At 52.0% G+C, this 115,343-nt stretch carries 99 protein-coding genes, 2 pseudogenes and 1 CRISPR repeat array (2 of these 102 cut by a window edge); of the genes and pseudogenes, 50 read left to right on the top strand and 51 right to left on the bottom strand.

The features are described from left to right. Together relA and rlmD are read right to left on the bottom strand one after the other, a co-directional pair. On the bottom strand, window positions 1-1,974 hold the 5' portion of the coding sequence (gene relA, locus DUT67_RS04370; protein ID WP_113626735.1) for a GTP diphosphokinase. 264 nt of this gene lie to the left of the window's left edge; only the first 1,974 of its 2,238 coding nucleotides appear in the window; it begins with the start codon at window positions 1,972-1,974; its stop codon lies beyond the left edge, outside the window. Between the two features lie 50 nt (window positions 1,975-2,024). Further along, window positions 2,025-3,377, bottom strand: a complete 1,353-nt coding sequence (gene rlmD / locus DUT67_RS04365) for a 23S rRNA (uracil(1939)-C(5))-methyltransferase RlmD (RefSeq protein WP_113626734.1) — start codon at window positions 3,375-3,377, stop codon at window positions 2,025-2,027. A gap of 115 nt (window positions 3,378-3,492) precedes the next feature. Here rlmD and barA point away from each other — a divergent pair, with 115 nt between their 5' ends. Further along, window positions 3,493-6,288 (top strand): two-component sensor histidine kinase BarA, encoded by a 2,796-nt coding sequence (barA, locus tag DUT67_RS04360; protein ID WP_113632821.1) that lies wholly within the window; start codon window positions 3,493-3,495, stop codon window positions 6,286-6,288. 446 nt (window positions 6,289-6,734) lie between these two features. On the opposite strand, the gene DUT67_RS04355 is transcribed toward barA, so the two are convergent. The 6 genes from DUT67_RS04355 to DUT67_RS04330 all read right to left on the bottom strand — a co-directional run bounded on the left by DUT67_RS04355 (window position 6,735) and on the right by DUT67_RS04330 (window position 14,559). Next, the gene (locus DUT67_RS04355; RefSeq protein ID WP_048262020.1) at window positions 6,735-7,880 is read right to left on the bottom strand and encodes a glycerate kinase; all 1,146 of its coding nucleotides are present in this window, start codon (window positions 7,878-7,880) and stop codon (window positions 6,735-6,737) included. 176 nt (window positions 7,881-8,056) lie between these two features. Next, window positions 8,057-8,941: a 2-hydroxy-3-oxopropionate reductase gene (garR, locus tag DUT67_RS04350; RefSeq protein WP_113632820.1), complete on the bottom strand. Its 885-nt coding sequence runs from the start codon at window positions 8,939-8,941 to the stop codon at window positions 8,057-8,059. A gap of 90 nt (window positions 8,942-9,031) precedes the next feature. Continuing rightward, complete coding sequence (garL, locus tag DUT67_RS04345; RefSeq protein ID WP_011095077.1) at window positions 9,032-9,802, bottom strand: 2-dehydro-3-deoxyglucarate aldolase; 771 nt, start codon at window positions 9,800-9,802, stop codon at window positions 9,032-9,034. 69 nt (window positions 9,803-9,871) lie between these two features. Further along, complete coding sequence (gene gudD / locus DUT67_RS04340; RefSeq protein ID WP_113632819.1) at window positions 9,872-11,212, bottom strand: glucarate dehydratase; 1,341 nt, start codon at window positions 11,210-11,212, stop codon at window positions 9,872-9,874. A 37-nt stretch (window positions 11,213-11,249) separates the two neighbouring features. Beyond that, window positions 11,250-12,602: an enolase C-terminal domain-like protein gene (locus DUT67_RS04335; RefSeq protein WP_113632818.1), complete on the bottom strand. Its 1,353-nt coding sequence runs from the start codon at window positions 12,600-12,602 to the stop codon at window positions 11,250-11,252. 604 nt (window positions 12,603-13,206) lie between these two features. Next, window positions 13,207-14,559 carry an MFS transporter gene (locus tag DUT67_RS04330; protein WP_048262029.1) on the bottom strand — a complete coding sequence of 451 codons (1,353 nt, stop codon included), beginning with the start codon at window positions 14,557-14,559 and terminating at the stop codon, window positions 13,207-13,209. A gap of 682 nt (window positions 14,560-15,241) precedes the next feature. Here DUT67_RS04330 and garD point away from each other — a divergent pair. From garD to DUT67_RS04310, 4 genes are all read left to right on the top strand, one after another. After that, on the top strand, window positions 15,242-16,816 hold the full coding sequence (garD, locus tag DUT67_RS04325) for a galactarate dehydratase (protein ID WP_048262031.1): 1,575 nt from the start codon (window positions 15,242-15,244) through the stop codon (window positions 16,814-16,816). A 790-nt stretch (window positions 16,817-17,606) separates the two neighbouring features. After that, window positions 17,607-19,142, top strand: a complete 1,536-nt coding sequence (locus DUT67_RS04320) for a PAS domain-containing methyl-accepting chemotaxis protein (RefSeq protein ID WP_189339543.1) — start codon at window positions 17,607-17,609, stop codon at window positions 19,140-19,142. A gap of 176 nt (window positions 19,143-19,318) precedes the next feature. After that, window positions 19,319-19,732: a FlxA-like family protein gene (locus tag DUT67_RS04315; protein WP_113626726.1), complete on the top strand. Its 414-nt coding sequence runs from the start codon at window positions 19,319-19,321 to the stop codon at window positions 19,730-19,732. Window positions 19,733-19,930: 198 nt separating this feature from the next. Then, window positions 19,931-20,287 (top strand): FlxA-like family protein, encoded by a 357-nt coding sequence (locus DUT67_RS04310; RefSeq protein ID WP_048262037.1) that lies wholly within the window; start codon window positions 19,931-19,933, stop codon window positions 20,285-20,287. A gap of 92 nt (window positions 20,288-20,379) precedes the next feature. Here the strand turns inward: DUT67_RS04310 and DUT67_RS04305 are convergent, their stop codons facing one another. The 5 genes from DUT67_RS04305 to DUT67_RS04285 form a co-directional block, all read right to left on the bottom strand. After that, window positions 20,380-20,601, bottom strand: coding sequence for a DUF3820 family protein (locus DUT67_RS04305; RefSeq protein ID WP_048262039.1), 222 nt, complete (start codon window positions 20,599-20,601; stop codon window positions 20,380-20,382). A gap of 100 nt (window positions 20,602-20,701) precedes the next feature. Beyond that, the gene (gene ligA / locus DUT67_RS04300; protein ID WP_113632817.1) at window positions 20,702-22,777 is read right to left on the bottom strand and encodes an NAD-dependent DNA ligase LigA; all 2,076 of its coding nucleotides are present in this window, start codon (window positions 22,775-22,777) and stop codon (window positions 20,702-20,704) included. Window positions 22,778-22,905: 128 nt separating this feature from the next. After that, a complete protein-coding gene (gene hldE / locus DUT67_RS04295; protein WP_048262043.1) occupies window positions 22,906-24,342 on the bottom strand; it encodes a bifunctional D-glycero-beta-D-manno-heptose-7-phosphate kinase/D-glycero-beta-D-manno-heptose 1-phosphate adenylyltransferase HldE in 1,437 nt (478 codons plus the stop codon). A 116-nt stretch (window positions 24,343-24,458) separates the two neighbouring features. Then, window positions 24,459-27,314, bottom strand: coding sequence for a bifunctional [glutamate--ammonia ligase]-adenylyl-L-tyrosine phosphorylase/[glutamate--ammonia-ligase] adenylyltransferase (gene glnE / locus DUT67_RS04290; protein WP_113632816.1), 2,856 nt, complete (start codon window positions 27,312-27,314; stop codon window positions 24,459-24,461). Between the two features lie 52 nt (window positions 27,315-27,366). After that, entirely contained in the window at window positions 27,367-28,704 is a 1,338-nt protein-coding gene (locus DUT67_RS04285) for an inorganic triphosphatase (protein ID WP_113632815.1), read from the bottom strand. A 471-nt stretch (window positions 28,705-29,175) separates the two neighbouring features. On the opposite strand from DUT67_RS04285, the gene DUT67_RS04280 reads away from it, so the two are divergent. Further along, the gene (locus DUT67_RS04280) at window positions 29,176-29,796 is read left to right on the top strand and encodes a TIGR04211 family SH3 domain-containing protein (protein WP_048262048.1); all 621 of its coding nucleotides are present in this window, start codon (window positions 29,176-29,178) and stop codon (window positions 29,794-29,796) included. A 108-nt stretch (window positions 29,797-29,904) separates the two neighbouring features. Then, window positions 29,905-31,149 (top strand): multifunctional CCA addition/repair protein, encoded by a 1,245-nt coding sequence (locus DUT67_RS04275; protein ID WP_113632814.1) that lies wholly within the window; start codon window positions 29,905-29,907, stop codon window positions 31,147-31,149. A 63-nt stretch (window positions 31,150-31,212) separates the two neighbouring features. Here DUT67_RS04275 and bacA read toward each other — a convergent pair whose 3' ends face one another. Both bacA and folB read right to left on the bottom strand, forming a co-directional pair. Further along, entirely contained in the window at window positions 31,213-32,031 is an 819-nt protein-coding gene (bacA, locus tag DUT67_RS04270; protein WP_113632813.1) for an undecaprenyl-diphosphate phosphatase, read from the bottom strand. Window positions 32,032-32,303: 272 nt separating this feature from the next. Further along, window positions 32,304-32,657: a bifunctional dihydroneopterin aldolase/7,8-dihydroneopterin epimerase gene (gene folB / locus DUT67_RS04265; protein WP_113632812.1), complete on the bottom strand. Its 354-nt coding sequence runs from the start codon at window positions 32,655-32,657 to the stop codon at window positions 32,304-32,306. Window positions 32,658-32,764: 107 nt separating this feature from the next. Between folB and plsY the strand changes: the two genes are divergently transcribed. Next, entirely contained in the window at window positions 32,765-33,400 is a 636-nt protein-coding gene (plsY, locus tag DUT67_RS04260; RefSeq protein WP_113632811.1) for a glycerol-3-phosphate 1-O-acyltransferase PlsY, read from the top strand. Between the two features lie 144 nt (window positions 33,401-33,544). On the opposite strand, the gene DUT67_RS04255 is transcribed toward plsY, so the two are convergent. Then, window positions 33,545-35,131 (bottom strand): methyl-accepting chemotaxis protein, encoded by a 1,587-nt coding sequence (locus DUT67_RS04255; protein ID WP_113632810.1) that lies wholly within the window; start codon window positions 35,129-35,131, stop codon window positions 33,545-33,547. Between the two features lie 249 nt (window positions 35,132-35,380). Here DUT67_RS04255 and ppa point away from each other — a divergent pair, with 249 nt between their 5' ends. Beyond that, a complete protein-coding gene (gene ppa / locus DUT67_RS04250) occupies window positions 35,381-35,911 on the top strand; it encodes an inorganic diphosphatase (RefSeq protein ID WP_048262061.1) in 531 nt (176 codons plus the stop codon). Between the two features lie 91 nt (window positions 35,912-36,002). Here the strand turns inward: ppa and DUT67_RS04245 are convergent, their stop codons facing one another. From DUT67_RS04245 to DUT67_RS04235, 3 genes are read right to left on the bottom strand one after another with little or no spacing between them, the layout of a single operon-like run. Next, window positions 36,003-36,353: a gamma-glutamylcyclotransferase gene (locus DUT67_RS04245; protein WP_113626717.1), complete on the bottom strand. Its 351-nt coding sequence runs from the start codon at window positions 36,351-36,353 to the stop codon at window positions 36,003-36,005. Between the two features lie 2 nt (window positions 36,354-36,355). Next, entirely contained in the window at window positions 36,356-40,393 is a 4,038-nt protein-coding gene (locus DUT67_RS04240) for a translocation/assembly module TamB domain-containing protein (RefSeq protein ID WP_113632809.1), read from the bottom strand. Next, window positions 40,390-42,105, bottom strand: a complete 1,716-nt coding sequence (locus tag DUT67_RS04235) for an autotransporter assembly complex family protein (RefSeq protein WP_113632852.1) — start codon at window positions 42,103-42,105, stop codon at window positions 40,390-40,392. The genes DUT67_RS04240 and DUT67_RS04235 overlap by 4 nt, the downstream gene beginning before the upstream one ends. Window positions 42,106-42,706: 601 nt before the next feature. Between DUT67_RS04235 and msrA the strand changes: the two genes are divergently transcribed. Together msrA and DUT67_RS04225 are read left to right on the top strand one after the other, a co-directional pair. Then, on the top strand, window positions 42,707-43,345 hold the full coding sequence (gene msrA / locus DUT67_RS04230; protein WP_113626715.1) for a peptide-methionine (S)-S-oxide reductase MsrA: 639 nt from the start codon (window positions 42,707-42,709) through the stop codon (window positions 43,343-43,345). 171 nt (window positions 43,346-43,516) lie between these two features. Next, a complete protein-coding gene (locus DUT67_RS04225) occupies window positions 43,517-44,842 on the top strand; it encodes a hemolysin family protein (protein WP_048262071.1) in 1,326 nt (441 codons plus the stop codon). Between the two features lie 65 nt (window positions 44,843-44,907). Here DUT67_RS04225 and DUT67_RS04220 read toward each other — a convergent pair whose 3' ends face one another. Continuing rightward, complete coding sequence (locus DUT67_RS04220; RefSeq protein ID WP_005974755.1) at window positions 44,908-45,114, bottom strand: DUF1107 domain-containing protein; 207 nt, start codon at window positions 45,112-45,114, stop codon at window positions 44,908-44,910. A 348-nt stretch (window positions 45,115-45,462) separates the two neighbouring features. Between DUT67_RS04220 and DUT67_RS04215 the strand changes: the two genes are divergently transcribed. Continuing rightward, window positions 45,463-46,041 (top strand): YtfJ family protein, encoded by a 579-nt coding sequence (locus tag DUT67_RS04215; protein ID WP_113626714.1) that lies wholly within the window; start codon window positions 45,463-45,465, stop codon window positions 46,039-46,041. Between the two features lie 4 nt (window positions 46,042-46,045). Here the strand turns inward: DUT67_RS04215 and cysQ are convergent, their stop codons facing one another. Next, on the bottom strand, window positions 46,046-46,786 hold the full coding sequence (gene cysQ, locus DUT67_RS04210; protein ID WP_113626713.1) for a 3'(2'),5'-bisphosphate nucleotidase CysQ: 741 nt from the start codon (window positions 46,784-46,786) through the stop codon (window positions 46,046-46,048). Window positions 46,787-47,259: 473 nt separating this feature from the next. On the opposite strand from cysQ, the gene DUT67_RS04205 reads away from it, so the two are divergent. Together DUT67_RS04205 and DUT67_RS04200 are read left to right on the top strand one after the other, a co-directional pair. Continuing rightward, window positions 47,260-49,212: a bifunctional 2',3'-cyclic-nucleotide 2'-phosphodiesterase/3'-nucleotidase gene (locus DUT67_RS04205; RefSeq protein ID WP_113626712.1), complete on the top strand. Its 1,953-nt coding sequence runs from the start codon at window positions 47,260-47,262 to the stop codon at window positions 49,210-49,212. A 192-nt stretch (window positions 49,213-49,404) separates the two neighbouring features. Next, on the top strand, window positions 49,405-49,959 hold the full coding sequence (locus DUT67_RS04200) for a flavodoxin family protein (RefSeq protein ID WP_048262077.1): 555 nt from the start codon (window positions 49,405-49,407) through the stop codon (window positions 49,957-49,959). A 73-nt stretch (window positions 49,960-50,032) separates the two neighbouring features. Here the strand turns inward: DUT67_RS04200 and DUT67_RS04195 are convergent, their stop codons facing one another. Next, entirely contained in the window at window positions 50,033-50,455 is a 423-nt protein-coding gene (locus tag DUT67_RS04195; protein WP_113626711.1) for a DUF2502 domain-containing protein, read from the bottom strand. Between the two features lie 300 nt (window positions 50,456-50,755). Between DUT67_RS04195 and ipdC the strand changes: the two genes are divergently transcribed. Both ipdC and ytfE read left to right on the top strand, forming a co-directional pair. Beyond that, entirely contained in the window at window positions 50,756-52,423 is a 1,668-nt protein-coding gene (gene ipdC / locus DUT67_RS04190; RefSeq protein WP_113626710.1) for an indolepyruvate decarboxylase, read from the top strand. 102 nt (window positions 52,424-52,525) lie between these two features. Beyond that, complete coding sequence (ytfE, locus tag DUT67_RS04185; RefSeq protein ID WP_113626709.1) at window positions 52,526-53,191, top strand: iron-sulfur cluster repair protein YtfE; 666 nt, start codon at window positions 52,526-52,528, stop codon at window positions 53,189-53,191. Between the two features lie 90 nt (window positions 53,192-53,281). Here the strand turns inward: ytfE and fklB are convergent, their stop codons facing one another. Next, window positions 53,282-53,902: an FKBP-type peptidyl-prolyl cis-trans isomerase gene (gene fklB / locus DUT67_RS04180; protein WP_048262084.1), complete on the bottom strand. Its 621-nt coding sequence runs from the start codon at window positions 53,900-53,902 to the stop codon at window positions 53,282-53,284. A 401-nt stretch (window positions 53,903-54,303) separates the two neighbouring features. Here fklB and DUT67_RS04175 point away from each other — a divergent pair, with 401 nt between their 5' ends. Continuing rightward, the gene (locus tag DUT67_RS04175; protein WP_113626708.1) at window positions 54,304-55,017 is read left to right on the top strand and encodes a LysM-like peptidoglycan-binding domain-containing protein; all 714 of its coding nucleotides are present in this window, start codon (window positions 54,304-54,306) and stop codon (window positions 55,015-55,017) included. Here the strand turns inward: DUT67_RS04175 and DUT67_RS04170 are convergent. The 6 genes from DUT67_RS04170 to yjfP all read right to left on the bottom strand — a co-directional run bounded on the left by DUT67_RS04170 (window position 55,014) and on the right by yjfP (window position 57,880). Next, on the bottom strand, window positions 55,014-55,376 hold the full coding sequence (locus DUT67_RS04170) for a DUF488 domain-containing protein (protein WP_113626707.1): 363 nt from the start codon (window positions 55,374-55,376) through the stop codon (window positions 55,014-55,016). The two genes, DUT67_RS04175 and DUT67_RS04170, sit on opposite strands and share 4 nt — an antisense overlap. 125 nt (window positions 55,377-55,501) lie before the next feature. Continuing rightward, on the bottom strand, window positions 55,502-55,954 hold the full coding sequence (gene rplI / locus DUT67_RS04165) for a 50S ribosomal protein L9 (RefSeq protein ID WP_048262091.1): 453 nt from the start codon (window positions 55,952-55,954) through the stop codon (window positions 55,502-55,504). 41 nt (window positions 55,955-55,995) lie between these two features. Continuing rightward, window positions 55,996-56,223: a 30S ribosomal protein S18 gene (gene rpsR / locus DUT67_RS04160; protein WP_005974788.1), complete on the bottom strand. Its 228-nt coding sequence runs from the start codon at window positions 56,221-56,223 to the stop codon at window positions 55,996-55,998. Window positions 56,224-56,227: 4 nt separating this feature from the next. Then, a complete protein-coding gene (priB, locus tag DUT67_RS04155) occupies window positions 56,228-56,548 on the bottom strand; it encodes a primosomal replication protein N (protein ID WP_015841576.1) in 321 nt (106 codons plus the stop codon). Window positions 56,549-56,553: 5 nt separating this feature from the next. After that, window positions 56,554-56,946: a 30S ribosomal protein S6 gene (rpsF, locus tag DUT67_RS04150; RefSeq protein ID WP_005974793.1), complete on the bottom strand. Its 393-nt coding sequence runs from the start codon at window positions 56,944-56,946 to the stop codon at window positions 56,554-56,556. 181 nt (window positions 56,947-57,127) lie between these two features. Next, window positions 57,128-57,880 carry an esterase gene (yjfP, locus tag DUT67_RS04145; protein ID WP_113626706.1) on the bottom strand — a complete coding sequence of 251 codons (753 nt, stop codon included), beginning with the start codon at window positions 57,878-57,880 and terminating at the stop codon, window positions 57,128-57,130. Between the two features lie 294 nt (window positions 57,881-58,174). Between yjfP and DUT67_RS04140 the strand changes: the two genes are divergently transcribed. From DUT67_RS04140 to bsmA, 4 genes are all read left to right on the top strand, one after another. Continuing rightward, complete coding sequence (locus DUT67_RS04140; protein ID WP_113626705.1) at window positions 58,175-60,115, top strand: methyl-accepting chemotaxis protein; 1,941 nt, start codon at window positions 58,175-58,177, stop codon at window positions 60,113-60,115. Window positions 60,116-60,350: 235 nt separating this feature from the next. Continuing rightward, window positions 60,351-61,472 (top strand): RNA ligase RtcB family protein, encoded by a 1,122-nt coding sequence (locus tag DUT67_RS04135; RefSeq protein ID WP_113632807.1) that lies wholly within the window; start codon window positions 60,351-60,353, stop codon window positions 61,470-61,472. Then, a complete protein-coding gene (prfH, locus tag DUT67_RS04130) occupies window positions 61,469-62,092 on the top strand; it encodes a peptide chain release factor H (RefSeq protein ID WP_113632806.1) in 624 nt (207 codons plus the stop codon). The genes DUT67_RS04135 and prfH overlap by 4 nt, the downstream gene beginning before the upstream one ends. Window positions 62,093-62,211: 119 nt before the next feature. Continuing rightward, window positions 62,212-62,520, top strand: coding sequence for a biofilm peroxide resistance protein BsmA (bsmA, locus tag DUT67_RS04125; RefSeq protein WP_113626701.1), 309 nt, complete (start codon window positions 62,212-62,214; stop codon window positions 62,518-62,520). Window positions 62,521-62,582: 62 nt separating this feature from the next. Here bsmA and DUT67_RS04120 read toward each other — a convergent pair whose 3' ends face one another. After that, window positions 62,583-62,981 (bottom strand): DUF350 domain-containing protein, encoded by a 399-nt coding sequence (locus DUT67_RS04120; RefSeq protein WP_048262103.1) that lies wholly within the window; start codon window positions 62,979-62,981, stop codon window positions 62,583-62,585. Window positions 62,982-63,617: 636 nt separating this feature from the next. Here DUT67_RS04120 and DUT67_RS04115 point away from each other — a divergent pair. After that, window positions 63,618-65,153, top strand: a complete 1,536-nt coding sequence (locus DUT67_RS04115; protein ID WP_053075320.1) for a methyl-accepting chemotaxis protein — start codon at window positions 63,618-63,620, stop codon at window positions 65,151-65,153. A 56-nt stretch (window positions 65,154-65,209) separates the two neighbouring features. Here the strand turns inward: DUT67_RS04115 and rlmB are convergent, their stop codons facing one another. The 3 genes from rlmB to nsrR form a co-directional block, all read right to left on the bottom strand. Next, the gene (gene rlmB / locus DUT67_RS04110; protein WP_048262105.1) at window positions 65,210-65,941 is read right to left on the bottom strand and encodes a 23S rRNA (guanosine(2251)-2'-O)-methyltransferase RlmB; all 732 of its coding nucleotides are present in this window, start codon (window positions 65,939-65,941) and stop codon (window positions 65,210-65,212) included. A gap of 100 nt (window positions 65,942-66,041) precedes the next feature. Further along, window positions 66,042-68,504, bottom strand: a complete 2,463-nt coding sequence (gene rnr, locus DUT67_RS04105; RefSeq protein ID WP_048262136.1) for a ribonuclease R — start codon at window positions 68,502-68,504, stop codon at window positions 66,042-66,044. A 41-nt stretch (window positions 68,505-68,545) separates the two neighbouring features. After that, window positions 68,546-68,971 (bottom strand): nitric oxide-sensing transcriptional repressor NsrR, encoded by a 426-nt coding sequence (nsrR, locus tag DUT67_RS04100; protein ID WP_010279087.1) that lies wholly within the window; start codon window positions 68,969-68,971, stop codon window positions 68,546-68,548. 295 nt (window positions 68,972-69,266) lie between these two features. Here nsrR and DUT67_RS04095 point away from each other — a divergent pair, with 295 nt between their 5' ends. Continuing rightward, on the top strand, window positions 69,267-70,838 hold the full coding sequence (locus DUT67_RS04095) for a methyl-accepting chemotaxis protein (protein WP_048262108.1): 1,572 nt from the start codon (window positions 69,267-69,269) through the stop codon (window positions 70,836-70,838). Window positions 70,839-71,379: 541 nt separating this feature from the next. After that, complete coding sequence (locus DUT67_RS04090; protein WP_048262110.1) at window positions 71,380-73,212, top strand: diguanylate cyclase; 1,833 nt, start codon at window positions 71,380-71,382, stop codon at window positions 73,210-73,212. Here DUT67_RS04090 and DUT67_RS04085 read toward each other — a convergent pair. Continuing rightward, window positions 73,181-74,197, bottom strand: coding sequence for a type IV pilus twitching motility protein PilT (locus DUT67_RS04085; RefSeq protein ID WP_048262112.1), 1,017 nt, complete (start codon window positions 74,195-74,197; stop codon window positions 73,181-73,183). The genes DUT67_RS04090 and DUT67_RS04085 overlap by 32 nt on opposite strands. A gap of 21 nt (window positions 74,198-74,218) precedes the next feature. Here DUT67_RS04085 and DUT67_RS04080 point away from each other — a divergent pair, with 21 nt between their 5' ends. The 7 genes from DUT67_RS04080 to DUT67_RS04050 all read left to right on the top strand — a co-directional run bounded on the left by DUT67_RS04080 (window position 74,219) and on the right by DUT67_RS04050 (window position 78,777). Then, the gene (locus tag DUT67_RS04080; protein ID WP_048262115.1) at window positions 74,219-74,932 is read left to right on the top strand and encodes a YggS family pyridoxal phosphate-dependent enzyme; all 714 of its coding nucleotides are present in this window, start codon (window positions 74,219-74,221) and stop codon (window positions 74,930-74,932) included. A 93-nt stretch (window positions 74,933-75,025) separates the two neighbouring features. Next, a complete protein-coding gene (gene proC / locus DUT67_RS04075) occupies window positions 75,026-75,847 on the top strand; it encodes a pyrroline-5-carboxylate reductase (protein ID WP_048262138.1) in 822 nt (273 codons plus the stop codon). Window positions 75,848-75,896: 49 nt separating this feature from the next. Continuing rightward, entirely contained in the window at window positions 75,897-76,451 is a 555-nt protein-coding gene (locus DUT67_RS04070; protein ID WP_010295003.1) for a YggT family protein, read from the top strand. Continuing rightward, window positions 76,448-76,738, top strand: a complete 291-nt coding sequence (gene yggU, locus DUT67_RS04065) for a DUF167 family protein YggU (RefSeq protein ID WP_005974847.1) — start codon at window positions 76,448-76,450, stop codon at window positions 76,736-76,738. The genes DUT67_RS04070 and yggU overlap by 4 nt, the downstream gene beginning before the upstream one ends. A gap of 17 nt (window positions 76,739-76,755) precedes the next feature. Then, window positions 76,756-77,349 carry an XTP/dITP diphosphatase gene (locus tag DUT67_RS04060; protein ID WP_113632805.1) on the top strand — a complete coding sequence of 198 codons (594 nt, stop codon included), beginning with the start codon at window positions 76,756-76,758 and terminating at the stop codon, window positions 77,347-77,349. Continuing rightward, window positions 77,342-78,481 (top strand): radical SAM family heme chaperone HemW, encoded by a 1,140-nt coding sequence (gene hemW, locus DUT67_RS04055; RefSeq protein ID WP_113632851.1) that lies wholly within the window; start codon window positions 77,342-77,344, stop codon window positions 78,479-78,481. Before DUT67_RS04060 ends, hemW begins: the two co-directional genes overlap by 8 nt. Before the next feature lie 41 nt (window positions 78,482-78,522). Then, window positions 78,523-78,777 carry a type II toxin-antitoxin system RelE/ParE family toxin gene (locus tag DUT67_RS04050; RefSeq protein WP_223254640.1) on the top strand — a complete coding sequence of 85 codons (255 nt, stop codon included), beginning with the start codon at window positions 78,523-78,525 and terminating at the stop codon, window positions 78,775-78,777. Window positions 78,778-79,135: 358 nt separating this feature from the next. Here the strand turns inward: DUT67_RS04050 and DUT67_RS04045 are convergent, their stop codons facing one another. Continuing rightward, a complete protein-coding gene (locus DUT67_RS04045) occupies window positions 79,136-80,260 on the bottom strand; it encodes an SEC-C domain-containing protein (RefSeq protein ID WP_223254644.1) in 1,125 nt (374 codons plus the stop codon). A 398-nt stretch (window positions 80,261-80,658) separates the two neighbouring features. Between DUT67_RS04045 and DUT67_RS04040 the strand changes: the two genes are divergently transcribed. Continuing rightward, entirely contained in the window at window positions 80,659-80,787 is a 129-nt protein-coding gene (locus tag DUT67_RS04040; RefSeq protein WP_010279129.1) for an entericidin A/B family lipoprotein, read from the top strand. Between the two features lie 90 nt (window positions 80,788-80,877). On the opposite strand, the gene DUT67_RS04035 is transcribed toward DUT67_RS04040, so the two are convergent. Genes DUT67_RS04035 through aas form a run of 3 tightly spaced genes read right to left on the bottom strand, consistent with a single transcriptional unit; the run spans window position 80,878 to window position 84,766 of the window. Further along, the gene (locus tag DUT67_RS04035; protein WP_011095140.1) at window positions 80,878-81,333 is read right to left on the bottom strand and encodes a GNAT family N-acetyltransferase; all 456 of its coding nucleotides are present in this window, start codon (window positions 81,331-81,333) and stop codon (window positions 80,878-80,880) included. Window positions 81,334-81,344: 11 nt separating this feature from the next. Then, window positions 81,345-82,568, bottom strand: a complete 1,224-nt coding sequence (lplT, locus tag DUT67_RS04030; protein WP_048262141.1) for a lysophospholipid transporter LplT — start codon at window positions 82,566-82,568, stop codon at window positions 81,345-81,347. Further along, entirely contained in the window at window positions 82,565-84,766 is a 2,202-nt protein-coding gene (aas, locus tag DUT67_RS04025) for a bifunctional acyl-ACP--phospholipid O-acyltransferase/long-chain-fatty-acid--ACP ligase (RefSeq protein WP_048262143.1), read from the bottom strand. Before aas ends, lplT begins: the two co-directional genes overlap by 4 nt. A gap of 633 nt (window positions 84,767-85,399) precedes the next feature. Between aas and DUT67_RS04020 the strand changes: the two genes are divergently transcribed. Next, window positions 85,400-87,055 (top strand): methyl-accepting chemotaxis protein, encoded by a 1,656-nt coding sequence (locus DUT67_RS04020; RefSeq protein WP_113632804.1) that lies wholly within the window; start codon window positions 85,400-85,402, stop codon window positions 87,053-87,055. 388 nt (window positions 87,056-87,443) lie between these two features. Here the strand turns inward: DUT67_RS04020 and DUT67_RS04015 are convergent, their stop codons facing one another. The 5 genes from DUT67_RS04015 to DUT67_RS03995 form a co-directional block, all read right to left on the bottom strand. Continuing rightward, a complete protein-coding gene (locus DUT67_RS04015; protein WP_113632850.1) occupies window positions 87,444-87,911 on the bottom strand; it encodes a GNAT family N-acetyltransferase in 468 nt (155 codons plus the stop codon). A 32-nt stretch (window positions 87,912-87,943) separates the two neighbouring features. Then, window positions 87,944-88,711 (bottom strand): FCD domain-containing protein, encoded by a 768-nt coding sequence (locus DUT67_RS04010; RefSeq protein ID WP_113632803.1) that lies wholly within the window; start codon window positions 88,709-88,711, stop codon window positions 87,944-87,946. A gap of 218 nt (window positions 88,712-88,929) precedes the next feature. Beyond that, entirely contained in the window at window positions 88,930-89,247 is a 318-nt protein-coding gene (locus DUT67_RS04005; RefSeq protein ID WP_039296658.1) for a PTS sugar transporter subunit IIB, read from the bottom strand. A gap of 29 nt (window positions 89,248-89,276) precedes the next feature. Beyond that, window positions 89,277-90,713 (bottom strand): glycoside hydrolase family 1 protein, encoded by a 1,437-nt coding sequence (locus DUT67_RS04000; protein ID WP_011095147.1) that lies wholly within the window; start codon window positions 90,711-90,713, stop codon window positions 89,277-89,279. Between the two features lie 24 nt (window positions 90,714-90,737). Then, on the bottom strand, window positions 90,738-92,075 hold the full coding sequence (locus DUT67_RS03995; protein ID WP_113632802.1) for a PTS sugar transporter subunit IIC: 1,338 nt from the start codon (window positions 92,073-92,075) through the stop codon (window positions 90,738-90,740). Between the two features lie 286 nt (window positions 92,076-92,361). On the opposite strand from DUT67_RS03995, the gene DUT67_RS03990 reads away from it, so the two are divergent. Together DUT67_RS03990 and DUT67_RS03985 are read left to right on the top strand one after the other, a co-directional pair. Continuing rightward, complete coding sequence (locus DUT67_RS03990; RefSeq protein ID WP_113632801.1) at window positions 92,362-92,706, top strand: PTS lactose/cellobiose transporter subunit IIA; 345 nt, start codon at window positions 92,362-92,364, stop codon at window positions 92,704-92,706. Between the two features lie 133 nt (window positions 92,707-92,839). Beyond that, on the top strand, window positions 92,840-93,865 hold the full coding sequence (locus DUT67_RS03985; RefSeq protein ID WP_011095150.1) for a LacI family DNA-binding transcriptional regulator: 1,026 nt from the start codon (window positions 92,840-92,842) through the stop codon (window positions 93,863-93,865). A 23-nt stretch (window positions 93,866-93,888) separates the two neighbouring features. On the opposite strand, the gene DUT67_RS03980 is transcribed toward DUT67_RS03985, so the two are convergent. Further along, window positions 93,889-94,443 carry a helix-turn-helix domain-containing protein gene (locus DUT67_RS03980; protein WP_113632849.1) on the bottom strand — a complete coding sequence of 185 codons (555 nt, stop codon included), beginning with the start codon at window positions 94,441-94,443 and terminating at the stop codon, window positions 93,889-93,891. 184 nt (window positions 94,444-94,627) lie between these two features. Between DUT67_RS03980 and DUT67_RS03975 the strand changes: the two genes are divergently transcribed. Then, entirely contained in the window at window positions 94,628-95,584 is a 957-nt protein-coding gene (locus DUT67_RS03975) for a DMT family transporter (RefSeq protein ID WP_113632800.1), read from the top strand. Here DUT67_RS03975 and lysA read toward each other — a convergent pair. Continuing rightward, window positions 95,581-96,843 (bottom strand): diaminopimelate decarboxylase, encoded by a 1,263-nt coding sequence (gene lysA, locus DUT67_RS03970; RefSeq protein WP_113632799.1) that lies wholly within the window; start codon window positions 96,841-96,843, stop codon window positions 95,581-95,583. The genes DUT67_RS03975 and lysA overlap by 4 nt on opposite strands. A 136-nt stretch (window positions 96,844-96,979) precedes the next feature. On the opposite strand from lysA, the gene DUT67_RS03965 reads away from it, so the two are divergent. Further along, on the top strand, window positions 96,980-97,903 hold the full coding sequence (locus DUT67_RS03965) for a LysR family transcriptional regulator (RefSeq protein WP_113632848.1): 924 nt from the start codon (window positions 96,980-96,982) through the stop codon (window positions 97,901-97,903). A gap of 26 nt (window positions 97,904-97,929) precedes the next feature. Here DUT67_RS03965 and DUT67_RS03960 read toward each other — a convergent pair whose 3' ends face one another. Further along, a complete protein-coding gene (locus tag DUT67_RS03960) occupies window positions 97,930-98,838 on the bottom strand; it encodes a LysR family transcriptional regulator (protein ID WP_113632798.1) in 909 nt (302 codons plus the stop codon). Between the two features lie 107 nt (window positions 98,839-98,945). Between DUT67_RS03960 and DUT67_RS03955 the strand changes: the two genes are divergently transcribed. The 5 genes from DUT67_RS03955 to pspG all read left to right on the top strand — a co-directional run bounded on the left by DUT67_RS03955 (window position 98,946) and on the right by pspG (window position 102,601). After that, entirely contained in the window at window positions 98,946-99,827 is an 882-nt protein-coding gene (locus tag DUT67_RS03955) for an MBL fold metallo-hydrolase (protein ID WP_113632797.1), read from the top strand. Continuing rightward, window positions 99,815-100,471, top strand: a complete 657-nt coding sequence (locus DUT67_RS03950; protein WP_113632796.1) for a DsbA family protein — start codon at window positions 99,815-99,817, stop codon at window positions 100,469-100,471. Before DUT67_RS03955 ends, DUT67_RS03950 begins: the two co-directional genes overlap by 13 nt. 179 nt (window positions 100,472-100,650) lie before the next feature. Beyond that, entirely contained in the window at window positions 100,651-100,944 is a 294-nt protein-coding gene (locus tag DUT67_RS03945) for a hypothetical protein (RefSeq protein ID WP_010279195.1), read from the top strand. Window positions 100,945-101,139: 195 nt separating this feature from the next. Next, window positions 101,140-102,162, top strand: a complete 1,023-nt coding sequence (dusA, locus tag DUT67_RS03940; RefSeq protein WP_113632795.1) for a tRNA dihydrouridine(20/20a) synthase DusA — start codon at window positions 101,140-101,142, stop codon at window positions 102,160-102,162. Window positions 102,163-102,328: 166 nt separating this feature from the next. Beyond that, complete coding sequence (gene pspG / locus DUT67_RS03935; RefSeq protein ID WP_113632794.1) at window positions 102,329-102,601, top strand: envelope stress response protein PspG; 273 nt, start codon at window positions 102,329-102,331, stop codon at window positions 102,599-102,601. A gap of 469 nt (window positions 102,602-103,070) precedes the next feature. Here the strand turns inward: pspG and DUT67_RS03930 are convergent, their stop codons facing one another. Together DUT67_RS03930 and DUT67_RS03925 are read right to left on the bottom strand one after the other, a co-directional pair. Continuing rightward, window positions 103,071-104,459, bottom strand: a complete 1,389-nt coding sequence (locus tag DUT67_RS03930; RefSeq protein WP_113632793.1) for a cytochrome P450 — start codon at window positions 104,457-104,459, stop codon at window positions 103,071-103,073. Between the two features lie 329 nt (window positions 104,460-104,788). Continuing rightward, complete coding sequence (locus DUT67_RS03925; protein WP_113632792.1) at window positions 104,789-105,775, bottom strand: quinone oxidoreductase; 987 nt, start codon at window positions 105,773-105,775, stop codon at window positions 104,789-104,791. Between the two features lie 180 nt (window positions 105,776-105,955). On the opposite strand from DUT67_RS03925, the gene dnaB reads away from it, so the two are divergent. From dnaB to DUT67_RS03885, 8 genes are all read left to right on the top strand, one after another. Beyond that, window positions 105,956-107,362, top strand: a complete 1,407-nt coding sequence (dnaB, locus tag DUT67_RS03920; protein ID WP_011095164.1) for a replicative DNA helicase — start codon at window positions 105,956-105,958, stop codon at window positions 107,360-107,362. Window positions 107,363-107,403: 41 nt separating this feature from the next. Further along, window positions 107,404-108,486, top strand: a complete 1,083-nt coding sequence (gene alr, locus DUT67_RS03915; protein ID WP_113632791.1) for an alanine racemase — start codon at window positions 107,404-107,406, stop codon at window positions 108,484-108,486. Continuing rightward, window positions 108,479-109,132, top strand: coding sequence for a hypothetical protein (locus DUT67_RS03910; RefSeq protein WP_113632790.1), 654 nt, complete (start codon window positions 108,479-108,481; stop codon window positions 109,130-109,132). The genes alr and DUT67_RS03910 overlap by 8 nt, the downstream gene beginning before the upstream one ends. A 185-nt stretch (window positions 109,133-109,317) precedes the next feature. Continuing rightward, window positions 109,318-110,185: direct repeats of the CRISPR family, unit length 28 nt; unit sequence GTTCACTGCCGTATAGGCAGCTTAGAAA. Between the two features lie 101 nt (window positions 110,186-110,286). Further along, window positions 110,287-110,766 (top strand): Lrp/AsnC family transcriptional regulator, encoded by a 480-nt coding sequence (locus DUT67_RS03905; RefSeq protein WP_039306464.1) that lies wholly within the window; start codon window positions 110,287-110,289, stop codon window positions 110,764-110,766. A gap of 251 nt (window positions 110,767-111,017) precedes the next feature. Beyond that, window positions 111,018-111,632, top strand: coding sequence for a YitT family protein (locus tag DUT67_RS03900; RefSeq protein ID WP_039293524.1), 615 nt, complete (start codon window positions 111,018-111,020; stop codon window positions 111,630-111,632). A 64-nt stretch (window positions 111,633-111,696) separates the two neighbouring features. Further along, window positions 111,697-112,890: an amino acid aminotransferase gene (locus tag DUT67_RS03895; RefSeq protein ID WP_113632789.1), complete on the top strand. Its 1,194-nt coding sequence runs from the start codon at window positions 111,697-111,699 to the stop codon at window positions 112,888-112,890. Window positions 112,891-113,073: 183 nt separating this feature from the next. Next, entirely contained in the window at window positions 113,074-113,571 is a 498-nt protein-coding gene (locus tag DUT67_RS03890) for a M48 family metallopeptidase (protein WP_113632788.1), read from the top strand. A gap of 120 nt (window positions 113,572-113,691) precedes the next feature. Next, complete coding sequence (locus DUT67_RS03885; RefSeq protein ID WP_113632787.1) at window positions 113,692-114,171, top strand: Hcp family type VI secretion system effector; 480 nt, start codon at window positions 113,692-113,694, stop codon at window positions 114,169-114,171. A gap of 48 nt (window positions 114,172-114,219) precedes the next feature. Here the strand turns inward: DUT67_RS03885 and DUT67_RS03880 are convergent, their stop codons facing one another. The 3 genes and pseudogenes from DUT67_RS03880 to DUT67_RS03870 all read right to left on the bottom strand — a co-directional run. Beyond that, window positions 114,220-114,627: a DUF1240 domain-containing protein gene (locus tag DUT67_RS03880; protein WP_113632847.1), complete on the bottom strand. Its 408-nt coding sequence runs from the start codon at window positions 114,625-114,627 to the stop codon at window positions 114,220-114,222. 36 nt (window positions 114,628-114,663) lie between these two features. Beyond that, a pseudogene (locus tag DUT67_RS03875) lies at window positions 114,664-115,067 on the bottom strand (DUF1240 domain-containing protein). Further along, window positions 115,060-115,343, bottom strand: a pseudogene (locus DUT67_RS03870) (hypothetical protein) (it continues 588 nt past the right edge of the window). Before DUT67_RS03870 ends, DUT67_RS03875 begins: the two co-directional pseudogenes overlap by 8 nt.

Genomic DNA, 115,343 nt, shown 5'->3' with positions numbered 1-115,343 from the left:
CCATACCGCGTCCACAATGCGCTCCGGCGAACTGGCACGCAGTTCGTCCAACTGTTCACAGTCAGCGCGGTGAATCGAAATTCCCCGTCCGCGTGTGATAAACCCGGTGATCTCATCACCCGGAATCGGCTGGCAACAGCGGGCAATGTGATGCATCAGATTGCCAACGCCTTCAACCACCACGCGGCCGTTGTCTTTGTTATTACTGCGCGCTGGCGGCTGATGCGTTTTTTGCGTCAGTTGGCGTAGCGCTTCACGATCCAGTTCTTCCGCACTCGGCTGTTTTAACTGCGATTGCAGGAAATTCACCATCTGGTTCAGGCGAACATCACCGCCGCCAATCGCAGCCAGTAATTCATCCAGCGAATTCACGTTGTAGCGCGGCAGCAGCAGTTTTTCCGCCGCTTTCAGGCTGACGCCCAAATGCGCCAGTTCATCATCAAGAATCTGTCGACCCGCCAGAATGTTCTTGTCACGATCTTGCTTACGGAACCAGTTCTGGATCTTGGAGCGTCCACGACTGGTGGTGATGTAGCCAAGATTTGGATTCAGCCAGTCACGGCTTGGGTTCGGCTGCTTCTGGGTGATAATTTCAATCTGATCGCCCATGTGCAACTGGTAGGTAAACGGCACAATACGTCCGCCGATTTTCGCCCCGATGCAACGGTGCCCAATATCGCTGTGGATATGATAAGCAAAATCCAACGGCGTGGAACCCGCAGGAAGATCCACCACGTCGCCTTTCGGCGTAAAGACATAAACGCGATCGTCAAACACCTGGCTGCGAACTTCGTCCAGCACGTCATTCGAATCCGCCACTTCTTCCTGCCAGGCAAGCAGTTTACGCAGCCAGGCAATACGCCCTTCGTAACCGGAGCGCCCGCCGACTGCGGTGCCTTCTTTGTATTTCCAGTGTGCCGCCACGCCCAGTTCAGCATCTTCATGCATCTGGCGCGTACGAATCTGAATTTCGAGCGTCTTTCCACCCGGCCCTAACACCACGGTGTGGATGGACTGATAGCCGTTCGGTTTGGGGTTAGCAACGTAGTCGTCAAACTCGTCTGGCAGATGGCGATAGTGCGTATGCACGATCCCAAGCGCCCCGTAGCAGTCCTGTAAGCGCTCAACGACGATGCGAACTGCACGCACATCGAACAGTTCATCGAACGACAGCGCTTTCTTCTGCATCTTGCGCCAGATGCTGTAGATATGCTTGGGACGGCCATAGATTTCTGCCTGCACGCCCTCTTCTTTCATCGCATCGCGCAGCGTTTTAACAAAATCATCAATGTACTGCGCACGATCGATACGACGCTCGTGCAGCAGCTTGGCGATTTTTTTATATTCATCAGGGTGCAGGTAGCGAAAGCAGAAATCCTCCAGCTCCCACTTCAACTGGCCGATGCCTAAGCGGTTAGCCAGCGGTGCATAGATATTGGTACACTCTTTGGCCGCCAATACCCGTTCTTCTTCTGGGGCATCCTTCACTTCACGCAGGTGTGCGATCCGCTCAGCAAGCTTGATGACCACGCAGCGGAAATCTTCCACCATCGCCAGCAGCATGCGGCGGATGTTATCAACCTGCTCAGACGCGCCCGAATCATTCTGCGTCGCTTTAAGCTGGCGAATTGCATCCATATCGCGCACGCCATGCACCAAATCAACGATGTTTTTCCCAAACGCGGCTTCCAGCGTCGGTTCATCGACCACGTTCGCATCGGCTAGCGGAAAGAGCAGCGCCGCGCGCATACTGTCATTGTCCATGCTGAGCGTGGACAGGATTTCCACCATTTCGATGCCACGCCACAGCAGTAGCGGCGCATCAGCATGATCTTGCGTTTGCTGCTCACAGTAACGCCAGGTTTCGGCTAAACGTTCACACGATTGCTGACTGGCAATACCCAGTGAAGCAATCCACGCGTCAGGGACAAATTCACCTGCCGTATTCAAATGCGCACTTCTTACCGCAACCATAATTTCTCCCTACGTTACCCTTCACCTTGCAAACGACGTGGCTCTGCTACTTATTGCGCTTTCCGCGTGCCGGTATCGTGCAAAAACAGTGCCATCGATTCAAGGTGTCCGGTATGTGGAAACATATCCAACATCGCGACATTTGCCAGCCGGTAACCGGCTGCGAGTAAGACTTTGCTGTCGCGTGCTAGCGTCGTGGCGTTACAGGAAACATACACCACCCGTTTCGGTGCCAGTTTGGTTATCTGCTCCATCACGCCTGCTGCGCCAGCACGTGCCGGATCAAGTAATATCTTATCAAAACCCTGAGCCGCCCACGGCTGCTGCGTGACGTCATCCTCAAGATTTTGGTGAAAAAATGTGACATTGGACAGGGCATTGCGTCGGGCATTCTCGCGCCCTTTTTCGACTAGCGCGGTAACCCCTTCTACACCGACAACGCTGGCGGCACGCTGTGCCAGCGGCAGCGTGAAATTGCCCATGCCGCAAAACAGATCCAATATTCTATCCTGTGGTTGCACATCCAACCACGCCAGTGCCTGCGCAACCATCTGCTGGTTCACCGCGTCATTGACCTGAATAAAGTCACGCGGGCTAAATGCCAGCGTCAGCCCGGCGACGTGATAAACCGGTTCCTCACCGTGCAAACACGTCAGCGAGTCAGCATCCGGTGCCAGATAAACCGAGACACCCTGTCTCTGGGCAAAATCACGCAATGCCTGCTCATCCGATGGATGCAGTGGATCAAGGTGCCGTAGCACCAGTAGCGGACCATTCTCCGCCTGCACCAGTTCCGCATGCCCAAGGCGTTTCACCGCTTTTAATCGGCTCAGGCATTCACGTAACGGTTGCAGTAGCGCGTCAAGCTCGGGCCGCAACACCGGACAGGCTTTGATATCCACGAGATCGTGAGAATTTGACTGCCGATAGCCCATCAACAATCGCTGATCTTTTGCATGAAAGTATAACGCAAGCCGCGCACGCCTCCGATAGGCATAAGGTGTGCCAGCAATGAGCGACGCAGCAGGCAGTTCAACGCCCGTTTCTCGCGTCATCATGCGCATCAACGCCGCCGTTTTACTGCTCTGTTGCAGCGTAATTTCTGCATGCTGCTGCTGACAGCCGCCGCAGCGGGTAAAATGAGGACACTGCGGCTCAACGCGCTGTGGGCTAGGCGTCAGCAGGCGTTTAAGTTTTGCGTGTGAAAAATGACGTTTCTCTTCCGTCAGTTGAACCTCAGCCTGCTCTCCCGGCAGCACACCCGTGACAAACACTGTCTTTCCTTCGTGACGTGCGACACCTTGCCCAAATGGGTCAAGTGACTCGACCGTGACAGTGAGGTTTTTCGCTGGAACCGCTTTCCGGGTCGTCACACGCCGGTTTGGAGAGTAGAATTGCGCCATAATGTACTATCGATTGATCTCTTGAGTTGAACGGCTGTACTCGAATTATTTAAGGTATAACTAAATTAAATAATAGGGTGCCTAGCATCCTCTAATTCTCCCACATTGGAACCTCATGACCAAATACAGTCTTCGTGCACGGATGTTGATACTGATTTTGGCACCGACACTCATGATCGGGCTGCTGCTCAGCTCGTTCTTCGTCATCCATCGTTACAATCAGTTGCAGGCGCAGTTGGCCGATTCAGGCACCAGCATCATTGAACCGCTAGCGACCATCAGCGCTTACGCGATTACCCACCGCCAGATGGACACGATTCCTGCGTTAATCAATACGCTTCATCGCCGCCACTCCGCGATTATTCGCACGATTAGCGTGTTCGATGCCCGTAATCAGCTACTGGCTACGACCAATGTGCGTAACAACGTGGCATTACAGCCACTCAGCAGCGATGCACTTTCGTACAATAAGCTGCACCTGCACTACACGAATGATACGTTGGTTCTGCACATGCCGATCGTCAATGACAGCGAATTCATGCCTGGCGGGGCGACCCCCGTGCTGCCCGGTACAGCGACACCTCTCGGTTATCTGGTGATTGAGCTGGATACCAGCGCCATTCGGCTTCAGCAGTATCAGGAAATCTTCATTGCCGCGCTTCTGCTGCTGCTCTCTTTGGGTGCCGCTGTCGTCTTCGCTTATCGTCTGATGCGAGATGTCACCACCCCGATCCGCAATATGGTGGATACCGTCGATCGTATTCGCCGTGGGCAGTTGGATAGCCGGGTAGAAGATTACATGCTCGGCGAGCTGGATATGCTGAAAAACGGCATTAACTCGATGGCGATGTCGCTGACTGCCTACCACGAAGAAATGCAGCAAAATATCGATCAGGCGACCTACGATCTGCGAGAAACGCTGGAGCAGATGGAGATCCAAAACGTCGAACTGGATCTGGCTAAGAAACGGGCACAGGAAGCGGCACGCATCAAATCTGAGTTTCTGGCAAATATGTCACATGAACTGAGAACGCCACTGAATGGCGTGATCGGTTTCACCCGTCAGACGCTGAAGACCCCGCTGAACACGACACAGACTGATTATCTGCTCACCATCGAACGCTCCGCCAATAACCTGCTGAATATTATTAACGATGTGCTGGATTTCTCGAAGCTAGAAGCCGGAAAGCTCGTGCTGGAAGATATTCCATTCTCCCTGCACAGCACGCTGGATGATGTCGTGATGTTGCTGGCGCATACGGCACATGAAAAGGGGTTGGAGCTAACGCTCAGTATTCAGAATGACGTTCCCGAACAGTTTGTCGGCGATCCGCTGCGAATACAGCAAATCATCACCAACCTGCTGGGCAACGCGATTAAATTCACCGAACAGGGCAATATCGATATTCGAGTAGAGAAGCGTCGACAGGAACATCATCAGGTCCAGCTTGAGGTACAAATCCGCGATACCGGCATCGGCATTGCCGAGTTGCAGCAGTCACAGCTATTTCAGGCTTTCCGTCAGGCTGACACCAGTATTTCACGTCGTCATGGCGGTACAGGGCTTGGGTTGGTCATCACTCAACGTCTGGTCAAAGAGATGGGGGGCGATATTAGTTTTCAGAGCCAACTCAACAAAGGGTCGACCTTCTGGTTCCACATCACGCTGCCGCTCAATCCCCACACCATACCGACCGAGCCAGCCTATACGATGCTGCAAGGTAAACATCTGGCCTACGTCGAGTACCATCCGATTGCCGCGCAGGCCACGCTGGATATCCTGAGCCAGACGCCGTTGATGGTGAGCTACAGCCCGACGTTTGAACAATTGCCGGAAGGTGATTTTGATATCCTGTTGCTCGGTATTCCCGTGCAATATCGCAATACGCTGCTCGACTACACGCCCAGACTGCGCGATATCTGCCGCCGTGCGCCTTGCGTGATTCTGGCGCTGCCCAGTCTGGCGCAAATGGATGCCGAGCAGTTGAAAACCTTCGGCGTGCATGCCTGCCTGAGTAAACCGCTCGCCGCATCACGCCTGCTGCCCTTGCTACAGGACAGCACGTTGTTCCAGCTCTCTTTTCTGCCGGATGCGACCACATCTCACCAGAGTGTCGTCCGCCATCCAGCCCGTCTACCGCTGAGCGTGATGGCGGTGGATGACAACCCGGCCAACCTGAAATTAATCGGTACACTGCTGGAAGAACAGGTCGATACGATTATTCTGTGCGAAAGCGGAACAGACGCGATTTCACAGGCAAAAATGCATCAAATCGACATTATCCTGATGGATATTCAGATGCCGGGTATGGACGGCATTTGCGCCAGCGAGCTGATTCGCCAGATCCCTCATCATGCCACCACGCCTATCATCGCGGTGACCGCACAGACCATGACGGGTGAACGTGAACATTTGCTGCGCTCGGGTATGGATGATTATCTGGCTAAACCGATAGACGAGCAGATGCTGAAAAGCGTGCTAACCCGCCACGCGCGGAAAGATCCGTTGAAGCGCGACCGAGGAAATATTGCGGGTTTGCTGAACGAGCACGACGATAGCCAACTCTCACTCGACTGGGCGCTGGCGCAGCAACAGGCGGCGAACAAGCCGGAACTGGCGCGTGACCTGCTGCAAATGCTGTTGGATTTTCTGCCGGAAGTTCGGCAGAAGATAGAAAATGTGCTGAATGGTCAGACGGATGACGAGATTATCGAGCTGGTTCATAAACTGCACGGCAGTTGCAGCTACAGCGGCGTTCCACGTCTGAAACGCATCTGCCGCTATTTGGAACAACAGCTACGTAACGGTGTTCACGCCAGCGATCTGGAACCCGAATGGCTGGAACTACTGGACGAGATCGATAACGTCAACAAAGCTGCCCAGCCGCATATCAATCACATGCATTCGTAATCAATATTCCCGCTTCGCCACATTTTATGTGGCTGTGGAGGCAGTTTCGTGCGCTTTGCTGTTATACGGCGTAAAAAATTATGCTGAGGAGATAGCGGGCTTCGGATGAGTCGCAGGACGCGGCGAAAGCTTGCGCCACGTCGGACAAAAACGTCAGAGACGTTTTTGAACAGCACTCGTGCTGGCCCGAAGGGTGAGCCCCATTTATGGGGCGAGTAAACGTGTCGCAAGCGGTCCGTTAAGCCGGATATCGACGAAGGTACCGCGTTAGCGGCATAATTTCAGCCGAAAGCCTGGGGTCACGGGGCGAGCGGCGTGTGAGCTGTCCCGTGTCGGGCGCGTGCTGCGAAGTAGCATTAAATAGCCGTATTGTGGCGCACGAAACCGTCTCTCAGTCTGCATAGAAATGTGTATAAATACCAAACACCATCGCATCACGATGACGATTAACGAGATACTGACTGCGCCAGTCGGATCGTGGCGGCGATATTACGCGCCGTCATTCGCACATTCTCTGCTGCATTATCCAGCGCTTCTTCTAGTGAGCAGATGTTGTAAAGCACGCTGAATACGGCATCCAGGCCATGTTCATGCACCACGGCAACATCTGCCGTCAGGCTGCCTGCAATACCAATAACCGGTTTATTATACTGTTTGGCGACGCGCGCCACGCCAATCGGCACTTTGCCATGAATCGTCTGGCTGTCGATACGCCCTTCCCCGGTAATCACCAGCGTGGCATCCCGTACCAGTTCATCCAGACCCAGCGCTTCCGTAACAATCTCAATACCCTGACGAAGTTCAGCGCCGCAAAAGGCCTGTAGCGCCGCCCCCATGCCACCCGCTGCACCCGCTCCGGGAACGTGTTCCACATCCATGTCCAGATCGTGACGAATCACCGCCGCATAATGCTTCAACGCATTATCCAACTGTTCGATCATCTCCGGCGTTGCACCTTTCTGAGGGCCAAAAATAGCCGATGCACCCTGTTTCCCCGTCAACGGGTTGGTCACATCGCAGGCCACTTCAAAACGGCAGCTTTTAATACGTTCATCCAGCTCGCTGATATCAATGCTGGCAAGCTTATCGAGTTCACCACCACCAAAACCAATCTGTTCGCCCTGCTTATCCAGCAACTTCGCGCCCAGCGCCTGCACCATGCCCGATCCGCCATCATTGGTTGCGCTTCCGCCAATCCCGATGATGCAGTGCCGAACGCCGTGATCCAACGCGCAGCGAATCAACTCGCCCGTGCCATAGCTCGTGGTCTTTAACGGATTACGCTGTTGAGAAGGCACGCGTTCCAGACCACTTGCCGCTGCCATCTCAATAAAAGCCGTTTTTTCATCGCCAGACAGGCCAAAGAACGCATCAATGTTATCGCCTAACGGCCCTGTCACCTTAACATTCACAATCTTGCCATCAGTCGCAGCGACCATGGCTTCGACTGTTCCTTCCCCACCATCTGCAACGGGCAATTTGACATAGCAGGCATCGGGAAATATTTCACGAAATCCCTTTTCAATCTGCGTGGCAACCTCTTGTGCAGATAGGCTTTCTTTATAAGAATCCGGTGCGATCACTATTTTCATAAACGATCCGATTTCATCAACGTTCCGATTGCATCAATAATCCGCGCGCTCATGAAATAGCGCTTATACCCACCAATTTTCAGGGCAGAGATCCTGAAATCTCTTGGGTAGATCAGAATGATTATCTGCCAGTCGGCTGGCACACGGTGCCAGCCTCGTGACTATCGCTTCACGGGTTATCTCGTGACTTCTACTTTAGCCAGCTTCTCGTAGTAACACGCCAGTGCGCTATGGTCAGCCGATCCCAGATCGTCCGCTTTCAACGCCTGCATCATTTCCATCACCGCCGCCGTTAACGGCAACTGTGCGCCCACGCCGTGTGAGGTATCCAGCGCATTCGCCAGATCTTTAATATGCAGATCGATGCGGAAACCTGGCTTAAAGTTACGATCCATAACCATCGGCGCTTTCGCATCCAGTACGGTGCTGCCCGCCAGTCCACCGCGAATCGCCTGATAAACCAGATCGGGGTTAACGCCGGCTTTCGTCGCCAGAACCAATGCTTCAGACATGGCAGCAATGTTCAGTGCCACAATCACCTGATTCGCCAGTTTGGTAACGTTGCCCGCACCGATATCACCGGTATGTACAACGGAACCTGCCATTGATTTCAGAATTTCAAAGCAGCGGTCAAACTGTGCTTTCTCACCACCGACCATCACGGACAGCGTGCCGTCGACCGCTTTTGGTTCACCGCCGCTGACCGGCGCATCCAACATAGCGATCTCTTTCGCCGCCAGCGCAGCAGCAATTTCACGGCTGGCAAGCGGTGCGATTGAACTCATATCCACCACAATGCTTCCGGCACGCGCACCTTCGATGACGCCGTTTTCGCCCAGCACCACCTCTTTTACATGTGGAGAGTTAGGCAACATGGTGATGATCACGTCGCTCAGCTCCGCAACCTGTTTCGGCGTTTCAGCTGACGTCGCACCTGCCGCAACCACTTCCGCGACGGCTTCCAGATTTCTGTCCATCACGACTAATGAGTAACCTGCTTTCAGCAGATTTTTACTCATCGGTTTTCCCATAATGCCCAGTCCAATAAAACCAATTTTCATCGCCCTAACCTCATTGTCTGATGTAGATATCACTTCAATTCACGATGGCGCCGTCTCATGACGGATCCGATTCGCAACGGAATCACTGAATCACTTTTTGTATTTGTCGCTCAGCGCCTGTGTCGCGCTGCGGAATACGCCCAGATCGCTGCCTACCGCGACGAAGCTTGCACCCCATTCCAGATAGCGACGCGCATCGGCTTCAACCGGTGCCAGAATGCCGCACGGTTTGTTATGTGCCGCCGCGCGGTCGAAGATGTGGCGGATTGCCTTCTGCACGTCAGGATGGTTAGGCTGACCGAGATAACCCAGCGCCGCCGACAGATCGCTCGGGCCAACGAACACGCCGTCTACGCCGTCAACCGCGATAATCGCATCCAGATTGTCGAGGCCGTCCTGACTTTCGATTTGCACCACGACGGTAATGTTGTCGTTAATCTTGGCGAAATAGTCAGGTTCGGTGCCATAGCTGTTGCTACGATGCGCCACGGAAACGCCGCGAATACCCGCTGGTGGATAACGGGTGGAAGCGACCGCACGCGCGGCTTCTTCTGCCGTTTCCACGAAGGGGATCAGGAAGTTATTGAACCCAATATCCAACAGCCGTTTGATGATAATCGGTTCATTGCACGGTGGGCGGACAACAGGCGCGCTGTGACTACCTTTCAGCGCCATTAGCTGAGGAATAAACGTCACGATATCGTTAGGCGCGTGCTCTCCATCCAGCACGAGCCAGTCGAATCCCGCCAGCCCCAGCACTTCAGTTGAAATCGGGTTGCCTAGCGCACACCAGCAGCCAATCAACGTTTTCCCCTGCTGCAAATCTTGGCGAAAACGGTTAGGTAACAGCGGAGTCTTCATTTTTTATCCTCGGTCATTCCAGCGCCACTTAGCTGAAGCGGCGCGCTCAAAAAACGGAAAAGCAGAACGTTAGCGAACCAGACACGGACGTTTATTATCAAATGTCCACTCAGGAATAAGGTACTGCATTCCCATTGCGTCGTTACGTGCGCCTAATCCCATGTTTTTATACAGTTCGTGTGCTTTCATTACCTGATCCATATCCAGCTCAACACCCAGACCCGGTTTCTTCGGTACTTCCACCATGCCGCCAACAATCTGCAATGGTTCTTTCGTCAGGCGCTGGTTGCCTTCCTGCCAGATCCAGTGCGTATCAATCGCCGTAATCTTGCCCGGAGCCGCCGCGGCGACCTGAGTAAACATGGCCAGTGAAATATCAAAGTGGTTATTGGAGTGAGAACCCCAGGTTAAGCCCCATTCGTGGCACATCTGAGCCACACGAACGGAACCTTGCATCGTCCAGAAGTGCGGATCGGCCAACGGAATATCGACCGATTGCAGCGAAATCGTGTGGCCCATTTGTCGCCAGTCGGTAGCGATCATGTTGGTCGCGGTAGGCAGACCGGTCGCACGGCGGAATTCAGCCATCACTTCACGACCGGAGAAACCTTGTTCCGCGCCGCACGGATCTTCTGCATACGCCAGTACACCGCGCAGTTGTTTGCCCAGATCGATGGCTTCATCCAGCGACCAGGCACCATTCGGGTCTAGCGTGATACGTGCCTGCGGGAAGCGCTTAGCCAGTGCAGTTACCGCTTCGGCTTCTTCGCTACCGGCCAGTACGCCGCCTTTCAGTTTGAAATCATTGAATCCGTATTTTTCATACGCGGCTTCAGCCAGACGCACGATGGTTTCTGGCGACAGAGCTTCTTCGTGACGCAGACGATACCAGTCGCACTTCTCGTTCGTCTGATTCTGGTAAGGCAGATCGGTTTTATTACGATCGCCGATGTAGAACAGATAACCCAGCATTTCTACCGCATCACGCTGTTGACCATCGCCCAGCAGCGAGGCCACGCTGACATTGAGGAATTGCCCCAGCAGATCGAGCATTGCGGCTTCTATCCCCGTGACGACATGGATGGTGATACGCAGATCGAACGTCTGCAAACCGCGTCCAGAGGAGTCACGGTCAGCGAACTGTGCGCGCACTGCCGTCATCACGTTTTTGTATTCGCCTAGCGTTTTACCGACCACCAGCTCGGCAGCATCTTCCAGCGTCTGACGGATTTTCTCACCGCCGGGAATTTCACCGACACCGGTATTCCCGGCGTTATCTTTCAGAATCACAATGTTGCGAGTGAAATAGGGTGCATGTGCGCCACTCAGATTGAGCAGCATACTGTCGTGACCTGCAACCGGAATAACCTGCATGTGGGTAATAACCGGAGTTGAATTTTGCAACGTCATTTTCTTATCCTTATCTCTCTAATTTTTCTATGTAGGGTTAGCGGCCAAAAACCGGGCGTTTACGATCAAACTTCCAACCTGGGATCAGGTACTGCATGGCGACGGCATCATTACGTGCCCCGCTCGGTAATTTTTTGTACAGATCGTGGGCTTTCATGACCTGTTCCATATCCAGCTCAATCCCCAGGCCGGGACGCTCTGGCACCTTAATTTTACCGTTGACGATTTGCAGCGGCTCTTTGGTCAGGTGCTGCCCTTCCTGCCAAATCCAATGTGTATCAATCGCCGTCGGGTTACCTGGCGCCGCCGCACCCACGTGCGTGAACATCGCCAGAGAGATATCGAAATGGTTATTTGAATGGCAGCCCCACGTCAGGCCCCACTCATCACACAGCTGGGCGACGCGCACCGCACCGTGCATCGTCCAGAAATGCGGATCGGCCAGCGGGATATCGACCGCCTGCAACATCACGGCATGGTTCATTTCGCGCCAGTTGGTGGCAATCATGTTGGTCGCAACTGGCAGCCCAGTTGCACGGCGGAATTCCGCCATCACCTCACGGCCGGAGAAACCCTGCTCAGCACCGCACGGGTCTTCCGCATAGGTCAGAATGCCCTTCATGTCTTTGCACAAATCTATCGCTTCATCCAGCAGCCAGGCACCGTTTGGGTCGACGGTAATACGGGCATCTGGGAACCGTTTTTTTAGCGCCTTCACAGCATCGATTTCTTGCTCACCGGGCAACACGCCACCTTTGAGTTTGAAATCTTTGAATCCGTAGCGGTCAGTGGTGGCTTCAGCCAGACGCACAATCGCCTCGCTGTCCATCGCCTGCTGGTGACGCAGGTGATACCACTCGTGTTTGCCTTTTTCACCTGATACTTTCTCACCGGATAAATAAGGTAAATCCGTCTTCGTGCGGTCGCCGATATAGAACAAGTAACCGAGCACAGTGACTTCATCACGCTGCTTACCCGGCCCCAGCAGTTCGGCAACGGGGACACCCATAAATTGCCCCAGCAGATCGAGCAGTGCTGCTTCGAGAGCCGCCACCGCATTCACGCGCAGCTCAAACGTCCAGGCACCCTTGCCGAAAGAATCAAAATCAGAAGATTGGTTGCCGACATGGATGTCATGAACCAAACGGTTCATCCGGGCTATTTGTTTGCCTTTCACGCGGGGAATGGCATCGACCAGCGTGTTGTAAATGACTTCACCTCCGGGCGCTTCACCAACACCGGTATGACCGGCGCTATCGGTTAAAATCACGATATTACGAGTGAAGTAAGCACCGTGTGCACCACCGATGTTCAGCAGCATGCTGTCATAACCCGCAACGGGAATGACCTTCATGTCGGTAATTACAGGAGTCGCTGAAAAGTTTGCCATTACAGGCTCCCGTCATGGATAGAGCGCACAGGCTTGACGCTTAGGTTTCCGATGTTTGCCAAAACGCAGGTGTGCGCTGAGGCAGGTGAAAATAATTCAGTCATACAGAAATAAAAAACAGATGGTGCACCAGTAGATGATTTCATGTTGTTTTCCTACTTTATTAGCGCGACCTTGTTTTTACTCTGATTTGAAATGAACAATGCTTGTAGGGTTATCAGAATAAAAACAGGTATAACTACCTTAATACCGGAATAAAACGATTAGGAAAGCAGTGTCGTAATCCGTGCCGCCTTACCAACCTCAGTAAAAAGTATAAGTTTTCTTATTTCACAACTCATTGGGCAATAGCACAGCATTCCCTGTCGAAATGCAGATTAAATATGTCATTATCACAGGCCAATGGGAGGTGTTTCACGAAAACCGGGAAAAGCAAATTTCTGCCTTATAAACACCGGAATACGTACCATTGGCACCCGATTTCGAATAGGTAAATCCCTACTTTCCATGACATAAATAAAGGGCAAAACGCTGCGCCATCAGTATGACGGCACAGCGTTTTGTGTTACTGCCTACATGCAGATTAATGCTGTAGCGAATGGCTTTAATTATTAACGAATGGTTTTAATTCAATACGTTTAATATCTTGCACAATGAACAGGTAGCTGGCGATGGCAACCATCGCATGGACGCCGACATACACCAGAGCACCATTGAAAGAACCGGTCATTCCGATGATGTAGCCAATGGCAATCGGCGTCACGATACCAGACGCATTACCGAACATATTAAACAGCCCACCACTTAACCCGCTGATTTCTTTCGGTGCCGTATCGGCCATAACCGCCCAGCCCAGTGCACCAATGCCTTTGCCGAAGAAGGCAGCAGACATCACCGCAATGACAACCCACTCGGTTTCAACGTAGTTACAAATCACCATCGACATGGAGAGCAACATACCGAGAACGATAGGTGTTTTACGGGCAAAGGTCAGTGAATTGGTCCGGCGCATCAGGTAATCGGAAATGATGCCGCCCAGAACGCCGCCCACAAAACCGCAGATAGCAGGCACCGAGGCAACAAACCCCGCTTTGAGGATCGACATACCGCGCGCCTGAACCAGATAAAGTGGGAACCAGGTGATGAAGAAGTAAGTTAGTGCGTTAATACAATATTGGCCGATATACACACCAAGCATCATGCGAGACTGCATTAATTGCTTGACCTGATGCCATTTTTCACCCTTCACGGCCGCTTTCTTCGACCCTTTGGCGTCCATATTGATCAGTGCGCCACCGGCTTCAATATAATCCAGTTCAGCCTGATTCACGCCTGGGTGATCTTTAGGATCGTGGATCACTTTCAGCCAGACAAAGCTGAGGATGATACCTAATCCACCCATGAACCAGAACACGTGCGCCCAACCTACAGCGTGTACCAGCCAGCCCATGATAGGGGCGAAGATCACGGTCGCAAAGTACTGAGCCGAGTTGAATATCGCGACGGCCGTCCCACGCTCTTGTGCGGGGAACCAGGCAGCCACAATTCGGCTATTTCCCGGGAAGGAAGGTGATTCACACAAACCGACCATAAAGCGCAGGAGGAACAGAGAAATGACAATGCCCGCACCGCTGAAGATATCGACAAAGCCTTGTAATAAGGTAAAAATCGACCAGGTGAAGATACTGTAGAAGTAGACTTTCTTTGAGCCAAAGCGATCGAGCAGCCAGCCTCCGGGTATTTGACCAATAACATATGCCCAGGAGAACGCAGAGAAGATATATCCCATCCCCACCGCGTCCAGCCCAATTTCCTTAGACATTGCTGAACCAGCAATGGACAAGGTAGCACGGTCTCCATAGTTAAATGACGTGACAATAAACAACATCACGACAATCCAGTAGCGGGCGTTTGTTCTCTTTTGTATCGCGCCAGCTGCTGAGCTTACTGTATTCATGATGAACTCCTGCTTCAATCGCGGTTCGCTCATTCATTCCGAATAACAGATAACGGTGTAGGGTTATCAGAATGAAGATCAGTGGATATCCCCGTCATACTTCAAGTTACATGTGTGTTGGCTGCGTTCACTCACCCGAATCACTTACCGGAGTAAGTTCATCGGGACTCTTTCTCTTGCCGCCTACCTGAAACTCGAATTATTTAGGGTATAGTAAATTCCCATTTTTATTTTTTTTGCGAATAGCCAGGCTATATAGCATCAGAGTAATTAGCTGACATCTTCAACTCGCAGGAACATTATAATTTTTACCTGCTGGCCACTCACTAGATAAAAGCACAACATTAAAAATGTCCTTTGGAATATGTTGGTGCACTTGCCCTATATAGTGCGAGGTATTTCACGAAAAACGCCGTTATTCTCTTTTTACATTCATACACATTATTTTCATTTCCGTCCTGAAAACAGTGCGCAGAAAGAATGTGATCAAACTCACCAAAAATTGGTCATTCACCTGATAAATCAGAAACAAAAAGCGCTGGCTTAGGTCAATTGCATAATGTACGAGAAGAGAACCTCACGTATACTCATTAACGAGCAATGAAGTAATAGTGTGGTAAATGACTCGTGTAGTAATAGTTACCACTGCGTTTCTGATAAACAAATAATAAAGGCTTGCATCATGTCAGATAAATCAGAAAGTAATGCTGCACAAGAGCAGCCACTTTATATTAAGGTTCACGATTCTGATAATGTTGCCATTGTTGTTAATAATAATGGCTTACGTGCTGGAACCCGTTTTAATGATAGTCTGGAATTAATTGAGCATGTCCCGCAGGGTCACAAAGTTGCCCTTGTTGATATCGCCAAAACAGGCGCAATCATCCGCTATGGTGAAATTATCGGGTATGCGCTGCGCGATATTGCCAAAGGAAGCTGGATTGACGAATCCGTGGTCGAGCTACCTCAGGCACCCGCACTGGAAACCCTGCCGCTGGCGACCAAAATTCCGCCCTCTCTTCCTCCGCTGGAAGGCTATACCTTTGAAGGTTACCGCAATGCCGATGGCAGCGTAGGCACGAAAAATCTGTTGGGCATAACCACCAGCGTGCACTGCGTCGCGGGCGTAGTGGACTATGTCGTCAAAATTATCGAGCGAGATTTATTACCCAAGTATCCCAATGTGGATGGTGTGGTCGCGCTCAATCATCTCTATGGTTGTGGCGTGGCAATTAATGCCCCTGCGGCGGTCGTTCCTATCCGCACCATTCACAATCTGGCACTGAATCCAAATTTTGGTGGAGAAATTCTGGTTGTAGGTCTGGGCTGTGAAAAATTACAGCCGGAACGCCTCCTAGAAGGGACGCCAGATGTACAGGCCATCTCCCTTGATGACACCAGCATTGTCCGCTTGCAGGATGAACACCATGTTGGCTTCCGCTCGATGGTGGATGACATTCTGACGATGGCAGATAAGCACCTGCAACGACTGAACAAACGTCAGCGCGAAACCTGTCCGGCCTCAGAATTAGTTGTCGGCATGCAGTGTGGCGGCAGCGATGCTTTCTCTGGTGTCACCGCTAATCCGGCCGTTGGGTTTGCCTCCGACCTACTGGTACGCTGCGGCGCAACCGTCATGTTCTCCGAAGTGACGGAAGTGCGCGACGCCATTCATCTGCTAACACCGCGCGTCATCAATGAAGAGGTCGGTAAACGTCTGTTGGAAGAGATGGCCTGGTACGATAACTACCTCGACAGCGGCCAGACCGACCGTAGCGCCAACCCATCGCCGGGCAACAAAAAAGGTGGCCTTGCGAACGTGGTGGAAAAAGCGCTTGGCTCCATCGCCAAATCGGGCACCAGCGCGATTGTCGAAGTTCTGTCTCCCGGCCAACGCCCTACCAAACGCGGGTTGATTTACGCAGCAACGCCAGCCAGCGACTTTGTGTGCGGTACCCAGCAGCTCGCTTCCGGCATCACCGTACAGGTCTTCACCACCGGTCGCGGTACGCCTTATGGTCTACTGGCCGTACCCGTGATCAAAATGGCGACCCGTACCGCATTGGCAAACCGCTGGCACGACCTGATGGATATTGATGCAGGTACGATTGCAACTGGAGAGGCCACAATCGAAGACGTAGGCTGGCAGCTTTTCCATTTCATTTTGGATATCGCCAGCAGTAAGAAAAAAACCTGGTCCGATCAATGGGGACTTCATAACGCACTCGCCGTTTTCAACCCGGCCCCGGTAACCTGATTATCTTTTTCCGCAGGCCAGAGCCATTATCCGGCCTGCGGATGGCATTATTTGATCTACAATAAATTCAGCCGCAATGAAAACCGAGAAAAAGCAGTAATTAAAACAATAAGCATCAATGCAGCAACATTTAATTTCATTAGCGCAAAGAAAGAATAAAAAAAAGTTAACAATAGGTTCTTCTTATTGTCAATTATGCCCATCCAGAACACATTTTCAGTAAATCCGCTATGTTCTCCTCACCTATTTTTAATCATTTTTTCTCTGATTATTTATTGCCAATAAAATGAATCAATTGACAGGTGATCGTCCTCATCATAAATTTACGCGTGCTGAAAAAGCGTGCTAACACTGATGAAATGTTTGTTACAAATATATAGTTACAAAATCTCCATCACGCACAAAATAGGGTCAATAACCCGCTCATTATAAATAGTGTATACCCTAAATAATTCGAGTTTCAGGAAGGCGGCAAGTAAGGGAATCCCGATGAGCTTACTCAAGTAAGTGATTCGGGTGACCGAATGAAGCCAACGCACATGTAACTTGAAGTATGACGGGTATAGAACATTATTTTATTAAGCGAGTAAGACACCCAAAAAATTTCAGTATACCTATTTGAATAATTTGAATATTTACACAGCAATATGCCTGACAGATTTCATGGTATCGTCACACGGCAGCCCTGTAACGTTTCAGCCTCTGGAATAACCAGAACAGCTGAGGCAAGCAAAGCGGCCAGCATGGCTGAACCTGGAAACTGAGCGGGATACGTACGCCGGGGCTTCTAATGAGATTAAATACACCTGTCACACAGCAGGAGTATCTGTTAGACATGGACACCATATTGATGTCCACGACAAATATTCACAGCCACATTACCTATGCCAACTCTGCCTTTATTAAGGTTAGCGGTTTTTCTGAAGAGCAGCTTATCAACCAGCCGCACAATATTGTGCGCCATCCAGACATGCCCGTTGAAGCCTATGCCGATCTGTGGTTTACGCTGAAACAAGGAGATAGCTGGACCGGACTGGTCAAAAACCGTCGTAACAACGGTGACCACTACTGGGTTCGTGCCAACGTTACACCGGTTTACCAGCAAGAGCAGCTTGCGGGCTATATCTCAGTACGTAACACCCCCAATGCCGAAGAAATAAAAGCGGCCGAAATGCTGTATAGCGCCGTGCAGAAGAAACAAGCGGGTAGCCGCAAGTTCTATAAAGGGCTGGTCGTGCGCACCGGGCTCTTTTCTCCCCTGTCGCTCTTGCAGAAATTGTCAGTCCGCTGGCGCTTGCGTATCGCCGTATTGGCCGTGGGGCTCATTCCCGCGTTGCTTGCCTTCAGTGGCATGAATCCACTGTGGCTGTTGGCGCTGACGCTATTACTCGTCGTCATCATGGATCAGTTTCTACAGCAGCAAATTGCGCAGCCAATCAGGATGATACTCAAACAGGCGCAGCATGTGGTATCAGGCCGTAAAGTAAAGCACATCCACCTCAATCGGGTAGACGAAATTGGCTTACTGCTACGTTCAGTTAACCAGTTTGGCCTGAACCTGCATTCGCTTGTCGATGACGTCAGTACGCAAGTTCACGGCATCACGAATGTCAGCCATAAATTGGCGGAGAACAACATCGACCTGAATAGCCGCACAGAAGAAACGTCGGCGAATCTGCAACAAACCGCCGCTGCGATTGAAGAAATTACCGTTGCGGTACAGCAGAGTGCAGAAACGGCGGCGCAAGCGACAACAATGGCACAAGCCGCCAGCAGCACCGCCCTAAAAGGTGGCAATATTATGAAGGAAACCATCGGCATGATGGATTCTATCTCCAGTGCCAGCGATAAAATCGTTGATATCATTGGCGTGATAGACAGTATTGCCTTCCAGACTAACATCCTTGCGCTAAACGCCGCGGTTGAAGCCGCGCGTGCAGGGGTACAGGGACGAGGGTTTGCCGTGGTGGCCGCTGAGGTTCGCAATCTGGCACAGCATTCCGCCTCTGCTGCCAAAGAAATTAAAACGTTGATCGATGCCAACGTAGAAAGCGTGAAACAAGGCAGCGTGATGGTAGAGAACGCAGGCAAGCATATCAGCGACATCGTTGATGAAGTTTTGCAGGTCTCCACCATGATCAAAGAGATCAGCAATGCAACGCATGAGCAGACTTCTGCATTAGGTCTGATCAATACCTCGATTGCACAGATAGAACAAATGACACAGGGCAATACCGATATGGTCACGCAATCAACCGAAGCGGCTGAAGGGCTAAATCTTCAGGCTAAGCGACTGAACAGCGCAATTAACGTGTACGGTAGTTAACTGACGTCATTTCATCACTATTGCTGGCAAGGGAGTAAGGAAACGCGCTTGCCAGCCCCCTCCCTTTTCCTTTAATAAGTACCTAGCCGTCCCCCACTGATTTGTAAGTTTTTCGTAAAGAAAATCGCGATTTAGCCGATAGTGATCGGAGAACTGACTTATTTCAGGAGGAAGTGATGTCCAACGATATTAGCCGGATTACCATGAATACGCCGTCACAAGTAGCGGCGGCACCTACGGCCAGTAAGAGTAAAAATTCATCGACTACAGAGAGTAAGGCTGCGCCTGCAGCCAGTAATGGTAATGGCGCTCAACAGAAAATTGCCGCATTACAAAATCAAATCAAAGTGCTAACCAAACAGCTAAAAGAGTTGGGTGAATCAGCCGCCAACGCGCAAAGTGAAGATGAGCGCAAACTCATTAAGCAGCAGCAGCAGATGATTCAGGCACAAATACAGGCTCTCTATGCCGAAATTGCCCGCATCCAAAAAGAAGAAGCAGAAAAGAAAGCGCTTAGCGCGGCGTCAGAAAGTTCATCACAACAAACTGAAAATAAAGAAAAAGAAGGCGGTGTTGATATCTACGTCTGACCGTCAAATCTGACACATTCCCCCTCGACTTTCCCTCGCTTTCCTGACTGATATATTTTGTTACATTAGCTGTCAGGAAAGTGAGTATTTCATGTTTGATTGCCAACAATATCACCTTCGAGAAAGTGTTTAAATTGCCGATATAAGGGCTTGTACCCCTAATAATTCGGGTATATAGGCATATTTTCAGGAGGGAAGATGTCAAACACAATCAGCAGTATCAGCGTATCGACAACAACGGCAAGCAGCAGTAAAAGCAGCAGTACGTCAGAACAGCAGATTGCGCAGTTAACCAAGCAGGTCCAATCACTCACCAAGCAGGTGAGTAAACTGACCGAATCGGCTTCCAGCGCAGAAAGCGATGAAGAACGTAAACTGATCGAACAACAGCAGCAGGCAATTCAGGCCCAGATCCAGGCATTACAGGCGCAAATTGCTCGTTTGCAGAGTGAGAAGTCAGAGCAGCAGTCTGATTCCTCTTCTACAACGCAAAATGCTAAACAAGAAGGCGTTAACCGCCCAACCGAAGACAATAAGATTAATGTCTACGTATAGTCTGCGTCAGGGATAGGGTAAGTAGCAAACGTAAAAGGTCGCTTCATTGAAACGACCTTTTTTCGTCAAGGACTGCGCGAGGAAATGGATAATCAGGAACGGGGCCGCTTCAGCGGCGTTACCAATCCTTGCAAACCCTCTATCTTGATTGCCAGCGTAATTTGCATCAATTCCCCTAAGCGCCCCTGAGGAAATTCATCCTTGCGAGAAAACCACAACAGGTACTCTTCTGGTAAATCAATCAGCACCCGCCCTTTATATTTACCAAAAGGCATCTGCATCCTGGCAATCTCTATCAGGTCTTCTTTTTCCACCCGCGTTCACTCCCAATAGCGTAGTCGTTTCAGGTTCGAGATATACAGAGCGACCACGAGGCAAGGCGCCCATTTTGGAAGCCTCATCCCCGTGTTTCTCCTATAACGGGCTTACATCACCGTAATTATCCAGTAGTCGGATCATTTCAGCCTCATCGATCACTGGGATCCCCAACTCTTGCGCCTTCGCCAGCTTAGAGCCTGCCGCTTCACCAGCGATCACCATATCGGTTTTCTTCGAGACGCTGCCGCTCACTTTTGCCCCCAACGCTGTTAGCCGATCTTTGGCTTCATCGCGGGACAGAATACTCAGCGATCCGGTCAATACCACCGTTTTCCCTGCAAATGGGCTGTCGATCTCTTCGGCATTGACGACCTGAACGTCGGGCCAGTGGATGTTGATGCCAGCGGGATCGGTCAGTTCGCGGATCACGGTTTGGTTGTGCTCTTCCTCAAGGAAGTGCCGCACATGCGCGGCAACGATTTTACCGACATCCGATACCTCCAGCAGCGCGTCTTCATCGGCAGCAAAAAGCGCCTCCAACGAACCAAAATGGGCAGCCAGATTGGCAGCCGTCGATTCGCCAACATCACGGATTCCCAACGCGTACAGGAAACGCGCCAGCGTTGTGCCTTTTGCCTTTTCCAGCGCATTGACCACGTTCATCGCGGACTTCGGCCCCATGCGATCCAGCCCGGTCATGATCCCAGCGCTCAGGCGAAACAGATCGGCTGGCGTTTTGACATACTCTTTTTCCACCAGTTGATCGATGATCTTATCTCCCATGCCTTCAACATCCAGCGCACGACGAGAAACAAAGTGCTTCAGCGCTTCTTTACGCTGAGCGCCACAGATCAAACCACCAGTACAACGCGTGACGGCTTCCCCTTCTACACGCTCAACGTCAGATCCACACACGGGGCAGGCAGCAGGGAAAACGATCGGTTGCACGGTTTCGGGCCGTTCAGATTCGACGATGCCGACGATCTGCGGGATCACATCCCCCGCTCGGCGCACAATCACTCGATCGCCAATCTGCAAACCGAGTCGCTCAATTTCATCGGCATTATGCAGCGTAGCGTTGCTGACGATCACACCCGCCACGGCGACGGGTTCCAGACGCGCAACGGGCGTAATCGCCCCCGTCCGCCCAACCTGAAACTCAACATCGCGCACCCAGGTCAGCTGTTCCTGCGCAGGGAATTTAAATGCAACCGCCCAGCGAGGCGCACGGGCAACGAACCCTAACCGTTCCTGCAACGCCAGTGAGTCAACTTTGACGACGACGCCATCAATATCAAAGCCTAATGAACTACGGGTCTGTTCAACCTGACGATAAAAATCGAGCACTTCGGCTGGACCAGTGCATAGCTTGATTCTGTCACTAACCGGCAGTCCCCACGCTTTGAACTGCATCAACCGCTCCCAGTGACTCTCGGGTAGTTCACCGCCTTCCAACAGGCCGACGCCATAGCAGAAGAAGGTCAGCGGACGTTTAGCGGTAATGCGTGGGTCGAGCTGACGCAGCGATCCGGCAGCGGCGTTACGCGGGTTGGCAAAGACTTTGCTCCCTGTACGACGAGCCTCTTCGTTCAACTTTTCAAAGCCGCCGTGTTTCATAAACACTTCGCCGCGCACTTCAACACGACGCGGAATATTGTCACCGTCAAGACGCAATGGGATAGCCCCAACGGTACGGATATTACTGGTGATATTTTCCCCAGTCGTTCCATCCCCGCGCGTGGCCGCCTGTACCAGAACGCCCTCTTCATACAACAGGCTGACAGCCAAACCATCCAGTTTCAGTTCACAACAGAATGTCAGCTCGTCACCGTTCTTCAGCCTGTCGCCAATTCGCTTGCTGAAGGCCAGATAGCTTTCTTCATCAAATACGTTATCCAGCGATAGCATCGGCACTTCATGGCGTACTTGCTCAAATGCCGCCAGCGGTGCCGCACCAACGCGCTGCGTAGGAGAATCACTCGTCACCAGTTCTGGGTGATCGGCTTCTAACGCCTTCAATTCCTGCATGAGTTTGTCATATTCGATATCAGGAATTTCGGGCGCATCTTCAACGTGATATTTGTATTCGTGATGGCGTAAGACCCGGCGCAATTCCGCTACCCGCAGTGCGGCCACATTCACTTCGGCTGGTTCTTTCTTCACTGGTTTCATACCTGTTTTATCTGACGTGTCGCCCTGTTGGCGTCATGATTTTCGCCCGTGATAGGCTAGGGCGAAAATCATTAGCTTGCGGCCTGAACGGCCTCGAAATAGTTCGAGCGCCGTCAGTTTTATTTCGTTTAAGATTGAGACGTGCTGGCTTTAATCGTGTTGATGATATTTGTCGTGGAGCAGCCGTCCTCAAAGTTCAGAACTTTCACTTCACCACCGTTGGCCCAGACCTCTTCACTACCGGCGATTTCATGTGGCTGGTAGTCTCCGCCTTTCACCAGAATATCCGGCAGGATGCTGGCAATCAGACGCTGGGGCGTATCTTCTTCAAACGGCACGACCCAGTCGACAGCTTCCAACGCGCCTAACACGATCATCCGCTGCGGCAGCGGGTTCACAGGTCGCGTCGGCCCCTTCAAGCGTTTGGTTGATGCATCGCTATTTACTGCAACGATCAGCCGATCGCCAAGTTTGCGAGCATTGGCAAGATAAGACACATGTCCGGCATGCAGAATATCGAAGCAGCCGTTAGTCATCACAATCTTTTCGCCACGCTGACGCGCCAGCTCAACGGCATGTTTCAACTGTTCTTCGGTCATCACGCCAAATCCGGTTTCAGCACGGCCACGGATAGCATTTTCCAACTCAATCGGTGTCACCGTGGACGTTCCCAGCTTGCCAACGACGACACCTGCGGCGGCATTCGCTAAGAAACAGGCTTCTTCCAGCGGGTTACCCGCTGCCAGTGCAGCAGCCAGAACACCAATTACGGTATCGCCAGCACCAGTCACGTCATACACTTCCTGCGCCTGCGTCGGCAAATGCAGCGGAGCTTTGCCCGGCTGTAGCAGCGTCATCCCTTGCTCAGAACGGGTAATCAGCAGCGCAGACAGATCGTAATCCGTCATCAGTTGCATACCGCGCTCAACCAGTTCTTCTTCCGTTTTACAACGTCCTGCAACCGCTTCAAATTCAGACAGGTTCGGCGTCAGCAGCGTCGCACCGCGGTAACGGGAAAAATCTGTCCCTTTCGGGTCGATCAGCACCGGAACGCCAGCTGCTTTTGCGGTCTGAATCATAGTTTGTACATGCGCCAAGGCGCCTTTTGCATAATCAGACAGCACCAGCGCACCAATTTTTGGCAGCGCCTGTTGGATACGCTCGATGATAGGTTGAGGATCGATCCCCTCAAATCCCTCTTCGAAATCCAGTCGGATCAGTTGCTGATTGCGCGACAGCACGCGCAGCTTGGTGATCGTCGGGTGCGTAGGAACAGAGACAAAGTCACACTTCACATTCACTTCGCCAAGTTTGGCGTTCAGCGCGCGTGCAGCATCATCAATGCCCGTTAACCCTACCAGACGCGATCCCGCCCCCAATGCTGCGATGTTCATTGCAACGTTCGCCGCGCCGCCCGGGCGCTCTTCGATCGTATCAACCTTGACCACAGGCACCGGTGCCTCTGGTGAAATTCGACTGGTTGGCCCATACCAGTAACGATCCAGCATGACATCACCAACCACTAACACACCCGCTTGACGGAAATCAGGCAGCGTCACTTTCATCCTCTACTCCAGGCTTTATTTCGCATAATGCGCGTAATAATATCATAGGCACTATGATTACACGTCACCGCTCCGAATCTCTTCGCCGAGCGTTTGACCACATATATTGAGAAAACTTACTCACCCATCAGCCATTTATTCCAACTCACTAGCACCTGTTCCCGTTCCGCAACAAACCGATCCTTGCTAACCCGCCCAGACAGTTCCTGCAAAGCCAGATGGTGCAGTTCATTGCGCATCGTAACGTAGGCCAGCTTGAGCGCGTTGGCTTCACTCTCTTCCATCACGCCATACTGCGCCATCAGTTCCAGAATACGCACATTGTCTGACCAGCGAGTCAAACGCGGTTCCTGCGCGGCATAGCGCAGCACCAGATACTGGGCGATAAATTCGATATCCGTAATACCGCCCGCATCCGTTTTGATATCAAAGAGTGATTTATCTTTGTTCGCCAAATGCTGACGCATTTTTTCGCGCATTTCCCGCACTTCGGTTCGCAAGGTATCAGCATCACGCTCTGTACAGAGGATACTGCGACGAATAGATTCAAATGTTTGCTGCACGCCGCTTTCGCCGTACACCATACGCGCACGCACCAGCGCCTGATGCTCCCACGTCCACGCCTCATTACGCTGGTAATCATCAAACGCTTCAACCGTACTCACCAACATGCCAGCCGCGCCCGATGGTCGCAGACGGGCATCAACTTCATACAGAATGCCTGATGACGTCCGAGTGCTAAACAGATGCATCACACGCTGAGCAAGGCGCAGGTAAAACTGACGTCCATCAATACTGCGTTCGCCATCCGTCATCACGTCCGATGGACAATCCAGCAAGAACACCAGATCCAGATCGGAGCTATACCCCAGTTCCCAACCGCCGAGCTTACCGTAGGCAATAACGGCAAACCCACGGCCTTCACGATGCTGCAAGTGGGAGGGTTGGCCGTAGCGCACCACCATCTGCCCCCACGCCTGCTGAACCACTGCGGCGATAATCGCCTCTGCCAAATACGTTAAGTGATCGCTCACTTTCATCACCGGCAGTACACCACCGATATCTCCTGCGGCGATACGTAACTGTTGTGACTGCTTGAATTGACGAACGGCTTCCAGCTGTTGTTCTTCATCGTCCTCAGGGACGCGCATCAGATACTGACGTAGCTCATCGGCATACGCGCTCGGTGCCGTCGGTTGATACAGCGTTGACGCATCGAGCAATTCATCCAACAGAAGGGGATAACGCGCTAGTTGGCTGGCAACCATCGGCGAAGCCGCACACAGGCGAATCAACTGAGCCAGCGCAGCACGAGACTCCAGCAACAGCTCAAGATAGGTAGTACGCGTGACGATCCCCAATAGCAGTGGGGTCAGACGAGACAGTACCGTATCCGCCTCCTGACGGGCACAGACTTCTGCCAGCAAACACGGCATGAGCTGATCCAGTACATCCCGCCCGCGCGGCCCTATTGTGCGTTTCGCTACATCGTGGCGGAACTCCACAATCACCCGCATCAGTTTTTCACGCACGGTTTCCGTAAGATGCGGCGTCAGTGGAGCCAGCTCACCGTCATCCAGCGTGTCCTGCCATAGGCTGCTATAGCTGCCATGTTCGGGGATATCATTGTTGTCCGGCGCATCATCGCCAATCAGGTCATCAAATACGTGACGCACCGCCTGCATATGCTGTTCCAGCATGGATTGCAGCGTATCCCAGCTGTCGAAACCCATTCCCCATGCCAGTCGCTGCTGATTCAGTTCATCATTCGGCAACGTTTGCGTCTGCTCATCGGCAATCGCCTGCAGCAGATTCTCCAGACGGCGCAGGAACAGGTAAGAGGTACTGAGATCGAGCACTTGCTGTGGAGTTAATAACCCCAATGTTCCCACATGCTGGAGCGTAGGCAACAGTGAACGTCCCTGCAGCAGCGGTTCACGTCCGCCACGAATCAGTTGGAAAACCTGCGTGATAAATTCGATTTCACGAATCCCACCGGCCCCCAACTTGATGTTATTACGCAGATCCCGGCGACGCACTTCGCGCGCAATCATGCCCTTCATATTTCGTAAGGACTGGATCACGCTAAAATCGATATAGCGACGAAAGACGAAAGGCTTCAACGTACTACGCAACTCCTGGCTGTACGCATCGTCCATCCCGCCCATCAAACGCGCTTTGACCATCGCGTAGCGTTCCCAGTCGCGACCCTGTTCCTGATAATAATCCTCCATGGCCGAAAAACTGAGCACCAGTGGCCCGCTGTCACCAAAGGGACGTAGCCGCATATCCACACGGTAAACAAAACCATCAACGGTCGGCTGATCCAGCACCTTAATCAGCCGCTGTCCCAAACGCGTGAAGAACTGCGCATTATCCAGCTCACGCCGTCCACCTTGTGTGTGACCATTTTCGGGATAGACGAAGATCAGGTCGATATCTGAAGAAAAGTTAAGCTCTCCCCCACCCAATTTTCCCATGCCAAGAATCAGCAGAGGCTGAGCCACGCCCTGCGCATTGCAAGGTGTGCCCCACTCACGACAACAGGCCTGATATAGCCAGCTTCTGGCCGCAACAATCACCACCTCGGCCAGCTCGCTAAGCTGACGCAGCGTGTGTTCCGTGGTACTGGTTTGCAGCGCCTGTGACCACGCAATTCGCGTCAGCATATGGCGGCGAAACCGACGCAATGCCGCCATCAACGCATTTTCATCGTTAACGTCAACCAGTGCGTTGCTCAACCAATCGGCATAGTGCTGCCACTCTTCAGGCTGTGGAGGCTGCTGATGAATCCCCTGCCACCAGTCAGGATGCAGCGCAAGCGCATCGCTGACAAAATCACTCAATGCCAGAACAGCCGCGTCGCTGTCTGTTATCGGTTCATCAGGCGCGGCCTCGCGCAAACGCGACACAGCGCGCTGAGATTGTTCCGTCAGAAGCACAGGTAAAGCGGGCAAAGGAAGTATCGACATGGGGGTTCCCTTGATGCGCCGCCTATCGTCACTGACAGGCGGCAGTTAACGGTTACTGTGATGGTCCGCCGCTATGCAGCCAGAACGGAGGCAGGGTCAACACGGCTTTACGATTTGCTTCCAGATACACTGAAGGCGCCTGATCGGCAGCGAGATGCTCAATTTCCTGTAGCAGGATCTGCCAGTGTTCAACGTAGACTTCTACCTGATCCGTCGGGTAAGCACCGGATAAAAGGAGAAAAGCGTAGAGATTACGTTGCAGACGAGGAATTTGCTGTTCGTACTGCGCTTCCGTCAATTTAGAAGAGAAGGCGCTTTTCAGCTCCGCCGTGCTGCGGCTGAGCATAATGTCAGCAAAGCGTTTGAACGATCCCTGTAACTTAATGCGATCTTTATTATCCATGTAGTCACGCCAGCCAGACTCGACCAGCCAGGAAGTTAGTACCAACTTACTTTGCAGGTAGTCGGTGCTATAACAGATTTCCGGCCCGTCAGCGCCTTCTAACCGGCTTTCCAGAGTGGCGAGTGCAGAGCGGAAAAGCGTGGTGACCCTACGTAACACGACGCCCCCCACCAGCACCAGCATTTCGCGCATCAACGCACTGGCCTGTGGTAGAGCTTCACGAGCAGAGGAATCCCCCCTTACCCACAGTTCTTCATGGTATTGCCAGTGACTCAAAGCCAATTCCAGCGCCGCGCGGATAGCCTGATCGATGTTGGTTTTAGGATCCACAACCAATCGATTGAGAGGAAGACACTCGCGAACCGGATTGCCTTTAGCCAGATGGTACCCACGTGCCGCCTTACTGAGGCTGCCCTGGCGCATACCACCAAACTCCGCGATTTCCTTTGCCAAGGCCAGCAGATGAGTGGTCTGTCCCACCTTGAGCTCCATCTCCAGTTCGCACAGCGGTTCACTCAGATCGCCAGCGCGAATTTCACCACGATCTAACGCAACCTCAATCACGCTTTGGTAGTAAGTAAACACCCACTTCTCACGCGTAAAGTCTGTGCTAAACAGCGGGTTAAGCGACGATTGTAGCGCTTCAACATCGCAATCTTCCGGCCAAACTTCCACAGGAAACAGGCTGAGATCCAGCTCTGCTTTCTCCAGCGCAACGTTATACTCAGGGTGCTGGTGCAGCCCGCCAATCACCTTGCCGGCTGTTTTCGCCGTCATTTCGTAGCGTTCATTCTCGCCGCGAATACGCAGACCAATGCCATTACGGCGCAGATAGTTATCCGCCGTTTCATAATAGATATTGCTCAGACTCTCAGCACGCATGTGCTCATACTGGCTATAATCACTCTCCCATTCAGCCAGTTGCGTCAGCAGCGATTCAACGCTGTCGGGATGAACAATAAACTTCAGCTCAATTTCTTCACTCATAGCATTCACAACACCAAGACCGCGTTCATTATCATGTCAGTAAATAACATTTTACTGCACCTTACTACCCTTACCGCACACACTCTTTTTCACCTGCGAACAAGCGCGCATTTCTTATGCAAACTTGCCATCAACTACGCGACTTTCCCGTTTTTAAACAGGTTGTATACCGTCTTCTAAGAACCTGTCCCAGTAGGCGTTATTGGTGCAGTAATTTGGACACGGACAGCGCGCAGACAACATGTAACGCATGTTGAACGGACGCTAGTCCGGCCCAACGGGCGAGCATAGCGAGTAAACCGGAGCGTACACGTAGTACGTGAGGATTTCGAGCAATGCCCAGGTTCAAAGTGGCAAATGAAATAGCCTAATAGGATAGGTTCTAAGACTGTTCTCATTTCGGTTTATACATTGCCTCGTCAGACTTAAGCCTCTACTATCAGACCACCATTAACGCAACATGATGATCTTATGCAGAAATTAGGCTTAATCTGTTTTACTTTGTTTTCACTCACGCTGAGTTGGACCGCACAGGCGGAAGAAAAACGCTACATTTCCGATGAGTTATTGACGTATGTCCACAGCGGGCCAGGCAATCAATATCGCATCGTCGGCACAGTGAATGCTGGCACTGAGGTCACGCTACTCAGCGTTAATGAAAGCGCGGGCTATGCGCAGATTCGTGATGATAAAAACCGCACCACCTGGATTCCTCTCGACCAGCTTAGCGATACGCCAAGCCTGCGCACACGGGTGCCAGAACTGGAAAAACAGGTAAAAGACCTGACTGACAAACTGAATAATATCGATCAGACTTGGAACCAGCGTACCGCTGATATGCAGCAGAAAGTCGCTGCCAGTGATAGTGTTATCAACGGATTACGTCAGGAAAATCAGGATCTGAAAACGCAGCTTATCGTCGCACAGAAGAAAGTCAGCGCGGCGAATGTCCAGCTTGATGATAAGCAGCGTACCATCATTCTACAGTGGTTTATGTATGGCGGCGGTGTTGCTGGCATAGGCTTGCTGCTGGGTCTGCTGTTGCCACATATCATTCCCCGCAAAAAGAAAAACGACCGCTGGATGAGCTAACCGAAATACGTGCCTGCTTCTTGCAGGCATTTTTCTCTGTGCCCAACACGGCGGCGCAAAGATGGTAGTATGTTATGAAGTATTGGTTATTTATTCAGGAGCCCGACGTTGAAGATCTACCTTGTCGGCGGCGCTGTTCGGGACAGCCTGCTGGGTTTACCCGTCACTGAGAAAGATTGGGTGGTGGTCGGCGCTACGCCAGAGCATCTGCTTGCACAGGGCTATCAGCAGGTTGGAAAAGATTTCCCTGTCTTCTTACACCCCGTCAGCCGCGATGAATACGCACTCGCGCGTACCGAACGTAAATCCGGCAAAGGCTATACCGGATTTGTCTGTCATGCCGAACCGGATGTCACGTTAGAGCAGGATTTGCTACGCCGCGATTTGACCATCAATGCCATTGCTCGTACCGAGCGTGGCGATCTGATCGATCCTTATCATGGCCGTCTCGATCTCGACAACCGCGTACTACGCCACGTCTCGGACGCCTTCAGCGAAGATCCGTTACGGGTTCTGCGTGTTGCCCGTTTTGCCGCACGTTTTGCTCATCTCGGTTTCCAGATTGCAGAAGAAACCATGGCGCTGATGCAAAAAATGGCGCATGAAGGCGAGCTGGCTTATCTGACGCCAGAGCGCGTCTGGAAAGAGACGGAAAAAGCACTCGGCACCTCGTCGCCGGATGTCTATTTTCAGGTGCTGCGTGACTGCGGCGCACTGGCCGTGCTGTTCCCTGAAATCGATAATCTGTATGGCGTACCTGCCCCTGCCAAATGGCACCCGGAAATCGATACCGGCATTCATACCATGATGACGGTGGCAATGGCCGCACGTCTCAGCCCTGACATTGACGTGCGTTTTGCTACGCTGTGCCACGATTTAGGAAAAGGGCTAACGCCACCTGAACTATGGCCGCGTCATCTTGGCCACGGCCCGGCGGGCGTCAAACTGGTTGAAGCACTCTGTCAGCGCCTGCGCGTGCCTAATCCAATTCGCGATTTGGCGAAGCTGGTTGCGGAATATCATGACCTGGTTCATACCGTGCAGGTACTGCAACCCAAAACCCTTCTGAAGTTATTTGATGCGATTGACGTCTGGCGCAAGCCGCAGCGTCTGGAACAGTTAGCGCTGACTAGCGAAGCCGATGCCAGAGGCCGAGCCGGCTTTGAAGAGAACCCTTATCCGCAAGGCAATTACCTGCGTGAAGCCTTCCGCGTCGCCAGTCAGGTCAGCAGTGCCAGCGTCGTCGCCGATAGCTTTAAGGGCATTGATGTGCGCAATGAGCTGGCTCGCCGCCGTATTCATGCATTGGCAGACTGGAAAGCGCAACAGCCAGATGTATCGAGCACAACCTAAAACAAAGAGGCCACGCTAATCCGTGGCCTCTTCTGTATCTAGCGCTAATCTAAACGCTCAGTCTTACATAAATACCATGTAAACAACGCCTGCGACGATAAAGCGGTAAATCGCGAAGGGGATAAACGAGATGCGTTTGATGATTTTCAGGAAGGTTTTAATTGCAATCAGCGCCACAACAAACGCCGTAACGAAACCAACGGCAAACATCGGCACATCAGCGAGCGACAGGAAATGCCAGCTTTTATACAGATCCAGAACAGTCGCGCCCATCATCATGGGAACCGCCAGAATAAAAGAGAACTCAGAGGCTGCATAACGGCTAACCCCCATCAGCATACCGCCGGAAATGGTCGCTCCCGAACGTGAAAAGCCGGGCCACAGCGCCAAACACTGAAAACAGCCAATCATAAATGCCTGACGATGCGTAATGTCATCCAGCCCAACGGCACGTGGTTCTTTTGGTTTGAACCATTCTGCGGCTAGCAGAAGGAAGCCACCGATAACCAGCGCATACATCACGTTTTGCGGATAAAACAGCGATTTGATGACGTCATGAAAAATCAGACCGAGCACAACCGCAGGGATCATTGCCAACAGGATGTGCGTCAGTTTCAGACGCCCAGCGGTTTTCCCCTCATGCGGGACCTCACCGAAGTGAATCCCTATCAGGCCAAAGAGACGGCGCCAGAACATGACGACAACCGCCAGAATCGAGCCAAGCTGGATGATAACTTCAAACGTCTTGGCTTTCTCATCAACAAACCCTAACCAATGACCAACAATAATCATATGTCCCGTAGACGATACGGGCAAAAACTCGGTCAGCCCTTCGACCACGCCAAGAATAAATGCGATTAGCAACGAATGCAGGTCAGTCATCTAAAAATCCTTGCCTCTAATAAAAACGAAAATGCAGCCCATAAAAAAGCGGCCACGCACTTCAGCGAGCCGCTACACACCCTAAATAATTCGAGTTGCATGCAGGCGGTAAGAGAAAGAACCCCGATGAGCTTACTCAAGTAAGTGATTCGGGTGAGTGAACGCAGCCAACGTACATGCAGCTTGAAGTATGACGGGTATAACTGGCTTATAGACTATTCAGGTTACGATTTAGTTGCACGCAAACCCGTATTTATTCTGTGAAATCAGATTTATCGCGCGCCGCGCTCAATAATGACTCCAACCTGACGCGCCTGCGCCACGGCGCCCGGCTTGCTAAGCTTGATGCGCAACCAGGGAATGGAGAAGCGCTGCATCAACATACTTGCGACTTCTTCAGCAACACGTTCCACCAGAGCAAAGCGCTGGTTTGCCACATGGGCAATCACCGCGTCACTGACATCAGCATAGCTCAGACAATCATTCACATCGTCACTGGCTGCAGCCTGACGGTTATCCCAGCCCATTTCGATATCGAACACCAGTTTCTGCTGGATAGTCTGTTCCCAATCGTAAACACCAATAGTAGTGATTACAGTAAGCTCTTCAATAAATACGATATCCATCACGCCGTTCTCTGTTTTTGTCGCTGTCGGATACCACTTCCGACGGAATGTGCGTATTATCCACAGATGAGAAGAGTAAAACGACCCTTATTAAACGGAATGGCGTTATGAGTGTTACCGCGCTTGGTATGATGTTAATCGCGTATCTGTGTGGCTCTGTTTCCAGTGCGATTTTGTTTTGCAGAATTGCTGGGCTGCCCGATCCGCGTCAGCATGGTTCTGGGAATCCCGGAGCCACTAACGTATTGCGTATTGGCGGCAAAGCAGCCGCTGCAACCGTATTGGTCTTTGATATCCTGAAAGGCATGCTGCCTGTCTGGGCCGCTTATGCCTTGGGCGTTACACCGCTGTATCTTGGATTAACCGCCATCGCCGCCTGCCTCGGGCATATTTATCCGGTCTTTTTCCACTTTCGCGGCGGTAAAGGTGTGGCAACCGCTCTCGGTGCCATCGCTCCAATCGGTTGGGATCTGACGGGTCTAATGACCGGCACCTGGCTACTGACCGTACTATTAAGTGGCTATTCCTCGCTCGGTGCCATTGTCAGTGCGCTCATCGCACCGTTTTATGTCTGGTGGTTCAAACCACAATTTACCTTCCCCGTCGCGATGCTTTCTTGCCTGATATTGATGCGTCACCACGACAATATCCAACGCCTATGGCGCGGACAGGAAAGTAAAATCTGGGATAAGCTGCGCAAGAAGAAGCAACCGGAAGACGAGAATACGTCCTCCGAAGAGTGAAGAGTCAGGCAAAAATATATCCCCTAAATAATTCGAGTTGCAGGCAGGCGGCGACGCAGTGAATCCCCAGGAGCTTACATCAGTAAGTGACTGGGGTGAGCGAGGAAAGCCAACGCACATGCAGCTTGAAGTATGACGGGGATATTAGAATCGGCCGATAGCGGCAAATTCTTGCGACTGCACTTTAAACTGTGACATGCTTTCTGCTAACAGACGCGCCTGATCTTCCAGTGAACGCGTAGCAGCCGCGGATTCTTCGACCAGAGACGCATTTTGCTGTGCAACCTCATCCATCTGCGATACCGCCAAATTCACCTGCCCAATCCCATTACTCTGCTCACGCGTTGCCGTGGAGATCTCACGCATTAGCGATGTCACGCGCGCCACGGCATTAGAAACGTCGTCCATTGTTTCGCCCGCCATTTTTGCCATAACGGTACCTTCACTGACGCGGCTCTGAGATTCTTCCATCAGCGTTTTGATCTCTTTCGCCGATTGCGCACTGCGCTGCGCCAGATTACGGACTTCCCCCGCAACCACAGCAAATCCACGTCCCTGTTCACCCGCCCGCGCGGCTTCAACTGCCGCATTCAGCGCCAGAATATTAGTCTGGAACGCGATGCCGTCAATCACTGCCAGAATATCGCCAATACGTGCGGAGCTGCTGGAGATCATCTGCATTTTCTCAATCATGCCCCCGACCGTCTCGCTGCCTTTATTGGCAATATCAGACACGTTTTGCGCCAACGTATGCGCTTGTTCCGCACTCTCGGCGTTTAGCGTTACCGTCGCGGTCAACTGCTCCATACTGGCTGCCGTTTCTTCCAACGACGATGCCGACTCTTCCGTACGAGCAGCCAGATGGGTATTACCAGAAGAGAGCTCACGAGTACCAACGTCAATCTGCATCCCCGCATCGCGGACGCGACCAACGGCGGTAGCCAACGAATGCTGCATTGCCTTCATCGCCTGAATTAGGCGACCAATTTCATTATTGCCGCCATCAGCAATACGCTGAGTCAGGTCACCATGGGCAATAAACTCCAACTGAGCGACAGTTTCTTCAAGCGGAGACAAAATGGAACGCTTCAGTGCAATCCAGGCAGCCAATACCAGCAGCAGAACGAATACGCAGGCAATACCGATGATCGCCAGACGGTCAAACGCAAAGCTTTCTGCTTCGGTGAGCATGTTTTCCCCCACTTCCAGCCCAAAGTCGCGGAATTCATTCGCTACCTTATCCATCTTAACGCTGAGCGGTGGTAGCACGTCCTGCAGTAACACGTAATAAGCAGCAACGTCACCACGTTTCAGCGCATCGACCATTGGCTGAACGCCAAGGTTCATGTATTGCTCGTAGTTGCTTTTAACCTCTGCCGCCATTTTGGCGCCGCGTTCCGTTACGGTGCCATAGGAAAGAAAACGCGTCATTTCCTTGTGGGAGAGCGCCGTATAGGCTTCCGCTCGCATTACCGACGCATTAGCGAGATCGGTCAGCCCGTTTTCCATCTGACGAGCAGCCAAGGCCGCCCCTGTTCTTGCCCGCAGCGAAGCGGTATAGCTCCCAGCCAGCGCAGTGACCTCTTTGCCCTGAATCTTGTCGATTGTCGTCAGCGACGTGATTCCCTGATTGATTGAAGTGATGCCAATTCCGCAGACCAGCAATAAGAGCAATACCATCGTTCCTAACAAAGCAATCAAGCTCGTCTTGATTGTGATGTTTCTTAACATTTTTATTTCCCTGGAATTACAACTAGTAAATAAATGCGGAGAAATTCTCCACATAACGTGATCTCGATCATGTTTCTATCGGTAGCAAGCCTGCTTTCTTTAAAGAAACTTTAGTAACGAAAGTATTTTTACTTAAACAGCTCACGCCACCGCATAGCGCTTCAGGCGCGCTAAAAGTCAGGGACATTAAACGCTTTTTGGCTATAATGACGGCCACGCTATTTCAGGTTTTAAGAGAAGGAAACTGACATGAGTCTGAACGATGTTCCCGCAGGTAAAGATCTGCCAGAAGATATCTATGTAGTGATTGAAATCCCCGCGAATGCCGATCCAATCAAATATGAAATTGATAAAGATACCGGTGCGCTGTTTGTAGACCGTTTCATGTCTACGGCCATGTTCTACCCATGCAACTACGGCTACATCAACCACACGCTGTCTTTGGATGGCGACCCGGTTGACGTGCTGGTTCCCACTCCGTATCCGTTGCAGCCAGGCTCAGTGATCCGCTGCCGTCCTGTTGGCGTGCTGAAAATGAGCGACGAAGCAGGCGAAGATGCCAAGCTGGTTGCCGTTCCGCACAGCAAGCTGACCAAAGAATACGATCATATTAAAGACGTCAACGACCTGCCTGAACTGCTGCGTGCACAGATCGGCCACTTCTTTGAACATTACAAAGATTTGGAAAAAGGCAAGTGGGTGAAAGTTGAAGGTTGGGATAATGCTGCAGCGGCAAAAGCCGAAATCGTAGCGTCCTTCGAGCGCGCAAAAAACAAATAAGCGCGATGCGTTCAAAGACACCACACGATCAAAAACACCGCATTACGCGGTGTTTTTATTTATATCGACAGACTTGATTAGCGACTCAACCTCAAGCCTCTTCTCCATTGCGCTTTAGCCAATCACCGCTGGCAATACGCATCAGCCCTACAACAGGGTGTTTGTATAGATAAATCCAGGCATTGCCCAGAGGAGTGGGAATCAGCTCACGCTGGTATTCGTGACCGTCCCGTTTTAACGCATCCAACTCCGTCAGAATCGACGAACTAATGCGATAAACCTCGCAACGGATTTCTCCATCACCAGGTACGACTGCCGGATAATGGCCGAGATCGTACAGCTCAAACCCTGCGAGCTGACAATCCCCTAACCATTGCGCATTCGTCATCCAATGACTATTTCCCTGTTTGCGTCGTAAACTGCCGTAAACAATAATTCGCATCGCTAGAACTCAAACTGATAGAGCACATCTAATGCCTGGCTAATTCCAGACACCGCTTCCAAGTATAGCTTTGGCATCAGGCGGTAACGCAGCGTTAACGTTGCCAAAGAATCGAATATGCCAACTCCATATTTCACTTGCAGACCCGGAAGGACGTAACCGCTGACGACAACCTGAGAATTATCGCCAACACCCTGTGTATCCAGAGCTAAATTACTTACGCCAAAGGCCTCGCCGATTTTACCCACAACTTGACCACTTTGTGCAACCCCTAAACCTACTAACATTGAGGTCATCGCCGAGCTATCTGCTCCGCCGCTGTCCAAACCCTGTCCACGCAGCAGATAAGAGAGCGCTTCCTGCTGCGACATCGCCGGATCGGAGAAGACTTCCAGCTTCGGTGTAGCGGCCATGCCGGTGACGCGCACGCCTGCGGTAACGTCGTCAGCAGTGTTGTCTGGATTACGAACAGCTTCGATATTCAGGATCGGTTGATCGGGCGGGCCAGAGAATAAAATCAGACCCTTACGGACGATCAAATCTTGTCCATAGGCTTTAAAGCGGCCGGACGGGATATCGATCTGACCGTTCAGCCCTAATCCGCGCTCGTCCTGAACCATCTTCAGATCACCCTGTAGACGGGCAGCCAATCCGAATGCATCCAGCCGAACATCATTACCAACGCGGATCGTGAGGTTGCTGTTAATCGGAATCGCAGCGCTGGCTTTCTTCAACGGCTGGCGCTGGGCATCGAGCATCACTTCATCCGACGACACCGCCACGGCGCTTTCCGGCATATCTTTAACCACGATACGCGCCCACGGAATACTGACCGATCCGTTTAACGCAAACAGCTGCGGCGTGGCCTCAAAAACAATATCCGGTGAAACATCCAACCGCGCCATAGGCGGAATCGTCACCCGCAGTTTCTGGCCTTTCGCGGCAATTCGCGCACGCCAGGCATCAGGCCGCGACCAGTCCGCGTTCCCACCAAGGTTCAACTGTCCATTGTCCGTTTTCAGGAAACCTTGCAGCGTTGACGACATCCCGCTGAAGTTCACCGCCAGTCGCCCATTGGTCAGGTCAATCGGCATCCAGTTGCCATCAATATCCAACCGCTCCAGCACCATTTGGCCGAATAACTGAGGACGAGCGACATCGCCCGCGAGACGCAGGTTCGCATTCAGTATCCCCGCGGCTTTTTCTCCTTTACTCAACGCAGGGTTAAGCAACGCCAGCGAAATATTGTTGATCGTGACGCTGCCGCCAAGATTTCGCCGACCTTGTGGATCGGTCACCTGAATATCACCGCTGAAGCGCCCGTTTTCGCGAATCGCCATCAGCCAACCGAGTTGTGCACGCCCGCGGTCGAGCCCGGCATTCAGCGTAAAGATGTCGAAATCAATCGGCAGCGTGTTGCCCTGCATCTGTTGGCGAACGCTGATACCGTTCCCTACCAGCGAGATTTTCGCCTGTGGTAAACCTTGTCCCGCCTGCCAACTAATATCGGCACCGCCCGTGAACGTCCCGGCCAGCACGGTATCTTCCGTCAGGAACGGTTTCAACATGGCAAGATCGAAGCGGTTCAGTCGAATACTCGCCTGTCCACTCGGCCCCGCTTCAATCGCTTTTGGTACACACAGTTCTGCATTCGGATTACGCCAGCAGTGCGTACCAATCGTGATCTTCTGCTGTGTATTCTGATAATCCAACGCCATATCCTGCGTCAGACGCCATTCCCCTACAGGGGTGTCGAAACGGGTATTATTCAGCGTGCCGCGCCAACGTTGTTCCTGACGATCGAAGCTGCCTGAAAGCGCGAGTTGCCCCGCAACCGGTTCACCCTGCATGTTCAGCCGGAGCTGGTGCTGTTTCTCATTGCCGCTGGCATCGAGCGTTAACAGCGCAATATTCAGGCCATCTTGCTTCAGATCTTCAAGACGCACTGCGAGTTTGCCCTGAATCTGCTGCTCAGAGCGGACATCGCCCTCCACCCTCACCTGGCTAATCGTAATAGCCTGCCAGCGCAGCCCGGAAGCCGTGATATCCGCCAGCATCTGCGGTTCATGCAGATTGCCGCGTAGTTTGAGTGTGCCAATCGCGCGCCCTGCCAGACCGGGAAACATGCCGTCCAGCGACGGCGCATTGATGTCCGCATCCAACTGCCACTTGTCGCTCAGCTCACCTTTGACGTTCAGTTGGTTACGGCCTAACGCCAGATTCAGCCCAGGTATTGTCCACTGGCCTGCCGCGTTACCGCGCAATTCACCTCTGGCCGTGAGCTTGTTCGTTTTCACGTTACCATCCAGTCGCAGTTCAGGAACCTGCAACTGCCAGCTACCGCCATAGACGCTACCGCGCGTCGTTATCTTTCCGTCTATTTTCGCAGGCCACTCGGGCCACTGTTTCGCGGTGTTAATCCCGTTCAGCAGAAGTTCACTGCGCCAGCTGATCGCTTTACTCCAGTCGATAAGCGCACTCAGATCGGCATTGCCCTGCAACGCTGCCAGCCGCAGGCGGCTCAGCGTAAACTGCTGCTCGTTACCTTTACCATCCAGCAGCAGCGTCGCGGGGGGAATATCCGCACCGCTGAGGTCGCCGCGCAGCGACAGCGCGTAGTCGGTCGCTTTGCCATTAAAACGCAGCCTGACGTTGCTAGCCTGATACTGTGTTGCGCCCGTCAGCGGCCAGCGCACGCGTTCGGTTTGCAGCGTCAACGCCAGCGGCAAACCAGCTTCCGCAAGTTGAGTTTGTAGGTCTAACTGCGCACGCTGCGGCCCCGAGAGATTCAGCGCCACATTCAGCTGTTCGCGCAGGCCGCCGTCGACTGTCAGTTTAAGCTTTTCGCCCTTGAGCGGATCGACGTTCAACACGCCGTTCGCCGTTAGCGAAACGGGCCAGTTATCACTAAGCGTCGCCTCACCGCGTACATTCAACCCGCCCTGCGGCGATTGCACGATCAGTTTGTCCAGACGCAAATGCTGCTGTTGGGTTGATGCCTGCACGAACAGGTTATTAATCAAAATGTCCTGATCGCCTGTCAGTCGCAGTTGTTCGCCATGAATCTCGACAATGTTCAGATCCAGCGGCAGCGTGAACTGCGGTAGATTCGGCAGCAGCGGTTTGGAGAACAATTCGCTCAGGCGTTCACCCAGCGGCTGTTCAGGCTCTGCTGGCTTGTCAGATGCGCTATTCGTTTTTGATGTCGATGCTGTCGGTATTGGAGCCGTCGTCGTGGCGGCCGCGACCGTGTTATTTGCCTCTAGCACTTTATCGATTTGAAGCGTTTGCGATGAGCCTTGTTCCGCCGCCTCGCGTACGTTCGCCGCCGTTTCTTTGATAACGGATGCCATTTCAGCCGCCGTCACTTTGCCATCTTCCAGCACACTAACCGGCGTTTTTGGCAAGGCCACCAGCAGCGCACTAATTTTGGTCGGCAACAGCGTCAGCGCGCGCCCTTCCCACTGCATTCCCGTACGGAATTCGCCCAGTGAAATCGCCGTGTCATCGACGGTAACCTGAACACTGTTGAGTACCAACTGACGCAGAGAAATAGGGAAAGGTGCTGAGATTTCCGTGACTGGCGTCGAAGGAGGCGGTGATTCTTCTGCCACAGGCAGGGCTTTGGTATCCACGACGACATCCACGCGGTTCGCCGAGAGATCATTGATACATAACTGGCTTTTGCGCAGGCACCCCAGCGCGAGCGACAGATGGAATTCATCACTCTTTACCGTCACGCCCGGCATTTCGTAGCTGACATTTTTCAGCGTTAGATCACGCCAGCCACCGCTCACGCTGGCAATGTTGAGTCCCGGCACCACCCGCGCGGCGGTATTCAGCAACAGATGCAGACCCGGCGTGGTTCCCACCAGCAGACCCAGCCCAACAATAAGCAGCAATAAGAAGGCGACGATCCCGATTCCTATCCTTTTCCACCAGCGTCCTTTCCGCGCTGGCGTTGTCGGCGCGCTCTCCTGCGTGACGTTTTCTTCTGTCACCGGATCCTGTGCTTTTTTTTCGTTTTTATCATCCATCATAATTCAGGCCCCAGTGCGATATAGAACTGAACATCGTTCTTCTTCTCTGCATCGCCGATCGGCATAGCAACATCGAGTTTCACCGGACCAATCGGCGAGGCCCAGCGCACGCCGACGCCCGTGCCGGTCTTGAAGTTACTTCGTTTGATGTCATTCACTGCTTCACCTGAATCAACAAAAACCGCGCCCCACCATTTCCCCGTCACGTTATATTGGTATTCGAGCGAGCCGGTCGCCAGCTTGGACGCACCAGTCAGTTTGTCGTTACTGTCACGCGGCGAAATAGATTTGTATTTATACCCACGAATGCTGCGATCGCCACCGGCAAAGAAACGCAGTGAGGGCGGGACGCGGGAGAAATTATTGGTTTCTATCCAGCCCAGATTGCCGCGCACGACAAAGCGGTGTTTATCCTCCAGCGTGCGAATCCAGACGTTTTGTGCCTGAACCACGGCAAAATCGATATCCGATCCCCAAGTGGTGTCGGAAATGTCGATAGAGTAGCGCTGCGTATCACCCCATACCGGCATCAGCCCGCCGCGTTGGCGGGTTCGGTTAATGCTGACGCCCGGATAGATCAACATCGTGGTATCCGTCACGCTCGCCTGCGTAAAGTGATCGAGGCTCCAGCGCAAATTAATCGCACGTTGCCAGCCGCTGGAGAGATCCCAGTAGCGGGCAACGTTCACCGTAGTGCCATCGGATTTAGTATCGTTGAGATCTTCGCGTTTAAAACCACCTTGCAACAGGTAATACTGCTCAAGAGGGTTCTTCAACAGGGGGATTTTGTAGCTAAAATCGAGTGATTGCTCTGGCGCAGACACGCTCAGGCTGCTTTCCAGACTGTGGCCCCGTGAATTCACCCAAGGCTTATTCCAGGTCGTTTTAAAGCGGGGGCCCACATCAGTAGCATAACCCACCCCGGTTTCGATGCGGTTGCGGGTTCGCGGCGTCACCACTGCATCCAGCGGCAGAACCTTAGTGCTTTTTGACTGTTCGAAATTGGGTGACACCACGACGGAATTAAACCACCCCGTTGCGGAAAGACGACGGTTTAACTCGCCGAGATCCTCACTGGTATAAGCATCGCCTTCATGAAACGGCACCAGATTTTGCAGATAATCATCGCGGATTTGTGCGCCCTGAAAATTAACGGCGCCGAAGCGATAGCGTTCCCCGCTATCAAAATCGATATCCCAAAATGCTTCTTTCTCTTCGCGCATCACGCCAAGCTGGCTTTGCTGGAAGCGTGCATCGAAATAGCCTTTGCGTAATGACAAACCGTTCAACCCGCTTTTAAAGCGATCATAATCACTATGATTCAACACCGAACCAATTTCAGGACGATCGTCTTTAACCAGTTGTTGATAGTCTTTATCGTCATGCGCACCACCACGCAGGGTGATGTTCACACCAGCAATTTTTACCGGTTCGCCGGCCGTCACTGTCGCAATCAATACGGGTCGCCCGCCGTTAACGGCAGGCCGAAATTCAAAACCAATCTGGGGATCGTAATAGCCGAGCGCGCGCAATCCCTGACGGATCGCTTCATCGACGCGTGAGCGGAAACGTCCGTCGGCATTAACTTCATCGACCGCGATGGTAGACAAGCGTGCCCGCACATTTTTTTGTAGCTGCCCTTCCAGCCCCATGACTTGCAGGCGCACACTCGCCGCCTGACTCTCCGGTGCCAGCATGAGCAGCGCGCACATCAGGCCAAGAATCCGGTATCGCGGTGCACCGCAGCCAGCAAGGCCATTTTTTTGTCTTGCTACGCCTTTTTGCTCGGTAACACTTTTTTTTCCAATGAAACGGTTCTTTGAAGTGAAACGTCTTTTTGCAATGAAAATAGTCACTGAGCTCCCTGATAAATCAATCTGTCGCCTAAAACCTATATACCCGTCATACTTCAAGCTGCATGTGCGTTGGCTTCCCTTACTCACCCCAGTCACTTACTTATGTAAGCTCTTGGGGATTCGTGCGGTTGCCGCCTGCCTGCAACTCGAATTATTTAGGGTATAGCATGGCTTTTATCACTTCGCCCGCCGCGTTGGCGGCCGTCTCTGTACGCTTACCTGACAATCCGTTACATAGCGTTAAAATCGCCTACCAACTTTGCATGATATTAGTGATAAATACTAATTTTCGATCTTAAAAATAGATATTCACCTACAAACATCACTATGCCGAATTGTGGATAAACATTACCTTAACATTAAACACGATTAAGATATAAAGACAGCCCAAGGCTTCTTGGTTATGCTTTCCATGAAAGCGGGTTATGTACCCAGTCTAGCTGGAGTTAACAACGTGATGAATTCGATTGATAAGATGCAACGGATTACGCAATCCGATGCTTTACCGGGGCGTGCTACCCCCATGCCGGTAGCCAGGCTGCACGTCGTGCATGAACACTCAATGACGCATGTGCCGGATCACATGTCTGTCGCTATTTTTGCGATGGGCTGCTTCTGGGGCGCAGAGCGTTTGTTCTGGCAACAGCCGGGCATCTACAGCACCGCAGCGGGTTATATCGGTGGTTACACGCCCAACCCGACCTACCGCGAAGTGTGCAGCGGGCAAACCGACCACGCCGAAGCCGTGCGTGTCGTTTTCGACCCTGCGGTTGTCAGCTACGCTCAGTTACTGCAACTATTCTGGGAAAATCACGACCCCGCGCAGGGTATGCGTCAGGGTGGTGATATCGGTAGCCAGTATCGCTCCGCCATTTATACGCTCACACCCGAACAGGAACAGGCCGCGCAGGAAAGCCTTCAGCGTTTTCAGCAGGCGATGAGAGAAAACGGCGATGGCCGGGCTATCAGCACAGAAATCGAGCCTGCAGGTCCGTTCTATTATGCGGAAGATGATCACCAACAATACCTGCACAAGAACCCGAACGGCTACTGCGGGTTAGGCGGTATCGGCGTCTGTCTACCGCCTCAGCGTTGACCGCTGGCGGTAATTTCACCGCTCCTGCTATAATGCCCCCGAACCGGGCCAATCCTCGCCCGGTTTTGACCTTCAATAACGATCATAATGTGTTCACTTTTATGTGTTCACCTTTCTGAGGATCGCTGCGTCAATCTCGGCTCATGCGAAAACTTACCTAAAGTAAAAACTATGTTAAACAGTCTATTACTGATTCTTTTTCTTATTGCCATCAGTGCGTTTTTCTCGATGTCGGAGATCTCGCTGGCGGCGTCTCGTAAAATTAAACTCAAACTGATGGCTGATGAGGGAAATATCAACGCCAATCTGGTGCTCAAGTTGCAGGAAACGCCGGGCATCTTCTTTACCGTGATTCAAATTGGCGTCAATGCCGTCGCGATTCTGGCCGGTATCATCGGCGATGCGGCATTTTCCCCTACCTTTTCCATGCTGTTTGAACGCTTCATGTCACCCGAATCCGCAGATAAAGTCAGCTTCATCTGCTCATTTGTCCTTGTCACTAGCCTGTTCATTCTGTTTGGCGATCTCACCCCGAAACGCATTGGTATGATTGCGCCAGAAACCGTAGCGGTCCGCATAATCAACCCCATGCGCTTCTGCCTGTTCCTTTTCCGCCCGCTGGTCTGGCTATTTAACGGTCTGGCTAACGTCATTTTTCGCCTGCTCAAACTGCCGATGGTGCGTAAGGATGACATCACGTCCGATGACATTTACGCCGTGGTGGAAGCCGGTGCGCTAGCTGGCGTACTGCGTAAGCAGGAACACGAACTGATCGAAAACGTGTTTGAGCTGGAATCCCGTACCGTGCCGTCTTCCATGACCTCGCGTGAAAGTGTGGTCTACTTCGATCTGCGCGAGCACGAAGACAGCATTAAGGAAAAAATTGCCCAGCAGCCACACTCCAAGTTTCTGGTTTGCGATGGCACAATTGATCAGATCGTCGGCTATGTGGACTCCAAAGACCTGCTGATTCGGGTGCTGGGAAACCAGAGCCTGACGTTGAGCAGCGGCGTACAGATTCGCCAGGCGCTGATCGTACCGGATACGCTGACACTGTCCGAAGCATTGGAAAGTTTCAAAACGGCGGGCGAAGATTTCGCGGTCATACTGAACGAATACGCACTGATCGTCGGTATCATCACCCTTAATGATGTGATGACGACACTGATGGGCGATCTCGTCGGTCAGGGAATGGAAGAGCAGATTGTGGCGCGTGATGAGAATTCATGGCTGGTTGAAGGCGGTACGCCAATAGAAGACGTGATGCGGGCGCTGAATATTGATGACTTCCCACACTCTGGCAACTACGAAACCATCGGCGGATTCATGATGTATACGCTGCGGAAAATCCCGAAACGTACCGATGCGGTGCGCTTCTCAGGCTATAAGTTTGAGGTGGTGGATATCGACAGCTACAAGATTGATCAGTTGCTGGTGACCCGTCTGGAAGACCGTCCGATTGTCGCATCAAGCACGAAGGTTGATAGCACAGATTAACGGTTAGTCTGGCAAAGACATCATAACAAACCAGAACGGCCCGCTATGGGCCGTTTCTTTATCACTTATCCCATCTCAGCCTGAAGCCGGATGACCTGGCGATTCACTTCTGACATCACCAGAAGATGCTGCTTATCTTGTTTCTTTGGCAATAGAATTTTGCCGTAGTCGAACTCAAAAGCACCAACCCCTTTTATGTACAGCCGCCCGCGAAACAGAGTTTTCACATATTTAGCGACTTTCAAAGGATTGTAACGTTCGAAGATCCTCATCGTTTTACTCTCCCGTTTTATTTTTCTACGCTCTCCCTTTCGCCAACATGGTTAAGGTTTTGGAGCGCTAATGAGATAACGGATACTGCTAGTTAGTACTGTAAAACGGCATTTAGTTCCCCACTATTCAGTATTCTTAACTGCTTTTACAGATTTTTACAGAACAGTGTTTAAGTAAACCCCTAGTCATCAGTATAAACCTTCAAAAATAAGGGTTTTGTGCACTCGGGCACAAACCGTTTTATCGCGGAGCAGGACAGACCAGTTTCCTGAATCTACGCTTATTCCATAGCCTGACATTTTCCATAATAGACATCGCACCAGGCTCCCCACACTGAAGGACATACCATGATAAAAATACGCCACCTGCTGCTCGCGCTCTCTATCACTCCCTTGCTGGGGCTTATCTCATTCCCAGCTTCAGCCCATACGCTGGTGCTCAACCAAACGGTTCCCCCCATCGGCGTCGCGGATAGAGGAGAACTTCAGTACCTTAATAATCAGTTTAGTTATAAAAACTGGAACAGCGCGCAATTGCCCGGAAAAGTACGGGTGATACAACACATCGCTGGCCGCACCTCGGCAAAAGAGATGAACGATCCCCTCATCTCCGCGCTGAAGGCCGCTAACCTACCGCATGATTATTACCAAACGACGACAATCGTGAATACTGACGATGCCATCATCGGCACCAGCATGTTTGTGCGTAGTAGCCTTGAGGACAACAAGAAAGCCTTTCCGTGGTCACAATTTATTGTCGATAGCAACGGCAACGTGCACAAAGCCTGGCAGCTACAGCCGCAAAGCTCCGCTATCGCGGTGCTGGATAAACAAGGGAAAATACGTTTCGTGAAAGACGGTGCGTTGAGCGGACAAGAAGTGCAGCAGGTGATGTCCCTGCTGCGTCAGTTGCTGGAAGAGAAATAACGGGCTAGAACAGGGAAACGCGAAAACCGGGGTTGAGGAAGGATTCACGCGGCGTATAAGACAGCTGCTGCCCCTGCCAATCGTGAATCTGCGCCCCGGCCGCCACCGCTACCGCATGGCCTGCTGCCGTATCCCAAATGTTAGTCGGCCCGAAGCGTGGATAAAGCTGCGCGTCACCTTCCGCCACCAGACAAAATTTTAGCGATGACCCAATCGCCACCGTCTGGTGCTCACCTAACTGGCTAAGATAATCTTTTAGTTCACTGTCAGCATGAGAGCGGCTGACCACCACTAGCGGCGGATGCGCCTGCTTCACCCAAATTTGCCGACGCTGGCCGTTCTCTTCTTTCCAGGCTTTGCCGTCCGCCGCGGAATACATCACGCCCGTGACTGGCACATAAACCACGCCCAGCACGGCTTGGCCGTTTTCGATCAGCGCAATATTGACCGTAAATTCGCCGTTGCGGTTGAGGAACTCTTTAGTACCATCCAGCGGATCGACCAGCCAATAGCGCTGCCAGTGCCGACGGATTTCCCACTCAGGCGGATCCTCTTCTGACAGCAAAGGAATATCAGGAAACGCCGCCGCCAGCCCTTCCTTAATGACCCGATGCGCCGCAAGATCGGCGGCGGTCACTGGCGAATCGTCTTTCTTGTGCGCGACATCTACGGGATGCTGCCCGTCGTAAACCTGCATAATGGCAGCACCGGCATCACGGGCCAGTTGGCAAATAGGTTCTAGCATGATCTACCTCGTCGTTATCGGTTGCGCGTAACGCAGACTTCATCTCTGTCATTCATTATATACCCCAAATAATTCGAGTTGCAGGAAGGCGGCAAGAGAGGGACAAATTCGTCGGGAACGAATTTGACCAGCCAGAGGCTGGCCTTCGGTGAGAGACAGGATGTCTCTCATTTCATCCCGATGAGCTTACTCAAGTAAGTGATTCGGGTGACAAATCTGCCGGGAGCAGATTTGAACGCTGCTTGCAGCGGCCCTTTAGGGCGAGGCCCACGATGGGCCGAGTATTTGAACGCAGCCAACGCACATGCAGCTTGAAGTATTACGGGTATACATCTGTGAGGCAATCTACGATTATCGCCATTACTGATGTCATCCTCAGAATTTAGAGACGATAATCACTTTAACTTCATCATGATATGAAAGACACCCCGATCGCCTCACGCGTCGACAATCACCGCACAAGGAGTTACGCAATGAAGCATTCACTGGCACTCAGCCTGCTTGCTACGCTGGTCGCCACGACCGTTCATGCCGCCACCGTTGATTTACGGGTATTAGAAACCACCGATCTGCACAGCAATATGATGGATTTCGATTACTACAAGGATACGCCAACCGATAAATTTGGGCTGGTGCGCACCGCTAGCCTGATTCACGCTGCGCGCGAACAGGCGACCAACAGCGTGCTGGTAGATAATGGCGACCTGATTCAGGGCAGCCCGTTAGGCGACTACATGGCGGCAAAGGGGCTGAAGGCTGGCGATGTACACCCGGTTTATCAAGCGATGAACACGCTGGATTATTCCGTCGGCAATATCGGTAACCACGAATTCAACTATGGCTTGGACTATCTGCACAAGGCGCTGTCAGGTGCGAAATTCCCTTATGTGAACGCCAATGTGCTGGATGCCAAAACGGGTAAACCACTGTTTACGCCTTACCACATTGAGAACAAGTCAGTTAAAGATCGCGATGGTAAGCAGCATACCCTGCGTATCGGCTATATTGGCTTCGTCCCGCCACAGGTCATGGTGTGGGATAAAGCCAATCTGACAGGAAAAGTCACCGTGGAAGACATCACGGAGAGTGCCAAAAAATGGGTGCCAGAAATGCGTAAGCAAGGTGCCGATCTGGTGATTGTTATCCCTCACTCTGGTCTGTCCGCCGAACCGTATAAAGCCATGGCGGAAAACTCCGTTTACTACCTCAGCCAAATTCCTGGGGTTGATGCCATCATGTTTGGCCATGCTCACGCGGTTTTCCCCAGCAATGACTTTGCCAACATCAAAGGCGCGGATATCAAACAGGGAACGCTTAACGGCGTGCCAGCTGTAATGCCGGGACAGTGGGGTGACCATCTCGGTGTCGTCGATTTCACATTGAATAACGACAGCGGCACGTGGAAGGTGGAAAATGCGAAAGCAGAAGCCAGACCGATCTATGACAAAGCACAGAAGAAATCACTGGCTGCGGAAGACGACAAGCTGGTGAAAGTACTTTCCGATGCGCATAAGGACACGCGCGAGTTCGTCAGCAAGCCCATCGGCAAATCCGCAGATAACATGTACAGCTACCTGTCGCTGATTCAGGACGATCCAACCGTACAGATCGTCAACAATGCTCAGCGCGCCTATGTAGAACACTTTATTCAGGGCGATCCCGATCTGGCAGATCTGCCAGTGCTCTCCGCCGCCGCACCGTTTAAAGCCGGTGGACGTAAAAACGATCCGGCCAGCTATGTCGAAGTGGAAAAAGGCCAGCTCACTTTCCGTAACGCCGCCGATTTGTATCTCTACCCGAATACGCTGGTGGTGGTGAAAGTCAACGGACAGCAGGTGCAAGAGTGGCTGGAGTGCTCTGCGGGCCAGTTCAAACAAATCGATACGAGCAAGCGTGAACCGCAATCCCTGCTCAACTGGGACGGTTTTCGCACGTATAACTTCGACGTGATCGATGGCGTGAATTATCAGATTGATGTGACGCAGCCAGCCCGCTATGACAGCGAGTGCGCGTTAATCAACGATAAATCGCACCGTATCAAAGCGCTGACGTTCAACGGCAAGCCGATCGATCCCAAAGCAACCTTCCTGATCGCCACCAATAACTACCGCGCCTACGGCGAGAAATTTGCCGGCACGGGTGAAAAGTATGTGGCCTTTGCATCGCCGGATGAAAACCGTTCCGTGCTGGCGGCCTACATCAGTGCGGAAACGCAAAAGGCGGGAGAAGTGAAGCCACAGGCGGATAACAACTGGCGTCTGGCGCCTATCGTCAGCGATACACCACTGGATATCCGTTTTGAAACATCGCCGTCAGAGAAAGCCACCGCGTTTATCAAAGAGAAAGCACAGTACCCGATGACGTCCGTCGGTAATGATGAAACGGGCTTTGCGGTTTACCGCCTCGACCTGCAACACGCTAAATAAGCGCTTAACGCCTATTATGCGCAGGCTCCTGCTTCGGCGGGAGCCTGAACGATCGGTTATTCAAACCAGAATATCCTCCATTTTCACTCCAGTATCATACTGTTACAGAGTAATAAAACAGGGGTGATCTCTTCTCGGTGTACAGTAGGTTATCTACATACCGATACAACAGAGAAAAAACGAGGATTTTTTATGTCAAAAGCAGTCGTTATTTATCATTCAGGTTATGGTCACACGCAACGTTTGGCTGCTGCCGTCGCAGAGGGTGCCAATGCCGAGCTCATCGCGATTGATGCAGAAGGGAATATCAGCGACGCCGAGTGGGAGAAACTCAACGCTGCCGATGCCATTATTTTCGGTACGCCAACCTATATGGGCGGCCCAACCTGGCAGTTCAAGAAATTTGCGGATGCCAGCTCTAAAGCCTGGTTCTCCCGCACCTGGAGCAACAAAGTGTTTGGCGGTTTTACTAACAGCGCCAGCCTGAACGGAGACAAACAGGTCACGCTGATTTATCTGCAAACGCTGGCTTCACAGCACGGTGGGATTTGGGTCAGCCTGAACCAGTTGCCATCCAACGCCAAAGCGGCGAAACGCGATGATCTGAATAACCTGGGTGGCTCAGTAGGCCTGCTGGCGCAGACACCTTCCGACGCTAGCGCAGATGAAGTGGTCGCTGGCGATCTGGCGACCGGTAAGCTGTATGGCCAGCGCATCGCTGATATCGCTGCGAAACTGGCAAACTAGTCAAAAAAAAACAGACTACACATCATTTCTCGATCGACAAGCGCCGCTCTTTCGCGGCGCTTTTTTTATCTAACTAGTCGCGGAACGACCCTCGCCCATTGCGGTAGTAGCCATTTCCTCGCTCATGTCCACGTCCGTCCCAATCGCCTCGACGCGGGCCGCGTTCCTCAACATAGCGCGGCAGAGCAAAACGACGATTTTCATAATCGCGTCTATCACGCTGGCTCTCACGCCACCAGCGGGCATCACGCCAGCGCCAGCCATCCCAATAGTAACCGTGACGATTACGTTCACCACGATTGTAACCCCGGTGCTCCTGCCACCAGCGCTCACTGCGCCAGTCGTAGCCATCCCAGTAATTACCTCGTCTGTCACGCTCGCCGATATTCAACGTAACGCCGGGCATCAGATCGATGCTGGCACCCTTCGCCTCTGGCGCTGGCATAACCGCAAACATTCCCACAAACAGGGCACTGATGACGAGTGGCTTAAACATAGGGTAACTCCTTGCTCACCGCGACTGCGGCCTGGCAAAGATATACGGGGAATTCCCCTACTCCACTATCAGATAAATACGCATTTTCCTGATTTTACCGTTCTTAACGTTTCGCTAACGCTAATGCACGCTATTCATCAGCACCCTATTTATTCATTAATAAATTTAATACCCAAAAGCCCCCATAAGTACGAATACATGCAGATTTAAGGATTAACCATAGGGAATAAATATTAGAAATATTCACCTTAGCGCTAATACTTAATATCAGAATATCCATCATGCACAGAGGGAATAGCCATGAGCGAACACTATACGGTAGGTGATTATTTACTGGATCGCCTGACACAGATCGGTATTCAGCATCTCTTCGGCGTACCGGGTGATTACAACCTGCATTTTCTCGATCATGTCATCAGAAACCCAGATATTACCTGGGTAGGCTGCGCGAACGAGTTAAACGCGTCTTACGCTGCCGATGGCTATGCGCGATGTCGCCCGGCAGCGGCGCTGCTCACCACCTTCGGTGTCGGTGAACTCAGCGCGATTAATGGCATTGCAGGTAGCTACGCAGAATACCTACCTGTCATTCATATTGCCGCCGCGCCCTGCCTCGCTTCACAGCGTAATGGTGAATTGCTCCATCACACATTAGGAGACGGTGATTTTAGCCACTTTTCCCGTATGGCGGCAGAAGTCACCGTTGCCCAAGCCAGCCTCACCGTTGAGAACGCAACCGCAGAGATCGACAGAGTGATTGGTGAAGCCCTCGCTCAGCAGAAACCGGTATACCTGTTTCTGCCAGTCGACGTGGCAGCGGCACCTGTCAGCGCACGGCCCTATCCGCTCGTTATTCCTGAACCATTACGCTCTGATGATTCGCTAAACGCCTTTACCGCCGCAGCCACCGATATGCTGAGCAAGGCAAAATCAGTCTCGTTGCTGGCAGACTTTCTGGCTCAACGCTTTAACGTCGCGGGACAAATCCAACGTTGGCTTGATAAAACACCGCTTCCCCACGCCACTTTGCTGATGGGAAAAGGCACGCTAAACGAACAGCACCGCAGCTTTACCGGGACTTATTCAGGCGGCGGCAGTCATGAAGCGATCCGAGCACATATCGAAGATGCGGATGTCATTATCAGCATCGGCGTGCGCTATACCGATACGATTACCACCGGTTTTAGCCATCAGATCGCTATCGAAAAAAATATCGATATTCAGCCAACGTTGGCTCGCGTAGGGAATCAGGTTTTCCCCTCCGTTCCGATGTCAGACGCTATCGCCGCGCTGGAAAAAATCACCGAGACACTCGCGGCCCGTTGGGATTATCGCACCATTACGCCTCCAGCTTTACCGCAATCGGAACACAGAAGTGCACTCAGCCAGCGCGAATTTTGGCAACAGATGCAGCGCTTCCTCCGCCCTGACGATATCCTCGTGACCGATCAAGGGACCTCCTGTTTTGGTGCCGCCACACTCCGGTTACCAGCGGGCTGTCATTTCATCGTCCAACCGCTGTGGGGGTCGATAGGCTATTCTTTGCCAGCCGCATTCGGCGCACAGATTGCCGAACCGGAAAGACGCGTGGTTCTGTTGATCGGCGATGGTTCGCTTCAGCTCACCGTACAGGAGCTGGGTTCTATCATTCGGGATCGATTGAATATGGTCATTGTGGTGCTGAATAACGAAGGCTATACCGTCGAACGCGCTATTCACGGCCCGGAGCAACGCTATAACGATATTGCAGCCTGGAACTGGACACAGCTTCCCGCTGCGCTGGGCGCGAATGAAAACGAGATACTCTGCGAACAGGTGCGTTCACCCGTCGCGCTCGCACAGGTACTTGAGCAAGTGAATGCGGAATCTCGCTTGTCGCTCATTGAGGTGGTATTGCCGAGAATGGATATTCCAGCGCTCTTACAGACCATCACCCAATCACTTGAGACTCGCAATACCGTGCAGTAATTCAGCATGCCTTTTACCGCCTACCTCGTAAGCGGTATATTCAACGCCAAAAGATGCATTTAAAATGCACTTTATAAATTGCATTCGTTGAGAGGCATCATCATGGCATACCGCGATCAATCCCTGGGTGAGTTGGCTATCGCTATTCCGCGCGCCACCAAACTCTTTCGTGAACTCAATCTGGATTTCTGCTGCGGCGGAAAACAAACGCTAAGCCGCGCTGCTGGCAAAAAAGATCTCAATATCGATGAGTTGGAAGCACAGTTAGAAAAACTGGCTGCACAGCCTTCTGATGCACGAGACTGGCGTGAAGCACCGCTGGCTGACATTATCGCGTACATCATCCCCCGTTTTCATGACCGCCACCGTGAACAACTGCCGGAACTGATTCTGATGGCAGAAAAAGTCGAGCGCGTGCATCACGATAAAGCAGACTGTCCGCACGGCCTCGCAAACCAACTGACCGCGATCTATAACGAGCTGTCTCAGCACATGATGAAAGAAGAACGTATCCTCTTCCCAATGATCAGTCAGGGAATGGGTGCGAATGCTGCCGCACCGATTTCAGTGATGGAGCATGAGCACGATGACGCCGGGCGTGATGTGGAAGTGGTTAAAGAGCTGACCAACGGCGTCATACCGCCTGAAGGTGCCTGCAACACCTGGCGTGCGCTGTACTCCGGTATCAACGAGTTCATTACCGACCTGATGGAACACATCCATTTGGAAAACAATTTGCTGTTCCCACGCGCACTGCGCGGTGAGTAATGTCGTTTCAATAAAATAAGAAAGTCAGTAAAAAACCATTCAGTAAAAACAACAAAGGCGCTCAATGAGCGCCTTTGTTTTGTCTGAAACTTACAGAATTTCCAGCAGTTCCACTTCAAAAATCAGAGCGCTGAATGGCGGAATAGAAGCACCCGCGCCACGTTCGCCATACGCCAGATTATGCGGAATATAGAGTTCCCACTTGGAACCAACTGGCATCAGCGTCAGCGCCTCAATCCAGCCCGGAATCACGCCGCTGACAGGGAATTCAGCAGGTTGACCACGCTCGACAGAGCTGTCGAACACGCTGCCGTCAGTCAGGCGACCCGTGTAATGCACACGCACACGATCCTGACGAGCCGGAATTGTACCTTCACCCTGTGTCAACACGCGGAATTGCAGACCAGACTCCGTGCTGTTCACACCTTCTTTTTGTGCGTTCTCAGCCAGGAACTGTTGGCCTTCTACCGCCAACTCTTGCTGACGATCGCGACGTACCGCATCAGCACGCTCATGAATTTCACGCAACGCACGATGAACCACATCCACAGGCACCGCTGGCGCATTACCTTCCAACGCATCGCGTAGACCAGCAAGCAGCGCTTCTGGGATCAGACCTTCAAGCCCTGATTCCTGTAACTGTTGACCAACTTGTAAGCCGATGCCGTAACTTGCCTGCGCTTCGACGCTATCAAAAGAAGGAGTTGTCATGGATGTTCCTTTTAATCTGTAAAAAACTGAAAGCGCAGCATAACAGCGACGGGGATTAGGGTAAAATCCTGTGTGCAGGTAATCACGTTAACCGCACACCAGCCAAACCATTACGGGAAGCTGGCCTATACTGGTAGTTCTGATGTTTCTGGCGCACGGCTCGCCTTAATCATCAACGCGTTAACTGGTCAGCTCATGCAGATTATCGGTATACTGGATTGCGTTATCATCCTGATACTGTTTTTATGCCGACGCCGCCTTGCTACTGGTATAGCTTGGTTTGGCATAACGTAGTTAATCACATCATTTTTATCTGATGCGGTTTTTACACTGGCACTGTTTTTTATACTGATGTTTTTATACTGATGTTTTTATTCTGAATTGTAGTAAGAGAGGTCACCATGGGCAGAATTGCGCCCAGGAAGCGGAAAACCACCTGGGATTATCAAACGCTAGTACGCTTCTGTCAGCGAATTATCCAGCGTCAGCCCTCAAATGCTGTAGCCGTAGAAAACGACGAGCAGCACGAAGAGCAGGAGCGTCTATCTCCCCCTTCTCTGCGTGAGCGTATTAGTGTCTCGCTGCGAAAAGTCTGGCATTTACCTGACGGCTATCACTGGATGGAACCGTTGCCGCTCCTCCATCGTCGCTGGATTTTAATCGCCATCGCAGTACTGCTGATCGTGTTGCTCTGGCCTTACAGCGCGCAACATCCGCAGCCTGTCCTTACCATGCCCGTTCCTCTTACCCAGGCAGATAATCAGGCGGCGATGCAGGCCGTGATTATTGAAAGCCAGCCTTCAACACAACAACAGCAGCCTGCCGCTGCGCCGCCGCCAACTCAGTCATCGGCGCCATGGCGACAGTATGAGATCGCCTCGGGGCAAACGCTGGCCCAGCTCTTTCGCGATAACAATCTGCCCGTTAGCGATGTGTTCGCTATGGCACAGGTGGAAGGCAGAGATAAACCGCTCAGCAATTTACGAGCAGGTCAGGGAGTTAAATTGCAGTTGAATGCACAAGGAATGGTTGCAGAGCTGGAAATCGAAACCACGGCAAACCAGACGATTCGGTTCACCCGCGGTGCAGACGGCGCGTTCACCCGCACACGCTAACGGGTCAGCCGCTCCAATAGGAAATCGCGCAGGACAATAGCATGGTTGTGCTGCGCGTCTTTACTGCCATAAAGCAGCGTGATTGTCTTCTTCTGCTCAAGTAGTTCCAGTAGCCTGATGCGCGCATTACTCTGCGCCAACTCATTTCGATAATAGTCCGCAAATTCCGCCCAGCGTTCAGGCTCGGCGTGGAACCATTTCCGCAGCTCGCTACTCGGCGCGACATCTTTAAACCACTCAACGCCCTCCAGACGTGCTTTACTGATGCCACGCGGCCACAGGCGGTCAATAAGAAAAGTGTGGGAAGAGAAAGGAGCCTGCGCGTCATACACGCGGGTGAGGTGAATCAAGTCGGACATATGGCCTCCTTTTTAGGGTAATAAGGTAATGATAGGTCATTTCCGTATCCCTAAAATGCAAAACGCTGGCACAAGGCCAGCGTTTCACATGTTAACTAAAGTGTTAATTCAACGATAAACGTGAATTACGCTTCAGCAACAACAACTACATTCAGCTCAGCAAATACATCGCTGTGTACCTGGAAGCTTACTACGTGCTCACCTACAGTACGCAGAACGCCGTTCGGCAAACGAACTTCGCTCTTAGCAATGTCAACACCGGCAGCCGTTACCGCATCAGCGATATCGCGAGTACCGATGGAACCGAACAGTTTACCTTCGTCGCCTGCTTTAGACGCGATGGTAACGCTAGCCAGTTCTTTGATCTTGGTGGCGCGAGCTTCAGCAGCGGTCAGAACGTCAGCCAGTTTGGCTTCCAGTTCAGCACGGCGTGCTTCGAAGAACTCAACGTTTTTCTTAGTTGCCGGCACAGCTTTGCCCTGCGGAACCAAGAAGTTACGAGCATAGCCCGCTTTAACGTTTACCTGATCACCCAGGCTGCCCAGGTTTGCTACTTTATCAAGCAGAATAACTTGCATTACTTTATCCTCTCAAAGTCTCGTTAATGGACAGTGGCCGATTACTGATGACGGTCAGTGTACGGCAACAAAGACAAGTAACGCGCACGCTTGATAGCGCGGGCCAGCTGACGCTGGTATTTTGCACGAGTACCGGTGATACGGCTCGGAACAATCTTGCCGCTTTCAGTGATATAATTTTTCAGCGTAGCGATATCTTTATAATCAATCTCTACAACGCCTTCCGCGGTGAAACGGCAGAATTTGCGACGACGGAAATAACGTGCCATGTGGCTAGTCTCCAGAATCTATCAATTCAATCTGCTCGGCATGTAACACTATCTTGCTCAGACCATTGCGCCCTTGATGGCAGCTAATGAATCCGTGCACGGTAAGTTGCGTGCCGACCGTTATACTGTGGGTAACTGCTTGTGACGAGAGTCCGCTGACAATCACGGGCATACGACACCATGCTTGCCGACTTAATCCGGCTTCCTCCTGTGTCGAGCGGTGCTCAAGCACAAACTGACAGTGAGGAATACCTGACGGACTGACTTTACGAATAGGTGTCTTGCACACTGTGCCGGACAACACCAGACGATTCACCGTCACCACAACAATTACTCTTCAGAATCCCCTGCATCCACATCATCGCCAGCTTCAGCGAAATCTTCACGACGCTCACGGCGTTCGTCTTTCGCTTTCACCATTGGAGATGCTTCAGTTACCGCGTGCTTAACGCGCATAACCATGCTGCGGATAACGGCATCGTTAAAGCGGAAGTTTGTTTCCAGCTCATCGATCGCTTCCTGCGGCGCTTCAACGTTCAGCAGAACGTAGTGAGCTTTGTGCAGTTTGTTGATCGGGTAAGCCAGCTGACGGCGGCCCCAGTCTTCCAGACGGTGGATCGTGCCCTGCGCACCAGTGATGGTAGCAGTGTAGCGCTCGATCATGCCCGGAACCTGTTCGCTCTGGTCAGGATGAACCATAAATACGATTTCGTAATGACGCATCGAATTGCTCCTTACGGATTATTCAGCCTCCTGTCTGGGTCAACCGCGGCCCGTGGAGGCAAGGAACGTGTATGTGTGCGGCTGAAAAAATGACGCGTAAGTATAGTGCCCGACATTAAAGAACACAAGGAAGAAACACAGGAGTTTTCTACGCTGTGATATTTGCAGAATTAACGTGGGATTACAGCGTCCGCTGGAAGAAATCAGCACCCGCCTGTAACGCCGTCGGCGTAATACGATGCGCCACACCCGGCTCGGTCAGATACGTCAGATTGGCGAGTGTATCGCGTGCCTGTAATGCCTGATGGAGACGTGCACTTTCTGCCGCTGGCACGACATCATCCGCTTCGCCATGCCACACAAGCAGCGGCCGATTGGACAGCGCATCAAGACGTGTAGTGACATCATAATCAGCCAGTTTGGTCGCTAACGCCTGCAACACCGCTTTATTTTCCTCGCGATCGGCCGGAACTGGAGGAAATAGCGTTGATGATAATGTGGAGAAATAGCCGGAACCCATAAATGCAGCCACCGCTGTAATCCAAGGATAGCGAGCCATGCACCCGAGCGCGCTCATTCCACCAAGCGACGCGCCGCAAACACCAATCCGTTCGCCGTCGATCAGGCCACGTTGGCGGTATTCCGCAACATAGTCGGGAAGTTCTTCAATATTCGCTTGCAGAATGTCCCAGAAATGACACAACCGATGCGCTTCATCACCATCATATCGGGCACCATGCATTGCCGCATCGGTCAAAATCACCCGGAACCCAGCCTGAGCCAGCGCGTAGCCAAAATACGAGTACACTTCTTTTGACGACGCGTAACCATGGTAGAAAAAAATCGTCGGTAAAGGCTGCTCCCTTCTTCCCAAAGGCACCGCGTGAATCGCTTCGATACCGCTGCCGAGTTTATCCAGTGACATTTCGACCATATTTCCCTCGTTTAAAGTTCTGTCAGCACGTTTTTATGTAGCGAAATCGTATTTAGCGACCGGGTCACGACCTTTTACGATAAACCCACTCGCTGCCATCCCTTATCCCAGTGACGTCATTAATTTCATGCTGATTTAATCGACATATTTATGTAAATAAAAAAATCACATTGATCTAGATCAATAATAGAAATGAATGTTTACACTCCGTGATTAATTTTTTTTCATCTACTGCCGTTAAAGCATGTGAAGCAAGACTAAAAAATAACCTTTTTATTATAAAGAGACACACATATGTTGGGACTTTCCTTTAAACACTGGGGTTTGGGTATCAAGTTATCAATTATCGCCTCCCTGAGCGTGGCGATATTGTTCATTGCCTTCACTCTCACCCTTACTCGCTCCGCAGGCGATCAGTTGAAATCGTTAACCCTCAACGACATGCAGAGCCAGGTGAATGGAGTCACCGACATGATCAACATGTACGATACCAGCCTACAAGCCGAGGTCAGTAACTATACGCGGCTGCTAGCGAGCTTTCTTCCGACGCGGTTTTCACTAGATACCGTAAACCGTACCCCTTTCGGCAGCACACCTCAGCCGACACTAAAAGCTGGCGATACGGTATTGAACCTCAACACCGACGTGACGGACGACTTTCTGAGCCGTACCCACGCAATCTCAACGATTTTTGTCCGCGATGGGGAAGATTTTACGCGCATCACCACGTCACTGAAAAAAGAAGATGGATCGCGCGCGATGGGAACCAAACTCGATCGTGAAAGCCCAGCGTATGCACCGGTGATGAAAGGTGAAACCTACAGTGGGTTAGCAACACTGTTCGGCAAACAGTACATCACCCAGTATCAACCGATACGCGATAGTGAAAACAAGGTTATCGGTATTCTGTTCGTCGGCGTCGACATCACGAAGCAATTTACCGAGATGCAACAGACCATTCTGAACAAGAAAATGGGTGAGACAGGCCATTTCTTTGTACTTAGCACGAAAAAAGGAAAGGATGCAGGTAACTATCTTTACCACCAAAGCAATGCCAACCAACGCCCTGACTGGTCAGAAGGTGCGTTAGAGAAAGTGCTGGCAACCGGTAATGGCACGATCGAATACGACAACAACACGATGACGGGCGAAGAAAAAACCCGGATCATGGTGTACCGCAGTATTCCACAGTGGAACTGGATTGTGGCGGGAACCATCAGTAAGGAAAGTCTGATGGCGGAGGTTAACCGCACCCGCAACCTGTTTTTGGGCGGTGGCATTATTCTGGTTCTGCTCTTCGCGGCATTCTTTGTCGTGCTGACGCGTAAATGGCTGAGCCAACCGCTGGTTGAAATCGTCAAAGTGGCAGAACAATTCTCTGCTGGTAACCTGACGGCCACGCTTTCCAGCAACCGTGGCGATGAAGTGGGCCGCCTGATCGATGCGATTAACGGCATCGGACAGGGGCTAACGACTATTGTGTCGCAGGTAAGAAGTTCATCTGAGGAAATCAGTGCCAGCACCGATGCGCTGGCTGCTGATAGTGAAAATATCAGCGAGCAGATTGCCCGTCAGGCCAGTAGCGTCGAAGAAACGTCTGCCAGCATGGAGCAACTCTCCGCCAGCGTGAAGCAGAACGCCGATAACGTCTCTGCTGCCAAAGATCTGGCGGAGCAAAGCGCAGCCGCAGCACGAAACGGCAGCCAGACCGTCACCGATTCGGTCTCTACGATGAGCGACATTAAAAACTCATCGCAGCGAATTGCCGATATCACAACGGTGATCGAATCTATCGCTTTCCAGACCAATATTCTGGCACTCAATGCTGCGGTAGAAGCTGCTCGTGCGGGCGAACACGGCAGGGGCTTCGCCGTCGTTGCGGCTGAAGTACGCGCGCTGGCACAGCGTAGTTCTACCGCGGTGAAAGAGATCGAAACCTTGATTGATGAATCGCTAGAAAAGATCGAAGCGGGCTATCATTTCTCAGAAAAAACGCAGGCGGTAATGGACGACTTACGTAACCGCATCCTGCAGGTCAGCACGATCGTGAACGATATCGATATCGCCTCACGCGAGCAGTCCGCCGGGATCAGCCAGGTAAACATCGCAATTGTACAGATTGGTCAGGCAACGCAGGAAAACGCCATTCTGGTCAACAATTCGGAAGATACCGCGCAGAGTCTGCGCCAGAAAGGCCACCATCTCAGCGAGCTGGTCAGCGTCTTCCGTATTTAACATCCACACAGTAGCCATCGTGTTGCCGGTATTGCACGATGGCCACCACTTGAGTATTATGCCGACGATTTTTCACTATTCCCCCACTGACAAAGGAGACGACATCATGACGACAACTACTCTGATTCTTTGCAGGACATCTCGGGACTAATTCCGCATTCTTTTCCGCTTTGCGTTATCCCCCCCAGCTGTAGCCTGCCTTACCCTATTTTTAAATTGATCAGCAGGATGATCTATGGGCAATGCTATTCGCTCTATTTCGGCGCGCGTCAGTGTGATCGCGACGGAAAATACCTGGATTGAAGATAAAGCAATCCAACAGCTTCAAATTACATCACAACTTCCCGATATGGTACGCGTGGCCGGTATGCCAGATTTGCATCCGGGCCGTGGTTACCCCATCGGTGCCGCGTTTTTTTCACAAGATCGCTTCTATCCGGCACTCGTCGGAAACGATATCGGCTGTGGCATGGCGCTATGGCGCACTGGCCTGAATGCCAACAAAATTTCACTGGATAAGCTGGAAAAACGGCTTGGCAATATCGATGGGCCACTGGAAGACGATATCGATATTCCACCTGCACTGGCGGATTTCCGCTATTCGCTGGGCACCATCGGCGGCGGCAACCACTTTGCAGAATTACAGCAGCTTGATGAAATTTATCAGCCAGATACGCTACACGCTCTGCACATTGATCCTAAACAGCTGCTGTTGCTCGTGCATAGCGGCTCACGCGGATTAGGGCAAACCATACTGGAAGCCCACGTGCGGGAATTCGGTCATCAGGGTATTGAGGCCAACACGCCAGCCGCTGAAGCCTATCTGGAACAGCATCAGTTTGCGCTGACGTTTGCCACCCACAATCGACGACTGATCGCACAGCGGATGCTGGAACGTTGGCATACGGAAGGTGATGCTGCACTGGACGTGAACCATAATCTGGTGACATCGGCCACGATTGAAGGCATTTCCGGCTGGCTGCACCGCAAAGGCGCGACACCCGCCGACTGCGGCCCAGTTATCATTCCCGGTTCACGCGGCGACTACAGCTATATTGTGCAACCCATTCCCCACGCAGACAGCCTCTATTCACTGGCACATGGAGCAGGCAGAAAGTGGATGCGTACGGAGTGTAAAGATCGACTGTCTTCACGTTATAGCGTCCAACAACTGGCGCGTACGCGTTTCGGTAGCCGTGTGATTTGTCAGGACAGGCAGCTGATTTTTCAGGAAGCACCAGAAGCCTACAAACCGATAGACAGCGTGATCGGTGCGATGCAGCAGGCGGGGTTAATCACGCTGATTGCTCGCCTGAAACCGGTACTCACCTACAAAACGCGCGGGGAGGATAAATGATATTGCTTCAACTTTCCGCCGCGCAGGGACCGGACGAATGCATGCTGGCAACGGCAAAAGCGCTGCACGCTCTGACGCGAGATCCCGCGCAGCAAGGCATCGAGTGCGAAATCATCGAAACCGAAGCTGGGAAACGTTCCGGCACGTTACGTTCCGCACTGGTTCTGTTAAACGGTGAGCAGGCAGAACCACTAGCTGACAGCTGGTGCGGTACGCTTCAGTGGACGTGCAATAGCCCTTGGCGCAAAGGTGGCGGACGTAAGAACTGGTTTATCGGCGTCGCACGTTTTCATCAGGAACAGGCGTTTGCCGATGACGAGATTCGTTTTGAAACCACCAAATCCTCCGGCCCCGGCGGACAGCATGTGAATAAAACCGAGTCTGCCGTCCGCGCCACTCATGTCGCCAGCGGTATCATGGTGAAGGTGCAGAGTGAACGCAGCCAGCACGCGAATAAGCGTCTGGCCTGTTATCTCATCGCCTATCGTCTGGAAGCGTTACAGCAACAGCAGCACGCCGAACTACGGGCACAGCGGCGTCTGTTCCACCATCAGATAGAACGCGGCAATCCGGTAAAAGTCTTCAAGGGCGAAGATTTTACGCTGGTCACCTCGCGCTAACCTCAGCTAACAGCGGGCATCTCATTGCCCGCTCGTTATTTTCCCCCTTACTAAAGAGAGTGCCATCAGCCCAATGATAGCGCTACACTCCCGCTATCTATTCCTGTCAGGCTGAAACGATGAACATCGTACGGATACTTTTCTTACCCTTAATACTGGTACTGTCCGGCTGTCAGCTCATACAAGGGAAGCCCGTCGCAGCACCACCGCCTGCAGAGAAAGCACTCGAAATTCGCTACGCGCAAACCAGCCAGTTAGAAAAAGTGGGGACGATCTCCGCAACCGTACGTGGGAACGCAGACGATGCCGATCGTGCCATTCAGCAAAAAGCCGATGCCTCCGGTGCACATTATTATGTGATTGTACTGAAATCCGAGGCCGCCACGCTCCCCGGTCTGTGGTCTGTACGCGCCGTGCTGTATCGCTGAATCGTCGAGACATGCTGTAAAAAATACCGGGAAGACTCCCGGTATCATCATGCAGAAATAGATTAATACGACATACACGCCGCATTCAGGAGCCCACCGCTGAGCGAAGCGGCACAAAGGAAAGCGCCAGACGCAATATCGTTATTCTGGATATGCTGGCTGAGACGCGGCATATACAGACGCACGGCGAAATAAATCAGTAATTGCACCACCAGCGCGACCACGCCCCAAGTGATGTAATCCACCAGACTCACCGAATTAATCGCCGCGCTGGAAAGCGGGATCACATAGCCAATCAACGCCCCACCAAATCCAATCGCTGCCGTACCGTTGTTCTCTTTAATCAGCGCCCACTCATCATGCGGCGTGATACGGGTGTAGATAAACAAAAAGGCCAGCACCATGGCAAACCCGATAAAGAAATAGGACGCGAAAGCGAGTAACGACGTAACAATAGGCATAGCAATATTCCTTTCAAATGAGACACGTTGGCGCGTCAGCAACAGGTAAGGGGAAGAATGGAGAATTATATACCCTAAATAATTCGAGTTGCGTGACAAAACGTTATCGTTTTGAACAACGCAGAGCGTTGGCCCTTTAGGGCTAGGCTCATTTATAGCCTTGTAACGCGGCAACCGCGCGAATCCCCGGGAGCTTACTCAGGTAAGTGACTGGGGTAAGTAAGGACAAATTGGCTTAGCCAATTTGAACGCCGCTTGCGGCGGCCCTTCAGGGCGAGGCTCAGAGATGAGCCGAGTATTGCCAACGCACAAGCAATTTGAAGTATGACGGGTATAGATGATTCTTGCATAGAAAAGCGTTTATACATGACTTTACGTGATAAGCAATGCAGGAATCCCCAGCGTGGCGCTTTATCCCCTTCTCCATCATATCCGCACGAGTATCCTCACATTTTTGAGAAAACGGATAATCATTGCACCTGAAATGCCGATAACAGATAAGGCATTTTTTATCAGTTAGATAGGAGCCTGTTTCACACGCATCACCTGCCTTTTTTATGCAAACACATAACGACAACTAATCCGTTATTGGCCTGCGATAACGGTAAATAATTAATGAATGAAAGGAAGAAGTTTATGCTGCGCTGGATGTCATTTCAGAACCTGTCTGTAACACGAAAGTTATTGGTAGGGTTTGGTTTATTGCTCATCATGGGAGTGATTCTCTCCATGGTCGGCTTTTATGGATTACACAATAGCGACCAATCGTTAAAGCGCATCAGCCGCCTTGGCGCCATTTATGACAAGACCGTTGTCGCCCGAGAAGGCAACTTTGGCTATGCGCTGGAGCGTAAAGCACAGTATCTGGAGCAGCATGACAGCGCTATCGGTAACATCAGCGAAGAGCTTTCCGCGCTGCTGAAGGAAATTGATACGAGACACTGGCCAGCGGAAGATAAAAACGCCATTCAGGATATCAGCGCGTCACTCAATGCCTACCTGACCCAACGCCAGCGAGTCATGGGACCGAATGTCAGCCAGCAGACGCTCAGCGAATTGAACGATCAGATGGCGCTGTTGCAGGAAAATATCAATAAGCTTTACTTCACGGAAGAGAGCCGCGCTGGCCGCAACGTCATTAATAGCGATATCCAGTTGGGTGTGATTACGCTGATCGCCATCATACTCGGCCTGACGACCGCGATTGTTATATCACGGCAGATAGTACGCCCATTGCACCAGGCGTTACACGCCACTCGCGCCATTGCGGGAGGCGATCTCACCATGCAGCTTCACAATGAACGCCGTGATGAATTAGGTCAGCTGATTTCAGCCATGGGGCAGATGAATAACAATCTGCACAGCATGATTGATAAAATCCGCCTCAGTGCAAATCAGATTTCCTACGCCGCGGGGGAAATTACCGCGGGTAACACCGATCTCTCCTCTCGCACCACGCAACAAGCCGCCGCACTCGAAGAAACGGCGGCTAGCATGGAGCAGTTGACGTCAACGGTGAAACAGAATGCCGATAACGCTCATCAAGCCAACCGGTTGGTCATGAATGCTTCTGATACCGCGAACCAGGGGGGTGAGCAGGTTTCTAAAGCGGTTAATACCATGCACGGCATCGCGCAAAGCTCCCACCGTATCGCTGAAATTACCTCAATGATTAACAGCATCGCGTTTCAAACCAATATTCTGGCGCTCAATGCTGCAGTAGAAGCGGCACGAGCGGGTGAGCAAGGACGCGGTTTCGCCGTCGTCGCCAGTGAGGTGCGTAATCTGGCACAGCGCAGCGCGCAGGCAGCCAAAGAGATCGATACGCTGATTGGCGAGTCGGTTTCGCAGATTAATAACGGTGCCGCGCTGGTTAACGGCGCAGGGAAAACCATGGAGGGGATTGTACAGTCCGTGACGCAGGTCCACGCCATAATGAAAGACATTACTACCGCCTCGGACGAGCAACATCGCGGTATTTCTCAGGTCGGTCAGGCCATCATAGAAATGGATCAGAACACGCAGCAAAACACCGTGCTGGTGGAGCAATCCTCTTCGGCCGCTCACTCACTGGAACAACAGGCGCTCATACTTTCTGATGCGGTTTCCGTTTTCCGACTTTTACAACCTTCGCAACAAGAGATTCGCAGACTGGCAAACTCCGCTGCGTAATCCCAATGACAGAGAGGTGCCCTAGGGCACCTCTCTGCTATCGTTCGCAACGCTAATTATACTCGCTGGCGAACGGCTTCAAACAAACACACGCCAGTAGCAACAGACACATTCAATGAAGTCACGCTGCCCGCCATCGGAATGCTGATTAATTCGTCACAGTGCTCGCGGGTCAGGCGACGCATGCCTTCCCCTTCCGCGCCCATCACCAGCGCCAACGGCCCAGTCAGTTTACTTTGGTACAGCGTATGATCCGCTTCACCTGCCGTGCCGACGATCCAGATATTACGCTCTTGCAACAGGCGCATCGTACGGGCCAGATTGGTCACGCTGATAACCGGTACGGTTTCCGCCGCGCCACAGGCCACCTTCTTCACCGTCGCATTCAACTGCGCAGAACGATCGCGGGGCACAATCACCGCATGTACGCCAGCGCCATCCGCATTACGCAGGCAAGCACCCAGATTATGCGGGTCGGTCACGCCATCCAATATCAGCAGGAAAGGCGTATCCAAATTATCTAACATCGCTGGCAGATCGTTCTCCTGGTATTTCCGCCCTTCTTTGACTTTCGCTACGATCCCCTGATGCACCGCGTCTTCCGCCTGCTTATCCAGCCATTGACGACTCGCCACTTGAATGACGATGCCCTGCGCCTCCAGCTCGGCAATAACGGGCTGAAGGCGACGATCGTCGCGCCCTTTCAGAACAAAGACTTCCAGAAAACGCTGTGGATCGCGCTCAAGCAGTGCCTTAACCGCGTGGATACCGTAAATAATTTCGCTCATTAATACTCTTCAAATTAACCATAACAGGCAGAACCTGTTCATTAGAGATAGAGGCTACCCTACTCCTCCTCTGATCGAGGAGGAAGCAGGTTAACTAACCTTACTCAGCAGACTTTTTCTTCGCACGCTTAGCCTTGGTTGCGGCGGCGATTTTACGCGTTTTTTCTGCGTTCTTTTTCGCTTTATCGTGGTTCTTTTTCGGCTTCACTTTTGGTTTATCCGACGCCGCGTTGCGATCGCCTTCTTTGCGGAATGCGGCATCCGGCTCAAAGTTTGCGGCAGCTTTGGCTTTGCTTGGGCTACGACGGCGTCGGCTTGGCTTAGCCTCACGCGACTCCGGTTTCTTCGTACGGTCGCGCGCCGTTTTACCTTCACCGCGAACCTTGCGAGTACTGGAAATCAACGCAAAATCAATGTTGCGTTCATCCATATGCACGGCTTCAACACGGATTTCCACTTCATCACCCAGACGATAGACCTGCCCACGCGATTCGCCGATCAGTCGCTGACCGATATTATCGTAGCGGTAGTAGTCATTATCCAGCGTAGAAACGTGTACCAGCCCATCGATAAACAGATCTTTCAGGCGCACGAAGAAACCAAAACCGGTCACACTGGCGATAATCCCCGTAAAGACTTCGCCAACGTGATCCTGCATAAAGTCACATTTCAGCCAATCCGCGACATCACGGGTAGCTTCATCAGCACGGCGCTCCGTCATCGAGCAGTGCATGCCCAGCTGTAGCATCTCGTTAATATCGCTATGCCAGCCGCCCGTTGACGTCCAGCGCTCATGACGATCGCTCAACAGATACTTAATGGCACGGTGCAGCGACAGATCTGGATAACGACGAATTGGCGACGTGAAATGACCGTAAGACGTTAATGCCAGTCCGAAGTGTCCCCGGTTTTCCGGGTCATAAATCGCCTGTTTCATTGAACGCAACAGCATGGTTTGCAACATTTCCCGATCGGGACGTTCCGCCAGCTCATTCATCAATTCGGCGTAGTCTTTCGGCTGCGGCTTCATTCCGCCTTTCAGCGTCAGACCCAGCTCGCCCAGCACGCTGCGCAGAGCTAATACATGGTCTTCGCTCGGTTGATCGTGTACGCGGAACAGCGCAGGCTCTTCGTTCTTCTCCACAAATTTCGCAGCGGAGATATTCGCCAGAATCATGCACTCTTCAATCAGCTTGTGCGCATCGTTACGCACCACAGCTTCCACACGGTCGATACGGCGTTCAGCGTTGAAAATAAATTTCGCTTCTTCGGTTTCAAACGCGATGCCGCCACGCACTTCACGCGCATGTTCAAGCGCTTTGTACATGTGGTGCAGCTCTTCCAGTCCGCCCACCAGCGGCTTGTAGTGTTCACGCAGCTCAGCGTCGCCTTGCAGAATATTCCACACCTTGGTGTAGGTCAGGCGTGCGTGTGAACTCATCACCGCTTCATAAAACTTGTAAGACGACAGCTTACCCTGTGACGATACGGTCATTTCACAGACCATACACAGGCGATCGACCTGCGGGTTGAGTGAACACAGCCCGTTCGACAGCACTTCCGGCAGCATCGGTACCACCTGCGACGGGAAGTACACCGACGTGCCACGCGCTCGCGCTTCATGGTCAAGCGCCGTATTCGGCCGAACGTAATAGCTCACGTCCGCAATCGCAACCCACAAACGCCAGCCGCCGCCACGCTTCGGCTCACAGTACACGGCGTCATCGAAATCGCGGGCATCTTCGCCATCAATCGTGACCAGCGGCAGCTTACGCAGATCCACACGGCCTTTTTTCGCGGCCTCCGGTACTTCTTCGGAAAGATCCTTCACCTGATCTTCCACTTGAGATGGCCAGGTGTGCGGAATATCGTGGGTACGCAGCGCGATATCTACCGCCAGCCCGGTGCCCATGTTATCGCCGAGGATCTCGACGATCTTACCGACCGCTTTCGTGCGGCGCGTTGCGCGTTGCGTCAGTTCAACCACGACGACGAAGCCCATGCGAGCGCCGTTAATTTCTTCTTTCGGGATCAGGATATCAAAGCTCAGGCGGCTATCATCCGGTACCACGAACCCAACACCGGCATCGACAAAATAGCGGCCGACAATTTGTCCGGTACGTGGTTCAAGCACGCGCACAATGCGCCCTTCGCGACGACCTTTACGATCCGCACCCAGCGGTTGTGCCAGCACAACATCACCGTGAATCGCCCGTTTCATCTCTTCAGCAGACAGATAAAGATCGTCTTTGCGGCCTTCCACACGCAGGAAGCCGAAACCATCGCGGTGACCAATGACCGTGCCACGTAGCAAATCAAGCTTCTCCGGCAACGCATAGCACTGGCGGCGGGTAAAAATAAGCTGGCCGTCACGCTCCATCGCACGCAGGCGGCGGCGCAGCGCTTCGAGGGCTTCTTCTCCGGTTAATTGCAGGTCGGCGGCTAATTCTTCCCGGCTAATCGGGGTATCGCGCTTGGCGATATGCGCCAAAATATATTCACGACTGGGGATGGGGGATTCGTATTTTTCTGCTTCTCGTTCCAGGAATGGATCTTGTGACATTGCGGTTCCTCCGTTGTCATCAGCAGGAGGCTGAACAAAATTCATTCAACCAACAATAATTTATAAAGCGGCGGGTTTTCTTTGACCATATCAGCCAGCGTGTATTGATCTAGCTCATGCAGGAAATTTTGTACCGCCTGTTGGAGCACCTGTTTCAAACGACAGGCTGGCGTAATGTGGCAAAACTCATGGCTACAGTTGACCAACGTGAGCGGTTCCAACTCGCGCACGACATCGCCAATTCGGATTGTTTCTGCCGGTTTTCCAAGGCGGATGCCGCCATTCTTACCGCGCACGGCCATCACCAACCCAGCACGACTAAGTTGATTGATAATTTTGACCATATGATTACGAGACACGCCATACACTTCCGTTACCTCCGAAATGCTGGTCATTTTCCCGCCCGGCAGTGACGCCATGTAAATCAGCGCCCGCAAGCCATAATCCGTAAAACTTGTTAACTGCACATAAACCTCGGATACCTCTGGGTATCATTGACGGGCGCATTGAGTACGCCCCTGAAAAAACAACGCTATTGACAGATAATAAACCAGGCACAAACACTACGGCTAATTATTTATACCCTTTGCGTTACGAGAGGTTGTCTGGCTGTGCCTCGCTCGCTCAAACCTTTTACGTCAGCCATATCTTTTTAATTTTATCTCACCGCAACACAGATAACGTATTCTCTTTAGTTGCACTCACCACATCTAACGATCGATATGCTATCACCCACGAAGGCGGCGTAAGGAAAAGGACACCATGGGGTTGAAAAATATTTCTATTCGTACCGGCTTATTAACGCTATTGCTGCTAACCACCTTACTGCTGCTTATCGTCAGCGGCATGGGCGTGGTTGCCATTAAGAAAGACAGAGAAACGCTGACAGCACAAAATCAGATTCAGGGCATTGAGCTGGGTAATTTGATGAGTGGTTACAATCAAACGCTCAGCGCGCGAGCCTCAGCAACACTTGCCGTCAGGAAAATCGAAATCGGCCTGCTGGACGACGGAGCCAAGGAAACTGGGCTCGTAGAGAAACATCTCCGCCAGTCACAGGAAGACATTGAACGCGTGATAAAATCGGCTAAGGCCGATCCGAAACAGCAAGCGCTAGCACAAGAAGTACTGAAAGCCTACCAAGCCTATTTTCAGCAGGGCATGACTCCGATGCTGAGCGCACTGCAAAAACAGTACACCGATGAGTATTATGACGTCCTGGAAAAACAACTCGGCACGTTGAGTGAAGCCTTTGATTTATCGATCCAAAACTTCCGTCAGTATGCTCAGCAGCTTTCCGAACAGGGTCTGGCACAGTCCGAACGTAATGAACGCATTATGCTGTTACTGATTGCCATTGCTAGCCTGTTATCTATCACGCTGGTCGCATTAGCCTGGGTCGCACTGCGGCACATGTTGCTCAAACCGCTGGACCATGCGATTGAGCAGTTGGAGCAGGTCGCCGCGGGGAATCTGACGCGTCGTCTGATTCAAGGCGGAGACAATGAGTTGGGTCGACTCAACGATGCCATAGGCCGCATGCAGGGGGCGCTGCTGGAGTCGGTTAGCCAGGTGCGCGATGCCAGCACGCAAATCGATCTCGGTAGCCGCGAACTGTTTGAAGAAAACGCCCAGCTTTCCCAGCGCACCGAAGAATCCGTTGCGGCACTGGAACAAACGGCGGCCAGCATGGAGCAATTGAGCGCGACGGTGAAACTCAATGCCGATCACGCAGAGCTTGCCCATCAGCTCGCTAATAACGTCTCGAATACCAGCAGCCGCAGCAACGAATCCGTCTGTTACGTGATTGAAAAAATGCAGGAGATCGCCACCAGCGCCAAGCGCATCAATGACATCCTCAGCGTCATTGACGGCATCGCGTTCCAGACCAACATACTGGCGCTGAACGCCTCCGTCGAATCCGCCCGCGCAGGTGCACAAGGCAGAGGCTTTGCCGTCGTTGCCGGAGAAGTGCGTAATCTGGCGCAGCACAGCGCGCAGGCAGCGAAAGAGATCCGCTCACTGATTTTAGACTCACAAACTCGCGTGTCCGAAGGGCTTGAACTGGCTTCCAAAGCGGGTGAAACCATGGACGAAGTGACCGATGAAATCGTGCGTATTACGCAACTGATGCGAGACATTTCTACCGCTACGCAAGAACAGCATCGCGGTATCGAGCAGGTGAATGTCGCCTTCACGCAGATCGACAAAGTGGCTCAGCACAATGCACAACTCGTTAAAGCCTCATCCGCGACTACGCAGTCGTTAGAGCAGCAGTCTCAACAACTGATGCGGTCCATGGCGCTGTTTCAGGTAGAACCTCGCCTTTCTTAATTATTGATGTATTGCACCCGCTGGTGGTCAACTCCCACGCTGACCACCAGCATGATGCAGAATAGCCCGGCCCCCTATTATTGACCCAATACTGCCCCTAAAACGCTGAATAAATAATGAGAACAATGAGGAACCAGCGTCCCTCTTAACACACCTATTTCATAGGTATACTTTCAGATAATTTGAGTATTATTTTTTTACCGCTATTCTCTGTTTTTAAACATAAGCGTATAAATAGGGTTTCAGCATAAAAGCGATCACAATAATCGCGGCAATATATTGAATAAATAGATAATAAGAGAAATTCCTTATTGATAGCATGAGCTATGCATTTCAGATCATTAATTACTTATTAATAATATATTTATTATATTAATTAATAGCACGCTATTTTATTAATTCAGCCCATTGATTTCAGCGCACAGAAAAAGGGGGACCGCCAATCACCCGATAACACCGCAGACGGCATCATGGTAAAACGAATGCCTCTGACAACAGCGAATCAAGGGTAAAGACAGAAAGAATATAGGCAGAGATAAACATGAATAATCAGTCAGTTGATGTTGATTTGATTACCAGGTTTGACAATGAAGCCAAACTGCACGCGCTCGATTCCGTCTATGCCATCGCCGAATTCGACCTGGCAGGGAAACTGATTGAAGCCAATCCTCTTTTTTGCAAAATGCTGGGCTATAAAAAAGAAGACATTATTCAGAAAAGCCACACGCTTTTTCTGCCAGAAGCACAACGTCAAAAACACGACCATTTCTGGCACGATGTCATCAAAGGGAATATCAATGCGGGGGAATTTCAACGAAAAACCCAAAAAGGGGATATTATTTGGCTCCACGCTGCATATACGCCAATTATTGATCATTCAGGTCGTCGGATTGGTGTAATAAAACTGGCGCTTGATATTACTCAGGAAAAACGTCTGATGTCGGAACATCGGGCACAGCTAGATGCGATTGAAAATGCACAGGGCGTGATCGAATTTGATAAAGACGGCTATATCACCCACGTCAATAAACACTACCTGATACTGACAGGCTATGAAGCAAAGGAAATTCTCGGTCTGCATCACAAATCACTCTGCGATCCCATTTATACCGAACAGGCCGACTATCAAACATTTTGGGAAACCTTGCATCGCGGTCACCCTATCAGCGGGCGCTTCCACCGACTGGGTAAAGGCAACCATTCATTCTGGATACAGGCAACTTATAGCCCGATCATGGATAGTGAAGGGAATGTGAGAAAAATCATTAAATATGCTCACAACATCACGCAAAACGTCGAAACCGAAAAGAAAGCCCATCAGCAAGGCATCATTCTCGATATCCTGCTGTCAGTGCATGACAGCTTTCTGCTCGATCACAATCTGCCTTCAGCCTGCGATAAAGTCTTTGAGCGGTTGCTTGACGTGACCAACAGCAGTTTCGGTTTTATCGCCACGTTGCAGGAAGATGAAGACGGCCAGTCGCTCTATCTTCCTGCGATTTCCAACCTTGCCTGGGATGAAGAAACCCTAACCTGGTACAGACACCAGCGCAGAACTCACGGCGGCCTGAGACTCCGTAAACTTGATAATCTGTTTGGCCATGTTGTGACTCACAACACGGTGGTTTGCAGCAACAGCCTGCTGAGGCAAAAGGCTGGCCGGGATCTTCCTCCCATACATCCTGCGCTGCATTCTCTGCTCGGCATTCCTATCACCCACAACGGCAAAGCGATCGGGATGATCGCACTGGCCAACCGCCGAGAAGGTTACGATCAAACGATGATCGAGCTACTGGCGCCGTTGGTAAAAACCCTCGGTATCATTATTCATGCGCGTTCGCTTGAGGATGAACGCACACAGATAGAAGCGTCTCTCCGCTTTAACGCAGGTCATGACTTTCTGACCGGCCTGCCTAATCGCAGCAGCTTCTTCGAGCAAGCCGGCGCGTTTTTTCAGCTCAGGCAGCAAAACCAACACGCCGATAAAAGCTGCCTGGCAATTATTGATATCGATTTATTCAAAAACATTAATGACCAATTTGGCCATCTGGCTGGCGATGCCGTCCTCAAAGAACTGGCAATGCTGATGCGCATGTCATTACGTCAGGAAGATCTCGTCGCCCGTCTTGGGGGAGAGGAGTTCATCATCCTGCTAAAAGATGTTCCTTACCAAACCGCCGTCACGGCTATCGAACGTATTCGTAAAGCGATTGAGCAACATACGCTAGAATACGATCGTCAAAATCTGCATTTCACGATCAGTGCAGGGATCGCCGCCTACCGTTCCGATCTGGCTTCCGTTGAGCACTGGATTCAGTTAGCCGATGAGAATCTCTACGCGGCTAAACGGCAAGGACGCAACTGTGTGAAATAAGCCCATCCCGGCAGCGCTGCTGGTAGCTTTGTTCAAATGTTTGCATTCCCGCAGCGGCTCCGGTCTGAATCAGGCCGGGAAGCTGATGTGTTTTTCCCTCACGAATCAGGTTGCTGACTGCCGCGGTGGCGGTCAGCACTTCATAAAGCGCGATTCGACCGCCTTGCGCTCCAGACAACAGCTTTTGCGTCACCACCGCCTGCAAGCAGGTCGCTAGCTGGCTACGGACATAGGCTTTTTCTTCACCGGGAAAGACATCAATCAAACGGTCTACCGCCTGTGATGCACTGCGCGTATGTAGCGTTGATAGCACCAAGTGGCCAGTTTCCGCGGCTGTCAACGCCAGCCGAATCGTCTCCGTATCGCGCAACTCTCCCAGCAGAATGACATCAGGATCTTCCCTCAATGCCGCCCGTAGCGCCTGCGCAAAAGAAGCGCTGTGCGCACCGATCTCCCGCTGTTGAATCAAGCAACGTCGGCTGACATGAATAAACTCGATCGGATCCTCCAACGTAATCACATGGCGATCGCTGTTGTCGTTTAACGCCCCGACCATCGCTGCCAACGTCGTGGATTTACCGCTGCCCGTCGCGCCGGTAATCAGGATCAGTCCGTTTGGCTTCTCCAGCAGCGTCGAGAGCACGGGTGGCGCATGTAATTCATCCAATGAAGGCTGAACAGACGGGATAATACGTAAGGCCGCAGACAGCCCCTCTCTCTGGCGAAAGACATTTACCCGCAGGCGCTGTCCATCAGGCAGCATTAACGCGCCGTCCACCTGCCCTGCCTGCCGCAGTTGCTCCTTCTGAGCCGGTTCTAGCCAGGCATCGCACCATTGTGCCACCTGCTCCGGCGTTAAACATGGTAAGGTATTTTCAGGCTGTAGCCGCCCATCCACACGCAACACCGGAGGATGCCCGCTACAAAGGTGCAGATCCGAAGCATTATGTTTTACACTACGCGCCATCCACTCATCCAACTCCATAGATTAACCTCCTGAATAACCATGATGACAATCCAGCAGAATCTACAGGACATCCAGCAGCAAATCGCAGCCGCCGCTGTGCATTGCGCACGCGCACCAGAAGAAATTACGCTACTTGCAGTCAGTAAAACCAAACCTGTGAGCGCGATCGAAGAAGCCATTGCGGCAGGTCAGCGTGCGTTCGGCGAAAACTATGTCCAGGAAGGCGTGGAGAAAATTCATTATTTCCAGGAAAGCCAACCGGACACACCGTTGGAATGGCACTTTATCGGCCCGTTACAGTCAAATAAAAGTCGGCTGGTAGCGGAGAACTTTGACTGGTTTCACACCGTGGATCGCCTGCGTATCGCACAGCGTCTGAGTGAACAGCGTCCAACCACGTTGCCGCCGTTAAATGTTCTGTTGCAGATTAATATCAGCAATGAGCCGAGCAAATCCGGCATTATGGTGGATGAACTTGCAGAACTCGCCGCCAGCGTCGCCGTTTTGCCTAACCTACGCCTGCGCGGGTTAATGGCCATTCCGGCACCGGAAACGGATCACGAGCGGCAGCTTGCTGTTTTTAAACAAATGACAGCGCTGTTCCAAACATTGTCAGTAAATTATCCGCATATTGATACACTCTCTATGGGGATGACGGACGACATGCGTGCGGCGATTACCGCAGGCAGCACGTTGGTGCGCATTGGTACGGCAGTCTTTGGCGCGCGAGACTATTCATCCCCAAAAGCATGAACAGTCAAAGGCGCATAAACAGAAGGTATGCCCTAAACAGCACGTCATCTTTAGACAGAATACAAACGGAACAGGTGATCAGCGATAATGCAGATGCAGCAACGTAAAATAGCGTTTATTGGTGCCGGAAATATGGCGCAGGCCATTATCGCCGGGTTGGTCAACGGCGGTTATCCCGCTCAACACATCAGCGTTTGCGCGCCTTCGGGTAAAAACCGCGATGCGCTGGCTGCACAATATGGCGTCATCAGTAGCGCAGATAATGCACGCTGCGCTCAGGAAGCGGACGTCATTGTTCTGGCCGTCAAACCGCAAATGATGGCGACGGTTTGCGAACCGTTACATGAACAGATCAATTTCGCGGGCAAGCTGGTGCTCTCGATTGCCGCGGGAATCAACATCGCCCGTTTCCAGGCGCTGCTGGGTGAGCCGCTGAATATCGTGCGCATTATGCCCAACACGCCGTCTCTGGTCGGAAAAGGGATGAGCGGAATGTACGCCCCCGCATCCGTCAGTCAGGACGATAAAGACTTCACCGCACAACTGATGCAGAGCGTTGGTAAAATTTGCTGGGTAGATAGCGAATCTGGCATTAACGGCGTGATCGCCGCAGCGGGCAGCGCACCGGCCTATTTCTTCCTGTTTATGGAAGCGATGCAGCAGGAAGCCATTCGCCAAGGGTTCGATCAAGAAACCGCTCGCCTGTTGGTGCAACAGGCCGCGTCCGGCGCTGCTGCGCTGGTTGAAGCTAATCCCGATACACCGCTGTCGACCTTACGGGAAAATGTCACCTCCAAGGGGGGCACCACGGCAGAAGCCCTGCGGGTGTTTAACGAACAGCAGTTGACGCAAACCGTGGCCGAGGCCATGCAGGCGGCAATTGCTCGCGCACAGGAAATGGAAACGCTTTTTTAATCAAAAGCGAGCCCCCGATTCTTTATCTTATTAAGGAAAAGACGTACTTATGCTCACCCTGACTTTTCTGGTCAAAACGCTGGTCGACCTCTATGTAATGGTCCTGCTGCTACGTATTTGGATGCAGTGGTCACGCAGTGATTTCTATAACCCACTGTCGCAGTTTGTCGTCAAAATCACCCAGCCGATTGTCGGGCCGTTGCGCCGGATTCTGCCGTCGCTGGGGCCGATTGACAGCGCCTCACTGCTGCTGGCCTTTATCCTGACGACGATCAAATACCCGTTACTGTTGTTGATTCAGGTTGGTGCGATTTCACTTAGCCCAATGAACCTGTTGGTCGGGCTCATTTCGCTGATTAAATCCGCGGGCTATCTGGTCTTCTGGGTCATCATCATTCGTTCCATCATGAGCTGGGTCAGCCAGGGCCGTAGCCCCATTGAGTACCTGCTGCATCAGCTGACCGAGCCGCTAATGGCACCGCTCCGTCGCATTATTCCTGTGATGGGCGGCATTGATTTCTCTGCCATGGCCGTGATTCTGATTCTGTATATGCTCAACTATCTGGGCATGGACCTGTTTCCGGGGCTGTGGTTCCTGCTGTGAGTGCGATTACCCGCCACGGTGATGCGCTGGTGATTCGGCTGTATATTCAGCCGAAAGCCAGCCGCGATCAGATCGTGGGTTTGCATGGCGACGAATTGAAAGTCGCCATCACCGCTCCACCGGTTGATGGGCAGGCGAATGCCCATCTCACCAAATTCCTCGCCAAACAGTTTCGGGTCGCCAAGAGTCTGGTTGTGATTGAAAAAGGCGAACTCGGGCGGCATAAACAGATTAGAATTACCCATCCGCAGCACATCCCGGCTGACGTCGCGGAATTCATTGAATAAACACGCAGGACAAGACGATGCAAAAAGTGGTTTTGGCTACCGGAAACCCCGGTAAAGTGCGCGAGCTCGCCAGCTTGCTGGCCGATTTCGGTCTGGATATTGTGGCTCAAACCGAGCTGGGCGTGGATTCCGCCGAAGAAACGGGCCTGACCTTCATCGAAAACGCCATCCTGAAAGCACGTCATGCGGCGAAAATCACCGGATTGCCAGCCATTGCCGATGACTCAGGGCTAGCTGTCGATGCGCTGGGCGGCGCACCGGGCATTTACTCGGCACGTTACGCGGGTGCAGAGGCCAGCGACCAGCAAAATCTGGATAAGCTGCTGCTGACAGTAAAAGATGTACCGGATGAACAACGCCGCGCCAGCTTCCACTGCGTGCTGGTGTATCTGCGCCACGCGGAAGACCCAACACCGATTGTTTGCCACGGCAGTTGGCAGGGTGTGCTGACACACCAACCCTCTGGCAACGGTGGCTTTGGCTATGATCCCATCTTCTTCGTCCCTGAGCTGGGTAAAACGGCAGCAGAATTAACGCGTGAAGAGAAGAACGCGCAGTCCCATCGTGGTCAGGCGCTACGCCTGCTGTTGGATGCGCTACGCAATGCTTAAGCTCCCCCCGCTCAGCCTGTACATTCATATTCCGTGGTGCGTACAGAAATGTCCGTATTGCGACTTCAACTCCCACGCGCTGAAAGGCGATGTGCCACATCAGGAATATGTCGATCATCTGCTGGCGGATCTGGATGCCGATTTGCCGCTGGCGGGTGGCCGCGCACTGCACTCAATTTTTATCGGCGGTGGCACGCCTAGCCTGCTAAGTGCGGAAGCGATGCAGGCGCTGCTCGACGGCGTTCGGGCGCGAATCCCGCTAACGCCAGACGCTGAAATTACGATGGAAGCCAATCCCGGTACGGTCGAAGCCGACCGTTTCAGCGGTTATCAGCGCGCGGGAATTAACCGTATCTCCATCGGCGTGCAGAGTTTCGATCCGCAAAAGCTGACGCGCCTTGGGCGTATTCACGGCCCAGATGAGGCCAAACGCGCGGCACAGCTAGCGACCAATCTGAAATTACGCAGCTTTAATCTGGATCTGATGCACGGCCTGCCGGATCAATCGCTGGATGAAGCGCTAGACGACCTGCGTCAAGCCATTGCGCTCAGCCCGCCGCATTTATCGTGGTATCAGTTGACCATCGAACCGAATACGCTATTTAGCTCACGCCCGCCTACACTGCCGGATGATGACGCACTGTGGGACATCTACGAGCAGGGTCACGCGCTACTGAGCGCAGCGGGTTATGAGCAATATGAAACCTCCGCCTATGCCAAACCGGGCTACCAGTGCCAGCACAACCTGAACTACTGGCGCTTCGGTGATTATTTAGGGATTGGCTGTGGAGCGCACGGCAAGCTGACCTTCAGCGACGGCCGCATTCTGCGCACGGTAAAAGTCCGCCATCCGCGTGGCTATATGCAGGGCACGTATATGGATAAGCAACACGATGTTGCCAACGATGATCGGCCTTTTGAGTTTTTCATGAACCGCTTTCGCCTGCTGGAAGCCGCTCCACGAGCGGATTTCACAGCGTATACCGGTCTGGAAGAGCACAGCATCCGTCCGCAATTGGATCAGGCGCTGGCACAAGGCTACCTCACGGAAACCGCCACCCACTGGCAAATCACCGAACACGGTAAACTGTTTCTGAACTCCCTGCTGGAGCTGTTTCTGGCGGAAGAGTAGTAATCATTCCGTGGGCAGGTTTTCTCTGGTAAATCTGCCCATTGCTTTCCCTTCTGGTTCTCTTTTTGCAACGCTTACAACGCTTGTTGCGAACCGCCTCCCTTTCCCATCAGATAGGCATCAAACGTAAGGAGCTTGGGCAAGGTTTGCACTCATTTCCCCTCGTCAGACATACGCTATTTTTTCTGTACGAAACAGATAGCGTCATTGTTGTCAGAATACTTCATCAGTCACAGGGTATTGTGCGGTACCTCAAGTGGCTAGGAACCCTTTTCAGCGGCCATAAGCAGCATTAACTCAGGCTTGAACTGATAGTTTTCGCGGACAGAATACAACCACATCTGACAGGCTGTAATGAGCGAAGAATGGAAGTTCGTAACTCCAACAACTTCATGACTAACATTGAGGTGTCTTAATCAACGGGGAGCTGGTCAATAACAATCGGGGGGAGTACCTATCAGGTATCCAGTTATTATAACCCGTCTGCAGATAGCATCCTCAACCTGATAACCTCCGCCAAAGTGGAAATCAGTTGCTTAACTAAGTTTGTCAGCAAAGATGCCTATCTGGCAGCAAGCAGACGGTGCCATCTTATCGTTACAATCTCGGAACGACTGATAAGCCCCCTCCTTTTTTCTAATGGCGTGAAAACATTCAGTTGGAAATCTCGCTGTTGCTGCATCTTATCTCTGCAAGCGCAGCAGCGTTATAATCAACGGAATGATCGACCCGTGATATAGGGCTACCAAAAAATTCAACGCCCGACATAATCATATTGCCGATATTCTCTCGCTGTTTATCACTGAGGCTGTCCCACCACTCAGGAGATGAGTATGTATTTTCAGCTTTTGTGAAGAAAAAATACAGGAGGGTATTGAAAATCCTGTCAGTTGGAACCTTAATCAGTGACCGCACAAAACGTCTGATTATTGCTGAAGTTCCCAGCCAACTGAACACTATATATCCCTTACCTTCGCCGGAAAAGGCATTGAAGCAGACCTGTTCCGCCGACACGGTAAGATCGTTCAAATCCTGAATCTCAGTGCCATCGAAATCCCTCTCCGGTGACAGAATTGACGAAACCGCAATGGGTAATGGCTCTGAAAAAGTGAAGATAACACTTTCAATTTCTGAAAACTGTCTTCTAAGCAGAATGCGGTCGAGGCTAGTTTTAAGATTATTCAGTTCAGTTATTGCTGCATTCAGACCGCTTTGATGCAGGCTGACATATTCCTGAATATAAAGCTGGTCGGCCTGTGGCTTTCCTTTATCGGCATTTTTAGCAAAATCGGAAGACCGCCGCCCCCCCTCCTTGGCATAAATTTCTTTAGACAACGAACGAAACATTAGGGCAAAACACTGCTCGTCCGTGCCTGTAAATTTTTCGTTCTCTAGGCATGAAAATAAGATTCTGTCGTGAACGGCACAAAAGCCGGTAAAAGTGGATGCCTGATTGATACCGATCTTCTCGGGAACCCATCTTCCGTTGTTTCTCATCAGGCTCGGAAGGTTCATTACCACCCCCATGACATGATTACCAGGGTCAGCAATCGCTTTAAGGCTGCTACTCTTAGACAGAGTGTGCGCCTGAACGATGCGTTTATCACAATCTTCATGCATGGATGCTGGCGCATAACACGCCTTCCTCTGCGAATTAGACTTTGAAAACTTCAGGGCTTCGGCTTTGGATACCGGAGTTTCACGGTCTCGATCGAGATGGCACTTTTTGTACTTAAGTCCTGAATTGCACCAGCACTTATCATTTCTTCCTATCTTCATTTTATCGTTTTCCACGAAATTAATGCTCTGACAAAAAACGTTCACTGAAAATTGATCTTACCCATCAATAGTGGACACGCGACTATAAGTGAGTCCCACCTCAATCTGAGGTTGATCACTCATGACAATACAATATCAACCAGCATTAATGACCAATACCCGTAGGTTAACTGTTACATGAGCAACGTTCGCTCTTGGCACAAAACTGCCTGTGAGATTAGGTCTAGCTCTGTGCAGTAACAGAGCCACATCAGGTCGAAGCTAACACACATAGGTAGCAACATAATCTCAAACGATATCAGCTGGTTCAGGCTATACGAGGATTGAATTTTTACCTGCGGTTATGACAAAGTAGAAACTTATCGCACCTGTTTATCAACCACCTGCTGGTAACGATGATGAAACGTATAACAACAATCGTAGTAGCGCTGCTGGTCACAGCAGCATTGAGCGGCTGTAACACCACGCGCGGCTTTGGCCAGGATGTGCAGAAACTGGGTAGTAAAATTTCACACGCCGCTAGCTAACCCACCGTCAGATAACAAAAAACCGGCCATACGTTAGCCGGTTTTTTTACGCAGCAGCATCCATTCCTTCCGATACACACTCAATACAACTCAGAACGCCGACAGCATATCAATATGCGGGATACCATCTTCGTCATACGCCTCACCAGTCGCCACAAAACCAAACGCGCCGTAGAACGCTTGCAGGTGAGCCTGCGCAGAGAGGAAAAGATGCTTTTGCGGCCAGTGGCGTGCACAGGCAATCAACGCGTGCTCCATCAACTGATGGCCCAGATGTTGCCCACGAGCGTGAGGAGCCACAATCACGCGTCCAATCGTCACCACATCGTTGTTCGGATGAGGAGCGAGTAGCCGGGCATACGCTGCAAGCTTGCCGTCGCGATATGCCGCAATGTGGCGATTGCCTTCCACCAGATCGCGGCCATCAATATCCAGATAGGGGCAGGTTTGCTCAACCACGAATACCTGGCTGCGCAGCGCCAATATGTCATGTAGTGAATACACGTTAAGGTCTGCCACATCCCAGTCATGCCATATCAGACTCATTTCAACCCTTCCTATTCTGCACCCGTAGGACGCGCACGGCGTTTATTCAGGAGCAGCCATGCCCACAGCAGCGCAATCGCCAGCGCAAACAAAACGCCAAAACCAATCCCGATCGCGATAACCGAGACACCCAGTTTCACCACCAGAGAATAGAGCCCCAGCATTAACAGCATAGCGCCGTTCTCACCCAAATTCTGTACGGCAATCGCATTACCCGCACCGACGCTGGCTTTCCCACGTTCCTGCAACAGCGCATTAAGCGGAACAATGAAGAACCCGCCGAGCGCCCCCAGTAAAATCAGCAGGGAATAGGCGCTAAGGAGATTATGCTGAAGTGTGAAAATCACCACGACCACGCCAATCAGGAACCCCGCAGGCAAGCAGCGTCGTACATTATCGAGCGTAACCAGTCTGGCAGCCCCCCCTGCCCCCAGAACGATCCCAACGGCGACCATCGCATTAAGCAGCGTCGGCGTCGCGTTATCGGTAATGCCGAGCGCATGCGGCACCCACAGTACCAGCAGAAAACGCAGCGTCACGCCCGCGCCCCAGAACATGCTGGTGCCAATCAACGAAAGCCGAGCATCACCATCGCGCCACAGCACCCGACAGGCGGAAAAGAAGCTGCTCGCCATCTGCAGCGGATGCCACGGCTGCCCTGGACGGGCGGCGTTGAGGTGTGGAATCAGCATATTCGCGCCCAGCGCCACGCCATAAGCCACCGCACAAATCGACAGTGCCGCGTAAATATTCCAGTCCGCCAGCACGCCCCCTGCCACAGAGCCGGTTAGGATCGCCGCAATGGTCGAAGCTTCCATCAAGCCATTGGCTTTGACCAACTGATCGCCACGCGTGATCTCACCCAAAATGCCGTATTTCGCAGGTGAATACGCGGCGGCACCAATGCCCACCAGCGTGTATCCCAGAAACGGATTCCCGCCCACACAAATTAGCAGCGCCCCTGCCAGTTTCAGGGTATTGGCGAACATCATCACCCGCCCTTTGGCGAAGCTATCCGCTATTTGTCCGACAAACGGCGCTAAAACGATGTACGCGGCCACAAACCCCATCTGCAAAAACGGCTGGCTCCAGTCGGGATACACCAGCTGTTTGATCAACGCTAACGTGGCAAACAGCAGCGCGTTATCACCAAACGCGGAGAAGAACTGCGCGATAATCACCGCGCTCATACTGCGCGACAGCAAAGGCGTCGCGGGTTCAGTCTGTTGACTCATGCACTAGGCTCCGACGCGTTAGTAATAGGTTGTTTGACGCTCGATTGTTCGGCACTCAACTCTTCAGCCATTTGGCGTAGCGTGACAAAGTCAGGCTTGCCGCTGCCGAGTAACGGTAACGCTTTCACGTAGCGAATATCACGCGGTACCGCCAATTCTGGCACCCCGCTGCTGCGTGCCTGTGCAAGCAGCACATCACGGGTTATCTGGCTGTCCGTTGTAAACAGCACCAGCGCTTCACCTTTGCTGCTGTCGCTCTTCGCACTGGCTGCATGTTGTGCCTCCGGCGACACCTTCACCGCCAGTTGCTCCACGCTTTCGAGCGAAACCATCTCTCCCGCCAGCTTGGCAAAGCGCTTCACGCGGCCGATGATGGTGCAGAACCCTCTTTCGTCCAGCTCGACAATATCGCCAGTGTCATACCAGCCCTGCTGCAATTCACCTTCTGCGTTTTCTGCCGCAGGTGTCTCGAGCACGCCAGGATTTTCCACCCGCAGATAGCCTTTCATGATATTCGGCCCACGCAGTTGCAGACGGCCACCGCGCGTAATGCCCGGTACAGTGATCAAACGCGATTCAATTTCCGGCAACAGCAGGCCGACAGAATGAATTTTCGTCGCCATCGGTACGTTGATCGCGACTACCGGCGCACATTCGGTCACGCCATACCCTTCCAGAATGCGAATGCCGAATTTGTCCTGCCAGACCTGTCGCGTCGTCTCAGACAGCTTTTCAGCTCCAGCCACGACATAGCGCAAACGAGCAAAATCATACGGGTGGGCAAAACGCGCATAGTTGCCTAAAAACGTAGACGTCCCAAACAGCACGGTACAGTTCTGGTCGTAAACCAGTTCCGGCACGATGCGATAATGCAGCGGACTGGGGTAGAGGAACACGCGAGCGCCCGTCATCAAAGGCGTTAACAGCCCAACAGTCAGGCCAAACGCATGGAACAGCGGTAGCGCAGACATAAAGCGGTCACGCGGGGTGAAATCCGCCACAGTACGAATCTGCTCAACGTTCGCCAGCAGGCTGTCGTGAGAATGCACCACTCCCTTCGGGTTCCCCTCAGAACCGGAGGTAAACAGCACAATGGCCGCATCGTCAGGTTTCTGCGGCAGCATCGCGCGAGCAGGAAACAGCAGATGAAACAGGATCCACAGCTTATCCGCCAGCGTCACCGTGTCTTTCAAATCTTCCAGATAAACCCAGTTGGCTTCGCTGACCTGCTTCGGCAGATCCGTCAACTTACCCTTTTCAAGAAACTGGCGAGAGGTGACGATCGTTTTGATCCCCGCCGCTTTCATCGCGCTTTGCAGCCCTTTCGCGCCTGCGGTGTAGTTCAGCATGGCAGGAATACGGTTACGCAGCGATGCGCCTAGGATTGATGCCGCGGTAATGGTCGCATTGGGCAGCAGCATACCGACATGTTCATCGGCGCGAGTGAAGCGCTGCAAAATGCGCGATACGCCCAGCGATTTTTTCAATAAGCCCTGATAGCTGTCTTCATTGAATGAGATATCCGCAATGCTCGGAGAATGCCGCCCGTAGCGGGATCTCGCCGTCAGAAATGCCTGATACAGCGTATGCTGCGGACGCGTTTCCATCCGCGCTTTCATCATAATCTGGTGCAAGCGTTCACCGGCCAGTGCACGACGCGCTCTGGCGCTGCTGGCTTCCGGCATTGGCAATGTGGTCGGTGGCAAATAGGTGATAGTAATCTGTGGAAGGCAGCGCCGTTTAAATACGCCCGCCAGCCGACCGAACGGCGTGAATTCGGCGCCATCAATGCGCACGGGGATAATCGTCGCCCCGGATTTCGCTGCGACAAACGCCGCACCGCTGTAAATCTTCATCAGCGATCCCGTTACGCTGATGCGTCCTTCAGGGAAAACCACGACAGGCTGGCCGCGCTCGATCACCTTGATCAACCCTTTAATCGCCAGAGGCTTGGTGGGATCCAACGGCACAAAGTCGATATAAGGTTTCAACCAGCGCATAAACCAGCGATCGGAAATGGAGGAGTACACGGCAAAAACCGGTTTTATCGGTAAGAATAACGCCAGCAAAACGCCATCGAGGAAAGAGACGTGATTGGGGGTGATGAGCAATTTGGATTGCTGAAACTGGCTGCTGTCGCCCTCGATCCGGATGCGATACAGACGCTGGAACACCCAACGTAACAGGGTATGAATCATGCCTTCTCCCAATAGACAGATAAACGGGCAGCTTGCTGAGTCGCAAAACCACCAAGCGATACGTCAAAATACTATATACACGCCATAGTTCAAGCGACGGTGCGCGGCTTAACGCGAAGATTGTCGTCAGCACATCATTCGCATAGCATTAAAATCGCTGGAGATAGCAAAAGCGGGAAATTCAGGCAAAAAAAAACCTACGCATCCGCGTAGGTTGGTGTAATCAAATGATTTCAATGTACAGAGTACATCGATGTATCACCAATCAATACCTCTGGGACTTGTTACTCTAGGGATCGCCACTTATCTTCACCAGCGATGAATCGAAAGAGTTATTCTATAAGTGCAACCAACTGTAAAATTCTAGCGAATCATGTAAGCCAACCGCCTTCTCACAGCCTTTTCACCAGATAAATGCCGCTATTTTCCCCTAAAGGTTCCTTTTCTTCCCGACTCCTCTTTTTCATTCTTTTCCCGCCCGATCACATTTCCTGACTTTTTATAAGTAAATGACCACTCAAACACAGGGGTATTAGTCCACTTTTTCAACAGAATCAATCAGAAAGTGAGGAGTAGGATCGCGGAGTCTGCATGGGGCAGACGCTGAATTTAACCAGGTGTGTGTAACGAATAATGAAGAACTACAAAATAGGTACCCGACTGGCCGGTGGCTTTGGCCTACTCATTGCGCTTTCGCTGGCCATGCTGACCAGCGGTATTTACCAACTTAACCAGGTGTCCAGCAGTACACAACAGATGATGCAAGAGCCGCTGCGCAAAGAACGGCTGGCATCGGACTGGCATGCCACGCTTGTCGCCGGTGTCCAGCGCAGTATGGCGGTAGCACGCAGTAATGACGATTCACTGGTTGAGCTATTTGCCGCAGAAAACACCCGTGCCAGTAAAGAAAGCGGTAAACGGCAGGAGGATTTTGCCAGCCTGATCTCTACGCCAGAAGAAAAAGCCTTATTCGACAAAGTTGGCGAATATCGCCAGTCCTACATTAAAAAGCGCGATGCGATTATCACGGAAAAAGGCGCGGGTAATTTCGATCGCGCCAGAACGCTCTTCGACAATGAGTTCGTTCCCGCTTCCAATGGCTATCTGGCAAGCGTGGAAGCGCTGCGCGACCACCAGCGCGCCAGCATCGACCAAATGGGGAAAAACATTAACGCTGGCGCAAGCCGTGGCGATCTCATCCTTGCCGTCACGGGCGTGCTGAGCGCCATTATCGGCGTGCTGATCGCCTGGGTGCTCACACGCAGTATCGTGCAGCCGCTGGCGCGAGCCGTCAGGGCGACACAGGCTGTTGCGGCTGGCGATCTGACGCACGATATTCAGCCGGAAGGACGCGACGAAGCGGCTCAATTACTGCACGCTCTGCAAGATATGACGGTGCGTCTGCGTTCCATCGTTGGCGAAGTTCGCCAAGGGTCTGAATCTATCGCGGGGGCTTCTTCACAGCTTGCCGCAGGTAATATCGACCTTTCCAGCCGTACGGAAGAGCAGGCCAGTGCGTTACAGGAAACCGCCGCCTCCATTGAGCAGTTAAGCTCGACGGTCAGACAGAATGCCGATAACGCCCGTCAGGCCAACCAACTGGCACAATCGACCACGCAGCAAGCGCAGTCGGGTGGGCAGTTGGTGACAGAAGTGGTGGAAACGATGGGCGCGATCGATTCTTCCTCGAAGAAGATCGTCGATATCATCGGCGTCATCGACAGCATCGCGTTCCAGACCAATATTCTGGCGCTGAATGCTGCCGTAGAAGCCGCACGAGCCGGTGAGCAAGGCCGCGGTTTCGCCGTGGTTGCCAGTGAAGTGCGCAGTCTGGCGCAGCGCAGTGCCTCGGCTGCCAAAGAGATCAAGGAGTTGATCGATCGCTCTGTTCAAACCGTGGAAGCGGGTAACCGATTGGTGGTACAAGCGGGTGTGTCGATACAAGATATCGTCAACGGCGTACGCAAGGTCAGCGATCTGGTCGGAGAGATCAGTTCTGCTAGTAATGAACAGACGATGGGCATTGAGCAGGTGAACGTTGCGGTGAACCAAATGGAAGTGACCACCCAGCAGAATGCCTCGCTGGTGAATGAAGCGTCGGCTGCCACGCAGTCGCTACAACAGCAGGCCGCACAGTTAGCCGAAACGGTCAGCCAGTTCCGCTTAGGCAACGGCCATCAGATCGCCCGTACGCCAACGGTGACTCCATCGTTAACCCTTAAGCCTGCGCTGGCCGCACCGGGCAAGAGCGGTATCTCAGCCGGTGAAGGAGACTGGACATCGTTTTGATGTCCCGATACATCTCGGGTCTGCTGTCTCTTAGTCACTTTTTTATGCAAACTGAGAGACAATTTCGTGCGCGATAATACCATTATTTTCATGCTACCTCGTAGCACGCGCCCGACGCGGGGCGGCTCAAACGCCGCTCGCCCCGTGACCCCAGGCTTACGGCTAAATTATGCCGCTACGCGGTTCCATCGGTGTTCCTGACCGCTAACCGAGCCGCCAGTGACGCGTTCCATACGCGGCACTGGCTTTCGCGGCGTCCATGCCGCTCACTCGGCGGCCAAGCCCACCGATGCATAATTTTTACGCCAGGCAACAGCAACACCCGCCATAGCCATGGCGGCAAGATAGCGCACGAAACTGCCTCTGAGTTTTGCATAGAAAAGACCGCCTACAGCGGCTGGTGATACAGCCGCACAACTTTATCCGGGTAGTCCAGTCCATCGCCGATGTAACGCCAGCCGTGTTTTTCGTAATAGCCGCTAAACGTAGCGTACAGGTAGAGATCGTCAAAGCCCCGACGACGGCAGAAGTCTAGTACGTGCCGTTGCAGTGCTATGCCCAGACCTTTATCACGATAACTTTCTTCCACATACAGCGACGCCAGCCAGGGCGTCAGATCCTGTCGGCTGATTAAATCGCAGCGCCAAAGCCCTACCGTCCCAACCAAACGATCACCCTCCAGCGCGATAAACGTCAGCGGCAGCGCCGCTGGGTTCAGGCTATTGCGCACCACGCTGGCAAAGAACTCACGGCTGTTCTGACTGCCGAACGCTTGCCATATCCAGTCGATCACCTGTTCCTGATGCTGGGGATGATCCGCCAGATAAACAATGTTCACAAAAGCCGTGTTTGCCAAACCTGTGTTTGTCAAAGCAATGTCCGCCATAACTACACCAGTTTCCCTTGAAAAATCGGTACAGAATCAAATAAATAGCCGTCGAACTCCGGCGCGTCGGCGTCGGAGATTTCCATCAGCGTATTTTTGACATTTTCAAGGTGTTGCCACATCGCCTGATAAGAGCCAGACACATCGCGACGCCGCAGCGCCGCCAGAATAGCCTGATGATCCGCCAACCATTTTAGGCGATAGCCCTGCGTGCCAACGTGGGTGTAAAGTTGCTGCCAGAGCGCGTTATCGTCACGGCACGCCCAAATATTGCTGACCGTTTCCAGCAGCATCTGGTTCTGCGTCGCACCAGCAATTTGCAGGTGAAACAGGCGGTCGAAATCACCACGGTAATCTTTTACGGCAATCGCGGCCTGCTCTTGCTCCAGCGTTTTACGCAGGTTTTCGATATCCGCGCGCGTTGCCATGCGTGCCGCAAACGCCGCGATGTTGCTTTCCAGCAGTTGACGCGCCTGTAGCATTTCAAACGCGCCGATATGATTTTTGGCGCTGTCTGCCGCATCGTCTTCATCGGGAATACGCAGGACATAAACCCCGGAGCCCTGACGAATATCAACCGTACCTTCCAACTCAAGCATCAATAGTGCTTCGCGCACTATCGTCCGGCTAACGCCATAGGTTTCCGCAATATTTCGTTCAGGAGGAAGCCGCGATCCGACAGGGTAATCCCCTGACTGAATCTTCTGGCGCAAATCACAGCCGATTTCCTGATATTGCTTCTTCTCTTGCAGAACCACATCCTTCGCCACGCTTTCACCCTACATACACTGTCGCACTGAATGCGGACGTCAGGCCCGCACCGATTTATGCCCGTCATACTTCAAGCTGCATGTACGTTGGCTTCTCTTACTCACCCCAGTCGCTTACTTGAGTAAGCTCCTGGGGATTCCTGCGCTTGCCGCCTTCCTGCAACTCGAATTATTTAGGGCATGCGCCCAGCCACACGTACTGACGTCGCGGTGGGGCATTAGTCTACCAAACTCAGCGCCTGATCCAGTACTTTTGCGCCATTTAATGTGCCATAGGCGACAGAGTCGATCACCGCGATAGGAATCTGATAGCTGTCCGTCAGCTTTTTATTTTCGTTAAGCTTGAAGCGCACCTGCGGCCCCAACAGAACCGCAATAATGTCGCTACCGAACTCCTGCAATTCATCCCGCAGATTTTGTTCCGGGATCGCGTAGATCTTAAACGCCATTCCCCGCGCTTCCGCTTCCTTCTCCATCTTGGTGACCACCAGTGAGGTCGACATGCCTGCCGAGCAAGCCAGTACGATTCTTTTCATATTCCGTTCCTCATTTTGGTTATCTGCGTCTATTTCTCTTCATCATCCAGCGTCAATTCAAGCTGACGCGTGTCGTGTAGCTGACGAAACCAAGCGGCGGATTTTTTCGGCCGCCGTTGCCGATCCTGTTCCAGATCGATTTCGATCAATCCGTAGCGGTTTTTAAACGCATTCATCGGCGAAACATTGTCGGTAAACGCCCACAGCATATAGCCTCGGCAGTTTGCCCCCTCTTCCTTCGCCTTCAGCGTCCAGTAAAGATGCTCCGCAATAAACGCAATGCGGTAATCATCCTGAATCACGCCCGCATCGTCTTTAAAGCGTGCCTCATTCTCAATACCGATGCCGTTTTCCGCCACAAACCACGGCACATTGTCGTATTCACGCTCTATACGCTTCGCCATGTCGTAAATGATTTTGGGATTGATCTCCCAGCCGCGCGAGGTGTTCATACGGCGTCCCGGCAACTCAAAATGCTCGTAGTAATAAGCAGGATGGAAAGGCGTTTCCTTGTTCCATTCACGGCTAGGCGCTTTTACCCGGTGCGGGTAATACAGGTTGATTCCCACCTCATCGACCGTGTTATCGCGGATGATCGCCAGCTCTTCTTCCGTGTAATCCCACTTCACCTGATGCTGCGCCAGCAGCGCGATCAGTTCCGCTGGATATTCCCCTTTTAGCGCCGGATCGAGGAAAACGCGGTTATAGAACAGATCGTAAAGGTGTGCCGCTTTCACATCATGCGCCGCACGAGATCGCGGATACGTCACTTCAGGGTTGAGGATCACGCCGATCGAGCCGCCCTCTCGGTCATAACCCTTCTGCCGAAACCGCTGCACCACCTTTGCCGTCGCCAGATTCTTATGGTGATTCCACTGCATCCACGTGTGCGTGTTCTGCTCATAAGGGTAGCGTAGCGCGTCCAGATAAACGCGCGTCTGCACCACAATCGGCTCATTGAAGGTAAACCAGCGCTTCACTTTTCCGGCATAGCGGGCGAAAACGGTATCGGCATACAGCACAAACCATTCCACTACCTGCTTTGATGACCAGCCCTGATACTTCTCCAGCAGGCAGGCGGGCAGTTCGTAATGTTCAAGGCAAATCATCGGTTCGATCCCCTGCCGGTGCATTTCATCCAGCAGATTATCGATGTAGGCTGCGTACTCCTCATCGACGATGCCTTTCTCATAGTCCAGCATAAAACGTGACCAGTTGATCGACGTGCGATAGTGCGTCAGCCCCGCCAGTTTCATCAGCGCCACATCTTCTCGATAACGGTTAAAGAAGTCAGTCGCTTTCGCCGGGCCATACCCGTTATGCCAGACCTGACGATCCTGCTTGTACCAGAGATCCAGATAGGAATCCTGCCCTGCCTTCTTGCCGCTCCATCCTTCCGTTTGCCATGCCGATGCCGCCGCACCCAGAATAAAATCCGGGGGAATAGTCAGTGAAACCTTACTCATGCGTTACCTCTCTTCTCGTCCGTTTCAGGCATTTTTCGCTGCGGCCTGCTTTTCCGCTTCCAACTGCGCTAACTCAGCGCGGCGAGACGCAACTTTGACAAACGGCAGATAGATCAGCATCGCAACGATGATGCACACGATCTGTGTCGCGACCGCCCCCATGGATCCCGCCGTCGACAGCCAGGCGTTAATAATTGGCGGCGTCGTCCACGGCACCATCACCACCGCTTTACCGGCAAACCCCATACTGGTGGCGAAATAACCAATCGTGCCAGTCACTAACGGTGTAATAATGAAGGGAATCGCCAGAATCGGATTGAGCATAATCGGCATACCAAAAATCACTGGCTCATTAATATTGAACACGCTGGGGCCGAAAGAAATTTTGGCGATCTCTTTCATCTCTTTGCGTTTAGACGCAATCATCACCGCCATCAGCAGGCCAATCGTCAGACCGGAACCACCGATGCTCATGTACACATCCCAAAACGGCATGGTGATAATGTTCGGCACTTCCAGTCCCTGTTCGAATGCCGTCATGTTGACAGCAATCGCCCCCAGCAGCAGCGGTTCACGAATCGGTTTAATCATCTGGTTACCGTGAATCCCAATCACCCAGAACAGCTGGGCGACGAACATCAGCACCAGTAAACCGGGAAGGCTTTGTACGACAGATTCCAGTGGCTGTTGCACCACCTGATAAACGGCGTCATACAGGTACATGCCCGTCACGCGGTGAAACACAAACCCAAAGGTGGCGATAGCAACCACCGTGATGATGGAAGGAAACAGCGCAGAAAAAGAGGCTGCAACATTAGGCGGCACGCTGTCCGGCATTTTAATCCGCAGCCGATCGACGCTTTCTAGCCGGGTATACATTTCTACTGACAGGATGGCGATGAACATCCCCAGAAACAGGCTTTTGGTATCGGAAAACTGTTTCGCCAGCACGTCTTTGACCACCATCATCTGCCCGTTGACGGCCATTTCGATCGTGGTTGGCGTAACGGCAATAAAGCAGATCACCGCCAGCAGGCCGGGAAACAGCCCGCGTGAACCGTTAATCTTCCCAAGCTCGATACCAATCAGGAAGACGGCACCGATAGTCAAAAAGCTGAGCGTGGCGTAGTTAATGCCGCTCATGATCGGCTTGAGCTCCGCCAGGAACGAGAACATGGAGAAACTGGCCAGACCATTTTTAGGGTCCATCACCATGTTGGAAATCAGAACGGAAAACGCGCCGACGATAATGACGGGCATCAGCGTAATAAAGGATGCCTTAATCGCCATGATATACCGCAGGCTATTAAATTTATTGGCAAAGGAGCCCAATGAATCAATCAGTTGGTCCTTAAATGACATAACACCACCTCTTTGATCATCATATTGTTATATCGCGTGTTATACGCGGGATGGCCGTTACGCGCAGGGTAAATGCAGGTACCGCGCTTTCGCGTTTGGCATACCAAAAATCAACCATAATGAATTATTTTTCTGTGACATGATTCTCACAAGACAATATTGGAATTCCAATATGATGAAAATGTGATTTTTGGCATACCATAAACTCTTGACTATATAAATTCTTAGCTACATAACTTCTCAGCCAACTTAGGCTGCTTTCCTGACCGCGATAAGGAAACCTACGATGAAAGACACAGAGAACCTCCCTGAATTCGATATGGAACAAACCGTGATGGAGTTGCTGATCAACGCGGGTGAAGCCCGCTCAAACGCCATGATGGCAATTCAGGCCGCGCGTCAGCGAGAGTGGCAACAGGCCGATGAGCTGCTTGCCGCGTCACAAGAGGCGGCGCGTGCCGCTCATCGCGTTCAAACACGGCTAATCGGTTTGGATGAAGGAGAAGGAAAGGTGCCCGTCAACCTGATCATGGTACATGCGCAGGATCATCTGATGACCGCCATGCTATGCCGGGATTTGGCGGAAGAGATTGTCTTGTTACGGCGAGAAATGGCTACATCACAAAACTGACAAAAATCGGGTTGAGAAACGAGCATCAGCCGTTAAATCCGACAATATGCCTGTGGTATCATGTCGCATGATGTTCGTAACAAGGATGGATAGGCGCTTTCAGCCCGTCATCATACTCAATTAAGGTGCAGCCATGAAAACCATGCTTGAAGTGGCGAAACGCGCAGGCGTGTCCAAAGCGACCGTGTCCAGAGTGCTAAACGGCATCGGCCAGGTCAAACAGGCAACGCGCGATGCAGTATTTCAGGCAATGGATGAGCTCGGCTACCGCCCTAATTTTCTGGCGCGTTCGCTGGCTCGCCGTACCTCAAACAGCATCGGTCTCGTTATCTCCAATTTTGACGGCCCCTATTTTGGCCGCCTGCTACGCCGTGCCGCAGAGATAACGGAAAGCAGCGGGAAGCACCTGATCGTCACCGACGGGCACGATACGCCCGAAGACGAAATGCGCGCAGTGCAACTTCTGTCTGACAGACAGTGTGACGCTATTATTCTCTACACCCGCTATATGTCCGAAGCGGATCTCATGACGCTGCTCAACACGCAGACCATTCCAATCATGGTGATGAATCGCGATCTGCCGCAGGCGCGGGAGCGCTGTATTTTCTTCCGCCAGCAGCAGGCTGCATTTGACGTGGTGAATTACCTGATCGAACAGGGCCATCGCGAAATCGCCTGCATCACCGCACCGATGCAAACGCCGACGGCACGAGCACGCCTCGCAGGCTATCAGCAGGCATTAATCGACCACCAGATCGACGTTGACCCGCGTCGGGTGGCGCACGGAACCAGCATGGTCGCCAGTGGCTATCAGGCCGCACGCCAGTTGCTGGATAACGGCATCAGCTTTAGCGCGCTGTTCGTCAGCAACGATGATATGGCGATTGGCGCGATGAAAGCGCTATACGAAGCGGGGAAAAGATTGCCGCAGGATGTCTCCGTCTTCGGCTTTGACGATGAACCCTGCGCGACCTACCTGCACCCTTCACTTTCCACCGTCTATATGCCGATTGAAGAGATGGCCGCCACTGCGATTACGCAAGTGCTGGATCTGATCGCAGGCAAAGACGTCAAACCGCTGCAACCTTTTACCGGCGAACTTAAGCTGCGCGAATCGGTACAGAAAGGGCCGTATTACGGACAGCAAAACTCGCGGTAAAACCGATCGCCTTCTCCGTGTTATCAGCCATGTTCAATCAACATTACCGCTGTCGTGTCCGCCTCCAGCGCGTCAAACAGGTGCGGAACATCAGCGGAATAGCTGATGTAATCCCCCGCACTGAGTTCAATGGGCTGTGCAACAGGCCCGATTCTGGCGCGACCGTGGCTCAGAATCACATGCTCTATCGTTCCCGGTTTGTGCGGCTGGGAGAGTCTGACCTCGCCCGGCTGCACTTTAAGCCGATAGATATCACGCTGCACGCCAGCCGGACACGCGGCCAGCAGCGTCGCGGCATAGTTTGCCTGCTCCGAATAGGTCGCCGCCCCCTCGTTAGCCCGAATCACCTGCACATGCTGGCGAGGCTGCCCAATCAGCTGGCTCACCTGTACATCGAGCGCCATCGCCAGCGCCCAGAGCGTTTCCAAACTCGGGTTACCGATTCCACTTTCCAACTGCGAAAGGGTTGATTTAGCCAGCCCCGCACGCTTTGCCAGCTCGGTTACTGACAGATTTAACCGCTCACGCTCACGCCGGATAGAGACAGCCAGCCGTGCGATAGGCGTAGCGACCTGCATACCCTCTTTTGCGCTATTTTCCTGATTATCGATCTTCATGCTGTTCACCATAACGACCAATTGTTCGACTTGACGAACAATCGATTCGTGTTCATTATTTCACTCTGTTGTTCATTATAAAAAATTTCGTTCGATATAACAGCACTCTCGCACTAATTTTTTCACACTGACAGGCAGGAAAAAGATGACACCACAGACTCGCGGCACGATAGAAATGGCTATCGCGATGATCATTTCCGGTACGGTTGGCTGGTTCGTCCTGACGGCAGGGCAACCCGCGATGACAGTGGTTTTCTGGCGCTGCGCGTTCGGCGCATTGACGATGCTGGTGGTATGCGGGCTATTGGGCTTGTTGCGGCGAGGCGTCATTAACAGGAAGCAGGCTGCCATTGCCGTACTCGGCGGCCTGGCGCTGGTACTCAACTGGACGCTGCTGTTTGGTGCTTACTCACAGGCATCTATTGCCATCGCCACCGTGGTTTATCACACGCAGCCTTTTATGCTGGTGGGACTTGGCGCGATCTTTTTCAGAGAAACGCTGACCCTCAACAAAACCTGCTGGCTACTGTGCGCCTTTGGCGGCATCGTCCTGATCGTCAGCGCTCAAACAGGGGCTGACAGCGATGACAAAGACTATCTGTCTGGCGTACTGATGGCACTGGGTGCGGCATTCTTTTATGCCGTGGCAGCCGCCATTACGAAAAAGCTCTCAGGGATCCCGCCGCACGTGCTTGTGCTGATACAGCTACTCGTTGGCGTCGTGGTTCTTGCCCCCTTCGCTGCTATTCTCACCTCTCCGACAGTGTCGCAATGGGGAATTCTCGTGACTATCGGCGTGATTCATACCGGCCTGATGTCGACACTGTTATACAGCGCGATCCAGAAGATCCCGACCGCGCTGGTTGGCGCACTGTCGTTTATCTATCCTGTTATTGCGGCGCTGGTCGACTGGATAGCCTTTGGGCATCAACTGGATGGGATGCAGCTTGCCGGGGCGGTGGCGATTCTGCTTTCCGCCGCTGGGATGACGTTCGGCTGGCGCATCAGGTTCAACCGACACGGGGACAATCTGCGCCATACACCACGTTCAGGGGAAAAGCAGGACGCCTTTCCCCCGACACAGTCGAGCAATGCCGATTAAAGCGCTTCCAGCGCCAGCAGCTCTTCCAACGTTTGGCGACGGCGGATCAAGCGCGGTTCGCCATTTTCAAACAGTACCTCTGGCAGCAACGGACGGCTGTTGTAGTTAGAGGACATAGATGCACCGTACGCACCAGTGTCATGGAAGACCAGATAGTCGCCAACCTGCGCATTCGGCAACGAGAAAGTTTCCACGCCACCGCCCGCCTGCTGGGTAAACACATCGCCGGATTCACACAGCGGCCCTGCAATCACACTGTCGCGCAACGTGGACTGGCTGATATCGCGGCCATCGCCCGACAACAGAGAAACGTGGTGATAGCTGCCGTACATCGCCGGACGCATCAGATCGTTAAACCCAGCATCGACCAGCACAAAGTGGCGGCTGCCCATAGATTTTATCGCTCTAACTTCCGCCACCAGCACGCCGGATTCAGCAACCAGGAAACGTCCGGGTTCGATTTCGAGCGTAATGGGATGACCGAGATGCGCAGCAATTTTCTCACGCGCCGCGTTCCACAGCCCGTAATAGTGTTCAGTATCAATCGCTTCTTCACCGTGACGATACGGAATCGACAGCCCGCCGCCCGCTGAAATCGCCTCGATATCCTGACCCAGCTCAACGACCTGCTGCACCATCGCCTCGCACACCTGCTCCAGATGGCCGTAATCGACGCCAGAACCAATATGCATGTGAATTCCCACCAGCTTCAGCTGATAGCGCTGAATGTGCGCCAGCGCCAGCGGCAAATCGCCGTACCAAATACCGTGCTTACTGTTCTCGCCACCGGTGTTAGTTTTCTGGCTATGACCATGACCAAAACCCGGATTCACGCGCAGCCACACCGGATGCCCCGGCGACTGCTGCCCAAGCTGTTCCAGCATATCGACCGAGCCGGCGTTCACCGGAATATTCAATTCGGAAACACGTTGTAGCGTCGGGCGATCCAGCAGATCGGCAGTAAAGACGATCTCGTGAGCATCGGTGCCCGGCACAAACCCTGCGATCAGCGCCCGTTCAATTTCCCCCAGCGATACCGAATCGACTTTCACGCCTTGCTCACGCATCAGGCGCAAAATGTGCGTGTTGGAACACGCCTTCTGTGCGAAGCGAATCGTATCGAACTGGCGCAACTGGGCGATGCGATTAACGATAGTCTGGGCGTCATAGGCCCACACCGGGCAGCCAAAACGGGCAGGCAGTTCACGCAGGCTTTGCGCGTTGAGGGCGTGTGTTACGTCATTCAGATCGTGAGGCATAAATAATTACCAATTATCCATAAATGCATTAAAAATTACTAAAAGTGGCTGAATGAACTATACGTCGTTACCATTCTGGTAAACAAATATCGTTTTGAGCAGACTCTATTCATCTATGATATGGGTAGCGGGAAAAATAATGGCAATATCCTTACGACACATCGAGATTTTCCATGCGGTCATGACCACGGGTAATTTGACGGAAGCAGCCGTGTTGCTGAACACGTCGCAGCCGACAGTTAGCCGCGAGCTGGCCCGCTTTGAGAAACTGATTCAGATGACGCTGTTCGAGCGGCTGCGCGGCAGGCTTTACCCGACAGCGCAGGGATTACAGCTGTTTGAAGAAGTGCAGCGTTCTTATTATGGATTAGATCGGATCATCAACGCCGCCAGCGATATTCGCCGTTTTCAGCAGGCTCAGCTTTCCATCGCCTGTCTGCCCGTGTTCTCACAGTCGCTGCTGCCTGATGCCTGCAAACCGCTGCTAGCGCGCTACCCACTGCTTAATCTGCACATTATTCCGCAGGAGTCGCCGCTGCTGGAAGAGTGGCTGTCCGCGCAGCGTCACGATCTAGGCTTAACGGAAAATACCCTCACGCCAGCCGGTACAGAACGACAAACATTGATGCTGTTAAATGAAGTCTGCGTGCTGCCTGTCGGGCATCCGCTGGCGCAAAAAGCCGTGCTTACGCCGCAGGATTTTGCCAATGAACCTTTTATTAGCCTGTCGAGCGCCGACAGCTATCGCCAGTTGCTAGACACGCTGTTTCAGGAACAGAGTGTGTCGCGCCGAATGGTGCTGGAAACCCACAGCGCAGCCTCGGTGTGTGCGATGGTACGGGCAGGTATCGGGCTTTCGATCGTCAATCCACTCACCGCGTTGGATTACGCGGTGTCTGGCGTGGTCGTGCGGCCTTTTAGTATTGATGTTCCTTTTACCGTCAGCCTGATTCGTCCGCTGCACCGCCCTGCTTCGTCACTGGTCGATACCGTCATTGATCAACTCAAGCAATACGCCGCAGGCGTGCCTTCGCGTCTAGAGCAGGTCTTGCAGCAGTGACGCTCCGATCTTGATTCGCTCACTTATCACTGTGTTAACCCCCGCCAGCGCGGATCGTGAGCAAACCATTCCACCAGAAAATCCAACAGAGTACGCAGCGCGGTTGGCATCTGACGGCGCGACGTATAGATGCCATAAATCCCCATCATCTGTGGACGATATTCCGGTAACAGCGCCACCAACTGCCCACTGTCGAGATAAGACGTCACAGAATAGCGCGGTTGCAGCGCAATCCCTGCGCCTTCCAACGCGCCCGACAGCAGCACCAGCGATTCATTGCCACTGAGGTTTCCGCTTACCGGGATCGTAAATTTTTCATCACCACGGGAAAAATGCCACAGGCTTTTGCCAAAATAGGTGTAGGTCAGGCAGTTATGGATTGAGAGATCGGTCAGTTGTCGTGGAATACCGTGCTCATTCAGATAAGAGGGGGAAGCACACAACACTGACTCACAGTTTGCCAGCGGTCGAGCGATCAGATTGGGATCCAGTTCATTGGTAATGCGCAGCGCCAGATCGATACGTTCCTCAACTAAATTCACCGAGCGGTTATTCATTTGCAGATCGATAGCGACCCGAGGATGGCGTCGTAGGAAAGCGGTTATCGCCATACCGAGAGCCCCCTGCGCCAGCGACTGCGAACAGCTGAGGCGCAGCAAGCCGCTTAACGTAGCATCATCGGTATTGGCCTCGACACGCATGTCCGCCGTCAGCGCCAGCATCTCCCGGCAGCGCACCAGCGTTTTTTCACCCGCATCCGTCAGACTGAGCTTGCGCGTGGTGCGATGTAATAACCGCGCCCCTGCCCACGCCTCCATTTCCGCCAGATAACGTGTCACCATCGCCCGAGACATATCCAGCGTCTCTGCCGCTGCGATCATGCTACCGCGGTCTATAATAGTCACAAACACTTCAGCAGCCGTAATGCGATCCATAGATTAGTCCGTTTCATGCAACAAACAATTGCCGATTTTGCGGTTTTTCGTACGATTAATGCAACATAACATGAACCCACTTTCTGTCATACCTGTGGAGTATCACCATGTCTAAATCTATCGTTTTTACCGTATCTTTACTCGCTGCATCGCTGGGTCTGGCGTCTGTTGCTAACGCCGCTGAGTTAAAAATCGATGTATTTAATCCAGGTGAAGCCAGTGTATTCCCCGTTTCCTCTGAAATTATCAGCGGCGATAAAGAAGTTGCCCTGATCGATGCCCAGTTCCAGCGTAACGATGCCCAAACACTGGTTGATCGCATCAAAGCCACCGGCAAAAAACTGACCACCGTCTATATCAGCCACTCCGACCCTGACTACTACTTCGGTCTGGACGTGATCAAAGCTGCGTTCCCAGACGCTAAAATTGTGGCGACCCAAGCAACCATCGACGCCATCAATGCGAGCAAAGACGGCAAAGTGGCACACTGGGGCCCCGTTCTGAAAGAAAACGCGCCGAAAGAAATCGTCGTTCCTCAACTACTGGCAGGCGATAGCTTCACCGTTGACGGCAAAAAACTGGAAGTGAAAGGGCTGAAAGGACCAACGCCGGATCGCACTTTCGTCTGGATCCCGTCGCTGAAAGCCGTTGTGGGTGGTATTCCCGTATCTGCGAACATCCACGTCTGGCTTGCCGATACCCAAACGCCAGAATCTCGCATTCACTGGCGTGAAACGCTGAAATCGATTGAAGCGCTGAAGCCGACCACCGTCGTACCGGGCCATTTCATCGCGCCAACGGATTACACCTTGAAGAACGTGACGTTCACGCTGCAATATCTGGATACGGTGGAAAAAGAGCTGGCGAAAAGTAAAGATTCTGCCGAGCTGATCGCCGCAATGAAGAAACATTATCCGACATTGAAAGAAGAATCTGGCCTTGAACTGAGTGCCCAGGTCCTGAAAGGTGAAATGAAGTGGCCACAGTAAGACTGCATTACATTTACGATCCACTGTGCGGCTGGTGCTACGGCGCCGCCCCACTCGCGCTAGCCGCGCAGGAAATCGACGGGTTGGAGCTGATCCTCCACGGCGGCGGTATGATGACCGGCAGCAACAGCCGAACTATCACCCCTGAATGGCACGATTATGTGATCCCGCACGATCGCCGTATTGCGCAGTTGACCGGGCAAACTTTCGGGGAAGATTATTACGAAGGGCTGCTGCGCGACACCAGCGTCGTACTGGATTCCGCGCCGCCGACGGCTGCTGTACTTGCTGCGGAAGCGATGGATGACAAAGGCATGGAAATGCTGCACCAGATAGAACGGGCGCACTACGTTTCCGGGCTCAAAATCGTCGACGCCGCCGTGCTACGTCAGTGTGCAGAAGAGATCGGTCTGGATGGCGACGCCTTCTGCACGGAATTTGCCTTTATTGAGGCAGAAACGCTGTCCAAGCATATCAACGCCAGTCGAGAATTACTGGCGAAAGTGCGCGGACAAGGCTTCCCCACGTTTGCGCTAGAAGACGCCAACGGGAATTTCCAGCAAATCCCAGCGGCAAACTACCTCGGCCAGGTAGAAGCGTGGCGCAAGGTGCTGACACAGATGGTCAACCACACAGCCGCATAAGCGTTCTCATCAACCGCCTCAAGGGAGCAAGCCATGGCTTACTCCCTTTGTTTTTTCGTTCCCGATACCGGCTGTATCTCATCCCCTTAAACCGCTAAAGTATTTCCTTCGTGATAAATCAGCGTGCTACCGCGTTCTCGTTGAGGATGCGCACGTAGTAATAACGGGAGCGAGTTACCATGAAATTAAGCCACAGCTTTAGCAGTGCATTAAGAACGTTCGCCTATTTCATGGCTAGCGGTACCCAAAATACGCTTGAAGGTATTGATTACCTTTCACTGTACGGTGAAGAGCCCAGCGCGTTTGAACAAGTCTTCGCTATCTACGCCAATGTGTTAGAACTGGATGAAGACGGCAACGTACTGAACGCCAAATATGCCGAAAAACGGGCAACAGATTATTTACGACAATACTGTGATCCCAGTTTCACCGTTGAACCACCTTATGAAGACTGGGAAGTTGAGCTGCATTAATTTATCGACAGGGCGTCTTGATCAAAAAAACCTCGACGAAACGGTCAAGGCTGTTACTGGGAATGAAGACGCATGCTCCCTGATGCGAAGCAAGATCGATCGGCCACGACCTGTTCCCTGTGCTATAGTCGGACGCCAGCAAAGCTAGCCTCAGACAACACCGCCAGAAACACACGAAACGATGACTGACAAACCATGACCGACGTAAAATCAGATAAAAACAACACAATATCCGCCGACTCTCGCGCTTCTAGCCTTAACCGCTTCTCCATCGCGCCAATGCTCGACTGGACCGATCGCCATTGCCGTTACTTCCTTCGCCAGCTGACTGGCCAGACGCTGTTGTATACCGAAATGGTGACGACTGGCGCGATTCTTCACGGCAAAGGTGACTATCTGGCCTACAGCGAAGAAGAACATCCGCTGGCGCTGCAGCTCGGTGGCAGCGACCCGCAAGCGCTGGCGCAGTGTGCCAAACTGGCAGAACAACGCGGCTATGATGAAGTTAACCTGAACGTCGGCTGCCCGTCTGACCGTGTACAGAATGGTCGTTTCGGCGCCTGCTTGATGGGCGACGCGGCGCTGGTGGCTGACTGTATCAAAGCGATGAAAGACAGTACCTCAATCCCGATTACGGTGAAAACCCGCATTGGTATTGACGATCAAGACAGCTATGAATTCATGTGCGAATTTATTCAAACCGTAGCCGAACGCGGCGAGTGCGATACCTTTATCGTCCACGCGCGCAAAGCCTGGCTATCGGGCCTGAGTCCGAAAGAGAATCGGGAAATTCCACCGTTGGATTATCCGCGTGTTTACCAGCTCAAGCGTGATTTCCCGGCACTGACTATCGCCATCAACGGCGGCGTCAAAACGCTGGAAGAAGCCAAAACGCATTTACAGCATCTTGACGGCGTGATGATGGGGCGTGAAGCCTACCAAAACCCCGGAATTCTGGCGCAGGTTGACCGCGAACTGTTTGGTATCGATGTCGCCACGCAAGATCTGGCTGGTGTAGTACGCTCCATGTATCCCTATATCGAGCGTGAACTCTCTGGCGATGCCTCTTTAGGCCACATCACACGCCATATGCTCGGCATGTTTCAGGGCATCCCCGGCGCTCGTCAGTGGCGACGCTATCTGAGCGAAAATGCTCACAAACCTGGAGCCGATTCTGCGGTGGTAGAACGTGCACTGGCGTTAGTTAATCTGGTTTAAAAAACACTAACAGTTAGTGTTTTTCATCAACACCCTTTTATTTCTCTTCCTCGTGTCGCTGGTAAATCAATCACTTACCAGCGACGCATCTTGGCACGATTCTTGTAATTGCTTATGTAGCACGCAGACTCATTTTTCTGCGGTTTAACCGCTACAGGAGCGCACCATGTTGGAAATTTTCTTCGTTATTGGCTTTTTTATCATGCTGATGTTGACGGGCGTGTCACTGCTGGGCGTGATTGCGGCACTGTTTGTGGCGTCTCTTTTTATGTTGATTGGTGGGCTGTTTACCATGGCGATAAAAGTGTTGCCGTGGCTGATTCTGGCTGTCGCCGCCGTGTGGCTGTGGCGCAAGTTTAGCGGGCGACCTGTCTACGACTCGCACCGTAATACCTATCGGAAATACACCTACCGCCAGCGCAATCGAAATGAGTGGTAATGCCAGAAAAGGGAAAAATCTGAATTACGCGCGAAAATGACGGGCAATGCCGTATTTAACACGACCTTGTTTCAGTACGGCTTTGTTTTAGTAATACTTTGTATTAGCTCTACTTTGTTTTAATACGATCTGTTTAGTACAAAAGTGTGCGCCAGCAGATATTTTTTCCCTAATGTGGCTGCTAGGATGACGCCACAGTTTGATTCGCCGTTGTCGGTTAACGATGAGCAAGCTTAAGTGGTACACAAGCCACACGATTTCATCATCGTCAGGGAAATAATAGCCGCACAGCGGCACTTTCGTGACGATCACCACGCTGTACCCTACATACAGTCAGATGAAATTAGAACGGCCAAGGCCTTTCAGGCAATAATACCGACTCTTCACGAGTCGGTATTATTGTCAGGCTCTGCCCCTCAGCCCTCTCCCTGATCTTAGTATGTTCGCTCACACACCATATCAAGCCTCACTATTGGTCCAGCTCGCGTTTATGTAGCTTCACGCGAAAACCTGATGGCGTCATCGTAAAAGCAAAACTCTCGCTGACTTCCGATGCAGCCTGCTGTGCCTCTACGCGAAACCCACTACATAGTGCATGAAAACCTAGCTTGATCTCCATTAATGCCAGCGACCGTCCAGGGCACATACGTGGCCCGCCGCCAAAGGGTTGGAGATCGGAAAAAGCCGCCTTTCCGCGCTCAAGCCACCGCTCAGGCATGAAATCATAGGGCTGCTGAAATAGCTCGCCATCGAATCCGCTCGCATTCAGCATTAGCAGTAGAGGTGTGCCCTTTTTGATCAGGAAATCATCAATGACGGTGTCCTTCGTTGGCTCAAGGTACAGCAACGGCGCGACGGGCTTAAGCCGCATCGATTCATACATCACCGCAGTAAGCCAGGCCATACGCGGCAGCGGCCACGGAAGGATCGCCCCAACCCCCTCAGCCGCCTCTTTACACTCCTGAAAAACGCACTCTTCTACCGAAGGCGCCGAGCAAAGTAAAAAACTCATCCAGGTAAGCGTATTCGCCGTCGTGTCCTCCCCTGCAATAAGCAGCGTAATCGCATTCGCCACAATATCGTCGTCTTTCAGCGTCCCGTCTTTTTGCTGCTCAGCGAGCATCACTTGCAGCATATTTTCAGGCGCCTCCAGTAACTGCGGGTTCAGTTGGATGCGTTGCCGCTGGCGAGAAATAAATCCATCAACATATTCGCGAATCAGGTTCAGACTTGCATCAAACTGCTTATCTCGCGCCCTCCGGATGTAGCGCCATACGGGTATTGGGGACTCGCAGCGCTCATTAATGATGGGAAATAAGTGACGTAAGCTTTGCGATAGCGGGTTATCGCCTTGTTCAAGGGTATTAACGTCTTCACCAAAAGCCAGTAATGACGTGATATCAACCGTATAGCGCTTAAATTCATCTACCAGCGCGATCGTTTCTCCGGCTTCAGCCAGCATCGTAAAACGGTCAGATAGCCGAGAGGTGACTTTTCGGAGACTTGGATAAAAATACTTTAGATGGGCAGGCTGAAACATCGGCTCCGTCAGTTTGCGCTGGTGTTCCCACCGTTCCCCTTCTGATGAGAAAACCCCGTTCAACCCAGCTTCCTGAAAAACAGATTCAATGCTGCTGATACGCCGAAACTCGTCGGGGCGGGATTTCATTATGGTACGAATCCATTCAGTGTCGGCAATCACTACGGCTGACGTAAGCCCCAGCCTTAAGCGGTAAAAGCGGCCATACTGCGCTTTCCACCGCAGCATCTGTAAGTGGATGTCACTTCGTTTTAAGTAATCAACATGCCCGAGAACACCTCGGGTTGGGGGCATTGGCAGGCGTTTGATGGATCTCATATTCGCATCCTTCTTTATGTATGTTCAAAAGCAGATGAATACATCACCTGTGAAAACAACAATCGAGATAGCGAAGAGGTATAGAAATAATGTACGGCGCAGAGAAAGAGCAAAGCAGAAAATTTGAATAAGCGTCTGGTCTATGTTTTCGTCAAATCCTACAGAGCGGTGTTTAAAAAACAAACACGTTGATTTGGTTTTTTTGTTAAGAAGTAATACTACGGATAGCGGCCTTTTCTTCTACAGAAGGGCACGACAAATAAACCGAAACCCAGCCGAACGAGGAAAGGCAAGGTTACCGCGACACGCACGGTAACCTTCCTAAACCATTAGCCTGGAATCAGCAAGCATGAACCCTGCGTGCTGCGGCTCTCCAGCGCCCGATGGGCAACTTGGGCATCCGCCAGCGCAAATTTTTGATTTTGCGGCACATCTACCGTAATCGCCCCGCTGGCAATCAATGAGAACAGTTCGTTGCTGGCCTGCTCCAGTTCAGCACGGTTCGTCACATAGCCAAACAGTGAAGGACGTGTCACGTACAGCGACCCTTTCTGGTTCAAAATCCCCAGATTGATGCCGGTCACCGGCCCAGAAGCGTTACCGAAACTGACCATCAATCCGCGACGGCGCAGGCTATCGAGCGAGGCTTCCCAGGTATCTTTCCCGACCGAGTCATACACGACCTCCACCTTCTGCCCATCAGTCAGTTCGGCGACACGCTGCGCGATATTCTCGGTGCGATAATTAATGGTCGCCCAGGCACCCGCCTGTTTTGCGCGCTCCGCTTTCTCATCGGAACCTACCGTCCCGATCAGCTTAGCCCCCAGCGCCTTCGCCCACTGGCAGGCAATCAACCCAACGCCGCCCGCAGCCGCATGGAACAGGAAGACTTGATTCGGCTTGATTTCATACGTCTGACGCAGCAGATAGTAAACAGTCAGCCCTTTCAGGAAAGAAGCCGCTGCCTGCTCAAAGCTGATAGCGTCCGGCAGCAACGCAACCTTCTCCGCCACCACGTTATGCACCTCGCTATACGCGCCCAGCCCGGACTGCGCATACACGACGCGATCGCCGACTTTCAGCACGCTCACACCCGCGCCGACTTTCGTTACAACGCCCGCCGCTTCGGTTCCCAGCCCGGAAGGCAAATCGGGTACGGGATACAATCCGCTGCGAATATAGGTATCGATAAAATTAATGCCGATGGCGTGATTCTGCACCTGAACCTCTCCCGCTGCGGGTTCGGCAGGCGTGAAATCCACATATTGCAGAACCTCTGGGCCACCATAAGCTCGGAACTGAACGCGTTTTGCCATGTTATCTCCTTAATCGTGACAGGTTCATCGTCTCTCTATAACACATATACCCTAGGCGACTAAACGTAGCCAACGCACATGCAACGTGAAGTATGACGGGTATATTGTGTTATTTCGGACGTGCGGCATATACAATGCCCCCTTATCCAATGGCAAATCAACCGGTAAAGAATCCGTTTCATGGCAGAGAAAAGACCCACCAATAAATCGAATGAACCCCGTGACCGCCAGATGGAAGGTCTGAAACTTCCGCCACATTCGCTGGAAGCGGAGCAATCGGTATTGGGTGGCCTGATGCTCGACAATGAGCGCTGGGATAATGTCGCCGAGCGTGTTGTCGCTAACGACTTCTATAACCGTGCCCACCGCCTGATCTTCACCGAAATGCATCGTTTGCTGGAAATGAGCAAACCGATCGACCTGATTACGTTATCCGAATCGCTCGAACTGCAAGGCTCATTGGAATCCGCCGGTGGCTTCGCTTATCTGGCTGAACTGGCAAAAAACACGCCGAGCGCCGCCAACATTGGTGCCTACGCTGACATCGTGCGCGAGCGCGCCGTGGTACGCGAAATGATCTCCGTCGCCAATGAGATCGCCGATGCGGGCTACGATCCGCAAGGCCGCAGCAGCGAGGATCTACTCGATCTGGCGGAATCCCGCGTATTCCAGATCGCGGAAAACCGCGCCAGCAAAGATGAAGGCCCAAAAAGCATCGACCGCATTCTGGAAGATACCGTTTCCCGTATCGAGCAGCTTTACCAGAAGCCACACGATGGGGTTACAGGTGTGGATACGGGCTATCAGGATCTCAACAAAAAAACCGCCGGTTTGCAGAAATCTGACTTAATCATCGTGGCAGCACGTCCATCAATGGGGAAAACCACCTTTGCGATGAACCTGTGTGAACATGCAGCCATGACCCAAGAAAAGCCCGTTCTGATATTTAGTCTGGAGATGCCCGGCGAACAGATCATGATGCGTATGCTCGCGTCTCTGTCTCGCGTGGATCAGACCCGCATCCGTACGGGTCAGTTGGACGATGAAGATTGGGCGCGTATTTCCAGTACCATGGGGATCCTGCTTGAAAAGCGCAACATGTACATTGATGACTCCTCCGGCCTGACGCCAACCGACGTTCGTTCCCGCGCTCGCCGCGTGTTCCGTGAACATGATGGCCTGAGCATGATCATGATCGACTACCTGCAATTGATGCGCGTGCCGTCGCTGTCGGATAACCGTACGCTGGAAATCGCAGAAATATCTCGCTCACTCAAAGCGCTGGCAAAAGAATTGCAGGTTCCTGTCGTCGCCCTGTCGCAGCTTAACCGTAGTCTGGAACAACGTGCCGATAAGCGTCCGGTCAACTCGGATCTGCGTGAATCCGGCTCCATCGAGCAGGACGCCGACCTGATTATGTTTATCTACCGTGATGAGGTTTATCACGAGAACAGCGACCTCAAAGGCATCGCTGAAATCATTCTAGGGAAACAGCGTAACGGCCCGATTGGTTCCGTTCGTTTAACCTTTAACGGGCAGTGGTCGCGCTTTGATAACTATGCCGGCCCACAATATGACGATGAATAACGCAGCGCTCAGCAATGACAACACTGCACTAAGGAACAAGAATGAAAACGGCAACTGCCGTCATTAGCCGGCGTGCGTTACGCCACAACCTGCAACGAATCCGCCAGTTAGCGCCTGGCAGCCAGATCGTTGCCGTCGTGAAAGCCAACGCCTACGGCCACGGCATGATCGAATCCGCTCATACCTTCTACGATGCTGACTGTTACGGCGTTGCGCGACTCTCCGAAGCGCTGGCGCTGCGTGCCGCAGGCATCACCAAGCCTATCGTCCTGCTGGAAGGCTTTTTCTCCGCCGACGATCTCCCGCTTCTGGTAGAACATCAGCTAGAAACCGCCGTTCACAGCCCCGAGCAGCTTGCCGCGCTGGAGCAAGCCACACTGCCGCAGCCGATACGCGTGTGGATGAAGCTCGATACAGGAATGCACCGTCTTGGCGTTCTGCCAGAACATGCCGACGCGTTTTGGCAACGCCTGACTGAATGTCGCAATGTGGTGCAGCCCGTCAATATCATGAGCCACTTTTGCCGTGCCGATGAACCTGAGGCCGGAACCACCGAACGCCAACTGGCCTGCTTCGATGCCTTTACACAAGGTAAACCCGGCGCACAGTCCATCGCGGCTTCCGGCGGCATTCTACTGTGGCCGCAAGCGCACCGCGATCGCGTCCGTCCTGGCATTATCCTCTATGGCGTGTCGCCGCTGGATAACGAAGACGCCGCGCATTTCGGCTTCCAACCTGCCATGACCTTTACGTCTCACCTGATTGCGGTTCGTGAACACAAAGCGGGTGAAGCTGTCGGCTACGGCGGCACCTGGACCAGCCCGCGCGATACGCGTCTGGGCGTAGTCGCTGTCGGCTACGGCGATGGCTATCCGCGTTGCGCCCCGGCCGGTACGCCCGTGCTCATCAACGGTCGCGAAGTGCCGCTTTCCGGCCGTGTATCGATGGATATGATTACGGTTGATTTAGGGCCAGATGCGCAGGATAAGGTCGGCGATGAAGTCATCCTTTGGGGGCCAACGCTACCGGTTGAACGCATTGCCGCGCATACGGGTGCCAGTGCCTACGAGCTGATCACCCGCTTAACACAGCGCACTACGTTGGAATACGTCGACGGTGAGTAAAAACGGACTGATGGGGTTTTCTCGGCAAGCTACTGGCTTGCCGACGTTCAGGCTGGTTATCTACTATGCGGCAAGCTGGCTTGCCGTATCCGCGATCCTGACGCTGTTTGCCCTCATCAATTTCTATACCCTGAAGCCTACTGATGTCGGCGGCACGCTATTTGGCGGCATGTTCGGTGCGATATTCGATCTGATCTACTGGTCTTGTGCTGCATCAGGATTCTGCTTTCTGGCGCTCTTTCAGCTCTCGGGATGGCGCATTGCCTGGATACTCGCAGGACTGATGCAAATTGGTATCAGCGCCCTGTGGCGCATTCAATACTGGCAGGCGTATGAAAACGAGGAACTGATACTTTCTCCGACGACTGGCGAACTGTATGTTTCCATGCTGGTAGGCGTAGCGATGACCACTATCGGCGTCGTGAAGTATCGGCACGCTCAGCACGACCCGATAGATCCTCGCTCAACGCAGACCAAAACAGTTGCCACAAAAACAATCACCGCATTCGTGCTGATCGCGCTTTACCTGGCACTTCCGCTGTACCTCGATCTGCGTGAACCTCTACCCTACTGCGCCTTTAGCCCCAGCGGACAGCAGTTAACGGTATGTTTGGGAGAGAGTGACGAGCGGATCATTGTGGAATGATGCAAATCGGAACCGACAGGGTGGATAATACAATTTATAACGTGCCTATTCTCAGACCCTTTTTTAAGGGCGAGTCGTAACTTACTGATTTTTAACCACCTACGGCCTCGATTATAAAAAAGGGTTTTCCCGAGAAAACAGGCTATTCTCTTTAATAATCTGGTAATTAGCATAAAATCCTTACTGTTCACTGCCGTATAGGCAGCTTAGAAAAAAATATTTTCTTCAATGGTTTCCGGGTTTAAGTTCACTGCCGTATAGGCAGCTTAGAAATCCTGCCCTGGATGAGACTCGCGGCGGCCAATGTTCACTGCCGTATAGGCAGCTTAGAAATTGGCAGGCGATGCGCAGCGTTTTTCCTATCTGTTCACTGCCGTATAGGCAGCTTAGAAAGCTAAGACGACGCTGGGATTATCTCAGGATGAGTTCACTGCCGTATAGGCAGCTTAGAAAATCGTTACTGCGTTGACACTGCGGCGAATCCTGTTCACTGCCGTATAGGCAGCTTAGAAATTTATCGGTGGATTCCCCTCGTTCGAAGATCCGTTCACTGCCGTATAGGCAGCTTAGAAAACTATTTCACCGGTCGCTAATGGCTCATCAGTGTTCACTGCCGTATAGGCAGCTTAGAAATCGGTCATGCACGGCAGCTTGCAGACGGGAGTGTTCACTGCCGTGTAGGCAGCTTAGAAAGTTGTCGCCATCTCCGGCCCAGCGCTGGAGGCGTTCACTGCCGTATAGGCAGCTTAGAAATACGGCCTGACCGATGTAGATGACGAAACGACGTTCACTGCCGTATAGGCAGCTTAGAAATACATCCCTGGCTGTGAGACGCGTTTTATCCGGTTCACTGCCGTATAGGCAGCTTAGAAAGATCCTCTAGCCCCCCGCTACTATTCAATATCGTTCACTGCCGTATAGGCAGCTTAGAAAATGCGCGATTTTCTCAATGCAAAAGAAGAGATGCTCACTGCCGTACAGGCAGCTTAGAAAGGGCGCGCTGTCATGCTGCGCATCGAGCCAGCATTCACTGCCGTACAGGCAGCTTAAAAAACAAAACGTTTCGGAAATCAGCGATAAAAAACTCATAGGCAACGCGGCTTAAAAAGCTGGTAGTCTGTTTGACTGACTACTGACATGGTTTAGGGAACGCGATGTACAACATTGATGATTTCGATCTGAAAATCCTGACGCTGCTACAGACCAACGGTCGCCTGACTAATCAGGAATTGAGCGAACTGGTCGGTCTTTCCGCCTCGCAATGCTCGCGCCGCCGCATCGCGCTGGAACAGGCACAGCTCATTCTTGGCTACCATGCTCGCCTGTCACCGAATGCCGTTGGATTGGAATGTCTGGGGTTAATTGAAGTCCGGTTGATCAACCACACCAGCGAATATGTTGAACGCTTTCATCAAATGCTGGGGGAAGTGGATGCGATTATTGACGCCTATAAAACCACGGGCGATGCTGATTATCTGTTAAAAGTCGCCGTCGCGGATCTGCCCGGACTCAGCACGCTGATTAGTCAGATTCTGTCGCAGAACAAGAGCGTCGCACATCTGAAAACCTCAGTGGTATTGAACCGCCTTAAAGAGAACGGTTTGATCACGCCAGAACCGCCTGCGTTGCCCTGAATTGGGGCAATCGCGTCTATTTGGTGCAGAAAAACGAGCAACTCACGCAAAAAATCATAACTTACCGCACGACTCAGCCATTTTTATTATTAAAATCGCACGAATCATGCGTTATTTTCATCGATATAATTCAATACGTTGCTCTTATTACCGTAGGTCTTTCGCGCAAACCAGCCGCTAAGCGGTATCATCTGGTGTGATTCTTGCTTGGGTAAGCACATGTTTTTACGACAGTCTATCGAGTGCTCACCATGGATAACGTTATTCCGACGCAAAAAATATCACATACGTTGCTGGAAGATGTTCTGGCAATACTGATCGGCACGCTGATGGTGTCATTTGGCATTATTCTGCTGCGTCAGGCTGGCGCGCTCACCGGTGGCACCGCTGGCATCGCTTTTCTTGTCCATTATCTGACAAACGTTTCCTTTGGTGTCGCGTTTTTCCTGCTGAATCTGCCCTTCTATTATCTGGCCGTACGACGCATGGGGTGGGAATTCACAGTGAAAACGTTCAGCGCTGTCGGGCTGGTTTCTCTGTTTTCCGATCTGCATCCGCTGTTCATTCATTTCGATCAGCTCAACCCGTTCTACGCCACGCTATTCGGTAATATCATCACCGGAATAGGCTTCGTCGTACTGTTCCGCCATAAAGCCAGCCTCGGCGGCGTTAACATTCTGGCGCTGTACCTTCAGGACAAATACGGCCTGCGGGCGGGGAAACTCCAGATGGGCGTCGACGTTGTGATTGTGCTGACTTCCCTGTTCGTGGTAAGCATACCGATGTTGATTGCTTCGATTCTGGGGGCAACCATTCTGAACCTGATTATCGCGATGAATCATCGCCCTGGCCGTTATGCGGCCTGATTGTCCCCCATCATCATCGGGGTTGCGGTACCCATAAAAATGACACACTCAGGAGAGCTACACTGTGTTTCAAAACGTTGATACCTATGCCGGAGATCCTATCCTGTCTCTGATGGAAAAATTCAAACAGGATCCAAGAGCAGATAAGATCAATTTGAGTATCGGGCTGTACTACAACGAGCAGAATATTATCCCGCAGTTGCGATCCGTCAGCGCAGCGGAAAGCAGCCTGCGGCAGCCTGCTCAGAGCGCGAATTCCTATCTGCCGATGGAAGGGTTACAGCCTTACCGCACGGCCATCCAGCATTTGTTGTTTGGTGAAAGCCACGCGGCGCTGGAAGCGGGTCGCATCGCGACCATCCAGACGCTGGGCGGTTCCGGTGCGCTGAAAGTCGGTGCAGATTTCCTGAAACGCTACTTCCCAGCGTCAGAAGTGTGGGTCAGCGATCCAACATGGGAAAACCATATTGCGATCTTCGAGGGCGCAGGCTTTAAGGTTCACACCTACCCGTATTTCGATGGCGAAAGTCTGGGCGTGAAATTTGACGCCATGCTCTCCACCCTGCAAACGCTACCAGCACGCAGCATTGTGCTGCTGCATCCGTGCTGCCATAATCCGACCGGTTCCGATCTCACCACCGAACAATGGGATCGCGTCATTGAGGTTATCATCCAGCGTGAGCTGATTCCGTTTATGGACATCGCCTATCAGGGCTTTGGCCTCGGCATCGAGCAGGATGCCTATGCGATTCGCGCCATTGCCAGCACAGGCGTGCCGGCATTGATCGCCAACTCGTTCTCCAAGATTTTCTCACTGTATAGCGAGCGCGTCGGTGGCCTTTCCGTCGTGTGTGACGATGCCGACAGCGCACAGCGTGTACTGGGTCAGTTAAAAGCGACCGTACGCCGCAACTACTCTTCCCCGCCAAATTTCGGCGCACAAGTGGTTTCTAAAGTCCTGAACGACGTGCAGTTAAACGCCGACTGGAAAGCGGAAGTCGAAGAGATGCGCACGCGTATTCTAAGCATGCGTCAGGAGCTGGTTTCCGCATTGAAAAACGCACTGCCGAACCGCAACTTCGACTACCTGCTCACCCAGCGCGGTATGTTCAGCTACACCGGTTTCAGCCCGGAACAGGTTGACCGCCTGCGTGAAGAGTTTGGCGTGTACCTGATCGCCAGCGGTCGTATGTGTATGGCGGGGCTGAACCACAGCAACGTCCAGCGCGTCGCTGCTGCTTTCGCCGCCATTCAGTAAACCGTAAAATGACAAAGCCACTGATTTAATCGACGTGATAGTGTATAAACTCGGTTAAATCGGTGGCTTATATTTAAGACCAACCAGCAAAGCAGCACGGCCGGTTCTTCACATCCGAATTAGCGAGAAAGTACCGCCCCATCACCCGTGCTTAACCTGAATTATTCCAACGAATAAAACGCTATGACCCAGTTACGCTACCTGAACGGCTATCCCCCAACGATTGTTGCACAAGCGCAGACGCTCCTCGATCAAGGTAAACTCGGCCTGTGGCTGGAAAAAAGATACCCTGACCGCCATCAGGTCCAGAGTGACAAGTCGCTTTATCAATTTGTCGCTGAACTCAAGCAGCGATATCTGAAGAATGCGCCAGCAATATCAAAGGTGCTTTACGACAATAAACAGAATCCGATAAAAGGGACGCTGGGCACCAATACGTTTGTGGCGCGTGTACAGGGTGGAAAATTAAAGTCCAACAACGAAATCAGAATAGCGACACTATTTCGTGACGGACCAGAAGATTTCCTGCGTATGATCGTGGTACACGAACTCGCCCACCTCAAAGAAAAAGACCACAACAAAGCCTTCTATCAACTCTGCTGCCATATGGATCCTGATTATCACCAGTTAGAATTTGATATGCGAATCTGGCTGAACTGGCGAGAAATAAACGCAGGTTAGATTTTACACCAGAGTTTTATAATGGTTTGCTTTGACATTGCCTTAGCCGTATTATTTCCGCGCTGATAATCAATATATTATCACTCAGTTTATTGATAAATTTTCTCATAAGGATTTGATATGGCTAATTTGATTTACGCCAGCATTAATGGTCAGAAACAGGGTTTAATATCATCTGGTTGCTCAACGCTCGACTCAATTGGCAATCGCTATCAAGTCGGTCATGAAGACCAAATACAAGTATTAGGATTAAACCATAGCATCAGTCGTGACCAAAATGTCGCACATCACCCGATTAATTTTATTAAGCCAATCGATAAATCATCCCCGTTATTAGGAATGGCAATCTCTTATAATGAAAAGGTAGATGTGACATTTTATTTTTATCGCGTCAATTCCGCTGGGCAGTTAGAGCTTTATTATGAAGTAACTTTAACAGATGCGAGTATTGTGGACGTCACTTGTGTCTATCCACACGTCATTGATAACAATGACATCATGCCGTATGAAAAAGTCCAGCTGAAATATAAAACTATCGCATGGAATCATAAGATCGCAGGAACGTCGGGTTACAGTATCTGGGAGGAAATGAGTCTCTAATATTTATGAAATTTGATAACAAGCACATTTTATCAGTTGTGCTTGTTATTACCACTCATCACAAAGAGCAATATCTTTCACATACTGATTGGGAGCTACCCATGAGTTCTTAGGACAAGTTTTATAATCTTGACCATTAATATTACATGATATATAAATTGATGAGAAAAAACTAACGACCGCACCAAATATAGCTACAACAGCTAATGAATTAGCTAACTTATTATTCATTTTAGGCACTTCATTTTTTATCGCTGAATAAAATGCCAAATATAAAAAATAAAACAACAAGGGTGATCCGAACACCATTAATCCAAGTTTCCATGAGAAAATAATCACATCACTTTTTTGTAAAAAACTCAAATATCCATTGAAAGAAATCCAGCTAATAAAACATGAAATGAAAAAAAGAAAAATTGCAAATGCGCCAACTAATGGCCTGTTTACCTTAACCACAAACACCCCTAAATCATAAAATAATTATAACTATATTTATTCTTTACAAAGAGCAATATCCTTTACATATTTACTGGGATCCATCCAGGATATTTTTGGACAGACTTTATAACCATGAGAATTAAGGTTGTATGATATATACGATGATGAAAAAAACTAACTACAGCACCAAATATAAGGATTTTAATCAACCACTCGCCTAATTTATTATTTATCTTTATGTGTTTGTTTTTTATAGCAGAGAAAAAACAAACATATGAAAAATAGAATGGCAAAGGTACTCCAAATATAGCAAACCCCACTCTCCATGAAAAAACTATTACATCATTTAATTTAAAAAATGATAAGTATGCACTTAAATAAAACCAAGTTCCCCAGCAGGAAAGACATAAAAGAAAAACAGAAAACGCCCCAATTAATGGTCTATTTACTTTAGCCACGGCTAATTCTCCCCAAAGCATTAAAAAATTGGTCGGGATGGTACGGTGTATATTGTTTTTTATGTGACTTAATATTTTTTATTATCGTCTCACTTATTTTATATTTATTGTCTAACCAGTATAATGACAAACTGACTAAAACACCTATGACAAATATACCCCCAGCAATAACAATGACGCTGGTTCCAGTTACCATGGCTGAGGTTGCAGCTACTTTTGCCACCCAACCGATTCCAACCGATACTGCTAGTTTTGCCGCATCCATCGTTAAATTAA

The sequence above is a fragment of the Pectobacterium peruviense genome (genome assembly GCF_003312355.2).
Taxonomy (GTDB): Bacteria; Pseudomonadota; Gammaproteobacteria; order Enterobacterales; family Enterobacteriaceae; genus Pectobacterium; species Pectobacterium peruviense.
This window is presented reverse-complemented; position numbering and strand designations above follow the sequence as displayed.

Bases quoted from the DNA above. Each gene is read 5' to 3' on its own strand.
- DUT67_RS04285 (WP_113632815.1), bottom strand. From the start codon at position 28,704: ATGAGTGAAGAAATTGAGCTGAAGTTTATTGTTCATCCCGACAGCGTT.
- garD (WP_048262031.1), top strand. From the start codon at position 15,242: ATGTCAGATAAATCAGAAAGTAATGCTGCACAAGAGCAGCCACTTTAT.
- dnaB (WP_011095164.1), top strand. From the start codon at position 105,956: ATGGCAGAGAAAAGACCCACCAATAAATCGAATGAACCCCGTGACCGC.
- DUT67_RS04220 (WP_005974755.1), bottom strand. From the start codon at position 45,114: ATGAGGATCTTCGAACGTTACAATCCTTTGAAAGTCGCTAAATATGTG.
- rlmB (WP_048262105.1), bottom strand. From the start codon at position 65,941: ATGAGCGAAATTATTTACGGTATCCACGCGGTTAAGGCACTGCTTGAG.
- prfH (WP_113632806.1), top strand. From the start codon at position 61,469: ATGATATTGCTTCAACTTTCCGCCGCGCAGGGACCGGACGAATGCATG.
- hemW (WP_113632851.1), top strand. From the start codon at position 77,342: ATGCTTAAGCTCCCCCCGCTCAGCCTGTACATTCATATTCCGTGGTGC.
- DUT67_RS03980 (WP_113632849.1), bottom strand. From the start codon at position 94,443: ATGCAGGTCGCTACGCCTATCGCACGGCTGGCTGTCTCTATCCGGCGT.
- DUT67_RS04245 (WP_113626717.1), bottom strand. From the start codon at position 36,353: ATGCGAATTATTGTTTACGGCAGTTTACGACGCAAACAGGGAAATAGT.
- gudD (WP_113632819.1), bottom strand. From the start codon at position 11,212: ATGACGTTGCAAAATTCAACTCCGGTTATTACCCACATGCAGGTTATT.
- lplT (WP_048262141.1), bottom strand. From the start codon at position 82,568: ATGAGTCAACAGACTGAACCCGCGACGCCTTTGCTGTCGCGCAGTATG.
- ipdC (WP_113626710.1), top strand. From the start codon at position 50,756: ATGAGCGAACACTATACGGTAGGTGATTATTTACTGGATCGCCTGACA.
- DUT67_RS03975 (WP_113632800.1), top strand. From the start codon at position 94,628: ATGACACCACAGACTCGCGGCACGATAGAAATGGCTATCGCGATGATC.
- proC (WP_048262138.1), top strand. From the start codon at position 75,026: ATGCAGCAACGTAAAATAGCGTTTATTGGTGCCGGAAATATGGCGCAG.
- DUT67_RS03995 (WP_113632802.1), bottom strand. From the start codon at position 92,075: ATGTCATTTAAGGACCAACTGATTGATTCATTGGGCTCCTTTGCCAAT.
- fklB (WP_048262084.1), bottom strand. From the start codon at position 53,902: ATGACAACTCCTTCTTTTGATAGCGTCGAAGCGCAGGCAAGTTACGGC.
- DUT67_RS04000 (WP_011095147.1), bottom strand. From the start codon at position 90,713: ATGAGTAAGGTTTCACTGACTATTCCCCCGGATTTTATTCTGGGTGCG.
- DUT67_RS04035 (WP_011095140.1), bottom strand. From the start codon at position 81,333: ATGAGTCTGATATGGCATGACTGGGATGTGGCAGACCTTAACGTGTAT.
- barA (WP_113632821.1), top strand. From the start codon at position 3,493: ATGACCAAATACAGTCTTCGTGCACGGATGTTGATACTGATTTTGGCA.
- DUT67_RS04280 (WP_048262048.1), top strand. From the start codon at position 29,176: ATGCAGAAATTAGGCTTAATCTGTTTTACTTTGTTTTCACTCACGCTG.
- rpsR (WP_005974788.1), bottom strand. From the start codon at position 56,223: ATGGCACGTTATTTCCGTCGTCGCAAATTCTGCCGTTTCACCGCGGAA.
- garR (WP_113632820.1), bottom strand. From the start codon at position 8,941: ATGAAAATTGGTTTTATTGGACTGGGCATTATGGGAAAACCGATGAGT.
- DUT67_RS03990 (WP_113632801.1), top strand. From the start codon at position 92,362: ATGAAAGACACAGAGAACCTCCCTGAATTCGATATGGAACAAACCGTG.
- DUT67_RS04200 (WP_048262077.1), top strand. From the start codon at position 49,405: ATGTCAAAAGCAGTCGTTATTTATCATTCAGGTTATGGTCACACGCAA.
- DUT67_RS04005 (WP_039296658.1), bottom strand. From the start codon at position 89,247: ATGAAAAGAATCGTACTGGCTTGCTCGGCAGGCATGTCGACCTCACTG.
- ytfE (WP_113626709.1), top strand. From the start codon at position 52,526: ATGGCATACCGCGATCAATCCCTGGGTGAGTTGGCTATCGCTATTCCG.
- rnr (WP_048262136.1), bottom strand. From the start codon at position 68,504: ATGTCACAAGATCCATTCCTGGAACGAGAAGCAGAAAAATACGAATCC.
- DUT67_RS04195 (WP_113626711.1), bottom strand. From the start codon at position 50,455: ATGTTTAAGCCACTCGTCATCAGTGCCCTGTTTGTGGGAATGTTTGCG.
- DUT67_RS04070 (WP_010295003.1), top strand. From the start codon at position 75,897: ATGCTCACCCTGACTTTTCTGGTCAAAACGCTGGTCGACCTCTATGTA.
- DUT67_RS04320 (WP_189339543.1), top strand. From the start codon at position 17,607: ATGAGATTAAATACACCTGTCACACAGCAGGAGTATCTGTTAGACATG.
- aas (WP_048262143.1), bottom strand. From the start codon at position 84,766: ATGATTCATACCCTGTTACGTTGGGTGTTCCAGCGTCTGTATCGCATC.
- DUT67_RS04330 (WP_048262029.1), bottom strand. From the start codon at position 14,559: ATGAATACAGTAAGCTCAGCAGCTGGCGCGATACAAAAGAGAACAAAC.
- DUT67_RS04255 (WP_113632810.1), bottom strand. From the start codon at position 35,131: ATGTTAAGAAACATCACAATCAAGACGAGCTTGATTGCTTTGTTAGGA.
- garL (WP_011095077.1), bottom strand. From the start codon at position 9,802: ATGAAGACTCCGCTGTTACCTAACCGTTTTCGCCAAGATTTGCAGCAG.
- msrA (WP_113626715.1), top strand. From the start codon at position 42,707: ATGAATTCGATTGATAAGATGCAACGGATTACGCAATCCGATGCTTTA.
- yjfP (WP_113626706.1), bottom strand. From the start codon at position 57,880: ATGGTCGAAATGTCACTGGATAAACTCGGCAGCGGTATCGAAGCGATT.
- DUT67_RS04310 (WP_048262037.1), top strand. From the start codon at position 19,931: ATGTCAAACACAATCAGCAGTATCAGCGTATCGACAACAACGGCAAGC.
- bsmA (WP_113626701.1), top strand. From the start codon at position 62,212: ATGAACATCGTACGGATACTTTTCTTACCCTTAATACTGGTACTGTCC.
- alr (WP_113632791.1), top strand. From the start codon at position 107,404: ATGAAAACGGCAACTGCCGTCATTAGCCGGCGTGCGTTACGCCACAAC.
- DUT67_RS03885 (WP_113632787.1), top strand. From the start codon at position 113,692: ATGGCTAATTTGATTTACGCCAGCATTAATGGTCAGAAACAGGGTTTA.
- hldE (WP_048262043.1), bottom strand. From the start codon at position 24,342: ATGAAAGTGACGCTGCCTGATTTCCGTCAAGCGGGTGTGTTAGTGGTT.
- DUT67_RS03900 (WP_039293524.1), top strand. From the start codon at position 111,018: ATGGATAACGTTATTCCGACGCAAAAAATATCACATACGTTGCTGGAA.
- rpsF (WP_005974793.1), bottom strand. From the start codon at position 56,946: ATGCGTCATTACGAAATCGTATTTATGGTTCATCCTGACCAGAGCGAA.
- DUT67_RS04080 (WP_048262115.1), top strand. From the start codon at position 74,219: ATGATGACAATCCAGCAGAATCTACAGGACATCCAGCAGCAAATCGCA.
- DUT67_RS04095 (WP_048262108.1), top strand. From the start codon at position 69,267: ATGGGGTTGAAAAATATTTCTATTCGTACCGGCTTATTAACGCTATTG.
- DUT67_RS04120 (WP_048262103.1), bottom strand. From the start codon at position 62,981: ATGCCTATTGTTACGTCGTTACTCGCTTTCGCGTCCTATTTCTTTATC.
- DUT67_RS04045 (WP_223254644.1), bottom strand. From the start codon at position 80,260: ATGAAGATAGGAAGAAATGATAAGTGCTGGTGCAATTCAGGACTTAAG.
- DUT67_RS03960 (WP_113632798.1), bottom strand. From the start codon at position 98,838: ATGGATCGCATTACGGCTGCTGAAGTGTTTGTGACTATTATAGACCGC.
- glnE (WP_113632816.1), bottom strand. From the start codon at position 27,314: ATGTCGATACTTCCTTTGCCCGCTTTACCTGTGCTTCTGACGGAACAA.
- DUT67_RS04225 (WP_048262071.1), top strand. From the start codon at position 43,517: ATGTTAAACAGTCTATTACTGATTCTTTTTCTTATTGCCATCAGTGCG.
- DUT67_RS04205 (WP_113626712.1), top strand. From the start codon at position 47,260: ATGAAGCATTCACTGGCACTCAGCCTGCTTGCTACGCTGGTCGCCACG.
- DUT67_RS04040 (WP_010279129.1), top strand. From the start codon at position 80,659: ATGAAACGTATAACAACAATCGTAGTAGCGCTGCTGGTCACAGCAGCA.
- ligA (WP_113632817.1), bottom strand. From the start codon at position 22,777: ATGAAACCAGTGAAGAAAGAACCAGCCGAAGTGAATGTGGCCGCACTG.
- DUT67_RS04085 (WP_048262112.1), bottom strand. From the start codon at position 74,197: ATGGAGTTGGATGAGTGGATGGCGCGTAGTGTAAAACATAATGCTTCG.
- DUT67_RS03890 (WP_113632788.1), top strand. From the start codon at position 113,074: ATGACCCAGTTACGCTACCTGAACGGCTATCCCCCAACGATTGTTGCA.
- DUT67_RS04020 (WP_113632804.1), top strand. From the start codon at position 85,400: ATGAAGAACTACAAAATAGGTACCCGACTGGCCGGTGGCTTTGGCCTA.
- DUT67_RS04170 (WP_113626707.1), bottom strand. From the start codon at position 55,376: ATGTCCGACTTGATTCACCTCACCCGCGTGTATGACGCGCAGGCTCCT.
- DUT67_RS03905 (WP_039306464.1), top strand. From the start codon at position 110,287: ATGTACAACATTGATGATTTCGATCTGAAAATCCTGACGCTGCTACAG.
- DUT67_RS04175 (WP_113626708.1), top strand. From the start codon at position 54,304: ATGGGCAGAATTGCGCCCAGGAAGCGGAAAACCACCTGGGATTATCAA.
- DUT67_RS04060 (WP_113632805.1), top strand. From the start codon at position 76,756: ATGCAAAAAGTGGTTTTGGCTACCGGAAACCCCGGTAAAGTGCGCGAG.
- plsY (WP_113632811.1), top strand. From the start codon at position 32,765: ATGAGTGTTACCGCGCTTGGTATGATGTTAATCGCGTATCTGTGTGGC.
- ppa (WP_048262061.1), top strand. From the start codon at position 35,381: ATGAGTCTGAACGATGTTCCCGCAGGTAAAGATCTGCCAGAAGATATC.
- lysA (WP_113632799.1), bottom strand. From the start codon at position 96,843: ATGCCTCACGATCTGAATGACGTAACACACGCCCTCAACGCGCAAAGC.
- DUT67_RS03945 (WP_010279195.1), top strand. From the start codon at position 100,651: ATGAAATTAAGCCACAGCTTTAGCAGTGCATTAAGAACGTTCGCCTAT.
- DUT67_RS03925 (WP_113632792.1), bottom strand. From the start codon at position 105,775: ATGGCAAAACGCGTTCAGTTCCGAGCTTATGGTGGCCCAGAGGTTCTG.
- DUT67_RS04115 (WP_053075320.1), top strand. From the start codon at position 63,618: ATGCTGCGCTGGATGTCATTTCAGAACCTGTCTGTAACACGAAAGTTA.
- rplI (WP_048262091.1), bottom strand. From the start codon at position 55,954: ATGCAAGTTATTCTGCTTGATAAAGTAGCAAACCTGGGCAGCCTGGGT.
- DUT67_RS03930 (WP_113632793.1), bottom strand. From the start codon at position 104,459: ATGAGATCCATCAAACGCCTGCCAATGCCCCCAACCCGAGGTGTTCTC.
- DUT67_RS04235 (WP_113632852.1), bottom strand. From the start codon at position 42,105: ATGTGCGCGCTGCTCATGCTGGCACCGGAGAGTCAGGCGGCGAGTGTG.
- DUT67_RS03985 (WP_011095150.1), top strand. From the start codon at position 92,840: ATGAAAACCATGCTTGAAGTGGCGAAACGCGCAGGCGTGTCCAAAGCG.
- folB (WP_113632812.1), bottom strand. From the start codon at position 32,657: ATGGATATCGTATTTATTGAAGAGCTTACTGTAATCACTACTATTGGT.
- DUT67_RS04335 (WP_113632818.1), bottom strand. From the start codon at position 12,602: ATGGCAAACTTTTCAGCGACTCCTGTAATTACCGACATGAAGGTCATT.
- DUT67_RS04140 (WP_113626705.1), top strand. From the start codon at position 58,175: ATGTTGGGACTTTCCTTTAAACACTGGGGTTTGGGTATCAAGTTATCA.
- DUT67_RS04240 (WP_113632809.1), bottom strand. From the start codon at position 40,393: ATGATGGATGATAAAAACGAAAAAAAAGCACAGGATCCGGTGACAGAA.
- dusA (WP_113632795.1), top strand. From the start codon at position 101,140: ATGACCGACGTAAAATCAGATAAAAACAACACAATATCCGCCGACTCT.
- DUT67_RS04315 (WP_113626726.1), top strand. From the start codon at position 19,319: ATGTCCAACGATATTAGCCGGATTACCATGAATACGCCGTCACAAGTA.
- rlmD (WP_113626734.1), bottom strand. From the start codon at position 3,377: ATGGCGCAATTCTACTCTCCAAACCGGCGTGTGACGACCCGGAAAGCG.
- DUT67_RS04355 (WP_048262020.1), bottom strand. From the start codon at position 7,880: ATGAAAATAGTGATCGCACCGGATTCTTATAAAGAAAGCCTATCTGCA.
- pspG (WP_113632794.1), top strand. From the start codon at position 102,329: ATGTTGGAAATTTTCTTCGTTATTGGCTTTTTTATCATGCTGATGTTG.
- cysQ (WP_113626713.1), bottom strand. From the start codon at position 46,786: ATGCTAGAACCTATTTGCCAACTGGCCCGTGATGCCGGTGCTGCCATT.
- DUT67_RS04135 (WP_113632807.1), top strand. From the start codon at position 60,351: ATGGGCAATGCTATTCGCTCTATTTCGGCGCGCGTCAGTGTGATCGCG.
- DUT67_RS04090 (WP_048262110.1), top strand. From the start codon at position 71,380: ATGAATAATCAGTCAGTTGATGTTGATTTGATTACCAGGTTTGACAAT.
- DUT67_RS04215 (WP_113626714.1), top strand. From the start codon at position 45,463: ATGATAAAAATACGCCACCTGCTGCTCGCGCTCTCTATCACTCCCTTG.
- bacA (WP_113632813.1), bottom strand. From the start codon at position 32,031: ATGACTGACCTGCATTCGTTGCTAATCGCATTTATTCTTGGCGTGGTC.
- DUT67_RS03955 (WP_113632797.1), top strand. From the start codon at position 98,946: ATGTCTAAATCTATCGTTTTTACCGTATCTTTACTCGCTGCATCGCTG.